Source organism: Arcicella sp. GW821-FHT09D11, from assembly GCF_059416265.1.
Genome location: NZ_JBWKOV010000001.1, coordinates 1 through 115,343 on the forward strand (window position 1 = coordinate 1; position 115,343 = coordinate 115,343).

A 115,343-nucleotide genomic window follows, 5' to 3' on the forward strand; every position below is an offset into this window, starting at 1 on the left:
CCTAAATCTCGTCGTAACTATCTTCCTAATTACTCCCCTATCTCAACCCGTTGGCGTCGTTTGGGAGTGCAAAGATGCAAGCTTTTTTTTTAATAACAATACCTAAATCAAAACTTTTTTCAATCTTTTTACAAAATAATCCGCAACTGTACTGTTTTTCAGCAACTTAAAAGATGAAAAAATTTCAAAAAAAATTAAAGAATTTATTCACCCAATACTTTACCCTCCAGAAATCAACAATCACATTACAAAAAAATAGCCCTGAAATTATCTTTCAGGGCTGAGATACTATGTATTTCGGCAGGTTTAAGCCACTGTTATCAAGTGATTTTTCTTTCCTTTGCCTACTAATAGGTACTTTCCATTCAGTAATTCAAAATTGGCTGAGTGGTTTGGATCCGCGATTCTAGTTTTATTAATGCTTAATGCATTTCCTTGTATCGCTCTTCTGGCTTCGCCTTTTGAAGGATAAATTTCAGCATTGGTTACGACTGATACTAAATCGGTCACTGTAGCACTGCCTTCAAAGTCAGTTGTACTAATCGTTGTTTGTGGCACGCCATCAAACACGGCTAATATATCAGCATCGCTCATTCCTTGAAGTACTTCTAGCGTACCTTTTCCAAAAAGGATTTCTGAGGCTTTCACAGCAATATCATAATCTTTTTCAGAGTGTACTCTAGTTGTTACATCTTTCGCTAATGCTTTTTGCATAATACGAAGGTGTGGAGCTTCCGCATGGTCGGTCTCTAGCTTTTCTATTTCCTCTTTGCTAAGTAAAGTAAATACTCTTAACAAACGGCTACAATCGGCATCTGTGGCATTCAACCAAAACTGGTAGAATTGGTATGGTGTTGTCATGGTTCTATCTAACCAAACATTGCCTGATTCAGACTTACCAAATTTTGTTCCATCTGCTTTAGTAACTAGTGGAGTAGTGAGGGCATAAGCTTTGTGCTCAATTTCATCGGCACCCCCTTCTTTACGTCTGATTATTTCTGTACCTGTGGTAATGTTCCCCCATTGGTCAGAGCCTCCCATTTGTAAACGAACGTTTTTATTTTTGTATAACCAGTAAAAATCGTAGCCCTGTAATAATTGATAAGAAAATTCGGTAAATGAAATCCCTGTTTCAAGGCGTTTCTTTACTGAGTCTTTAGACATCATGTAATTTACCGAAAGGTATTTCCCTGCTTCACGAAGGAATCCTAGAAAACTAAAATCTTTAAACCAATCGTAGTTATTAACAAGTTCTGCCGAATTTTCACCACAATCAAAATCTAAGAATTTAGATAATTGTGCACGGATACCTTCTTGGTTAAATCGTAGGGTTTCTTCAGAAAGGAACGATCTTTCTGATGCTTTAAAAGAAGGGTCACCAATCATACCTGTCGCTCCTCCTACTAAGGCATAAGGTTTATGTCCACACAATTGAAAATGTTTTAACAACATAATCGTTGCTAAATTACCGATATGTAATGATGATGCTGTAGGGTCAAAGCCGATATAAGCGGCTGTCATTTCTTTTTGAAGTTGCTCTTCTGTTCCAGGCATTGCATCCTGAAGCATTCCACGCCAACGAAGTTCCTCTATAAAATTGGTTTTCATTTCTTGATTAATAAGTAGTCTCTCTAAAATTTTACACAAAGTTAGAGATTGTATATTGATATTTCACTTGTCAGGCTGGGATTCCTGCAATGTGGAGAAAGTTATAGTAAGATTCTTATCGATAAAGGAAGTTTAATTGTTTAACGTATTTTCTTAACAAACGCCATTGCGAACTGCCCATGCTACCAATCCTGCCACGTTTTTTGTACCAGTCTTTTCCATTATTCTATTTCTATGCCCTTCTACCGTTCTAGCACTCAAACACAGCATATCCGCAATATTCTGGGTGGTCGTACCTTGACAAATGTGTTCTAGCACTTCTAGTTCTCGCTCTGAAATACCTGCTTGTAAACTTAGCGGAGTTGGATTTTTTTTCTCAGGCTTATTGATGAGCCTATTATGCATTACTTTAACCAGAAAAGGTCCATAATAGTAGTCTTCGTTAAAAACAGTATAAATGGCATTTTCTACTTCGTCAGGATGAGCATCCTTTAGTAAATAACCGTTGGCACCGATAGACATCATGTGTGAAACAAATTTATCTTCGTCGTGCATTGAAATCACGATTATTTTCACTTTAGGAAACTGTGTTTTTATCCTTTCAGTGGCTCTGATGCCATCTAATACAGGCATATTCAAATCCATTAAAACGACATTCGGAAGTGCTTGGGGAATATTATCAATTAACTCTTGTCCGTTTGATGCTTCAAGTACTACTTCAAAATCATCATTGTGGCTTAATAAAGACACTATACCACGACGAAAAAGAGCATGATCGTCGGTGACGGCAATTCTAATTTTAGTTGTATTACTCATTAATGGTTAGATTTACATAGAAAATTAATGCTTAGAAATCGCCATTAAACTTTTATCGCTCGCTATTTAAAGAGGTACATTGATGATAAAAGTAGAGCCTCGGCCAATTTCTACATCAAATTTAATACGTCCTTTGATAAGACTCATACGACTTTCAATATTTTTTATTCCAATGCCCCTGCTAGGCTGATTAATAGCGACTAAATCAAAACCTTTTCCGTCATCACTGACTTGCAAAATCAGGACGTTTTTACCTTCTTTCAAAGAAATTTTGATTTCTTTAGCCTCCGCGTGTTTGATGGCATTGTTCACTAATTCTTGGGTAGAGCGGTATAAGGATAACTCTATTTTAGGGTCATATCTTTTGTTGAGATTATCATGACAGAAGTGAATAGGCAAGTTGGTATGGAGAGTCATTTTTTGTGAGAAGTCTTTCAATGCCTCAATCAACCCGAATTCATCTAGGGTACTTGGCATTAAATCTTTAGAGATTCTTCTTACATTAAAAAGGGCTTCGTTGAGTAGCTCTTCGGTTCTGCCCAAAAGTACCTTTCGTTTAGATTCATTATCAGCAAACTTATTCATCTGCGAAAGGCTCATTCTAGTAGCAGAAAGTATCGCCCCAATTTCATCATGAAGGTCTCCTCCGATTTGACGACGGACTACTTCCTGTGAAACCACACTGGCTTCAAGCATGGCTTGATGAAGGGCTTCTTCGTGGGCTGCTCGTTGTATACGTTGGCGACGGTAATAGAGTATAACAAAAAATATAATTGCCGAAACGGGCAAAAGCATGGCTATTGTACCAAGTATAACGATTTTAACCTCACTCATTCAATTATGCGTATTTATAAGCTACCGTATTTTTGTTTAATGAGGCGTTCATGTAACACATACACTAAAACAGTAATAGAAGTAGCAAATGTAAGCATAATCGTCGTTCCTATTTCGATAATGGCTTTAATTGTAGAGGGGTCTTGCTGAAACATAAACCTATTCCTAAAAGGATTCTAAAGATGAAAAGTAAAACATAATATATATTCCAGAGGTGGTAGTAAAACTTTGGTTCTTTTTGAAAAATAATCACGTCACTATAAAGAAATACAAAGAGTGTGCCTGAAAAATAGAACAAACAGCCCACACTTATCCAAAACATGGGTATTACTGTTAACCTCTTTACCTCTAATTTTTGAAGAAGTTGATAAAAATAGATAAATACCCAAATGATAATAAGTAAACAAGCGATGGTGCTGAGGGTACTATTAAATGTTTGAAAGCCTTCTGACACCGTAAATGTATAAATACAGACTAGTATATAAATACTTGTTGCAATTAAGACGATTCTTTTTAGATTTTTTCCTATAAAAACTTGATGGAATATCAAGCTGAATAAAACAAATTCAATGATTACAAAAGCATTGATGATAAAATGATTCGACCTATTTAAAATAAACCAAATATTAGCTAATACTTCTATGATAAATGTTATTACTAGATACCCAAAAAGTATCTTTAATTCTTTACTAAGATATTTTCTCTGTTTTATAGCTATTATCAAAGGAATAACTATCGTAGTTGAAGCAATATATGATAGTGTACTGATAGCCACTCGTTACTTGATTAAGGCTTTAATGCTAATTTAAATTTGAGGGTGAATTACTTAACTGAAAAGCTGTTTTACTAAACCATAAGCCTATTGCTAAAAGGACTCTAAAAACAAAAAGCAATACATAGTATATATTCCAGAGTTGAAAATATAATACTGGCTCTTTTTGAAAAAGAATAGTTTCACCATAAAGAAAAATAAAGAGTGTTCCAGAGAAATACAATAAACAACCTACACTTATCCAAAATAAAGGCAATGTGTATAGTTTAATTACTTGAAGAGTTTGAAGTAATTGGTAAAAATACATAAAAACCCATACAATTATTAAAAAACACGATATTGTATTGACAATACTGTTAAAATTGAAAAAACCCTTTGGCATTAGGAAAAGATAAATACTAACTAATGCATAAATGCTTGTCAAAACTAATGCTATCCTTTTCACATTTTCACTTATAAAAACTTCTCGAAAAGTAAAACTCAATAAAATCCCTTCTGCTAAGGCAAAAGTATTTAATATAAAATGATTGGGACGATGCAGTATTCTCCCCCATAGAATGCAGAAAACTTCAAAAATAATTGAAGCTATTAAGTACAAAAAAAGTATTTTTAATTCTTTCGTGAGGTATTTCTTCCTAAGAAGGATAATTATCAAAGGAAGAAATACAACCGAAGAAGATATATATACAAGTGTTAAATGTATCTTCATTTGTAAATTGTTATTCAAAAATAGCCTTACATAGTGGCGGACAAGGAGGTCCATCTGTAACACATGAGCTAGATACTATCTCACTATCCTTGTTTACTCCACTAATAATTAGGCTATGAACATTGTTTTCATCATAGGCATGTTCAATCTTTAGCCCTACAATGTCTGGGTTTTCTGCAATTAACTTTTGTAAAACGGACACACTTACATGGTGTGCATGAACATCGTTTTTCTCTTGATAATTGGCAATTTGTTGTTTAATGTTTTCAGATTCTGGGTTGGTTAGTTTTCCCGCCATTTTTATAAATTATTTAAATTGTTAATCGTGGTGTAGCATAAGCTTCAAATGTACAAACTTACTCCTTCCACTACTATAAATATACGAAAAATGGGGTAAAAATACAAGTAAATAGGGTAAAAATACGCTATGTTTCTTCAAATATTTATCATCTTTTTGATGTATTTTCCAACGATGTCAAACTCTAAATTTACCACATTCCCGACCTCTAATGTATGGAAAATAGTATGCTCGTAAGTGTAAGGAATAATGGCTACTCTGAAGGTATTTATGCTTGAATTAAACACCGTTAGGCTAGTACCATTGATACAAATAGAGCCTTTTTCTACGGTTACATTTTGACCGTCGTTACTATATTCAAAATCGTATAACCAAGAACCATTTTGTTCGATGATGTTAGTAACTATTCCTGTCTGGTCTACGTGTCCTTGAACAATATGACCATCAAAACGACCGTTCGCTGGCATGCATCTTTCAAGGTTTACTTTAGAGCCTACCTGTAAAGCTCCCAAATTGGTTTTTTTCAAAGTTTCGTCGATAGCTGTGACGGAATATTGCTCTCCTTCAATAGCTATTACTGTTAAGCATACGCCATTGTGTGAAAGACTTTGATCTATTTTTAGTTCGTTTGTAAACGGACAAGTAAGGGTAAAAGTAATGTTTGTTCCTTCGCTACTAAGCTTTTTTACTTCGCCAATGGCTTCGATAATTCCTGTGAACATTTTTGTATTGATAAATTGTGGAAAAGTTTATTTTGGCTTTCGGATGTCGGCTTTCGGATGTCAGATTTTTATCTTCGAATATTCTTCGACTGTACTCGACTATTGGTTGCTAGTTTTTGTTTTCAATATTCAAGCAATGGGTACTATCTAAGTGTGATAGCTGACGACCGAAAGCTGAAAGCTCTTTTAAAAAGAAATACCATTTCGCAAGTTAATTTACTAAATTTGCTTCTCTATCAAGAACAGGTATGTTCCTATTAAAATTCCTCAGAAAATGTTCAAAAATAAATTTTTCCTTGTTTTTACCAGTGTAATTCTAGTGGCTATCATTATTTATTCGTTTGTTGATTCACAAGAAAAACCTGCCGAGCTTGTGAAAGGAGACGATAATTATGCTAAAACTATCCAACAGCTAAGACTTGAAAAAGACCAAGCTTTTAGAGAGGAAAAAGATTCGCCTATTGAAAATAAGGCTGCATTTAAGGGATTACATTATTTTGAGGTTAATCCCGCTTATAAAGTAGTGGCTACTGTGGATATGCTAACGAGCGGACAAAGTATAAAAATTGCTATGACTGGCGGTGAAACAGAAGAATATGAAGCCTTTGCCAATGTTAAATTTGAGATAGATGGGAAGAAATGTGCCTTGAAACTTTTTAAAACGCCAGAGGGAAACTTGTTTTTACCTTTTCGTGATTTGACTACCAATAAAGAGACTTATGGGGCTGGCAGATACATTGATTTGAAGATGGAAAATATTAAGGATAAAACAATTGAAATTGATTTCAACCTTTGTTATCAGCCTTATTGTGCCTATAATCCTACTTATACATGCCCTGTGCCACCAGCAGAGAATTTTTTAAATGTGGCATTGAAGGCTGGGGAGAGGATGTAAATTCATATTAGTCGGTGAGTTAAGTCCTAATGATTACCCACATCTTTTAAAAAGTTGAAATGGAAATGTTATTAGCTTATATATACATAAATAGTCTTTAAAACCAAGCGTTGAATCTATTATCTCTAGCGAGGGACTCAAGTCCCTCGCTAGAGATAATAGATTGATTATTAGTTACTTATATACTTTTTGGCAATCAGTAGGACTTAAGTCACCGACTAATAAGAAGAAGGTTTTCACACAGTTAATTACCTACCTAAATTTATATCACCCTAAAACTTACCATTTCCATTCTTCCAATTTTCTTTGGTTGGAATAGCTTCGATAGTGTCCCAGTGTTCAGCAATTTTACCATTTTCTACCCTGAACAAATCATAGAATGAACTGTGTACTCCTGCCATTTGTCCCTCGCTTACTACTAATACAAAATTCCCTTCACCTAATACTTTATGTATTTTATCATATTTAAAGCCTATTTTATTTTCTGCAAAATATTTTAGTGCTTGTTGTAGTCCTTCTAGCTTATCACCAATATGTGGATTGTGCTGTACATAAGCTGTAGGGTGAATATAATTTGGGATAATAGACACATCGCCATGTACCAAGAAATCATTTACAAACTTAGTAACCAATGCTTTGTTCTCAGCAGTTTTATTAATATCCTTGATAGCCGTTGCTCCATCAATCATGGTATGACCATTCGCAGTTTTTGTAACCGTTTCCTGCAAGTTATCCCAGTGTTCAACAATTTTCCCGTCTTCAAATCTGAAAATATCAAAACCTATTTTTGGTCCAAAGAAATTATATCCTGTATGTGCAAATACAAAATCTCCATCCTGAAAAACTCTTACGGTATTTACTTTTGCCGAGTTTTTAGGCAATGCCGAAAGTAATGCACCAAAACCTGCTAGTCCGTCAGCAACACCGAGGTTATGCTGAATGTATTTGTTAGGATTGATGTATCCAACTGGTTCAGTAGCACCTGTTTCAATGGCTTTAAGTAATGCTACTACTTTCTTTTTGTTGTCTGGAGTTTCCATCTTTTTGTCGTTATCTGTGTTAAAAACTAAGTTGTTGGTTGTGGTAAAAGCAGATAAGCCTAATCCTAGTATTACTGCTGTACTTAATATCGTTTTTTTCATTTTTGCTTAATGTTTAATTACGATACAAAGTTGCAGTAATCAGGACAAACAGGAAAGGTAGGAATGTTCCTTTGAATGATACTTTTAGTCCAGATTGATTTTCTCTCTGAATTCAACAGGTGTTGAAGAAGTATGCTTTTTGAAGTACTTGATAAAGTTGGTGGGTTCTTCAAAACCTAAATCAAAGCCGATTTCTTTGACATTTTGGCTAGTATGTGCTAAAAGGCGCTTTGCTTCTAGCATGACTCTATTATCAATGAGTTCCTTTGGGGTCTTGGCTAACACCTTGGTAGTTGCTTGATTCAAACGTTTTTCAGTGATAGAAATCTGCCTAGCATAATAGCTTACTTGCTTTTGCTTGCGATAATGTTCTTCTAAATAGTCTTTAAAAAGCATTACATATTCTAGATCTGCTCCTTTTTTAATTTCAACAAAATTTTGCTTACGTCTTGCTCGTTCGCCTAGCAAAAGGAAGTTATGGAGTAAGTTTTGTAGAACACTCGCCTGATAATCATCTTTGTTATTTTGCAACTCCTCCGCCATTAAACCCAACAAATCTGCAAAAGGTTTTGCTTGGTCTGACACAAGAACTTGTGATACCACAAACAAATCGTTGAACAAAATACTGTTTTTTAGAAACTTAATATCGGCATCTGTTTTACAGAAAAAACTATCAGTAAACAGAATAGCTTTTGCTTCAAATGGAGTTTTATTATCAAATCGTTGAACAGTATCTTTATTCAGAAAAAGTAAGGTGTTAGGCTCTATTTTTACAGGTTTGAAATCGACAATATGAGTGGGACTACCTTGCTGAAACCAAATAATATTATAAAAGCCTATTCTATGCGTAGTCGTGAGAGTTTCAGGGAATTCCTTACAGAGTTCGGCTATATCTACAATTTCAAACTCTTGTGGAAGACCGTATTTAAAGCTATATTTTTTGATTTCTGGAGTCATTATTGACTGTTTGATGATTTGAAAGCAAAGCTACAGTTTTTCAATTATGTAGTTTTCAGAAAATTATTAGTCAAGCCAGTCGAACAGATATTTTTCGTCAAATTCAACTTCAAATTTCTTCAAAAAATTATAATACTCTTCTCTAAATGTTTGTTTTTTATGGTGTGCTTCGTGATTGAGAATGTAATCATAAACCGCAGAAATGTGTGAATGAGAATATGTAAATGCACCATATCCTTCTTGCCATGAGAATTTCCCCCTGACTAATCTGCGTTCATTAATATAGTTTGATGAGTTGTTTTTTATATCACGAACCAAGTCGGAAATTGCCATTGAAGGTTTCAAACCAATAAAAATATGTATATGATCAGGCATACCATTGATAATGATTGGTTTCTGATTTTTGCCTTTGATGATTCCAGCAATGTATTTATACAAATCATTTTTCCAAGTTTTATCAATCAAATTCTCTCTACCTTTTACAGCAAAAACAATCTGAATATACATTTGTGAGAACGTTCCAGCCATATTTTGATTTAGGTTTGAATCATATTTTATTAGATTGAATTTAATAATCTTTTGAATAGCAATATGAAATATATTTGAAAAATTTCAGTGCCAGAATCCCGAAGGGATGACAGGATTATATAAAAAATTAAAAAAAGAAATACAACCCCAAAGGGGTGTTAGGATTATAGAAAAAATTAAAAAATGTCAACATACAAACCCGGAAGGGGTGACAGGATTCGCACCGACCCATTTATGTCACCCCTTCGGGGTTTAATAATTTTGTTTATAATTTTTTCTATAATCCTGTCATCCCTTCGGGATTAATACATTAAATCATTTCGTTTTATATCTCAAAACCTATTATTATCTCATACATCCTCATAAAAAAATCCCCACTTAAAAAGCAGGGATGTGAGTTTGTTTTGATGTATGTGTAATTTGATATTATTGAAAAACTTGTTGCTTCTCTGAATTGACAGTCAATAAAGTTGGATCGGTCAATCGAGTAGCTAAAGCCAACGTTTTTATTAGTTCATAATGATAGAAGAATTTCATCGTATGAATTTTAGATTCATAAAATGCCAATTCGCTTCCTTCCTGATTGTGGGTAATTAATGCTTTTTTAGCTACAATACCTTGTTTTAGCCATACCCATGCCACACTAACGATGCCAAAAAACTCCATGTAAAGGTTCGCATCAGCCAAGAATATTTCGTTATCACCTTTGGCAGCAGTGCTTAATAGATACATCGTCACTTTTTGTAGGCGACCTAACTCTTTTTCTAGCTTTTCGGCGTAAGGTTTTAAGTCATCATAAGTACTTGCTTCTTCAATGGTTTTTGTAATTGCATTAAAGAGCAATTGTGGTGCTTTACCATTGTTTAGTGTGATGCCTCTGCCTAAAAGGTTGAGGGAATGAATCCCTGTAGTTCCTTCATAAATAGACATAATCCTGACATCACGCGCCATTTGTTCTAAAGGGAAATCTTCGGTATAACCGTAGCCTCCAAATACTTGTAAACCTTCATTTACTGCTTTGATGCCCATTTCGGCTGGATAGGTTTTAGCTACCGTCGTCATCAAATCAAGCATTAATTGATAAGGCTTGGCCTCTTCCGAGGCTTTGCCCAAGGCATGAATCATATCTTGCCAATGATAACATTCTAATAAGAGTCCCAAAGAGCCTTCAACAACGGCTTTTTGAAACAATAGCATACGTTTTACGTCTGGATGGTTAATGATGTGCGTCTGTTCTTCTTCTAAATTTTTATTATTCAATTTTCGTCCTTGCGGGCGTTCTTTGGCATATTCCAATGAGGCATAATAAGCAGCAGAAGCGATATAAGTTCCACCCATGCCTACACCTAAACGGGCTTCGTTCATCAACTGAAACATATAGTTCAGTCCTTTGTTAGCATCCCCTACTAAATATCCGATGGTATTGTCTTTATCACCAAAGGTTAAATGCATAGCAGGCGTAGCTTTTTGTCCCATTTTATGATAGATTCCTGTAGAAATCACATCGTTATCTACCGTAAAACTACCGTTTTCCTCTCTAAACTTTGGCACTACAAATAATGAAATACCTTTTGTACCAAGGGGTGCTCCTTCTATTCGAGCAAGTACAAGGTGAATAATGTTATCGGCAATATCATGGTCGCCAGCTGAGATAAATACTTTCTGTCCCTTGATTTTAAAAGTACCATCGCTTTGTGGTTTGGCAGTTGTAATCACATCTGATAGTGAACTACCAGCCTGAGGTTCTGTCAAGCACATAGAGCCTGTCCATTCCCCAGTAATCATTCTTGATGCAAACTTTTCTTTTAACTCAGCCGAACCAAAAGTAAAAATCAAATTAGCCGAACCTGCTGTTAGTCCCGTAAACATGACAAACGCATTGTTGGCGGCGCCCCGAATCATTTCTGTAGCGGCTTCTACCATGGTAGGCAATTGTTGTCCGCCATTTTCATAAGAGAAAGTCGCTCCTATCATGCCAGCATCCCCCATCGCTTTTATATAGTCTTTTACAGCAGGATGTACTTTTACTTGGCCGTTTACTAATTGAGGCTGATTTCTATCGGCAGCACTGAAGGCATTTCGCAGGATTTTCTCAGCAATTTCTTCAGAAGTATCCAAAACCATATCGAACATATCGGGGGTATAGTCTTGAAAGAAAGGATATTTGGTAAGTTCTGCGATTTGCAGTACTTCTTTTAACATAAAATCAAGGTTCCGACGTGAATATTGCTGAGTCATGGCTAAGGGTTTGGCTTGTTATTATGCTTGCATACAATAAAATGTAAAAATAATAACATTAAAATTATTATGCAAGCATACTGTTTTAATTTAAGACATAAAAAAAGTTGCCTGTTTTACGAGGCAACTCTAAAAAGTTAAACGGATTTATCGGTTTTAATGTCTTATAACTGAGTAATTATTAATGATTGTCAGGTTTGTTTGCAGTTAATAATATATCCTAAATATAAAGGTTTTTATTTTGCTAGCCAAAAGAAAATCAATCCTTTAACAATGATAACCCATCTTTAGGAATATTATTCAATTTAAGGCTAATACTCTTCTTCTGTATACTTCTAAACTAGTAATATTACCCCTTAGTGTATAAATAAGCCCACCAAATCAAAAAGAACTGTAAGGGAAGACGAAGCCAAAGGAGCCATTCGGCGATTTTTGTAAATTTACCAGAGGTAAGCATATACACATTGGCAGGAAAAATAGCGATTAATAACAATATAATGCCCCAAGCCGCCCAAGGACGAGTAACAGGAGAAAGCAAGCCTAACCCCAACACAATTTCGGCAATGCCACTTAGCATCACCATCAATCCATGTGCAGGGATGTATGGTGGCATTATGGCTAAATACATTTTGGGTTTGATAAAATGATTGATGCCTGCAAGGGTATAAAGGACGGACATCAGGTAAAGGCCTATTTGCTGTATCATCTGGTTTTTGTTTTAGAAGCTGTTTAAACTTTCTGTTTCTGAGGTAAAAGTATTGTATTTTTGAATTGATTTTTTCAAAATTTGCGAAGCATAGCATCGCTACGTTGAGTAAATTTTGGAACAAGCTATTCTAAAAGACTTAGTTTAACCCGAAAGGGAAAGCTTAAACAGTTTCATTGTAATAATACTGATTATTCCGACAAGGTTTGTGATATCTTAGAAACAATATTTTCAAACAAGATGTTATTTCGGGATAGTATGGTAATTTTGTAAAATTATTAAGATAGAATCAATCCGACGGACAAGGCTGTCCGCATAGCAACATAATGAGCGTAGTTCCTTACAAAGAGCAAAGTGCAAGCAAAAAAGAGCAGGTAGCTCAGATGTTTGATAATGTTTCACCCAAATATGATTTCTTAAATCATTTGTTGAGCGGTGGTATTGATATTTTATGGCGTAAAAAAGCTGTCAAATTATTGAAAAAAGCAGCCCCAAAAACTATTTTGGATATTGCCACAGGGACAGGCGATTTTGCCATTGAGGCATTGGCATTAAAACCTGAGAAAATTGTGGGTGTAGATATTTCAGAAGGAATGCTCAATGTAGGGCGTGAAAAAATCAAGAAACTTGGTGTCGATAATATCATCGAATTACAAAAAGGCGATTCTGAAAGATTAAACTTTGAGGACAATACTTTTGATGCCGTTATCGTTAGTTTTGGTGTGCGTAATTTCGAGAATCTTGAAAAAGGTCTTACAGATATGTGTCGTGTTATGAAAAAAGATGGCACTTGTATCGTTCTTGAATTTTCGAAGCCGTCTGCTTTTCCATTTAAACAGCTATATAATTTTTACTTTAAATATATCTTGCCCGTAGTTGGTAAAATCATTTCAAAAGATACCTCTGCTTATACATATCTGCATGATTCAGTACAAGCATTTCCAGATGGAAACGATTTTATCCAAGTATTCCAACGTGCAGGTTTTAACAGAACCCAATGCTTACCACTCACTTTCGGAATAAGTACTATTTATATCGGCAGAAAGTAATACTTTTTGTAGTAATTGCCTGTGTAGCTATGTTGAGCACTATCAACCAAGCACAGGCGCAACGTTATGACTACAAGCGAGTTTACGATGAATTTTACGATGATAAAGCCGTACACTTTGGCTTTTTATTTGGTTTTGGCTCATCCCGATTCAATATATCCCATAGTGCAAATTTTAAGGCACCTGGTGATACTGCTGTAACGATTGTTTCGCCTGGCAACTTTTCTTTTCAAGTGGGCGGATTAGTGAACCTTAAATTAAATGACCGATTTGATTTAAAATCGGGTATTAATATTGCCTTATATGGTCGTCAGTTGAATTATCGTTTTACCAATTCTCCTGATTTTCCACCAGAATTACGCGAATCTACTTGGCTTGAAATACCGATTTTATTGAAATATAAATCGATGCGGAGGGGCAACTCTAGGATGTATGTAGATGCTGGTGTAAAAATTGGTATGGAAACCAACGTCAGGAAAAACGCTAACTCAACGAGAAAATTGGATACTAGAACAGCTGACCTTTCGCTAGAATATGGTATCGGCTTCGAGCAGTTTTTTAAGTACTTTAAATTTACGCCTGAACTCAGGTTCTCGCATGGTTTAACCAATCTGTTTATTCCACCAAGTGTGAATAACTATGCAAGAGACATCCAAGGATTGAATGCTCATAGTGTTACTTTGTATTTGATGTTTGAGTAATGTTTAGTGGTTTAAGTTGTGAGTTAGTGAATTGAGAGTTATTTTTCAAGAAAATTGATAAAATAGAAGCCTCTAAAATTGTTGTCAGCAATAATTTTAGAGGCTTCTATTATTTATCACTCTTTGGATGAGCATTCACAACTCACTCATTCACAATTAAAATCTAAGCGCCATCATTCTCTCATTATTCCTTGCCACTAAAAACACCTTTTCTTTACCTACCTTAATACTCCTGATACGCTTTACTTGTCCTTTTATTTGGATGCCGTTCAGTTGTTCAGCTTCAAACTTACAGTTGCCTTTATTAATCAAAACTGTTCCATAATCGGCATCACATCTCCCCATCTGGATATTACAATCATAGAAATTCCCAAGCATCAATACATCTGGCAATTTGTCGCCATTGGCATCAATAATTTGTGCTGCATAAAAAGGGGCATACTGTGCTTTGGGAGGAAGCGACTGTAAACTAAAATTTCCTTTGCCATCATTTACTAAAATGGCATTATCAAAATAATTGGCTTCAAAAACGTTAGCCGAAGCTAGTTCACTTTGTCCTACAATATCTGCAATGCTGGCTTTGGCAAAATCTTTGGCTAAAAGGAATTTCTTTTTGGTAAACGGAAATTGCTTCTGTGTTTCGGCTTTGTTGGCAAACATCACTTCTGTCCCTCCGAGGTAATAACTCAATACTTGGTCGGTCGTCCCATTTTTATCAAAATCACTCACATACATTCTTATAGGCTCATTAACACTTGCCTTTAATCGACTGTTACGTCCGAGATTGCCTGCCAGAATATCCAAATCTCCATCATTATCAAAATCAAAAGGCATCACAAAATTCCACCAACCTTTTTCGGTAGTTAGCATTTTTTTGACAAATTTTCCTTGTTGGTTTTCCATCTCACAGATTCCATCCCATTCCAAGGCTAATAATAAATCTGGGTCACCATCCTTGTCTAAATCCTGTACTATAGCATTTTTCACCAAGCCTATGGTCTTCAATTCTTTCGCATATTTGTCGGTTACATCTGTAAATTTTCCTGTGCCATCGTTTTGCAAAAGATACGAATCAGGAATTTTCCCATACGAAAACGGCACTGACCTAGCCCCTATAAACAAATCTATTTTACCATCTTTGTTAAAATCAAGCGGAGTAACTACGGAAGCCGATAAGGCAATATCTTTATTAAAAGCATCTTCTTTTACCGATAAATTGCCTTTGCCATCATTCAGATAGATTCTAGGAAACAAGAAATTGGATTTACCATAAAACTCATTTCCACCTTCGGCCACTACCAAGTCTGGGTGAGTATCGTTGTTTACATCTGTCCAAATAGCATCTACTTCTTCATAAACACTATCCTTTTGGAAGGCTGGCTGAATACTTTCTCTGAATTTCCCATTAGTATTTTGTAAGAATAAATGAGGGAATGAATTTCTAGCAGAACCTATAAATATATCCTCTAAACCATCATGATTAATATCTGCTACGGCTAAAGCAGGGCCTTCTGCCGACATTTTATGTGGAATCAGGGCTTCACGCTCAAATTCATTAAATTCATTTTCCTGATGTTTTACATCCAAATTTAGGTCATGTGCTATATCGGCAAATGTGGAGGTTTGAGATGATTTACGCTTAAAATGTTCGTAATCAAATAGTGGCAGATTTTTCCGATAAGTAATCGTTAAAGAATCCTTTTCTGAATTAAGGTTAATTTTCTGATAAGTTCTATCTGGCCAAATCAGATACGTAGAATCTATATCAGCTTTGTTTCCTAACCCGATATTTAGCGGAATTTCCATGCTTGCTTGGAAGGCCCTAACAGGAAATTTCTCGTAAGCTATCGTCTCTCCTCCTTTTTTGAAAACTAATATTTTTGCTCCAATAGCATTCAGATTTTTCTCTGACCCTTTTAGGTACACTCGCACATGAGCATTGTTTGGAGCATATTCGTTAGCTTTGTTTTCGTAGATAAAAGCCTTCTGATTGATATTATTGGTGACAATATCCAAGTCGCCATCATTATCTAAATCTGCATATAGCGCTCCATTTGAATACGAGTTTTGATTATTGCCAATCATGGCTTCGGCATCACGATATTCTAAGGATTTATTATTGATAAAAAACTTGTTCGGAATTTTGATTTCGGGTAATTTATCAGTCAACAAAATATCGTTTTCATCCAATGTTTTTGATTCCATTTTTCGTTGAATTTCTTCATTCGAAATAAAGTTGATGTAATCAATATCATTCATGCGCTTAGGAATCCCATTGGAAACGAATAAATCTTTTTGCCCATCATTATCAAAATCGACAAACAAAGGCGACCAAGACCAATCCGTAGCATAGACTCCTGAAAATAATCCTATTTCTGAGAATGTACCATTGCCATTATTTAACTGCAAATTGTTTTTAGAAAACTGATAGTTATAGCCATAACTCAGTTTATAACGAAAGGTATTATAAGAATCTTCTCCCTCCGACCGCTTCAAAATCTCACGGTCGTAAGGAAGCATATCTAACGAAATAATATCCGAATAATGGTCATTGTTAATATCAGCAAGGTCGACACCCATCGAAAACTGACTGGTATGCATCATTGAGCTTTCGATACTTTCCAGAAAAGTGCCATTCTTTTGATTAATATACAGATAATCATTTTCATGAAAATCGTTGCCGACATACATGTCAGGATATCCATCAAAATTGACATCTCCTAATCCTATGCCCAACCCATAGCCTAAGGCGTCTCTTTTTACACCAACTTTTTCGGCTACCTCTACAAATTTACCATTATCATTTCTAAAAAACTTGTCACCTGCTAAAGGGTGAAAAGTACCTTGAAAAGCACTTCTAGCACCAAAAGTGCCATTTTGATGGACAGAATGATTGAGCTGGAACATATCTAAGTCACCGTCCAAATCATAATCAAAAAAGGCTGCTTGCGTGCCAAAACCTACTAAATCTAAGCCATATTCTTTAGCTTTTTCTTCATAAACTGGAATACCCTCTTTGCTAATTTCTTTGCAAACAAAAAGCAAATTATGTCCTTGTAAGCTTTCAAAACCTCCTACCTGACTCACGTAAATATCCAATTTACCATCTTGGTTAATGTCTACTACCGACACCCCATTCGACCATCCTTTATCTCCTTTGAAATTTGCTTTTTCGGTAATGTCCTCAAACTTCATCCCTCCACGATTCAAGTAGATTTTATTGTCTTTTAAGTTGGCTGTGAAGCATAAATCTATTAATCCATCATTATTAAAGTCTCCTGCCCCAACACCTCCGCCATTATAGAAATACATATAGGTAAATATGTTGAGGTCTTTAGTAGGTGTAAGGTCATTTGAAAAATCTATTCCTGTTTTTTCAGTTTCTAATAATTCAAAAGCATAAGGCTCTTTTTTGGTACATGAGAGGGTAGTTAGGAGGAGGAAGAGTGCGATTAACCTTACCTGTAATGCTGATGCTAAAAATGAAATGATATTTTTATAAAATAGCTCTTTAAATAATATAATTTTCCTAATTGTTATCACTAGCGAGGGACTTAAGTCCCTCGCTAGTGATAAGGGTTTGAACTTAACATCTCCCTTCTTTGAAGAAGAGTGACTGTGGATAAGATTATTTATTACCATCGATAGTAATGAACAAAAATATATTTGTTTATTATTACGTTTTATCATCATTTTAGGATTTAGAATAGGGTAGCGAATTACTTAAATTTAAAAATCTTTGGTACATCATTATTCAACAAAGTCAAGATATTTACCTTCCCTTGAATCTTGATGGAACTGATTTGTTTTACTTCTCCATTCATCACGAAACCGCTTTGTTGGTTTGTCAATGCCTTGAATTGTCCCCTTCCTTTGTTCAGTAATACATTTCCTCTGCTAGCGTCAATCATGCCCAATTGTGGGATAAATCCTGTATAATTACCCCCTAAAATAATATCTTTTAAGCCATCCTGATTGATATCATAATACATTATCGCATTCACACACGACGTTTGAACTACTTCTGGCAATTCAACCAACGTAAACTGTCCCTTCCCATTATTAATGGCCACTGCTGATTTACAATACTTCACTGTTTTAACCAAGGCATTCTCTAAAACCTCACTTGGGAATAAATCTGTAATCGTTTTTTTGGCATATTCTGAGTGTCTGAGAATCTGTTTTTTCAAGGCTGGGAATTGCTCTGCCATTTCTCTTTTTAGAAACACGGGCTTATCTTTTCCTTCAATGGTTTTCGTCATGATTTTATCAATAGTACCATTGTTATCAAAATCTTTTACCCAAATTTTCAGCGGAGCATCTTGCGAAGCTTTTAGGGTGAAATTCTCGCCCATATTCCCCAATATCAAATCATTATCACCATCATTATCAATATCTATCACTTTTAAGGCTCCCCAGAAACCTGTATATTCTTCTAGTCCTGTTACTAACTTTTCCAGTTTTTTGCCTTTCAAGGTAAAAATTAGTGGAGACATCCAATCTCCTACTACGATTAATTCTTTCTTTTTATCTCCATTGACATCTTCCCAATAAGCATCCCGAATCATTCCTAATTCCGTCAATTCAGGATTAACTGTCTGGGCAATATCTTTAAACTCTCCTTTTCCATTATTTTCATAGAAGAAACTCGGAGGGTTTTTACCATATTCCATTGGATAGCTTCTGCTTCCTACAAACAAATCTAAGTCGCCATCGCCATCAAAATCATAAGGGGCAATCACAGCAGTGTTAGTAGTATTTTGAGGAATCGCTCTGGAATTGAAAGTAAAATTCCCTTTACCATCGTTTATATAGAGTTTGTCAATCAATTCTCTTTCACCAAAGTGTACTTCGTTTCCTCCGCTTCCTACATATAAATCCAAATCGCCGTCCTTATCAGCATCAAAGAACAATACGGCTGTTTCTTCAAAATAGGCAAAATCGTTAAACACTTTTTGAGGAGATTTCTTGAAACCAGCAGATGTTTGAAGATATAACTGACCTGCTTGGTCTTTAGCTCCACAGATATATACATCTTCTAAACCATCGCCATTTACGTCGCCAATGGCTGCTTTTGGACCTTCTTTAGATAATAAGGCAGGTAAGTTTTTTTCTTGGTAAAAATCTACGTATTCATCTTCCTGATGTTTATCAAAGCTTGAATTGACCGCCTCAAAATATCCCGCAGGAGTAACCGCTTTAGCTTTCGTTTTTTCAAGTTTAGCATCTTTGATAGAACAGGTAAGCAGTTGATCAACCTTTGGGTTTTTCACAGTACTTACTCGTAAATCTGGCCAAGTGATTTTGATAGAATCTATTTTAGTAATGTTCCCCAACCCAAAGGTTAAGTTATACTCTGTACTTGATTGAAACCCTCTTGAAGGAATCACTGAGCGAGTTTGCACCATCCCTTTGGTATATACATCTGCTTTAGTACCTATCGCAAAAGTATTTTTCCCTTCTCCTTTAAAATTAAGTTTTAGGTAATGGCTCTTTTCAACTTTTTTATCAGCATTATTTCTATAGACAAAACAAGGCATATTTACATTGTTCACTACTAAATCTAAGTCACCATCATTATCTAAATCTGCATAGGTAGCACCATTTGAAAATGACGGTTCAGCCAGGCCAAACTCTTCGCCTTTTTCTTCAAACTTCAAGGTTTTGGTATTATGAAAGAAATTATTGGGAATAGGAACCGAAGGCATTTTTTCAATAATGGTATTAATATTTTTCTTTACGCCACTGGCTTCCATCCCTTGAATCAATTCGTTGGCAAAGAAATCGATAAAATCTTGGTCTATTACATCATTATAAATTCCATTGCACACATAAATATCATTGTAACCATCATTGTCAGCATCAAACATCAAAGCACCCCAACTCCAATCGCTCCCTGCGACGCCTGCATAATTAGCAATTTCGCTAAAAGTACCGTCTTGATTATTCAGTTGAAGACTATTTTGCTGAAACTGATTATAGAATCCTCTATCTTTTTTCAGTTTAAATACATAATGATTATCAAAAGAAGAAGTCGTTTTCAAACGGTATTCTTCTCTTGGAAGCATATCTGTAGTAACTATTTCAGAAAAACCATCATTGTTTACATCAGCCATATCTGCACCCATTGATGCCAAGCTAATATGTTTCATCCGTTGCTCGATTTCTTCTTTAAAAGTACCGTCATGCTGATTAATATAAAGGTAGTCTTTCTCATAAAAATCATTCGACACATAAATATCTGGGTAATTATCATTGTTGGCATCACCAATGGTTACTCCCAGACCAAAACCAATTAAACTACTATAAATGCCTGCATCTTTTGAAACATCATGAAAATGCCCGTCATCATTCCGCATTAACTTGTCTCCTCCGCCCTTTAAGAAATCTTTTACAGGCCAATCTTCCGCACGCATATCACGGTTGTTGGCATAATTGAGCGTATTTACAGGAATAAAACTATTGTTGAGTATATAACAATCAAGGTCGCCGTCCATATCATAATCAAAAAAGGCCGCATGGGTAGTGTATCCGCCTTCGTCTAAGCCATATTTAGCTGCCGATTCTGTAAAGGTTAGGTTACCATTATTAATAAAAAGTGCATTTTTTTGCTGTTTTACAAACTTTTTCACTCCAGCATTACATACATAAATATCTAGCAGACCATCATGGTTAACATCTACCATTACTACACCCGTATTCCATTTGTCGGCTTCTTCAATTCCTGCTTTGGCAGAAATATCTTCAAATTTTAACCCTCCCTTGTTCAGGTATAATTTATTACTTCCCATGTTCGAAGTAAAAAATACATCTTGCAGTCCATCATTATTGATGTCGCCCACAGCTACCCCTCCACCGTTATAAAAATTTCGGTAATTGAAAATGTTGAATTCTTCGGTATTTTCAATCTTGTTATTAAAGCCAATTCCTGTGTCTTTCTCATCCATCAGCTCGAACAAAGTATTTTTGTCTTTGCTCGAACAAGCAAGGCATAGGTATAAAAAAGTTATAAAAAATAATCTTTGAAAAATGCTCATTGATAATAATGTTTTTGAATATGTTAGATGGTTAAACGTCAAACTTATTTGAATATACTGATTGCACAGCCTCCGCCTTTGGCTAAATTAATACTTAATATGGTATTATTATCTACCATCACTTTTTCGATGATATAAGCCTCTGGATTAGTGTTCCAGTCGGCATTGGGTGCGTCACGATAAATAATGGCTTGATACGTTGTTCCTTTGTCAAGGAAGTTAAAGTTAATGGTTGCTTTATGGGTATTTTCATCACTCACTGCGCCTACAAACCAGTTATTTTTTCCTTTTTGTTTACGGGCAATCGTGATATAATCTCCTGGCTCTGCTTCCAGCATTTTAGTATCGTCCCAATCCACAGGTACATCTTTAATAAATTGTAGTAAATCTGGATGGGCATTAAGATTCTCAGGTAAATCGCCTACCATTTGCAAAGGACTATACATGGTTACATACAAGGCCAATTGTTTGGCGATAGTAGTTCTTACCCTAGTTTTACGTTCGGGTACAAACTGATTCAAGTGCATTCTAAAAAACCCTGGTGTATAATCCATCGGCCCGCCCATGAGTCTAGTAAATGGTAAAATGGTTTCATGCTCGGGGACTAATCCCAAAGTTGGGGCATTGTTAAATTCATTTCCACGGGCGGCTTCATTGGCTAACCAGTTCGGGTATGTTCTATGTAACCCTGTCGGACGAACAGACTCGTGTGCCTCTAACATGATTTTATAATCTATCGCTTTGTCAGCCACTCTGTTATAATGATTCACCATCCACTGACTGTCATGGTGTTCACCTCTCGGAATAATTTTACCTACATAGCCTGTTTTTACGGTATTGATGCCCTTTTCGTTCATCAACTGAAAAGCCTTATCAATTCTACGTTCATAGTTGGTCGCCGAACCCGAAGTCTCGTGGTGCATAATCAATTTTACGCCTTTTTGCTTGGCATAGGCTAGCAATTCGTCTAGGTTATAGTCAGCATAAGGCGTTACAAAATCAAACACTTCTTCTTTCCAATTACCAAACCAGTCTTCCCAACCCTCGTTCCAGCCCTCTACCAAAACACCGTCAAAACCATTTTCAGAAGCAAAATCAATATATTTCTTCACATTAGCTGTATTAGCACCATGTTTTCCACTGGCTTTTTCCCAAGTAGCTTTCCCCACATGCATTTCCCACCACATCCCAATAAATTTCTGTGGTTTTATCCAAGACGTATTTTCTATTTTAGAAGGCTCGTTCAGATTCAAAATTGTTTTGGATGCCAGAATATCAGTAGCTTTATCGCTAATAATAATAGTTCGCCAAGGAGTTTTTGCAGGCGTTTGCAGATATGCTTTATTGCCTACCGCATCTGGAGTAAGGTGTGTAACGAGTTTAAAATTCTTTCTATCAGCCAATAAGTGCATTACTGGATAATTCACCAAAGCGGCCTCGTGAATGTTTACATAAATCCCTTCTGGCGTTTTCATCATCAAAGGCGTTTGCATAGCATTATCCGCTATTAATGACTGTAGAGCTATATCTTTTTCTTTATATGCTGCCGCTAGTGCATGTATATCACTGAATTTTGTGGTATTGTACAAGTACTCGTTAGTATCATAATCTCCCGGAATCCAGAAGGTTTTGTTGTTTCCTACTAAGTTAAACTGCGTCAATTCTTCGTCAACCACGAAGTGTTTAAAGTTAGCTTGCTCAGGAAACTCATAGCGAAATCCTAAGCCATCATTAAATAATCTGAACACAATTTTCAAGAGCACATTACCTGCATTGATGGCTTTCAGATTTAGTTTTACTTCTTTATAATGATTGGTAATGGTTTTGACTTCCCCCCAAACGGGTGTCCATGTATCATAATGGGTGGAGGTATCAACAGAAACTATGTTGAAATGATTAAGTAATAAAGCGGGCTTATTTAGTTTAAATCCTAGCGAAGAGGGCTTTATCACAACAGCATTCTTAAGGCGAATATCATACGTAATTTCTCCTTTTTGTTGAAGAGAAACATGTAGCCTAAGGCGACCATCAGGCGAATTTAATTCAATTACTTTTTGTGCTATGCCTACAAAAGAAATGCAAAGCACCATCAGAAATGTGCCTAAATACTTCATTGATTATAATTTTATTATTGATAAAAATGGTTAATCTTCTTGCTTTAAGCTATGAGCTATGAGCTATGAGCTATGAGCATTTTACTTTTTGTTTTTTTTCAGTCTTACTGCTATCTCATTGCTCATAGCTCACTGCTGACAGCTTAATGCTTAAAAACTCTCAACTTATCGTTGTTTACGCCAACAAACAGAAATTTATCTACAGCTTTGGTTTCTCTAACATCGCCACGTAAGTACAAACCTGATTTTGTAACGGCTAGATTTGTAAAGTTAAAATTACCTTTGTTCAACAAAACTACGCCATAATTGGCATCTACCTTACCAATTCTCAATCTAAATTTACTGTTGTTTCCTGCCAATAATAAATCTTTCTTTCCGTCATGGTCAATATCTTCTATCGAAATAGCGTATACAGGGGCGTACTGTGCTTGAAGGGGTAATTCATGAGCGACAAATACACCTTTATTGTTTTCAAGGACGATGGTTTTTAAATTAACGATTTCCTTCTTGTTGGCTTTTGATAATTGATTCGCATCAAAGAAATCCTCCATTTTAGCTTCCGAGAAAACCTGATAATTAGGGAACTTCTTCTTCAAGGCTGGAATCTGCTCTGCCATTTCATCTCTTGAACAGGCTGGATACGGTTGCCCTTGAATATAATAATTTAAGAAGAAATCCATCGTTCCATTCTGGTCAAAATCATCATATATTAAAAAGGCTGGTTCCGCTTGTGATGCCCTTATTTGGGTGTTTGTTCCAAGATTTCCCAACACCAAATCTTCATCACCATCATTGTCTAAATCTGCCTTTTCAATCCTGTAATTCCAACCCGATGGTACACCTAGGCTTTTCTGGGTAAAACGAAAGTTCTTGTTATTCTTTAATAATACTGGCGACATCCACTCTCCTACTACAATAATTTCGTCAAAACCATCTTTGTCGGTATCTATGATAGTAGCGTCTGTCACCAACCCTAATACGCCTAAAGACACTTTGGTAAAATGTGACTTTCCATCATTTTTCAATAAGAAACTTTCTTCTTCTATTGGAAATCTATTAGGCTTGATATGTCCCCCCACAAATAAATCGATGTCGCCATCTTTATCAAAATCGGCGGCTTTTACACATGAACTATTGGCTTGGTCTTCAAAAGAGATACTCTTCTGAAAATTACCTTTTCCATCATTTAACCACAATTCGTCGTTTTGTTCTTCGTACTGAGCATTACTATAATTGCCATTAGTAATGTACAAATCTGGAAATTTATCTCCGTTAAAATCTGCGATTACAGCATCTTGATTAAACTTAGGGGCAAGATTTGGCAATTCTTTTTTAGTAAAACTGCCATTAGTATTTTGTAAGAAAAATGCTCCAGCTTGTAGTTTTGTTCCACAGATAAATATATCCTTTTTGCCATCTGCATTCACATCTCCTACTGCCATTCTTGGCCCAGTGTATGAATAATGAGTAGGCAACATTACCTGTCTATCAAAATTATTAATCGGATTTATCGCTGGAAAAAATACTGGCGATTCAGTTGCAGTGAATAGAACATCTTCTGTTTTTGATACTGGTTTAGATGCTGTTACAGCATTTTTCTCCTCTACTACCAACGTTTGATTTACTACAGGATTTGTAATTTTCTGCGATTTACCATTACTCCAAACAATGATTACTTCTAAAGGCTTTGTTGTTTCGGGTATGCCAAAAAGCAAATCCGTTATCGCACTAGACTGAAAACCATGTGTCGCCGTAACTTCTTGAATTTGTACATTTTCACTTGAACGGATGCTTACTTTAGCCCCAATGCCAAAAGGGTTTAACACATTCCCTTTTAGGTGAATTTTCAGAAATTTAGCATTAGTATTTTCTTCAATTCTTCTGTTGTTGTAGATATGGGCAGTTTCATTCAGATTATTGGTGATGATTTCTAAATCACCATCGTTATCTAAATCTGCATAAATTGCTCCACTTGCTACTGTGGGCGTATCAAAGCCCCAGTTTTTTTGCTCATTAGAAAAAGTCAGGTCATGGTTATTTCTAAAAATATAGTTCTTCGTTTGGCTCGTGGGCATTTGTTGTAAATGCTCTAGCATAGGCTTTTTAATCCCATTTTCCTCTTGCTCGCTAAAGTATTTAATAAAATCAGCATTGGTATAGTCTTTCCCGAGACCATTGCTCACGAAAATATCTTTGTAGCCATCTAAATCAAAATCTGCTAAAAGCGTTCCCCAACTCCAATCTGTATTCGATATGCCTGATAATTGTCCAATTTCAGCGAATGCCCCATTTCCCAAATTCATTTGCAACATATTGCGCATATTCTCATGCCAAAAGCCATTTCGCAACTGTGCATCGTAGGTATTCCAACTATCCGACCATAATAATAACTTTTGGCGGGCATTGTCTTCTGGCAACATATCCAGTGTAAAAATATCTGGCAATTCATCATTGTTTACATCGGCAATATCAACCCCCATCGCGGAATAGGCAGTATGCTCAATTCTATCACGCAATTCATCTTTGAATGTTCCATCTTTTTGATTAATGTATAGGTAATCATCTTCTACATAATCGTTGGTAACGTAAATATCTGGATAACCGTCTTGATTCACATCCGCCACAGAAACGCCTAAGCCAAATCCTAAAGGATTTCCTTTAATGCGTGTTTCAGCAGAAACATCTGTAAAATGTGGCGCTTCACCTAGTCTAGTATCATTTCTGAATAGTTTATCTCCTGCATTTTCATCTCGTGCATTACGCATTACAGCGGCCTCCTTGCGTTGATAACCTCCTAAATTATGATTGATAAGGAAGCAATCTAAATCACCATCCAAATCATAATCCAAAAAAGTAGCCTGTGTAGAATAGCCAGAATCGGCTAATCCATATTCCTCTGCTTTTTCCGTGAAAGTAAGGTTATGATTATTAATAAACAGTTGGTTTTTGCGTAAGTTAGCCTCTCTGAGTCCAGAGTAACACACATAAATATCTAACCAACCGTCGGCATTAATATCAACAATACTCACTCCTGTTTTCCATCCTCCCTTTCTTCCCGTTACGCCCGCTTTGGTCGTAATGTCTTCAAAATTTAGTTTATTCTCTTTAGTAGTGTTTAGGTATAATTTGTTCTCAACCTGATTGCCCGTAAAATACAAATCCGTTAATCCATCATTATTAAAATCTCCAGCAGCTACACCACCACCATTATAAAAATATTCGTAATTCAAGATATTTTCCTTTTCAGACTCTTGAACATTGTTAGCGAATTGTATTCCAATTTCTTCAGCATTTACTTGTTCAAAAAGTGTCTTATCTTGTTTACAGGCATCCAAAAACAATAGGAATAGACCTCCTATGATTATATATATAATGTCTTTTTTGCTCATCCAAAGGGTAAAATTTTATATATCAATACTGTTTTTTTTACAAATCTAATGGCTAATGACTCAAAGCTTATAGCTATTAAATGTTATTCTTTAAAAGCCTCTGGCTCAGTCTTGGTTCTGTATTTTCCTTCTACACAATAAGCCTTAGGGCCACTGATAGCTCCTGGTGGAGGAGGCAATACTCTTCCTTGATAAACAACCAATACAGGTGAGTAATTTAAAGTGCCTATTTGTCTATCCACATAAATAATCTTTTCCTGTGAACCAAACACCTGAAAAGCACCAAGGATTTTCTCGTTAGGGTCGCTCAAAGAAACCATATTCGGACTAAATTGTGTTTCGGCGGGTAAGTCAAAAAGCGTTCCCGAACCTTGGGTAACATCTTTGATACTCCTAAAATACCGAAACATCTTTTCAGAAATGGCTCGTTGTTCTACTTTCAAATAATAGATACTTTTATTGTTATAAGGCACACGCGCAATCGGATAATTGGTTACCTGTTGTCCATTCATCAATTTATCCGACAATATATTGTACGTTTCATTGAACGAAATATCAAAACAGGTTTCATTACAACCATAATTTATCAATTCTGGAAAAGTTTGCCCTTGTGGAAAATTCTGTTCTATACTACATTTCTTTAGAGAATAGTCGTAACCACGTTCGCAACTGGCACAAAAGACGGTACGTTCGTAATGTGTCCATTTCCATTGATAATAATTATCAGCTTCGGGCGAATCCTTGAAATCAAGCGTTACATCAAAGCCTACACTGCGGGCATCCGTTAAGGGATAATTATCTTTTACGCTAAATTGATACTTAACAGTATCAATAGCTGGAGCAGCTTTTAATATTTCAGGACTAGATTCATACTTTTTTCCATTGGACAAATTAATGTGCAAGGTATAAGCATTGCCCACAATACCATGATAAGTAGCGGACGTGATATAAATACCATTATCCGTTTCACTCAGATTTTCTCGTCCTCCTTTATCGTCTGTAATGAATACTTGTGCACTTTTTACGGGCACATTATCCACATTAATCGTAATACTGGGCGACGAAAAAGAAAGTACTACTTTATGTGGTCCTTTTTGATTTGACAGCGTAGCTTCTACCGTCAAAAAAGCGGCACTATCTATCTGTTCAAAGTCTCGTATTTCAGTAATACAAGACCAAAAACTCACTGAAAATAGTAAAAAATATATGATAAAACGCTTCATAACCACCATTTAAATTTGAAATTATAAGCTATAAGAAACCAAATGACTTGTAAAAACACGAACAATTGGCACCCTATTACAAAGAGACATATTGTCTTTTTTTCAACCTGCTACTGACTAAAAACCCATTGCTTAAAGCTAATAGCTTAGAATATCTTTAATTGCTATTTGCTCAAAGCTGATAACTCAAAGCTCACCGCTCATAGCTCATAGCTCAAACCTACTCTTTAAAACCTTCAGGTTCTGTCTTGGTTCTGTATTTACTTTCTGTACAATAGGCTTTCGGGCTACTGCCCCCTGGTGGTATTGGTAACTCTCGTCCTCGATAAACAACCCGTACAGGCGAATAATCTGTTCTTTGTCTGTTAACATAGATAATCTTTTCTTGTGAACCAAACACCTGAAAAGCACCAATAATTTTCTCGTTAGGGTCGCTTAAGGAAACCATATTCGGACTAAATTGTGTTTCGGCTGGCACGTCAAAAAGCGTTCCTGAACCTTGGGTAACATCTTTAATACTTCTAAAATACCGAAACATCTTTTCAGAAATAGCTCGTTGTTCTATTTTCAAATAATAGATACTCATACTACTATATGGCACACGCATAATAGGGTAATTCACTACTTGCTGACCATTCATTAGTTTATCCGATAATATATTATAGGTTTCGTTGAACGAAATATCAAAACAAGGTTCTAAACAGCCATAATTTACCAATTCTGGAGAAGTCTGTCCGTATGGATAATTCGGTTCTATGCTACATTTCTTTAGTGAATAGTCGTAGCCACGTTCACAACTAGCACAAAAGACGGTACGTTCATAATGTGTCCATTTCCATTGATAATAATCAGCTGTTTCGGGTGAATCTTTGAAATCGAGCGTTACATCAAACCCTACACTTCTTGCATCCGTTAATGGGTAATTATTATTTATGCTAAATTGAGTTTTAATGGTATCAATAACTGGAGCAGCTTTTAATATTTCAGGGCTTGATTCATACTTTTTCCCATTAGGTAAATCAATATGCAAAGTATAAGCATTGCCCACAATACCATGATAAGTAGCAGAGGTCACATAAATGCCTTTATCCATTTCCGTGAGGTTTTCTCTTCCTCCTTTATTGTCTGTAATAAATACTTGTGCATTTTTTACGGGTACATTTTCTACATTAATCGTAATACTGGGCGACGAAAAAGAAAGTATTACTTTATGTGGTCCTTTTTGGTTAGACATCGTAGCTTCTACTGACAAAAAAGCGGTACTATCTATTTGTTCAAAGTCTCGGACTTCGGTAATACAAGACCATAAGCCCACTGAGAACAGTAAAAAATATAGTATAAGGCGCTTTACAACTTTCATTTAAATTTGAAATTATAAGCTAATGAAACCAAAGGACTCGCAAAAACACTTAGCTGATATACCTTTGTTCCGTCTTTACCGTTGGTGAAAAATACGGAATAAGGGTTCGAGCGTCCATAAATATTATATACTGTAAAAATCCAACTTCCCTCCCACCTTTTCTCTTTCATACTTGGGTTGGTAATCGTCCAAGAAAAATCTAGGCGATGATAATCAGGAATTCTATCATTATTTCTACTCAAATATAAAGGCAATTGTTGACCGTCGAGCGTATAAGTACCCGCGGGCGACGAAAATGGGCGACCAGTGTTATAGGCAAAAATAAACGAGAAACTATTGTGTTTATCAGGCGTGGCATTGAACACTATATTAACAGTATGAGGTTTATCATAATTGGCAGGATACCAATTTCCTCCATTAATTCGCTGTTCTGGATATTGCCCAGTAGTTTGTATAAACGACCTTGCATAAGTATAACTAAACCAACCTGTTACCTCTCCCTTCTTTTTAGTAATCATCAATTCCGCACCATACGAACGTCCTTTCCCTTTCAGTAGCTGTGTTTCCAAGGTTTGGTTCAACTGCAAATTCGCACCCGACACATAATCTACTACATTGTTAATGTTACGGAAATAAGTTTCTAAAGATGCTTCCCAAACATTATCATTCCATGTTTTGAAGTATCCTATAGAAGCAAAATCGCTTGTTTGTGGTAATACATTTTCGTCAGAAATTTTCCACCGAGAAGTGGGTAAAGGAGTGGTATTGTTAGAAATTAAATGTAAAAACTGTTGCATTCTGTTATACCCAAGCTTAAGGCTAGTCGTAGGGTTAAACACATACAGCATCGTTAATCTTGGTTCAAAGCCTCCGTAGCTTTTGGCAACACCATTTTTTAGTTCTGTCGAAATCAGCGAGACGGTAGATTTTGGTTCACCTTCCAGATACTTCCTTACTTCAATAGGCCCTAGATTCAAAAATTGGGTATAACGCAAGCCATACTGAATGGTTAGTTTATCATTCAATTTGTATTCATCATCGGCATAAACAGCCAATTCTAATGCTTGTTCTTTTTCTAATTCAACTTTTGAAATTTTCGATACAATGTCTCTATTCAAACTTCCCGGACTTAAATCATATCTAACAGCACTAAAGCCAAAATTAGCTTTGTGTTTTTCAGTAAAGGCATAATCAAGATTGGCTTTGAAGTTTTGGTACTGGATACTATTCTTTAAATCTATTCGGTTAACTGAATCGGGTGACTCTGTAGTTGTTTTATATTTACTAAAAGCCGCTATCAGTTCAAAACTCGCTTTCGCACTAATGTAGTGGTTCCACTTCAAAGATGCATTTTGATGCCCATATCTGAATTCAGATTCTTTGGCGATTACGTTTTCTAAGCTAAATAATGAATCTACCCGATAATAATCATGACTTAGGTAAGTCATCAACGAGATGGTATTGTTTTTATTAGGTTTATAAAATACCTTGGTAGCTATGTCATAAAAATTGGCTCTGGTATTTTTGATGTTATCAGGGGCAAAGGCTTTGAACCAAAAATCATTATAAGATACCCGACCTACTGCTAAAATAGATAGTTTGTTTTTTACGATGGGAATATCCAACAATAACCTATTAGAGATTGGTCCTATTCCGCCTTCAATTTTAAATTTATCCAAACTTGGGTCAATCATTTTAATATCCAAAACTGATGCTGTTCTGCCCCCAAAACGGGCAGGCACTCCGCCTTTGTATAGTTCTAATTCACGAATACCATCTGAAGCAAAAATAGAAAACAATCCAAAAAGATGCGTTGGGTTGAAAATGGGTGTATCATCAATGAAAATCAAGTTTTGGTCAACAGCTCCACCACGCACGTTCAATCCATTGGCTCCTTCCCCTACCGACGATACCCCTGGCAAGGTTTGAAGGCTACGCAGAATATCTACTTCGCCCATCATAGCAGGAATTTTCTTGATACCTTTCATGCTGAGTAAAGAAACCCCCAACGAAGGCGTAAGAATGTTCTTTCGGGTAGCAATACTAGATACGATAACTTCTTCTAATTGCTTAGTAACATCCTGAAGCTGTATATCAACTACTGTATTTTTAGTGAGCTTAACATATAACCTAAAAGGTTTATAGCCCAGATATGATACTTTCAATACATATTCGTCTTCAGGAATACGAAGAAAATAATTACCTAGAGAATCGGTTAAAATGCCTGATTTCTTAAAATCTATCGAAATGATAGCACCTACCAAAGGCTTACCTGTTAGTGCATCTGTTACATTTCCTTTCAATGAATATGCTTTTCTTTGTTGTGCTAGTAGCGTACTTGAGAAAAGTATAAATATCAACAAAACAATAAACTTATTAGGCTTTGTTAAAATCATGTCTAAAACAATATTTAATATGCTTGACGATGAAAAATTATAATCATTTTAGTATTTACTGTAGAATGCTTTTTTCTCATCAATCTCTAAGAAATCGATTTTAGGTTTTTTACAAACTACCAACCCTTGCACATCATAAGTTGGGTTATCAGCATCAATTTTAGGATACTTCTTTGCTTTACCCTCAATTTTTATCACTATTCTTTCTTTTGTCAGTACTTTGAAAGTAATGGTTCCTTCTGACATCAAATAGCCCTCCCCAAGTTTATTTGCTTTATCCTTTATTCTACCAAACATTACGTTGGAGTAGCTACTGGCTAATTTTATAGGTATTTTAATGGGTCTACCTTTATACCAGTCTATCCCACTAAAATGTATCATCGTATTTCCTTCAAATTGATCAAAGAAATTGATTGTAAAAGAACGTTCAACAATTTCTAAATGTCCTGTAAAAACACTTTCCGCATGATAGAAATCTGCACCATTTAATTTAAAAATGAACTTAGATTGATTATTCTTTAATGATTGATAAATTTCTTCTTCTCTTTTATCAGAAGAACAAGCCGTTAAAAAAAAGCAAGTAACGAATACTATAAATACTTTAGATAATAAATAACCACGTTTAATCATTCTATTTTTTAAAATTTATTGACAGATGAGATTAATAAAAAAATGCTCGTATGTACGAGCATTTTTTTATTGCATTAATATTCAAATCTTCTAGTAACCAAAGTTTTGCTTCAAGTTCGGGTTGATTTCCAATTCTCTTTGAGGAATAGGGAATACAACACGATAGTCAGGTGAAGTAGCTGCACGGTTATCAACTGGTGCTAAGAATTTACCAAAACGAATTTGGTCATTTCTTCTCCAACCTTCCCAGTACATTTCACGTCCACGTTCTGCTAATAAAGATGCTTCTGTTAAAGTAGCTAATGGATCAACGCCACGAGTAGTTCTCAAGCTATTAACAATTGTTAAAGCTCCTGAAGTATTTCCACCTCTAAACAAAGCTTCTGCTTTCATCAATAAAACGTCAGCATAACGGAAGAATACGTAGTCATTACCTGGAGAATCGATATCACTAATATCTGGAATATATTTAATTACACGGATACCTTCTCTTTCGTTAGCACTCTTAATATCAATGGCTGCTGTGAAAATCAAAGGCTTACCTTCTCTATCTAATAATGCTACACCATTCAAGCCATATTGTTGACCAATCAAGAAACCCGCACGAACACCGCCTTTATCAGTTAAGCCTGGAATAGCTGCACCTACACGGCTATCTTTTTGGTCAAAACTGTTATAAAAATCAGCTAAAGTAGTAAAACCATTCCATCCACTAGGAATTGTACTATAGTGTGATGTCATGTAATATCGGTTTCTTACAGATGAGTTATTTGTAAGACTGGCTCCTTTTTCGTTGGCAATTACAAAAATCAATTCTTTTGATTTTGTAGTGTTATCCCAGTGGAAGTTATCAAAATAATTAGCAGCTAAAGAATATTTACCTGAATTGATGATAACATCTGCACTAGCTACTACAGCGTCCATATCAGCTTTAGCAAAAGTAAACGGACCTGCTGGCTTAGTTGGGTCTTGTCCAAATACGCCATTGTTCAAATACAATTTTGCTAAAAGGAAAGAAGCGGCTTCTTTAGTAGCAGTACCTGCATTAGTAGCAGTTGCGCTTGGTAAGTCACCCATGATTGATTGAATCTCTGTAATTATTTGAGCTGTAGCATCTTTACGGCTTAATCCTTTTGGTAAATCACCTGGTTTTGCTAAGTCTCTGAAAGCAACCTGACCAAATAAATCTACTGTATAAAACATGTAAAATGCACGCAAAAATTTAGCTTCAGCTACTTGAGCTTTCGTTGCTTTAGCATTACCAATAACTTCATTTGCTAAGGCATGACCTCTGTTCAAGTTGTTCCAAGCGTTCAATACGTCATCACTTTGGTTAGTCCAAGTATGCGTATGAAGGTTTCTCCATCTACCATTATCATCCCAGTCAGCACCTCTTGTTGGGCCTTGCATCTCATCAGTTGGATGCTCTGTTAATGCATAGATAGCAGCTTGGTCAGTAAAAGTACCTAAACTATTATAAGCAGCTTTTAATGTCAAATCTGGTTGGACAGATGAAGCATCAGACACACGGTCAAGAACCACGTCATCTAAATTACTACATCCCATAGTTCCGCCCATTAATGCAATGACTAATGAAGGGATTAATATTTTTCTTATATTTTTCATTTTTATATTTCAGATTTTTTCAACTAAGTACTATTCAAACTATTTTGTTATGAATTGGCACTAAAATATTCCTAAAAATTAGCACTAAGACCAATAGTAAATGTTCTTGCTTTTGGATATGAAATATAATCAATACCTAAAGATGGAACTGCGTTAGTACCTGAACCTCTTGAAGCTGCTGGGTTAGTAATTTCAGGATCTAAACCTGTATAGCTAGATATTAACAATAAGTTCTGTCCTGTTAATGAAATATTAAGCGATTTAGCAAAGCTATTAGCTGGCAATTTAACATTATAACCTAATGACAAGTTAGATACACGAATAAAGTCAGATTTTTCTAAATAGAACGTAGAAGGAACTGGTGCATCACCATAAGCCTGACCCGTAGTGCTTGAAACAGTTTGATAAGTAACGTTATTACCTTGTTTCAACGAAGCTCTGTTCAATACAGCGTTGGCAGTGTTGTTGTAAATGTAACCACCTGACTGACCGTTGATGAATAAACTTGCGTTCCAAGCTCCAAAAGTAAAGTTGTTAGTTAAACCCCAAGTCATTGAAGGGAATGGACTTCCTCTGTATGATTTCTCTGCTGATAAAAGAGTATTTCCATTAGCATCATATCCTTTGAATTCACTCAAGAAAAATCCATATAATGGATAACCTTGTGTAATTGGTTGAATATAAGCTCCTGAAAGACCTTGTCCATACAAGTTACCTGTTTGGATAGTTGCTACATCTAATCTTGCTACGTTGTTTTTCAAGAAAGTACTGTTAACCATTACTTCCCAATCTAATTTCTTACCTGATAAGACTTGATAGTTCAAGCTAAATTCAACCCCTGTGTTTCTGATATCGGCAGGGATATTGCTCCATCTTGTTGTGGCTACGTCTGGCTGAGGTGCTGCAAAAGGGAACAACAAGTTGTTTGTACTTTTATTGAAATAATCAACTGTACCTGATAATTTACCTTTTAATAATGCGAAGTCAAGACCTACACCATAAGCAGTAGTAGTTTCCCATTTGATATCTGGGTTCGGAACGTTTTCTTTCGCTAAACCTCCTGAACCTGAGTTTGGTGCATAGGTAGCCAATGAAGTATTGGTAGGGAATTCCTGATTACCAGTAATACCATAACCAGTTCTTAATTTCAAATCAGAGAATATTTCTTTTGGAACGAACGATTCGTTAGATAAACGCCATGCAGCCCCAAAAGATGGGAAATAACCATATTTGTTATTGATACCAAATTTAGAAGAACCATCCACACGAAGCGTAGCAGTCAATAAATATTTGTCGTTGTATGAATAATTCGCACGACCGAAATAAGACTGTAAATCACTTTGTCCTTTACCAGAACCACCAGAGAACGCTTTGTTAGTACCACTATTATCAACAAAGTTGATATTGTTTGTTAAATCAAAACCTTGTGGTGCTACAAAATAAAGTGCTTGAACATAATTGCTTTGGTTTTCGAATTTCTGATATGAGAAACCAGCAATCGCATCGATTTTTGATTTACCTACTACTGTTTTGTAATTCAAAGTATGTTCGATAGTAGTAGTAGTGATATAACGGTTGGCAATTCTAGCATAACCTTGGTTACCAGCAATACTGTTTGCAAAACCAATAGCACCTGGCTGAACAGCTGTTCTACTTACAGCATCTGAATTATCTAAACCAAAGTTAGCTTTGTAAGATAAATCTTTAGTAATATTCCATAATGCACTGAAGTTCATCAATGTTCTTCCTGTATTAGCACCAATGCTGATTTGATTCAACAAAGCAACTGGGTTACGGAAAGCAGGCGTACCATTTGTAAAGAAAGAACCGTCAGTATTATAAATAGGATATGTAGGGTTCGTTTGAATTGATCTACTGATTACGTTTCCTTCAAAACCGATGTCCCCACCAATCGCAGCACTTTTGTCTTTGATTCTCGTAGTAGTCATGGCTACTGCTAAAACTACTTTGTTATCAAACAATTTGTGCGTAGCATTGATACGAGCCGTAAGCTTGTTCATTGCTGTTCCTTTCACTGTACCTTGTTGGTCGTTATAACCTAAAGAGAAGAAATAGTTAGTATTATCATTTCCGCCACCGTAACTCAAGTTATAGTTTTGAGTGATTGCTGTGCGATATACTTCTTTCTGCCAGTCTGTAGTAGCACCACCATTAATCAATTTACTAGAAACATCTAAGCCAGCAGCTGTAGCATTTTTCAAGAAATCAGTTGGTGACATTACGTCATAGTTCTTGTAATTATTTGAAATCGAAGTATTTGCCGAGAAGTTCAAATTACTTTGTCCTGATTTTCCTTTTTTAGTTGTAATCAATACAACACCGTTTGCACCTCTAGAACCATAAATAGCTGCCGCAGAAGCATCTTTCAATACTGAGATATTTTCAATATCGTTAGGGTTGATAAAGTTCAATGGGTTTTTAGCGGCTGCATTACCGAAACCAGCACTACCGTCAGCACCATCTGTTGTACTTGAGCCATCCAAAGGAATACCATCAACAACATATAATGGACCATTACCAGAACGAATTGAAGTGGTACCACGAATACGGATATTAATACCAGTACCTGGCTCGCCACTGTTTGGTGTCATTTGAACACCCGCCGCACGACCTTGTAATAATTGTTCTGGAGAAGCGATAACACCTTTGTTAAAATCTTTAGAAGTTAAAGCTACAACACCACCTGTTGCATCCTTTTTAGTAGTTGTACCATAACCTACTACCACTACTTCGTCTAAAGCTTTAGTTTCAGAAATTAATTGCACATTCACTTCCGTTTGGCTTCCTACTGCAACTTCTTGCTTTGCGAAACCTACAAAAGTAAATACCAATGTTGCATTACTAGGCACAGAAATCTTATAAGCTCCGTTAACATCTGTTTGAGTACCTCTATTTGTACCTTTTACTGCAACTGATACACCTGGCAATCCTGAACCGTCTCCTGATTCTGTTACTTTACCAGTTATAGTTCTATCTTGAGCATTTACGCCCATAGATACAAACATAGCAACAGCCATCATAACTACTTTAACTAGCGAGTTTGATGCTGCACCTTGTCGCACAGAGCGACAGAACCATCTGTAAAAATGATTATTCATAAGGTTTTGTTAAGATTTGAAAATGGTTAATGAAATCAAGAGTAATTTCACAAGATTTTTAATGAGAAAGAAAGGAAAACTACCGCGTATTAAGTTTCAAAGAGAATGGATGCGAAGCATGAAACTTTGGTATTTTCACAATAAAAAATGTAAAATTGCTCTAATAAATCACTGCAAAGTAGAGGAAAAAGTTTCTATAATTCAATTTTTTTAGGAAAAAATTTAATTCTTTGTTTTTTAATTTTTACAATAAAATTGTACTTATACTTATTTTAAAAACTTAAGCAATAGCATCGTCCCTAGCAAAACTGTTCAAATAAAGTGCTTAAAGGCTCTTTTGTTAAAAAATGTTAAATTTTCAATTGACATTCTATTAATGTATTTTTGTACTTTTTCAATACAAATATCTTAATAAAATATTTTTCTAAGTTTCAAATTGATTTTATTGGTAAATTTGAAGTCTGAAAAGAGAACTTAGAAAAACTATATTATTCTTTGTAAAATCCAAAAATGACCAATCCAAACATTCTTACTCAACTTGCCAGTCAATTAGAAGGTGAACTCTATTTCGATACCGTCATGCGTACCCTCTACGCAACTGATGCTTCGGCCTATAGAGAAATGCCTCAAGCTGTGGCACTTCCGAAAACGATTGAAGATATTAGAAAATTAATAAATTTCGCTCGTGACAATAAGACCTCCATTATTCCACGAACAGCTGGTACTTCGTTGGCGGGCCAAGTGGTTGGAAACGGCATCGTTGTGGACGTCTCTAAGAATTTCACTAAGATACTGGAAGTCAACAAGGATGAACATTGGGTAAGAGTACAACCAGGGGTAGTACGCGACGTACTGAATATAGAACTTAAAAAACATGGTCTGTTTTTTGGACCAGAAACATCTACAGCCAACCGTGCCATGATTGGCGGGATGGTGGGTAATAACTCTTGTGGTTCAAACTCGGTAGTGTATGGTTCTACCCGCGAGCATTTGATGGAAGTAAAAGCTATTTTAGCGGATGGAACTGATGTGATTTTCAAAAGTGATAGCTTAAACGAGTTTAACGCACTTGTTGAGTCGGCACGAAGTAAAAATGGGTCGGCTACTTTGTTGGACAAAATTTATTTGAAAACCAATCAGGTGCTTTCAGATGAAAAAAATCAGGCGGAAATCAAGAATGAATTTCCGAAACCAACCATTGAAAGAAGAAATACAGGCTATGCCTTAGATATGTTATTGAATTGCGAGCCTTATACTGAAGGAGGCAAACCTTTCAATTTCTGTGAATTGATTGCTGGGTCAGAGGGTACACTTTGCTTTTTGACAGAAATTAAATTGCATGTAAATGATTTACCTCCTAAAGAAATAGGCTTGGTTTGCGTGCATTTTAATAATGTGGAGGAGTCATTAAGGGCTAATTTGATTGCCTTAAAATACAAACCTTCGGCTTCGGAATTGATTGACCACTATATTTTGGAATGTACCAAAGCAAGTGTAGAACACAGTCAAAACCGTTTCTTTGTATTAGGCGACCCAGGAGCTTTATTGGTAGTAGAATTGCGTTCTGATAATAAAGAGGAGATTGAGATACAAGCTAAAGCCATGGAAGCTGAAATGCGTGCGGCTGGTTTGGGTTATCATTTCCCTGTGATATATGGTGAAGACACCAAAAAGGTTTGGAATCTTAGAAAAGCAGGATTAGGCTTATTGTCTAACCTTCCAGGTGATGAAAAAGCCGTCGCTGTCATTGAAGATACGGCGGTTGATGTAAACGATTTACCAGATTTTATCCGTGAATTTAATGAGATTCTAACTGCTAATGATATGTATTCTGTACATTATGCACATGCAGGTTCTGGCGAAATTCACTTACGTCCGATTATCAATTTAAAGACCATTGAAGGAAATAAGCAATTTCGTTTGATTGCCGAGCAGATTGCGACATTGGTAAAAAAATACAAAGGTTCGCTTTCGGGTGAACATGGCGACGGGCGTTTGCGTGGAGAGTTCATCAAACAAATGGTGGGTGACCATAACTATGAATTGATGAAGGAAGTAAAGCGTACTTGGGATCCATACAATGTGTTTAATCCTAACAAGATTGTGGATACGCCTCCAATGGATACGTTTTTACGCTATACTCCGGGACAAGAAACGCCAGCATTTAAAACGACTTTTCGCTTTCAAGACCAAAATATTTTACAGCATGCCGAACAGTGTAATGGTTCGGGTGATTGTAGAAAAACGCCTGCTTCGGGCGGAACGATGTGTCCGTCTTATATGGCAACTCGTAACGAAAAAGAAACGACACGTGCTAGAGCCAACATTCTTCGTGAATTTTTAACGCATTCGGATAAAGCCAATCGTTTCAATCACGAAGAAATTAAGGAAGTATTTGATTTATGCTTGGCTTGTAAAGGTTGTAAAGGCGAATGTCCATCCAATGTGGATGTAGCGAAATTGAAAATGGAATTTTTGCACCAATATTATAAAGAAAATGGTGTACCTATTCGTAGTCGCTTGGTAGCAAATTTTTCTTCCCTTTCAAAGGTAGCGTCTTATGTGCCGTGGGCTTATAACTTTATTTTTGATACGCCTGCTCTTCGTAAAATTGCGAACACTGTAGTAGGTTTTCACCCTGACAGAACAATGCCTTTGTTGGCAAATACTACTTTGAAGAAATGGGCTGGTAAAAATCTCAATTCTACAATGTCTCAAACAATCACTCCCCTTGCTGAAGGAGTGAAGTCAAAGCAAGTATTCTTATTTATTGATGAGTTTACTAACTATAACGATGTTGAAATTGGTATTACCGCCGTTAAGTTGTTGAATCGTTTGGGTTATGAGGTAATTATTCCTAATCATGCAGAATCTGGCCGTCCGCAGTTATCAAAAGGTTTGTTAGATGATGCTAAGAAATTGGCGAATAAAAATGTTAACCTTTTAAAAGACGTTATTACGGCTGAAACACCACTGATAGGCATTGAGCCTTCGGCAATTCTTACTTTCCGTGATGAATATCCTGATTTGGTAAATGATGATTTAGTGGATGCGTCTAAAGCTTTAGCTAAAAATGTTTTTATGATTGAAGAGTTTTTAGCCAAAGAAATCGATGCTAAACGTATTTCTAAAAAGGTATTTACTACGGAGAAACGTTTGATTAAACTTCATGGTCACTGTCAGCAAAAAGCATTGTCTAGTTTAGTGCCAGCGAAGAAAACCCTTTCGTTACCTGAAAACTATGAAGTACAGATTATTCCTTCGGGATGTTGTGGTATGGCGGGTTCTTTTGGTTATGAAAAAGAACATTTTGAATTATCGAACCAAGTAGGTGAATTGGTACTTTTTCCAACGATTCGTCAGCAAGGTGAAGATGTAATTATAGCCGCTTCTGGTACAAGTTGCCGTCACCAAATTCATGATGGTACTGGCAGAACGGCGAAACATGCTGTCGAGATTTTGTTTGAGGCTTTGGTGTAGATATTATTCTTTTATCAACCAAAATCAATTATTTATAATATGTAGCGGTAGCCCTTGTGGTTACCGTTTGCATTTTAAAAGGTTTTCTATTTCCTTAACAAAGCAATAATATATCAGTACAGTTTAATCCTTTTCCCTCCTCTATCTTTGTGGTAAAATCAACCTACTTTTGAAGAAAACGGTTATAAGTAATCTAACGTTGTTTTCAGATTGCCAACATCCGAATTCTGATAGCCAATAACAAAATCAACACATGGAATCAAGAAGAGAGTTTATCAAAAAAGCGTCAGTATTAGCTAGTGGGGCAAGTTTTCTAGGAATGTTGCCCGCTTCTATTCAAAAAGCAATGGCCATTAATCCTGCCGAAGGAAGTACTTTCTGGGATGCTGAACATGTCGTGATTTTGATGCAAGAAAACCGTTCGTTCGACCATTGTTTTGGTACTTTACAAGGAGTGCGTGGTTTTAATGACCCCCGTGCGATTACCCTGCCTAGTAAAAATAAAGTGTGGTTACAACAAAACGAAAAAGGTGAAACCTTTGCTCCTTTCCGCTTAAACCTGAGAGATTCTAATGCCACTTGGATGAGTTCATTGCCACACTCTTGGGAGAACCAAGTGGATGCGCTGAACGGTGGTAAAAATGACAAATGGCTTCATGTAAAACAGTCTGGACATAAAGAATATAAAGATTTACCCCTGACATTGGGTTATTATAATCGTGAGGATATTCCTTTTTATTATGCTTTGGCAGATGCTTTTACGGTATGTGATCAAAATTTTTGCTCTTCATTAACAGGCACTACACCCAATCGTTTATACTTATGGACGGGCACGATTCGTGAGCAACAAGATTTTTCTTCAAAAGCCAATGTTAAAAATGAAGACCTTGATTATGGTAAATGGGCAAAATGGAAAACGTTTCCTGAACGCTTAGAAGAAAATGGCATCTCGTGGAAAATTTATCAAAATGAAATTAGTCTGCCTACGGGTTTAGAAGGGGAAGGCGATGCTTGGTTAGCTAATTTTACAGATAACCCTATTGAATGGTTTGAGCAATATCAAGTGAAATTTTCACCTGAATATTATCGCTATATTCAGGAAGTAGTAAAGTTTTTACCAAAAGAAATTGAAAAACTGACTAGCGAAATACCAACACTTCCTGCTGGAAGCGATGCCCTAAAAAAAGCTGAAAGGGCTTTGGCACAGAAGAAAATGTATTTAAAAATTGCTCAGGAAGATATTGTTAATTATACACCAGAGAATTTTGCAAAGCTTTCTACTTTCCAGAAAAACATTCACCAGAAAGCATTTACCAACAATCGAAACGACCCACATTTTCACGAGCTTACGTCATTAGAATATACTGACAATGGCACAGCCCGAAAACTAGAAGTTCCTAAAGGTGATGTCTTACATCAGTTCCGACAAGATGTAACTAAGAACCAATTACCCGCTGTTACTTGGCTAGTTGCTCCTGAAAACTTCTCTGACCACCCTGGTGCTCCGTGGTATGGTGCGTGGTATTTATCAGAAGTGATGGATATTCTTACGCAAAATCCTGAGGTTTGGAAGAAAACTATTTTCATTTTATGCTATGATGAAAACGATGGTTATTTCGACCATATTCCTCCTTTCCTTCCACCGCATCATAAAATAGCTAATACTGGTAAAGTATCTTCGGGCATTGATGTGTCGGTAGAACAAGTGAATATTAATGATGAGAAAAAGCGAGGTTATAAAAACCCAGAAACCGAAACCCGTGATGGTGCTATCGGTTTAGGTTTTAGAGTCCCTTTAGTAATTGCTTCGCCTTGGAGCAGAGGAGGCAATGTATGTTCTGAGATATTCGACCATACTTCTATCCTACAGTTTTTAGAGAAATTTCTGAGTAAAAAAACGAAGAAAAATATCAAAGAAGAAAACATTTCGGAATGGAGAAGGACCATCTGTGGAGATTTAACCTCGGTGTTTAAACCTTACAATGGAGAGAAAATAGCGCTCCCTACTTTTGTTGAAAAAGAGCCATTTATTCAAAGCGTACATAAAGCTAAATTTAAAAATGTACCGTCTAATTTCAAGGCTTTATCGGCTACAGAAATCAGCGAAGCTAATACAAAAGGCACTGCATCTGACCTGATGCCTAAACAAGAAAAAGGTATTCGTAAAGCTTGTGCTTTGCCTTATGAATTATATGTAGAAGGTAGTTTGAGTGCTGATAAAAAATCTTTTGATATTACTTTTTCGGCTGATAATAAAGTATTTGGCACAAAATCAGCGGGTGCTGCCTTTATAGTTTATGCTCGTCAATCGTTAGCCCAAAAAGATGAATTACATACACGCAACTACGCTGTAAAGGCTGGAGATATATTAAAGGATAGTTGGCAATTAAGTGATTTTGGTGATAATCAATATCATATAGAGGTGTATGGCCCAAATGGTTTCTTTAGATGTTTTAAAGGAAATGCGACAAGTTCTAAGGGTGAAACGACACTAACGTATCAAGGCACTAAACCAAGTTTAACAGGAAATGCTGTCTTGATGCTAAAAAATAATGACTCACAAACGCTTCGTTTTGTCATTGAGGATATGAGCTATAAGACAGGCAAAAAAGTAGTAGAAGTAGCCAAAGGCAAAACGGTGTCTGTTACTTTAGATTTAGCAAAAAGTCATGCGTGGTATGACGTTTCAGTAAAAATTGAAGGAAACCCAACCTTTGAGCAACGTTATGCAGGACACATTGAAACTGGGAAAGAAAGCTATACTGACCCAGCTATGGGGCAAATGATATAAGTACATTTTAACTTTCTAAAGATTTTTCTACAGATTAGACAACTTTTGAAAAGTTGTCTAATCTAAAACCCCTTCACAAGCTACCCCCCATTAACATTATAAAAAATCAAACTTAATGCTACAAAAACCATTACACAGCTTAATTTTAGAGAAAATTTGCTCAACCTACTCAGCATGAAAATCATAAAACTCTTAAAAATTAGCTCGCTGGTTTATTTATTGATTCCTACTTACCTTTTTTTACTGACATGGGTAAAGCTTGAAATTGGTATCTCTGCTTGCTTGATAATTAGTGTTTTTGCTTTTCAGTATCTTAAAAATCTTCAATCTAATGATTTTCGTACGCTGAAAAATCCACTCTCTTGGCTTACGGTTTTTGTAGCTTTTATCCTTGCTTTACTTGTTAATTTATTGGTGGGTATCGGTGAATTCAGAGAGCAATCGATTGATTTCATGGCAAATAACCTAAAATACCGTGACCTTGTCCAAAATCAATGGCCTTTGTATTATCCAACATTTAAGGTTTATATGTGCTATTATTTAGGCTATTATTTACCTACAGCAGGCTTGGGAAAACTCGTTGGGTTAGAATATTGTCGGTATATTTCTTTGATTTGGAGTACCACTGGCACTTTCTTGGTATTTGTGTGGGTTAGCACTTTTCTAGATAAATACAGGATTATGGCTATTGCTGTAATCGTCTTGTTTTCAAATGCTTGGCTATGTTATAAAGTCATTTATTGGCTAGATTTTCAGACTTATATCTATCCTCCCTATCATGTAAAACTCCATGCTTTCTGGCTAATGCGTCCATCTTTTTGGGATGGATTTTCTTTAGCCCCACAACATATTTTACCTGCTTGCTTGGGTGCGTGTTTTATGTTAGAAGCCAACCTTGTAAAGAAAGTAAATTTAGATGAAATCTTATTGATGTTATTAGCCACCATGTATTGGAGTCCGCTAGCAAGCATTGGTATTTTCCCTTTTGTATTGTATTATTATTTAAGTAATTGGTCGATATTCTTTCAATGGAAAAGTATATTACTAAAGATAATGATAGTAATAGCTTTTAGCCCACTAATGATCTACTTTCTAAGTACACAAGGTGTAAATCATGGCAATACCTTATTTATGTGGCAAGCGGGGATTAATCAATGGTATTGGTGTTATCTCTTTTACATCGTTTTCAATTTCTTGACGTGGTATTTTTTCCTAAGACAATTCGAGCATCCTTTCAAAAAGATGGTAGAGGTTTCATTGTTGTTTCTCATCATTATTCCCTTGTATCAAATCGGTATTGCTAACGATTTAAACATTAGGGCTTCTATTCCTGCTATGCTCATTCTTACGGTAGCTATTGCTTATGTCTTTGTGCATCACCGTAGTCGTAAAACATTTTATTGGTTGGGCATTGCATTCTTTTTGATTAATACCTTGCCTACTTTACATCAAGTTTACAAAAGTATGTTGCCTTCAAAACCACAGACTACCATCGTAAAAGCGGACTATCGACAATTACATAATATGTTATCTTTTCAACAGGTAATGTACGGCGATAGCACGGCTGTGTTGGAATACTCTTTGAAGAATGGTTCTTTTTTTGAGAAGTGTTTGTTGAAGAAGTAGGGGTATTTTAAATATATTTCCCTTAAAATTCTCAAAATTCATTTTCTATTAGCTGGTGACTTAAGTCACCAGCTAATAGAAAATGAATTTTGAGAATATAACATAAGTCCTTCTCCATCAGAAATATCATTGTTAATTTAATTTCAAGCAACCATAATATTTTCCTAAAAAACAAAAAACTCCCGCTCAAGTGAACGAGAGTTTTAGAAACCTAACCACTAAATATTTAAAATTTTACTGAGCATTTAAAATACTGTAATCATCTTTTGAGCGATTTCTTTTTGCACAAGATGACAGTTTATGCTACTTTTCTGTTGTCTTTATTAACGTTACTAGTCCTATTTCTCTTTGACTTTCCTTTTCGGTATCATACATTAGAAAAACTGTCTGATAGTTTTTTGTTTGTACCGAAACCTGAAAGCGTTTATTCATATCATCACTTATTCATTAGTACGATAAAAAATATCTTTAGGTGACAAGGTTAGTCCATTATTTTTCATCTACTTTATTGAATTTATCAAAAACGTGCGGACTAGTAATTGAATTATCTAAAACAGTGGGCGGATTTGTGTAAAGAAACGATATTTAGGAATTTAAAGAAGTGGCATATTTTACTAGCATCTGTGGCAAAGGTAGAAACAGGGTATAAAAACAAAAAAATAAAGGAGTCCAAACTTATAAATCTGCACTTATTTATTGAGCGATTGAGTGAATTGTGAGTTATTGGGGTGGGAATAAATCAAATAAAACTAGTAGATAATAATCAAAAACATTACCTACTAAAAATCACTAATCCATAATTATAATAACTCACTAATTCACAATTAATAACTCACTCATTCACTAACTCACAACTCACTCAATCACTCAATTACACCATTCTTTCTTTACGGTATTCTGCTGGGGTTTGGCTTGCGTATTTTTTAAAGACTGCATAAAAAGATGATTTTGAATTGAAACCACATTCATACCCTATGCCTTCCAAAGTAAGGTGCATATATTCAGATGCTATCAATTTCTTTTTGGCTTCTTCTACCCGATAAGTATTCACAAAATCGAAGAAGTTTTTTTGGAAGTGCTGATTCAAGATTTTAGATAATTGATAGCTAGGAATCCCTAAATCGTCTGAGAGTATCTTTATAGTAAGTTCAGCATTCAGGTAAGGTTTATTAACTTCCATAAACTGGAGCAAAGTATTGATAAAACTATCGTCCAGCGTTGGCATGGCTACAACGACTTTTGTTTCATCCAATTTTGGAATTCCCTTTTGATGTATTTCTTCTGAAAAGGTTTCTAATGTAGTAAACAGCTCTGGATGAGCATAAGCTTTCCAAGCAACGAAGCTTAAAATTGGTAATTGCATCAGTGGCACATAAGGGAAAAACTTGATACTTATCAAGCCATATCCCAAGGGCAATACGAAGTGGAAAATCATCAAAAAAAGTAAAATATTAAATAGCCAAACCAGTCTTAGTTTTTCGATATTCGAAAAATAAGTAGTTAATGCTAAGCGATATTTTAACAATGCAACCAAAGAAGCTACCAAATAGGAGACATTTGAAAGATATAGTAGTAAATGGTAAGGTCTGTTGACGGGGTGTTTATCAAGCTTGATGAGTGTTACATACTGATGAATTTCGTTAGTAGGAATAAAGAATAGTTTACCATAAAAGAAAACGGTAGCGACAATGGCAGGCACAAAATGTAGATAAGTAATGCCCTGATATTTTATCGTTTTGCCTGTATAAGTCTTTACAAAAAAGTATAATAATACCCCCCAAAGAAACCGAAACCCTGCGCTAAAATGAATAAAGTAAGGAATATGATTAATAATATCAGATAGTCGGAAAGCAAAAAAATGCAGATTGCTTATAGCTTGAAGTAGAAAAAGTAAGCCCAAATAAAGATTACTTTCCGCATTGTTATGCCGGTTTTTCAGAAAGAAAATAGCCAAGCCAAGCAAAAATAAAACACTCCCAAAGCCAATCCAATTAAAAAGCATTTTGTTCAATTGATTTTAAAACTCAGTATTTCAATAAAGTCCAAAATCAAATTTACACAAATTTTGTGTTTTATGATGTATTGATAGGGAAAGCTCAATAAGCCCCACGCAATCTGTCTGCCAGTTCGTTAGGCAAAGGACTTTGTATAAGTGCCTCCGCGGCTTTTTCTACATCATATTTTACACGCTTAAAAACAACTTCAATCTCTGATGAATTGGGATGGATTGTTAATAGTACATAACACCCCCTAATATCTCCGTCTTTGGGTTTGCCTAAGGAACCGATGTTGATGATATGTTTTTTCTTACCATCTCGCTCTATTACCTGATGATACGGTTTATGCGAATGTCCAAAACATAAAATATCGGCCTTGGCTTCTACCATGATGGCGTCTACATCATCTTCATCCATATCTGGCAAGATATACTCCGTAATACTTCTCGGACTAGCATGTACCATCAACATTTGTTTCTCTGTGCCTTGAATAAAGAACGATAGTCGGATATGGTGTGGTAATGACAATAGATATTCACGATGCTGTTTTTCTATGATATCATAGGCATACTTGCTAGCCGTTATTTCACTTTCAGATTCAAAAGGTAGCGTAACTTTAATATCATGATTACCCGCTAGCGTAGCAATTCTTCTTGATTTAATGGCTTCAATTACTTCATTTGGCCAAATATGGTATCCCACCAAATCGCCCAAGCAATAAATGGCATCAGGTTTTTGCTCTTCTAGGTCTACAAAAAAAGCATCTAAGGCAAGGATATTGGCATGTATATCACTGAATAAGGCAATTTTCATACATTTATGATTGTAGTTGAGCTTCCGTTGAATAATATTTTTTCCTAAACCAAAAGGCTAAATTTACCAAGGCAATCAGTGCGGGAACTTCAACCAAAGGACCTATTACTCCCGTAAATGCCTCACCACTATTAATTCCAAAAATACCAATGGCTACGGCAATAGCCAATTCAAAATTATTACCTGTAGCTGTAAAAGCGATAGAGGTACTTTTGGAATAATCTGCCCCAAATGTTTTACCCACAAAAAAGCTTAGGATAAACATAATGACAAAGTAAATCACTAAAGGAATGGCTATTAACACAACATCAAAAGGGATTTTCACGATTAATTCTCCTTTTAAGCTAAACATTATTACTATCGTAAAAAGTAAGGCTATCAAGGTAATGGGTGAAATAAAAGGTACATACTTTGTTTGAAACCATTCTTCTCCTTTGATTTTTATCAACATATATCTACTAATAAAGCCTGTCGCAAAGGGAATCCCCAAATAAATAGCTACGCTTTCGGCAATTTGCCCAATGGTAATATTTACTTCAAGTCCAGTTAAACCAAAATATGGGGGCAGAATAGTAATAAACACATACGCATACACACTATATAAAAGTACTTGGAAAATACTATTGAGGGCTATTAGACCTGCGGCATATTCTCGGTTTCCTTCCGCTAATTCGTTCCAGACTACTACCATGGCTATGCATCGAGCCAATCCTATCAAGATTAAGCCAACCATGTATGCTGGATGTTCTCTCAGAAAAGTAATGGCTAATAAAAACATCAAGATTGGACCAACAAGCCAATTTAATATCAAAGAAGCTGTTAGCACTTTGGTGTTTTTGAAGACTTCGCCCATGTTTTCGTATTTTACTTTGGCCAAAGGTGGGTACATCATCAGTATCAAACCAATTGCCAAGGGAATATTAGTAGTGCCATGCGAGAAGGAGTTAATAAAAATAGCGCTTGATGGGAAAAAATAGCCCAAGCCTACGCCTATCCCCATTGCTAAGAATATCCAAAGGGTGAGATAACTATCTAAAAAGCTCAATTTTTTACGTTCAGCTACGGGAGCACAATGATTAGCAGACATATTTATTGAATATTTGAAAAGACAAAAAGAGTTTCTTGGGCAATCTGACGCGACCGTTCTTCATATTTAGCCTCTTGAAGTGGAGTATTATCAAAAGCCTTGGGATCATCATAGGTAGTACCTATTCGCAGTTCTACGCCTGGAATAAAAGGACAGTTTTCTTCTGCATCCGAGCAAGTCATGATGGCAGCAAAATGTTCTTGTGGATTTACGACATCATTATATACTTTTGAAAAACAAGTAGTGCTTTCGTTTTCACTAAACCACACGGTATAAACAGGATTATTAGTACTGTCACCACTTTCAATTAAAAAGCCTGTTCTTTTCAATGCATTAATCGCATTGATATTAAAAGCTGTGGCTTCTGTGCCACCAGAATAGGTTTTTACATTTTGCACACCATAATAAGATGCCGAAACGGCTGCCCAAATTTGCCCGAAATGACTTCTTCTCGAGTTGTGCGTACATACATAAACCAATTGGATAGGCTGGTTAGCATCTTTCTTAGCTTGAATGTATTTACTAATTTTTAGCAACAAAGTTTGTCTTTGGTCAGGAATAGCATCGAATGAATTAACTAATTCATTGCATAGATTTTTGATTGGAGGATACATTATTTCAATAATTTTAAGCTTTTAACAAAGCACTAAGCTATTAACAGCAAGATTGGGTTTTGGGAGTATAACCATCGAAAAGGGCATTCAAAATATCTTGAAATTTCTTCCATGTGTTCTCGTCGATACAATAACAAATGGCATTCCCTTCAATATCACCTTTAATTAATCCAGCATTCTTTAACTCCTTTAGATGTTGTGATATGGTTGCTTGTGCTAAAGGCAATTCATTTACGATGTCTCCACAAATACATGAATCTACCTTTATTAGATAGTCCAGAATGGCAATCCTTGCAGGATGTGCGATGGCTTTAGCAAGCATTGCTAATTGATTTTGACGTTCGGTGAAGTAGTTAGTTTTGGTTGCTCCCATGTTTTCTCATTCATTTATCGTAATATTACGATAAACATTTCAGAATGACAAATCGTCAATTAGAGAAAAGAGGGAAATAACAATTTAATCATTGATTAATCACTAGCATACGTGAATATTTAACTTATCAAAAGCACCGATGATTATTTATAAGCTATTAATGACAAACCTTTGTAGTTTTCTATTTTTAATGAATATCTTGCACAGCATATAACATAGTTTTTATATTGAGCGTTGAATATTATATAGATTACCATAAAATTCCTTTACAAATGAAAAAACTACTTTTAGCAGCTTGCTTACTCTTTGGGTCAGAAAGTTTGTTTTCACAACAAAAATCAAACTATAGTCAGTACGATTTGTTCAACCCTTTGTTCAATTATACGCTCTCTACTCCCACTAGAAGTGGAACAGGTGCCCCTGGTACTACTTACTGGCAAAACTCAGCTGATTATAAAATCAATATAGCATTAGACGACGAAAAAAATATAGTTGAAGGCGATGTAGAGATTACCTACAAAAATGCTTCGCCTGATAAATTGAATTTCTTGTGGTTACAATTAGACCAAAACCAATTCAACACCAAATCACGTGGAGGACTTACTACGTCTATCAATGGTGGGCGTTTTGGTAACACAAGTTTTGAAGGAGGCTATCAAATAAAATCGGTAAGCATCGATGGCAAACCTGCTGACTTTTTAGTAAATGATACCCGTATGCAAATCAAATTGGCATCGCCACTGGTTGAACGCAATGGGATTACTAAAATCAAAATTTCTTATTCTTTCCCTATCCCAAAATATGGCTCAGACCGTATGGGAACGCAAGAAGTAAAAAACGGAACTATTTACGAGATGGCTCAGTGGTATCCTAGGATGTCTGTTTATGATGATATTGAGGGTTGGAACGTATTGCCATACTTAGGGGCTGGCGAGTTCTATTTGGAATATGGCAATTTTGAATATGCTGTAACAGTACCAGCATCACACATTGTAGTAGGCTCTGGCGAGTTGACTAATCCAAATGATTGTTGGACTGCTGACCAAATCAAGCGTTTTGCAGAAGCATCTAATAGTGATAAAACTGTAACAATTTTGGGCAAAGATGAAGTAGGAACAAGCACATCTCGCCCCAAAAAAGAAGGGAAAATCACATGGAAATTCCGTTGTACGAATGCGCGTGACGTAGCCTTTGCTAGTTCAAAATCATTTATTATTGATGCTGCCAAAATCAATTTACCAAGTGGTAAAAAATCATTAGCGATGTCAGCTTATCCAGTTGAATCAGCAGGCGATAAAGCATGGGCACGCTCTACCGAATATGTAAAAGGTTGTATTGAATATTATTCAAAATGGTTGTATGAATATTCTTATCCAGTAGCAACCAATGTAGCAGGTTCTATTAGTGGTATGGAATATCCGGGTATCGTATTCTGCGGAATGCGTGACCAAACCGAAAGTCTTTGGGGTGTAACAGACCACGAATTTGGACATAACTGGTTCCCAATGATTGTAGGCACGAACGAACGTAAGTTTGCTTGGATGGACGAAGGTTTCAATACTTTTATCAATTTTTATTCGACTGATAATTTTAATAACGGAGAATACAAAGGCAATAAAATAGATATGCACCAGATGTCGAAACAGCTTTTCAGAGAAACTGCCGAGCCTATCATGAATATCCCTGATGTTATCCAACCAAATAGCTTAGGCTATGAAGCTTATTATAAGCCCGCTATTGGCTTGAAGCTGTTGCGTGAGCAAATACTTGGACAAGAACGTTTTGATTATGCTTTCCGTGAGTACATTAAACGTTGGGCATTTAAGCATCCAACTCCTTACGATTTCTTTAAGACGATTGAAGATGCCGCTGGCGAAGATTTATCTTGGTTCTGGAAAGGTTGGTTTTATGAAACTTGGAAACTAGACCAGTCTGTAAAAGATGTACAGTATATAGAACAAGACCCCAAAAATGGTGCAATTATCGTGATTGAAAACTTAGAGAAATTAGCCATGCCTGCCGTTGTAGAAATGGAAATGGTAGGCGGAACTAAGGAAAGAGTTACATTACCTGTAGAAATTTGGCAAAGAGGCGGTACTTGGACTTTTAAAACAATGACCAACTTACCCCTAAAATCGGTAACAATAGACCCAGACCACGCTTTCCCAGATTTCAATTCAAAAAATAATACTTGGAAGCCTTTAAATTATAAGGCTCCTAAGCCGAATTAAGGATTTATGAAAAAGGGTTAGCCAATGGTTGACCCTTTTTGATACATTTTAGTGAATTTATATTGACGAAAAAGCAATGTGCAAAAATTGCACATTGCTTTTTCTGATATTAATTTAATAGCCCAAAACAAACCCTTACTTTATATGCAAAACACAGATTGGCTAGCAATGGCTAAAAGAATTCAGGCAATTGCTCAGGCTGGATTATTTTATACAGAAAGTGCTTACGATAAAGACCGTTACCAAGAATTATCTGACCTCAGTGTACAAATTTTAGAAAAATTAACTGACGAACCTATCGAAAAATTTGGGGCTTTGTTCACTAATGAACGAGACGGTTACCAAACACCTAAAGTTGATGTACGAGCAGTAGTCTTTAATGAAAAGGATGAAATTTTGATGGTAAAAGAAAGAGTAGATGACCGTTGGGCATTGCCAGGGGGCTGGGCGGATGTTGGCTATACTCCTTCGGAAGTGGCAGTAAAAGAAGTACAAGAGGAAACAGGATTGGATGTAAAAGCAGTACGTCTATTAGCTGTAATGGATAAGAAAAACCATCCACATCCACAGGAAGCTTGGTATGTGTATAAACTATTTATTCTTTGCAAAAAAATAGGTGGTGAGATTTTAGTAAATACTGTAGAGACTTCAGATATTCAATATTTCGGTATTGGAAACCTCCCTCTCCTTTCAGAGCCTAGAAATGTTCTTTCCCAAATTGAAATGATGTTTGAATACAAAGATAATCCTGAAAAAGAGGTGTATCTTGATTAGCTATCAGCCGTGAGCTATGAGCTATCAGCTTTGAGTTTTTATATTATTATTAATGATATATTAATTAAAAAGCTCAAAGCTGATAGCTCACGGCTCATATCTAAAGAAAGCCTTTTCAATACTTCAATACAATCGTCGTATCGTTCTTAAAATATCTTTTTACAGTTACATCAAAACTTCCTGCTTTTTTAATTAAGGTATTTTTCGGCATCATCAAATCCCCTAATCCAGCCTTCTCGTCTCCTAAATCTACTGTTTGTACTTCTCCTTTGGCATCAATTATTTGAAACATATAGTGAATCTCATTATCTGGAGGAATAATATTGACCCATTTTTTGGCAACTTTTCCATCCCAAGCCATCTCTTTTATATCAGAAACACCTTGATATACTCTGTGTGTATCGTTTTTCCCTCTGAAGTATTCTATCGCATAAATAACGATTACCACACCCACAATCAAAGGGGTTAATTTACTCGACAAAAAACTCGGGGCTTTGGCAGAAGAATTATTTGCTCCGCCAAGCATATTGCCAATTAAAGGCATTTTTAGTTTTGGGCGAGGTGGACGACGACGTGGCGATGCTTGTTCCATTATTTGCTGTTGTTTAATATCAAAGGTTAAATATAGATAATATATTTCTAAAACTATATTTTTAGTTCACTATTTTAAATGATTAAAAATATTAAATAAATAAAGTTCCTTTTAGCATATTGAATTACCGCTAAACATAGTTTTTGTAAAACGCTGATTATAAAGGCATTATTTTTGAGGGATATATTTTTAAGATTTTATAAAGTACCAATCTGCAATATTATTATACAGAAATTGTTTTTAAAAGCGTTGAATGAACTAAATTTGTAAGTATTCTATTTTTAGTTTGTAATACAAATGATTGAGAAAATTAATTCAATCATTACTTCTAAATGATTAAAACCCAATACAATGATAAATTCAATCACAAAAGCAGTAACAAAACTGTTTGGCACAAAATCAGAAAGAGACATCAAGGAATTGATGCCTTACGTGATTAAAACCAATGCAGAATTTGCTACTCTTCGCAATCTTTCAGACGAACAGCTCCGTCAACAAACCGCTGACCTAAAGGCTATTATACAGAAAAACCTTGCAAAAATTGATGCCGAAATTTCTGATCTAAAATTAGAAGTAGAAGCTAACCAAGAGATGTCTGTTGATGCTAAAGAAACAATTTTCAATCAAATTGATAAATTACAGCTTGATCGTGATAAACAACTAGAAGTAGTATTACTCGAAATTCTTCCGAAGGCTTTTGCCGTAGTGAAGGAAACCGCTCGAAGGTTTACCGAGAACAAGAAACTGGAAGTAACCGCTACGATTCACGATAAATTTATTGCTGCTAAAAAGAAAAACGTTGAGATTGTTGGTGAAACAGCCATCTGGCATAACAAATGGCTTGCGGCTGGTAATGAAATCGAGTGGAATATGATTCACTACGATGTTCAACTAATTGGTGGTGTGGTACTTCATCAAGGTAAAATTGCCGAAATGGCAACGGGTGAAGGTAAAACATTAGTTTCTACTTTACCTTGTTATCTAAATGCTTTGGCTGGGCAGGGTGTACACTTAGTAACTGTAAACGATTACTTAGCTAAACGTGACTCTGAGTGGAATGCTCCTTTATTTGAATTCCACGGTTTAAAAGTTGATTGTATTGACAAACACGACCCTAATACGGAAGAACGTCGTCAGGCCTATTTGGCAGATATTACTTACGGAACTAACAACGAATTTGGGTTTGATTATCTACGTGACAATATGTCACGTACTCCAGAAGAGCAAGTACAACGCAAGCACCATTTTGCCATGGTCGATGAGGTCGATTCAGTTTTAATTGATGATGCCCGTACTCCTTTGATTATCAGTGGACCAATGGCCCGTGGTGACGAGCAAGAATTTGATGCTTTCAATCCTTTGGTGGCTCGTATGGTTGAGCAACAAAAGAAATTGGTACAAGATTTCTTGGTAGAAGCGAAAAAATTGATTGCTGCTGGTAATAAAAAAGAAGGTGGCTTGGCTTTATTCCGTGCTTTCAGAGGTTTACCAAAGTCTCGTCCAGTGATTAAGTACTTGTCTGAAACAGGTATTAAGCAGATTTTACAAGAAACAGAGAACATCTATTTGGCTGAAAATCAGAAATTGATGCCAGAAGCAGATGCTCCGTTGATGTTTACGATTGAGGAAAAAAACAACCAAGTAGAGATGACCGAAAAAGGTCTGAACTTCATGACTCGCATGGTTGAAAATCCTGATTTCTTCGTTATTCCTGACTTATCAGTTGATTTGAATCAAATTGAGCAAGCGTTAGGCATTACAGAACAAGAACGTTTGATTAAGAAAGAAGCTTTAATCCGTGATTATTCTGCTAAAACTCAACGTATTCATACTGTTAGCCAATTGTTGAAAGCCTTTACTTTATTTGAAAAAGACGTAGAATATGTATTAGACGAAGGGAAAGTAAAGATTGTAGATGAGTCTACTGGTCGTATTATGGAGGGGCGTCGTTATTCAGACGGTTTGCACCAAGCCATTGAAGCCAAAGAAGGTGTAAACATCGAAGATGCTACCCAAACTTATGCTACGATTACTTTACAGAACTTCTTTAGAATGTACCACAAACTTTGTGGTATGACAGGTACTGCCGAAACTGAAGCAGGTGAATTCTGGACGATTTATAAATTAGACGTTGTAACGATTCCGACAAACCGCAAGATTTCTCGTTTCGATCACGAAGATAAAGTTTACAAAACTGTTCGTGAAAAATACAATGCCGTTGCAGACGAAATTCAAGAATTAGTAAATGCTGGTCGCCCAGTATTGGTGGGTACAACATCTGTTGATAACTCTGAATTATTAAGCCGTATGCTTACAATTCGTAAAATTCAACACAATGTATTGAATGCCAAACAGCACGCTCGCGAAGCAGACATCGTTGCAGAAGCTGGTCAGGCGAGTAAAGTAACTATTGCTACTAACATGGCGGGTCGTGGTACGGATATTAAGCTATCACCAGAGGCTCGTGCTGCAGGAGGTTTGGCCATTGTAGGTACTGAAAGACATGAGTCACGAAGAGTTGACAGACAGTTGAGAGGTCGTGCTGGTCGTCAAGGTGACGTAGGTTCTTCTCAGTTCTTCCTTTCATTAGAAGATGACTTGATGCGTAAGTTCGGTTCAGACCGTATCGCAAAAGTGATGGACAGAATGGGTATGGAAGAAGGCGAGGTAATTCAGCACTCGATGATTACTTCTTCCGTAGAGAGAGCTCAGAAAAAAGTAGAAGAAAACAACTTTGGTATTCGTAAGCGTCTATTAGAATATGATGACGTAATGAACTACCAACGTAATGCGATTTATAAGCGTCGTCAAAATGCTCTTTTCGGAGAACGTTTGGCGTTGGATATTGCCAATAATACGTATGATGTATGTTCTGAAATCATCCAAAATAATATTAGTTATGATGAATTAGAATTACGTTGTATTGAAATTTTAGGTATTGAACCTCCGTTTACCCGTGAGGAAATCGGCAGATTGAATACACAACAACGTACTACACGTTTGTACGATGCGGCTGAAAAACAGTATCATATTAAAAACAAAGGTCTGGCTGAAAAAGTAGTTGCTTTTGCTAATGAAGCCATCACGCATGGTTATGCTGGGATGCAAGTCCCTTTGATGAGTGGCACGATGATGTCGCAATTGTTTGCTGATGCCCAAGAAACCCTTGACACTAATGGGCGTAAATTGATTCAAGAAATGGAAAAATCAATCGCTTTAAGTTTGATTGACCAAGAATGGAAAGAACATTTACGTGATATGGACGATTTGAAACAATCGGTTCAAAACGCAAGCTACGAGCAGAAAGACCCATTGTTAGTCTACAAATTTGAAGCGGTTAAGTTGTTTGAACGTTTCTTAAGCAGAATCAATTTGGATACAGTAAGTTTCTTGATGAAAGCAGATATGCCAGAAGTTCAAGAAGCTGAACCAGCGGCACAACAACGTCGTCAGGCACCACAGCCAAAACTACAAGTACAAAAAGATGAAGCGATTTCTTCTTTATTGGGAGGTTTAGCAGGTGGTAGAGGCGACGAAAACGATTATCATGACCCAAGTGCTCAGGTAGTTGAAAAAGTTGCTCCACGTCAGGCAGTAAAAATTGCTGACCGTAATCAAAGAGTAACGGTTCAATATCGTGATGGTTCAATCAAAGAAAACATCAAATACAAAACAGTAGAACAAGATGTAGAAAAAGGCATTGCAGTAGTAATTGCGTAATGCTATTTTGATAAAATTTGTTGCAAATGCCTCAATCGAAAGATTGGGGCATTTTTTGTAACGCAGTCGCTCGGTTTCACCGAGTGACACCTATTCGCATAAGCCCTCTGGGCGAACTGTGAGTTTTTTTTATTCATTTTTGGGAAAACCCATTCTATATCATAATCCAATATCAAAAATTTAAAATACATAACGTAGCTAAAATTTTAACGCTATTCTCAAAAGTACTTTTGTAATTGTTCAGGAATTTAGGTAGTTTGCTTATGATTGATAACATAAAACTAGCCTTATCACCCCAACAATGTTACTCACAGATATCGCTCAATATCGCCTATCGAAACACCAACTTGTTGGGACAGATTTTACATCGCCCAAAGATATATTGGCTTATTTTGGCGCAATGCAAGCACAAGATTATGCAATGGCAAAATGGGCTATTGGGTTAAGATTAGGAATTAATGAAGAAGCCATCGAACAGGCTATCAATAATGCCGAAATCATCCGTACGCATATTTTACGCCCTACTTGGCACTTTGTCTCTGCCGAAGATATTCGCTGGATGTTGATGCTTACAGCTCCGCAGATAAAGCAGAAAAATGCAGTGATGTCTAAAAAATTTGAGTTAGACAGCAATATCCTAAATCATTGCAAAGCGATTATCGAGAAGATTTTAAGAGATAATCAGCACCTGACTCGTGATCAAATAATGCTCGAACTCAATAGTCATGGTATTCAAACGGATGATATTCGTTCGGCATTAATCATGATAGATGCTGAACAAGACGGTATCGTTTGCAATGGAATTATGCAGGTCAAACAGTTTACCTATGCTTTACTTGATGAAAGAGTTCCTCCTACAAAAATGCTTAGTAAAGAAGAAGCTCTGGCAACATTAGCAAAAAAGTATTTCCAAAGTCATGGACCAGCTACCTTACAAGATTTCATTTGGTGGTCGGGATTAACTGCGGGTAATGCTAAAATGGCTTTAGAACTCATTAAACCAACACTTCATTATTTCGCGATTGAACATCAAACTTATTGGTTTACTGAACTGACTAATTATAAAAATCAGTCAACTCCATGTATTCATTTTTTACCTGCTTTTGATGAGTTTTTAATCAGTTATAAAGATAGATCGGCGTCGCTTATTCCTTCATTGAACAAAGATATTATTACAGCTAATGGCATTTTCAATCCTTCCATATTGGTCAATGGGAATGTAATAGGTTCATGGAAACGTAGCTTTAAAAAAGATACAGTTCATATAGCAATGAACTTTCTTAATTCAACGATAGAGGCACAAGAAATATTGAAAGCAATAGAAAAATACGGAAATTTTGTAGGTAGGAAAGTAAATCTTAAAGCATAAAATATGATTCCAAGAATAGAGACCTTATTAGAAAAGAAATTAGTTGGAAAAGGCATCCAAATGTCTTTTGCTGATAATAAAACAAGGATATTATGGCAAAGTTTTATGCCAAGAAGAAAGGAAATACCCAATACTTTAAGTAATGATTTATATTGTTTGCAAGTCTATACGTCATCTCATGATTTTATCAATTTCAATCCAACGGCAATTTTTGAAAAATGGGCAGCGATGGAGGTAAGTGATTTTGATAACATCCCAGAAGGCATGGAAGCCTTTACGCTGAAAGGTGGATTGTACGCTGTATTTATCCACAAAGGAGCTGCTGCAACTGGTCCACAAACTTTTCAATACATTTTCGGGACTTGGTTGCCAAATTCTGAATATGATTTAGACGACAGGGTTCATTTTGAAATATTGGGTGATAAATATATCAACGACGACCCTAATTCTGAGGAGGAGATTTGGATACCTGTTAAACAGAAATCATATAATTTTGATACTAATTCACTGATTTCCTTATATTTGAAGCAAGATTAGACAACTTTTAAAAGTTGTCTAATCTAAATCCTAAACCTTATACAAACTTTGAACCCATGAAAAATACATTCGCCTTCATTATCACCATTTTTATATTTATTGCTTGTAAACCCAAAACAGAAGTCAATACTAACGAAACATTTGTAAAACAATATTTCGAGTATTTCAACAAACATGAATGGCAAAAGATGGCAGATATGTATACTGAAACTGCCGACTTCAAAGACCCTTCCTTGGGTCAAGGTATTGTTAAACAAACAAGAGCACAAACCTTCAAAAAATACAGCGAGCTGAATCAACTATTTCCTGATTTAAAGGATTCTATCACTAGCATTTATCCTTCAGGTGATACCTACATTGTAGTAGAATTTATCTCTACTGGCACTGCTCCTGATAAATCTGTTTTTAAATTACCTATCTGTACAATTTTCACCATTGAAAATGGACTGATTACTAAAGACTTTACCTATTACGATAATTTTGAATAGCAGATAAAAACTACTTTTTTTATCAAAACGGAAATATAATACCTACTTATCCATATTTTTCTATAAAATAAGCTTTAAACTGACCTGTTTTGCCTGCTTTTAGGCTTTATAGCCCTTGTTATCCTTAGTGAATTTAGCCAACTTGTAAGCACATCCAATCTAATACTCTCTTATAACTATGGCTAAGTTTTCTCTTATCTTACTTATTAGCTTTTGTGCGGCTTTATGGAATAACTTGATGGCTCAATCAAAAATCGATAGCCTTCTTCCTACACGGGGTTTTTGCATTACTGCTCCCAAAGCACAAAAAATTGACGATTTCGTTAAGTTTATCCAAGAAGAACTTGCTCCTCGACAAGTAAATACGTTGATTCTACGGGTTGACTATAATTATCAATTTGAAAGTCACCCCGAACTCAGAGACCCTGAGGCTCTTTCTAAAAAAGATGTTAAAAAATTGGTAAAGGTTTGCCAGAAAAACAATATCCGCATTATCCCACAAATCAATTTATTGGGGCATCAGTCTTGGGCAAGCACCACTACTAATTTACTAAAGGTATATCCAGAATTTGATGAAACGCCTGCTGTAAAAATGCCAGAAAAATACGTTTGGCCTAATCCAGACGGATTGTATTGTAAAAGCTATTGTCCTCTACATCCAGGAGTACATAAAGTAGTTTTTGAGCTTGTGGATGAAATCTGCGAGGCATTTGAAAGCGAGGCGTTTCATGCAGGAATGGACGAAGTATTTTATATTGGCGATGATAAATGTCCAAGATGTTCGGGAAGAGATAAGGCGGAGTTGTTTGCAGGAGAAGTAAATGAAATCAGAAATCATTTGGCATTAAAAAATAGAAAACTTTGGATTTGGGGTGACCGTCTAATTGACGGCAAAACAACGGGCATTGGTATGTGGGAAGCTAGTTTTAACAACACTCACCGAGCTATTGACCTGATTGCGAAAGACGTTACCATCTGTGATTGGCACTATGAACGTCCTGACCAAACGGCTGTTTATTTTGCGATGAAAGGGCTAAACGTAATCACTTGCCCGTGGAGAATGCCCAAATTTGCAGTAACCCAAACACAGGATATGGTCAAATTTAGACAGTCGGCCACCTCAACGATGAAACCGCATTTTCAAGGAATGATGCAAACGGTTTGGTCTAGTGCTGAAGGTTTTTTAGATGAATTTTATGGAAGAAATTCCAATAAAGTAGCGGAAGAAAACACTTCTGCTAATTGTTTTAGAGCAATGTTTTCAGAGATAAATCGCCTTGAGAAATAATAGCTAACTTATAAACTGATGGAAACCAAACGTATTTTTTCAATCGATATATTCAGGGCATTAACAATGCTGTTAATGATTTTTGTAAATGACCTCTGGACATTGAAAGATATACCTCTTTGGTTAGAACACACCGAAGCCGAGCAAGATGGTATGGGACTGGCTGATACTGTCTTCCCATGTTTCTTATTTATCCTTGGCATGGCTATTCCCTTTGCCATTAAAAATCGTATTGCCAAAGGCGACACTCCTCTACAGCTAACCAAACATATCATTACGCGTTCGATAGCTTTACTAATCATGGGCGTGTTTACGGTAAACGTACCAGAAATCAATGAAAGAGCTACGGGAATGAGTAGTGAAGTATTCCAGATATTAATGGTGTTAGGCTTCTTTTTAATTTGGAATGTATATCCAAAATCAGATGCTACTAAAAGCAAAATATTTGTGGGACTACAGGCTTTAGGAGTAATCCTATTATTAATATTAGCGTATATTTTTAAAGCGGGACCTGACAATAATATAATAGGTATGACGCCCCAGTGGTGGGGAATTTTAGGTCTTATTGGCTGGACTTATCTTACAGCAGCCCTTATTTACTTATTTACCTATCAAAAAACATATCTACTCGTTTTTTTCACTGTGCTTTTCAATCTTTTTGCCATTGCTGGTCATGCAGGATTGTTACAGAAAATTTGGAGTACAGGTCCTTCTGATTGGATTTTGGCGAATGGTGCTTTCTTTGCTTTTGCCTTCGAAGGTATCATGGCTAGTGTGTTGTTAGAACAATATGCTAGTTCTGAAAATCGTCAAAAACTGGTAAGGGTTTATGTGATAATCGGTATCGTATTATTAATACTGGGCTTTATACTAAGACAGTATTTTATTATTTCAAAAATTCTAGCAACGCCTACTTGGGTTTTCCTTTGCTGTGGTATTTCCTTTATTTTCTATGCTTTAATTTATTACGTCGTTGACATCAAAGCAAAAGCTCATTGGTTTAAAAGTATCAAAACTGCGGGTACTAGCACGCTGACTTGCTATTTGATTCCTTATTTATATTATAGCATCGCTAATTTATCAGGTATTGCCTTACCTGCTTTTCTCACTACGGGTATAGTAGGCTTAGTAAAATCATTGATTTACTCGTTTATCATTATTGGTATTGCTACTTTACTGGGTAGAATAAATGTTAAGTTAAAAATTTGAGGTTTGTGGCTCGACTTGGAAAGTCGAGCCACTTATCCTTTCAATTTATCTTTAATCAAGTCTAAGTTATCTTCATACGATGCCCCAATCGGTATTTCTATTCCTTGGATAAAAACTGCTTGGCGGGCTATTTTTTCTACTTTATTATACGCAATAATGTAGGAACGATGGATACGGACAAATAGCTTTTCGGGTAATACTTGTAAAATATCAGACATGGTTTGACGACTGAGCAATTTGCCATTTTTCAACATAAAGGTGAGGTAATTTCCTTCGGCTTCGATGTATAGTATATCATCAAAGAACACTTTTTCTTCTTCATAGCCCGTCTTGATAAAAATAAAATCTCGCTCCTCTCCTTCTTTCAATTGTTTGATCGATAGTGCCTTGTTGCAGGCTTTCATAAAACGAGCCAGTGAAAAAGGCTTCAAAAGATAGTCGAGGGCATCTAGCTCAAAACCTTGAACAGCATATTCAGAATAGGCTGTGGTAAATATCACCATCGGTACTTTCTGCAAACAGTGGACAAACTCTATCCCCGATATGTCTGGCATTTTGATGTCTAAAAAAATAAGGTCTATTTTATTGTTTTGTAGATATGGAATCGCTTCGAAGGCATCCGTAAAAGTTGCCTTCAAATCCAGAAAGGGAATTTTGGAGGCATGAATTTCTATTACTTCTAATGCTTTTGGTTCGTCGTCGATAGCAATGGCTGTCATTTCTTTTTGAGTGATTGGTTTGTTTAAGTGATTAGTGAGTGGTTTCTTAAGTGATTGGTAAATAGTGATTAGAAAATTATTTATACGTGATTTCTTTGTTGAAGTGTAATAAATATAGTGTAAAATTAAGACATTAGCTGTTTGCTTTAAAGTAAACACACATCTAATCACCAATCACTATTTACTAATCTCTAAAAAACCAATCCCTCAAAAAATAACAAACGTTAATGCCACAAAATAATCCTGTTCCGATTGTTGAATATCCAAGCTATATCGTTGGGGGTAAATCAACTCTAGTCGTTTTTTTACATTTTCTAGCCCAATCCCAGACGAGTGTTTTTCTGTGTCGTTTTCTTGTTTAGGATGTAAGGAATTATGTACTTTAAAATAAAGTTTATTGGCATCAAAAGTAAGCGTAATATATATCCAAGAGGGTTTTCTGAAACTAATACCGTGTTTAAACGCATTTTCTACAAACGGATTCAACAACATCGGTGCTATGTAAATTTCATGATTGAGTGGCTGAATATTTACCCGAATTTCTATCTCGTGAGATTCATCCAAACGCATTCGCTGAATATCGATAAAATTCTCTAAATACTCAATCTCTTTACTTACTGGAATACGGTCTTGGTGGTTTTCGTGCAACATAAACCGCATCATATCGCCTAGTTTCTGAATACCAGTAGAGGTTTTATCTGCATTTTCTTTCAATGCAACAGCGTATAAGGTATTTAGAGCGTTAAACAAAAAGTGTGGATTTATTTGTGTCCGCAAAGTATCCAGTTCAGCAGATTTCTTAAATACTTGTGTTTGTAATTGTTTCTTTTCTTCAAAGAATATCCAACGAATAATGGCTGAGATTCCTCCGAATACATTGGGCAAAATAACCGTTCCTGCAAAATATCCTCTATTGCCCATTCTATACCAAAGTAAATATAGGATGATAACCGACAGGAAATAGGAAAAAATCAATAGCGTAGGTACTATCAGGTTTTCTCGTTTACTATAATTGAGCTTTACAAAATAAGGAATTATCTTTTTATAACAGAAATAATGGATTCCAACCGTTAAGAGAATTTGAGTAACCCCAGTGACAAGCCCCGTACTGCCTACAATTAGGTTCGCTACTTTTCCAAAAAGGGCAAAAAAGGTAATAGCAAATACACTTATCCCCAGAATAACATTACTTAGTATCTGATGCTTAGGTGCTTGTTTGGTTTCATACAATTCGGCAGTATAATAATATAACTGGGCAACAACTTCGTAAAAACCGATGATAATCATTACCCCAAAAGCGTCTGTCAGCACATGTAATTTTCGGTAAAGAGAAAACACTTTAAAACCAATAGCATTCCCGTAATCATCATACCGAAACCGCCAAAAAAGTTTAAACTCTTTGAATACATAACAACTAGCTACTACCAAAGCCATTGATAAAAGTAATAGGATAATTGTGGAGGCATCAATATGCTTCTTTTTGATTTCAGGGAAAACAATAAAATGAAAAATACCCCATGCTATAGTAAAAAGTAGTGCGGCAACTACTGTTGGAAATATATTATTGACATATTGATTATAGTCAGAAAGGTCTGCCCAAATAATACGGTTACTTATAGGAATATGTTGCAGGTATTCTATATCAGAATCAAAATCAGAAGCAATCCCAAAGAGCCTTCTGAGGATGTAAAGGGTAATGGCTAAAAGAATAAAAAACAATTCGTAAGGTCTGAGTCTCTCGTGTGCATTCATGTCGTTTTTTTTCTTCAAAACTAGTATGCTAGCCTTTTGCGTATTTTAAAATGTTTTAAACACATGGATATTTGGGGTGAAATGTAAGATGTTATCATTTTTAGAGGGTAAAGTCAGTATTATTTTATCAAAGTGTCCTGTTTTTTCCCAAAAGAATAATAGAAAAGGACAGAAAAATAAAAAAAAATCATTTTTTATTAAATAATTTGGTATTGGAAAAATACAACGATTACCGTTATCACCACTCTACCTTATAGATTTTAAAATAGCCATTTGTCCATTAAAATTGGCAATTTATGGGTAGATAAACCCCTATTTTAAGTATATATATCATTAGCATTTTTTTTTATCTCCGCGTAGTGGATGTTGATTTTCAGCATATTTACACTAATTGACTATACTATGCTATATATTCACTTGTCTGTTAAAAAGTATGGTATAACACTTTATTTCAGCTTTTTACGAATCATCACTCATTAGCCTCATGAGCTAAATACTCTTGTTAATCTTTCATTTTTTTTTATCAACAAAGTAGCAAGACTATACAGCGTATACTTAATTATTCTTTTATTTTTTTAAAATATACTCTCCTCTTGTTGACCTCCTCAAAAAAATAATTAAAAAAAAATTACAATTCAATGAGTATCAATAATTGCACTATTCCGACATTTAACAGTACTTACAGGATGGTACATGATGGTCAGGGAAAGCTTAATAGGTTATTTTACAATAAATAATTCATAAAATACAAAAATGGTTTTTATGAATTAGGTCAAATCAGTCTTTAATAGGCTAGAAAAAACAAACAATTTCAAGATTATTAAACCATAAATCAAACTTTTTTATCCCTAAAAGCTAGTCTAAAAGGGTTTTCCCAAGTCCAAAGTATCATTAAATCACTATATAACACAAACTATTTTATATGAGCAAAACAGTACTTCTTCATAAATTACTTGAAATGTGTTAAGGAGACACATACTCAAACAAAGCCACATTTCATTACCACAATAATTGCTACTATTATATAAGATAACACTCTAAAAAGGGTTTCATCCAATTTTATTTTAAGAATCAATGAAGGTCAAAAATCTTCGTGTGAAACCTGTTTGTTTAAAAATTAGCAAAATCAAAAAATTCAAATCACAATCCTATAATATACATAAACCATAAAGAATGATGTATCAATACTCTTTTCGTTATTTTTTTGTCATGCTTGGCATCGTGTTCACTTTGCTTAGTAGCTGTACTAAAGAAGAGCTGGATATATACAAACGTCCAGAAACATTAGAGCCACCCATTTATCAAACACTCCAAAACAAAGGCAATTTCACCACATTGCTAGGAGTCATTGATAAAAGTGGCTATCAACGTACCCTTAGTAGTGCTGGCTATTGGACATTTTTTGCGCCCAATGATGAAGCCTTCAAAGCTTATTTTGCTACAACAGGCCTTACATTGGCTAGCTTAGATTCTATCAAATCTCGCGAACTTATACAAAACGTTTTAGTTTTTAATGCTTTTGATAAATCTCGTCTGGCCGACTATCAGTCACCTCTAGGCTGGCAAGAATCAAGAGCTTTCAGAAGAAAAACGGCCTTTTATACAGGTTTCTATGATGAAACTACTTTTGAAGGTACTAAACTAAAAGCTGTTTCATTAAACCGCCCTTATAATAACTATATCGTAGGTGATAATAACAACAAGCATATTTCATATTTCATCGACGAATATTTCACAGCCATAGGATTGAGCGCTGCTGACTACAATTACTTCTATCCAACTTCAGCCTATACGGGCTTCAATGTAATGGAAGCGAAGGTAGTGAATGCAGATATTTTTGCTGAAAATGGTATGATTCACGAAATCGATCATGTATTAACACCACAGCCTTCTATCGATGAGTTTCTACGTACTAAGCCTCAATACAGTGTTTTCAGAAACCTGATTGAGAAATACGCTGCAACGTATGCCTTGAATGACCCAATGACTACTAAGTATGCTAACCTAACTGGAAAAGGCGACAAAGTGTATGTCAAAACATTCAACAAACAAGCTAGTAGTGCTAAGTATTTGACTTTCGCTCCTAACTGCGAGAACTTTTTGAAGAATGCAGATAATGATTCTCAGTTAGATATGTGGACGGCCTTTATTCCTACCAATGATGTCCTGACACAGTATATCAATACTGTATTATTAGAAAACTATACTTCGTTGGATGCTATGCCTCCGGGAATTATCATCGACCTTATCAATGCGCATTTGTTCCCGACGACAGTTTGGCCAACGAAATTCAGAAACAGCTTTAATGCTTTGGGCGAAGAAGCTCGTTTTGATGCAGCTAGCAACGTTGTTGAGAAAAAAGTATTGAGTAATGCTTTGTTGTATGGTACTAACAAAGTTCAAGAATCTAACCTTTTCTCGTCGGTTTATTCAAAGGCGTATCTAGACCCTAAATACAGCATCATGACAAGAGTATTGGATATGGACTGGAAAAATACCATCCTTAACCCAAGAGTAAATTATACCTTGTTTATGATTAGCGATGAAGCCTTCAAAGCGGCTGGCTATGATTATGACCCTTCAAAGTTTGTATCAAACGTGGCGAATAGCGAATGGGGATATACCGCACCGGGTACTACTACGCGTACATCTGGTACTTCCATCTTAGCAAACCTTCAAAGAATTGTGGCTACTAGTGTTGTTTACACTCCACAAAATCAATTGAATGATTTATCTGGAAAAGGCGTAATTGATGCAATCAATGGTGAATACATCAAATACGAAAACAACAAAGTAACGTCTACAGGTATTAAAACGGCTCCGTTAAGCATTGTAAAATCTAAAACGGCTTCAAACGGTAAGGTTTATTATACTTCTGGTTTATTGAATTTTGCACCAGCTAATACCATCATTGCTGACCCTATCGGTAAAGACCTTTCTGTATTGGGTGCTACTTCAGATTTACCTTATTATAATTTCTACCAATACCTTAAAAACTCAACGATTTTCACGGCTGCTACATTTGCCATTGCCAATGTAAACGAAGGTAGTTTTTATACATTCTTTGTACCTGACAATGCGGCGATTCAAGCGGCAGTAAACGCTGGTGTTTTACCAGGAACGGGTACGGGAGCTGTAAAAACGCCAGATTTCAACCCTGCTAGTTTGCTTGATAAAAAGAAGGTAGAAGACTTTATCAGTTATCATATCCTAAACAAAAAATCAATTGCACCAGACGGTAAAGAATCGGGAGCGATGGAAACCTTGCTTAAAGATGCTGTAGGCGATCCTGTAAAAGTCACTGTACTCAATAGCGTAGGGGCGATGCAATTGGCAGATGCTACTTCAAAGAAATCTAATGTTCGAGTTGACAAAAGTAACAACCTTTCTAACAGAGCGATGATTCATTTGATTGATGGTTATTTAAAGGCCAACTAGACCCCAAGGGTAAACAACTAGTGGATTTATAGGTCATACAACTCGTTTAAAAAAACTTGCAAATAAGCCAATGAAAATTTTTACCAAATTACTAATAATAACAGGTGTATTGCTATTATGCCAACATTTGTCGATAGCACAAACACCCAATTTACATACTGTTAGAGGTAAGATTATTGACCTCAAAGATAGCTCTGCTGTGATAGGTGCTACAGTAGCTGAGCTTGACCGCGACAACCGTATCATCAAAGGGGTAAGCTCGGATGTGGAAGGTAACTTCGTTATCAGGGTTTCTAATGCCAATAACAGACTCTCGATTTCGAGTATCGGGTACAAAACTCAAAAGATTGATATCAAAGGACGTACTTCGATAAAAATCTGGTTTGAGGCAACTACTTCAGACCTTGACGAAGTAGTAGTTTCAGCTCGTCCGACTGATAATGGTTTGATGTCGGTTTCTGAAAGAAATACGACCATTGCCGTTGCGAAAATTGATGCAAAGGCTGTGGAAGATATGCAGGGAACATCTATTGACCAAATGTTACAAGGTCGTTTATCAGGGGTAGATATTACGGCTGCTTCGGGTGACCCGGGTACAGGTATGCAAATCAGAATCAGGGGTACATCATCAATCAACTCATCTGTTGACCCTATGATTGTAGTAGATGGTATGCCTTATGAAACATCTATTCCGTCTGACTTTAACTTTGGTAGTGCCGATGAAATGGGTTATGCTTCTTTATTGAACTTAGCGCCGTCGGATATTAAAAATATTGCTGTGTTAAAAGATGCTGCTGCTACTGCTATGTGGGGTTCAAGAGCGGCTAATGGTGTAGTTGTAATCAATACTAAAAGAGGTACAGTAGGTACGCCTAAGGTTACTTATACGTTTAAAGGTTCGGTTTCTAAACAACCAAATGCTATTCCAATGCTTTCGGGTGACCAATACTCTATGTTGATTCCTGAAGCTGTCATGAACAGAAACGGTGTGCCATTGAATACACAAACAGTAAAAGAATTCCAGTATGACCCAAATGACCCTTATTGGTACAACAACTATGGACAAAACATTAACTGGGTAGATGCTATTACACAAATTGGTTATTCACAAGATCACAATGTTTCTATTACGGGTGGTGGTGAAAAAGCTAAATACTATGCTTCTACTGGCTATTTTACTCAAAAAGGAACAACAATTGGTACTGGCCTAGACCGTTTGAATACACGTATTAACCTTGACTATAACGTATCAAACAATATTCGTTTCAAAACCGACTTATCGTTTACACACTCGTCAAATGCAAGAAACTATGTTTCAGCATTAACAAGTAATAAAGATTTAATTCGTTCGGTAGCATATAGCAAGATGCCTAACATGAGTATTTTTGAATACAATGACTTAGGAACATTAACAGGTAATTACTTTTCGCCATTAACAAACATTCAGGGTGCTTTCCCGGGTACTTATAACCCTGTTGCAATGGTTGAGTCTGCGAAAAACAATATCATTTCAGAAAGAATTATTCCTCACTTTCAAGTACAATACGATTTAGTACCTGAAAGATGGATAGCTACTTTTGATATTCAGTTTGACATCAATAATAATAAAACAAACTCTTTCTTACCACAAGTTGCTACAGGACAAACATTCACTAGCCCTGCGGTAAACGTTGCTACAGATGGTGATGCTGATGGTTTTGCGGTAACAACAAAAACAAGTTTGATTTACACACCAAAATTGAAAAACACCAAACATGACTTCACAAGTTTGTGGGCATTGAATACATCTGATGTAAAATCTGTTTGGCAAGAAGCTTATGTTACCAACACGGCATCATCTGATTTAACAGATGTTACTAACCCCGCTCGTTTAACTACTTCAAAATTATCATCAGGTGTTTCACAGACTCGTAACATTGGTTTGTTATGGAACATTCACTATGGCTTTTTAGACCGTTATATCTTCGATGTTGGTCTTCGTGGTGATGGTAACTCTCGTTTTGGTCCAGACTATCGTTATGGTTTATTCCCTTCTATTTCAACAAAATGGATTATTTCGGATGAACCTTTCATGAAAAGATTCGATAACTTAATTGAGCACTTAGGCTTAAGAATGAGTTACGGACAAAGTGGTAATGCTCCACGCAAAGACTATTTGTTCTATGGTAAATACAATACTTTAGGATGGTCTTACCTTGGTTCTGCTGGTGTTGTACCACAAACGATGCAGTTGAACAACCTCCGTTGGGAGCGTATCATTGGTAGAAACATTGGTATCAACTTAATTACTCGTAACAGAAAATTAACGATTGATGCTGAATTCTACAAAAACAGTACTAAAGATTTATTCTTTGAAGACCTACAGATTCCAGCATTTACAGGTTTCAACACTGTTCAAATGAACGTGGGTACGATGGAAAACTCAGGTTGGGAATTCAGCTTAAACTTGAATGCTTATAAGACTAAATCATGGTTGGTAGATTTCAACATGAACATTGCTCATAACGTCAACGTAATCCGCGAAATCTCAGATTTATATCCTCGTCAAGGTGGTATTTCAACATTGAATGGTGCTTACATGACTTATATGCAAGTAAACAATCCGTTTGGTTCATTCTATGGCTACCGTTATTTAGGAGTTTATAAAGACAAAGCAGCTACAGTAGCTAGAGGTAAAAGTGGCGAGCCAATCATTACACCAGATGCTCAGTCGGTTTATATGCGTTTCAATTACCCACAAACTGACTACGTGTTCCAACCGGGTGATGCGATGTACGAAGATGTTAACAAAGATGGAAATATCAACTACATGGACTTAGTGTATTTAGGAAACAGTAACCCAGCTTTCACAGGTGGATTCGGAGCAAGTGTTACTTATAAATCTTTCAAATTGACTACCTTCTTCAACTTCCGTAACGATTACGACGTAGTAAATGCTACACGTATGAACACAACCAATATGTATGGTTTTGGAAATCAAAGTACTGAGGTATTGGCTCGTTGGAGAAAAGAAGGCGATGAAACAATGGTGCCACGTGCCTTATATAACACAGGTTATAACTGGTTAGGGTCTAACAGATATGTGGAAGATGCTTCATTCGTACGTTTCAGAACAGCTACAGTAAGCTATACATTCAAGAAAGAGCTTTTGAAAACCTTGAATATTACAGCATTGAGAGCCTATGCAACGGTAGAAAACTTAATGACTTGGACAAACTATAGCGGGCAAGATCCAGAAGTACAGATGCGTGGTAGTGACCCATTCAGAGTAGCGACAGACAACTCGATGACACCAGCACCTAAAACGGTGACCTTTGGTATAGCGGCTACTTTCTAAGCCAACCAAGCATAATCAATACAGATACAACAATTATAGATAAAAATACAATGTTGAAAAAAATATTTTATAACCTGATTTGTGTAAGCTCATTACTGATTGCTAGTTCTTGCGACAGTTGGTTAGCACTGAGCCCACAAGACGGAATCGTGCAGAGCCGATTCTGGCAAAATAAAGAACAAGTGGAGTCTGCAGTAGGTGGTATTTATGCTTCTTTGATAGATGGTTTGCCTGAAAAAATGTTTATTCTGGGCGAAATCAGATCAGACATGGTTACTAGTTCATTCAGAATTACCAGTGCTGAATTAGACATCATGAGTAGTAACATTCTACCAACGAATTACTTAACAGACTGGAGAGATTTCTATCGTATTATCAATTACAGTAATACTGTAGTAGAGTTTGCTCCAACTGTATTAGACAAAGATAAGACTTATACAGAAACAGCTTTAAAAGGGCACGTTGCTGAAGCAAAAGCCATGAGAGCATGGATGTATTTCTATTTAGTAAGATTATACGGAGATGTGCCATTGAAACTGTCGGCAACTAGTAGTGATGATGAGATTGTTCCTTTAGCAAAATCAGGTAAAGATATTATTCTTGCACAGATTGTAAAGGATTTAGAAGAAGCAGAGAAGGATATTCCAAGTACTTATGGCAACAAAGAAAAAGACCATAGTAGAATAACAAAACACATGGTAAACACCCTACAGGCTGATGTGTATTTGTGGATGGAAAAACCAACTGAAGCGTTGGCTGCTACCAATAAAGTAATTGCAAGTGCTAAATTCGGTTTAGTTTCAAGCCCTGAAAGAAGTATATCTTGGTTCAATACCATCAAAGCGGGAAATTCAAACGAAGGTATTTTCGAGTTGGCTCATGGTAGTGATTATGTAATCAGATTTGTAGCGACTACTTATCCTTTCTATGCCATTTTTGGTTCAGGTGCTTCTAGTACTTATAGAAGATACCAATCTACCACTTATGTAACTGAAACACTTTTCACGGAAGACATCATAGACCCTACTAATTATGACACACGTGCTGATGATGCTTCTTTAAGTACAGCTACGGGGGTAATTAGAAAATACGACCGTCTGACAGGTGATACTCCTTTTAACTTTATCGTGTATCGTTATGCAGATGTACTCTTGATGAAAGCTGAAGCTTTAGCCTTGCTTAATAGAGGAACAGAAGCGTTAGCCATTGTTAAGCAAATTCGTCAAAGAGCTTGGGCAATTCCACAAACTGAAAAGTCGCCAGAGCCTACCAATATTGATGGTGTAGGGGGTGTGCTGGAATATATCTTGGATGAACGTGCCAGAGAATTTGCCTTTGAAGGAAAACGTTGGTTTGATGTACTTAGACATGCCAAAAGAAGTAATTATAAGCGTCTTGACTTATTGATTGATTTAACAGCCAGAAGTGTTCCGAGCGAGAGACAACAATCTGCGATTGCTAAAATCAAGGACCCTAATAGTCACTATTTGCCGATTTATCTATATGAACTTCAAACAAATACACTTTTGGTTCAGAATCCATTTTATAAATAACCAGCAAAGGTTATAACAAGATTTTTCAAGATGATTTTGGAGACATTAAAAAAATAAGAAAATGAAAAAGTTAATACAATCGCTCACATTACCATTGCTTAGCCTATTAATAGGGCTAGGTATTATGAGCTGTACGGACGTAAAAATTGTTGAAAGCACCACAGGTGATGCCAACTTATATAGTTACCTCCTGAAATACCCTGAAAAGTATTCAGATTTTGCCAAAGTTATTGACAAGTCTGGCTATAGTGGTTTCTTGGATGCTTACGGAGCTTATACGATGTTTGCTCCTACTAACACTGCCGTGAAAGCTTATTTAACTCAAATTGGCAAAACGACAGACCAACTTACTAAAGAGGAGGCTCAAGGTATCGTGAAAATTCACGTAATCAGAGATACCCTTACTACCAATTCTTTCAAAGATGGTAAATTACCTTTAGTAACGATGTATGGACAATACTTGCTATCAGGAGTAACTAATGGCACAGAGGGTTCAAGCTATACATTAAACCGCCAAGCGAATATCACTGAGTCGAACATCAAAACTGGTAACGGAATGTTGCATATTTTGGATGCAGTATTGAAACCTGCTACTAAAACAATTGCACAATTTGTAGGTGATAATCCAGACTATTCAATCTTTACACAGGCATTGAAAGAAACTGGCTATTATGATTCGCTAAATGTTATTAACGAGAATATCGACAAACGCTTTATGACTTTGGTAGCGGAGTCGAACACCGTATTAGCAAAGGGTGGTTTTACAGATTATGCGAAGCTGAAAGCGAGATATTCGAAGACGGGTAATCCAAAACTTAAAACAGACAGCCTTAATATTTATGTGGCATACCATATCCTAGATGGTGCTAAATATTTGGGGGATATTATTACAGCGACTTCACACATCACAAAGGTATCTACAGAACCTACAGTAGTTAGTTCTAAATTAGAGGGACAAACTGTATTATTGAACGACGATATTTTTAACGGAGTAAGAGAAGTAGGTGTTGAATTATCACGTACACTAAGCGACAACACTGCCACTAATGGTGTAGTACACAGCAGTTTAGGAGACTACAATGTGAAATTACGTTTACCTATCAGAATTGACTGGGACGTTTGCGATTTTCCTGAAATCAAAAAGCTTTCAACATATTATGGTAAAAGAACTTATGCTTTCCCAGTGGGTACTGTATTGAAAGACATCACTTGGGCAAATGCCAGCTTCCCTCCTACTTATGTATATGCGGGTTCTGAAAATGCAGCCAAAAGAGATTACCTACAAGTACCAATGGGTGTACCTAGTAGAAACTTATGGCTTGATATGAAAACGCCAATTATTCCAAAGGGTAAGTATAAAGTATGGATGTGCTACAGACGTCAACGTACATCAAACAGCTTTACAATTACTTGTACAGGGGCTATTGATGGCGAAACGCTTACGCGTCCTTTCTTATTTATCGATCAAGTTCCTTCATTATCTGCTGGAGAATTAGAATCATTAGGTTGGAAAATTTTTATGTCGCCAGGAACAGACATCAATGCGGCAGCACGTTTGCTTGGAACGATTGATATTAAAACGACAGATAGACATACTTTCCGTTTGCAGGCTATCAATGGTACGCACTCGCCAAACAACATCGATATGATTCAGTTCATTCCAATCAACCAGAATCAAATTAGTCCTCGCCATTTACCAGACGGTACTTTAATCAATGAGTAACCGCTTGTATTCCGATGATAGAAACTGGTCAATAAAGAGACTTATATTATAAATATTAAAAGCATTCAAATGAAAATAAGATACTTATACTTTTTACTAATTGCCTTTTGGGGAACAATCCTACTATCGTGTAAGACTTGGGATGACCGCTTAGTATCTGCAAATGATGATTTAGGAAAAACCTTATTTGCTGAAATTAGTGCACAAACTAACTTGAGTAAGTTTAAAGAACTTTTAGAGAAATCGGGGTATAGCAAAGTACTTTCTTCTTCTAAAAACTATACAGTGTGGGCTCCTACCAACGATGCCTTAGCTAGCTTGAGTACTACCATCATCAACGACTCGGTAGCGTTAAAGGCCTTTGTAGGTAATCACATTGCTTTACAGAGTCATATTATGCCTACCACTACCTCCACCGAAACGGTTGGTTTGGTCAATGGTAAATATGTTACTTTCGGGAAGGATGTTTTTGCTACAGCAGCCATTACATCTTCTAACAAGTATGTAGGCAATGGTATATTACATGTTATTGGTTCGGCGGTTTCTGTATTACCTTCTTTATGGGAATATGTCAATAGTACCAAAGCTACTTTTTCTCAAAATGCAGCCATTATCAACCTTACTTCACAGGTATTTAATGCTAGTAAAGCTACGATTGATAGTATTAGCGCAACTACTGGTTTGCCAGTATATCGACCAGGAACAGGTTACGAAACAGTAAACTCTTTCACAAAAGGCGTATATGATTTGAATGATGAGTCGAAAAAATACACCTATTTCCTTTTGGCAAATGATGTATTCAGTCAGGAAGTGACAAAAATTTCTCCTTATTTCAAAACTAGCACAACGGATAGTACTTACCGCAAAGCTGCTTATGAAACCATTAAGGATTTGGCTATTGAAGGAGAATATTCAATCAATCAACTTCCAGCTACGTTAAAATCAAAATTTGATGTAAATCTTACGATTGATAAGTCGGCTATCGTGCAAACGATTAAAGTAAGTAACGGAACGGTATATGTATTGAATAAAATTAGCGTAGCTGTCAACGAGAAGTTTAAGCCAATCATTGTTGAAGGTGAAAATTATGCTAGCAGAATGCCAACAGCATCAAACCTTGCCTCTACTGTAATTGCGACACGTACTTTATTAAATCCATTGACTAATACAACTTCGAAATCAGTTTTTGTGGTTGGGCATGGTAATGCAGGTTTCTGGCTTCGTTATAACTTACCTGAAACACCATCTATTAAATACAGAGTGTACTGGGTAGCGATAAACGATTTGTATGCTTCAAACACAGCAACGGGCGAAACAGCTACTTTTGCGATTAACCAAAAGTTAGCGATGGGCTCGTTGAGTTCAGCAACCTTTGCTTATCCAGCAGCGGCACTGCCAGTGAAGAATTATACAGAACAATTACTCGGTGAGTACACAGTAAGTTCTTATGGTACACTAAGCCTATATTTAGTAGCCAACGGAACCAATGCCATGTCTCTGGATTACATTAAGCTTGTACCAGTTCTTTAGTTTGCTACATAATATTTTGCCAAAAAACGAACGATGATTCTAATGAAGTATTTCATAAAAAATATACAAACATTCCCCAAAACGACTGTCGCTTTAGCATCTTTTTGTGGATTAGTACTGTGCGGCTCGGCTGTACAGGCTCAGGAAACCAAAATTCAGGAAGTAGTTAAAATTCATCCAAAATATAATACCGAAATTTCGGGGGTTATTATCAGTGCATCAACAGGCAAACCTGTGACTGGTGCAAGGGTGTATTATAAAAGCATGACTTCGTCTATTACTGCTGAAGATGGTACATTTAAATTAAGTATTCCTAATCCAATGGTTTCAATTTCTGTTGAATGCCCAGGGTATGAGAGTACTGAGATTGCTGTAGCAAAACGCAGTAAAATCAACATTGTTATTCAAGACCAAACTGGCCTTGAAAAATCATATGTTTTGCCAACAGGAATTTCAATAGGAAAGCGTGTAGTAGGTGCTACAAGTTCATTGCCTGTGCCTGATGCTTGGTCAAAAATTACCGATTCTCCAGATAGCTATTTACAAGGTAGAGTAGCAGGTTTAAACAACACACGCTATTCGGGTACTGCTAACAGCGGAACATTTACTACTTTGCGTGGTTTAAATTCATTGCAAGGTACCAATCGCCCGCTTTATGTAGTTGATAATATCATTTATGATGCTGGCGTATATGGAAGCTCGCTGAATAGTAATTATTTCGATAATCCATTAGGATACATTGATGTAAGAGATATCAGTAACATTACGGTGTTAAAAGATGCCTCCGCAGCAGCATTGTATGGAACGAAGGCGGCGAATGGCGTAATTTTAATTACTACATCAAGAGCGAAAGAATTAGGAACAAAAATTGACTTTGCGATGTATGGCGGGGTAAACATGGCTCCTAAAGATTTGCCTGTTATGAATGTTAATAGCTATAGAAGTTATTTATCAGATATTTTATCTTCGTCAGGCTATTCAAATTCACAGATTGAAAGTTTGCCTTATATGAATGATAACAAGGCTACCAACCCTGACTATTATACTTATCATAACGAAACAGATTGGCAAAAGAAAGTATATGCTAGCAAGCCATTAACCAACATGTATTTGCGTGTAACTGGTGGTGACAACATTGCAAAATATGCTCTTTCAATCAATTATTTGAGCAATAAAAATGGTGTGGTTGGTTCTACGTTAGAAAAATACAGCACACGTTTTAATGCAGACATGAACCTTAGCCGTAAGCTTACTGCTGCTGCCAATTTGAGTTTCTCTTATAACGAAGCCGAAACAAAAGATTTTGGTTTTGCTTCTAAGACCAACCCAATCTATTTATCATTGGTAAAAGCACCATTCTTAACAGATTATAGTGTTTCAAATACGGGTATATTCTCGCCATTTTATGCAGACGAAGATATTTTCTCAGTAGGTAACCCTGCGGTGGCTGCTACAAGTACGATTGGTGGTAACAAAGCATATCGTTTCTTTGGTGTACTTGATTTCCAATTTGCTTTTTCGAGTGCATTAAAAATCGGAACTAACATTGCTGTTACGTTTGATAAAATCAAAGAAAACCGCTTTATACCAAACTATGGTTTAGTAAGCGATACCCTTAAAAACGTATTGGCTCTTAACCAGTTGAGCTCACAAACGAAGCGTTTGTTCAATGTTTCAAACGAAACGTATTTAGCGTTTAACAAGACTTTTAAAAACGTTCATGATTTATCAGGACGCTTAGGAGTACGTTTTATTAATTCAAGAATAGAACAAGACAAAATCTTCGGGTATAACTCAGCTACTGACCAATTAATCAGTGTGGGTAATGGTTCTGTTATTTATAATGATATTCAAGGAGGCATTGGTACATACAACTGGATGAACACTTATTTGAACTTGAATTATGTTTATTCAGACAAATACTTCTTATCATTCAACGTAGCCATGGATGCGTCGTCTCGCTTTGGTAAAAGTGTATCAACCAGCGATGCTATCAGAATTGGCAACACACCATTTGCATTGATGCCTTCGGTTTCTGCGGCTTGGTTGCTTTCGTCTGAACAATTCTTAGCAGATGGTCCTTTCGATTTATTAAAACTTCGTGTATCTACTGGTCGTGTTGGCAATGATGATATCGGTAACTATGCTTCTAAGCAATATTATGTGGGACAAAACTTATTGGGTCTTCAAGGTATTGTACGTGGAAACATTGCTAATCCGAACTTGAAATGGGAAAGCGTTTCAAAATTCAATGCTGGGTTAGATATGAATATTCTTCATGAGCGTGTGAGTTTAAGTGTTGATGTATTTAACAATAAAACAACTGATATGATTGTGGCTGAAAAATTGCCAACAGTAACGGGATTAAGCTATGTAATGACAAACGGTGGAGCGATGAGTACTACAGGAGCAGAAGCTAGTTTGAACATTAAATTATTGAACAAATCAGACTTGAAATGGGATTTTGGTGTTACTATCGCTACATCAAAAACAAAGTTAGATAAGCTTCCGAACGGTAATGCAGACATCATTTCTAACTACGGACAGGCTTCATTCTTGAGCAGAGTAGGTGAAAGTCCAAATGCATTCTATGGTAATGTTTCAAGAGGTGTATATGCTACGGATGCGGCGGCAGCAGCAGACGGTTATATGTCGAGACTGGCAGATGGTTCTTTAAGAGCTTTCAAAGGTGGTGATATAAGATTTGAAGATGTAAATGGCGATAAAATAATCGATGACCAAGACAAAAAGATTATCGGTGACCCAAATCCTGATTTTTATGGTGGTATCAACAACCGTATAATCTATAAAAACTGGACGTTAGATGCCCTTTGTAGCTTTGTATCTGGTAACGAAGTATATAACTATACACGCAGAGTGTTAGAGTCTGGTAATGGTTATTTAAACCAATCGCAAGCAATGGTAACTCGTTGGAGAGGAGAAGGACAAATAACAGATATTCCAAGAGCTACGTATGGTGACCCTGTTCAAAACTCACGTTTCTCGAACAGATGGATTGAAGATGGTTCATATTTTAGATTAAAATCAATTTCAGTTTCTTATAATTTCTCTGTCAACAAAAGTCTTTTGAAGTATTTAACAGTGTATGCTTCGGCAAACAATGTATTAACACTGACAAAATACCTTGGGTATGACCCAGAATTTAGTGCAACAAATGCAGTAGTAGGACAAGGCGTTGATAATGCATTAGAGCCTATCCAAAAATCATTTCACTTAGGCGTTAAAATAGGTTTATAAGATTAAGCTTAACAAGAACCCTCAGTAAACTGAAATTATTAATCGTTAAAATTATCGAAATAAGATGAAATCAATTTTTAGAAAAATAATCATCAATCTAGGTGTACTTTCTTGTGTGTGGATTGGTACTTCCTCGTGTTCAAAGGTATTTGACCTTGATCCTGAAGAAGCCCTAACTACCCAGCAAATGTATCGTGACATCTATGATGCAGATGCTGCCATTATTGGCTTATATGGTAAGTTTTCGAAGCTTGCTAAACAATATGTAGTATTAAACGAACTTCGTGCTGACTTGCTCGATGTTACTGAAAACGCTGATTTATCACTCCGTGAAATCAACAATCACAGTGTTTCTGCTAATAATGCTTATGCTGACCCTCGTCCTTATTATGAGGTGATTCTTAACTGTAACGACATCTTGAAGAATTTCAAGATTATGGTAGAGTCTAACAAAATAAAAAGAACCGAATACAATCAACGTTATGCCGATGTAATAGCCCTGAGAAGTTGGCTTTATTTACAATTGGCAATCCATTTCAATAATGTACCCTACATTACTGAAACGATAGAACAAGTGTCAGACGTTTCGGCGATTGCTAGTAAGCCTTCTATTCCATTAAAAGAAATGGTAAAACAGCTTATTACGGCCATGGAAACGATTCCAAGTGTGTATCTTGACCCTTATACGTTAGATAACACTTTTGTGTCAAACAACGTAGATGGCTACTCTCCTACTACTTTCTTTATTGAAAAACACGTGTTATTAGGTGATTTGTACTTATGGGATAACCAATTTAACAAGGCTGCTACGATGTATAAATATATCATGACGACATCTGACCGTCTTGGTTATGAAGCAACAGACATCAATACTTGGTATCACTTATACAAAATTACACGTGGACAAATATCAAGTGGTATGGGACCAGTAGCGGTAAGTTATGATAGTAATATCAACGACGAAAGTAGATTATTGGATAACAATAGTACTGGCTGGCGTTCACTTTTCGCACGTGACCGTTCGAATACTAACTACAATGGTACTTCTAATACATCATCTATCTCGCGTGACCCTGAATGGTTGTGGTTGTTACCATTTGATAATAAGTTTTTACCTCAAAACCCATTCATTGATCTTTTCTCGAATGTAGGTGGTAGCTATTTATTACAGCCTTCGCAACAAGCACAGGATATGTGGAATTCGCAAACACAAACGAACAATTTCTCATTTGATGCTCGTGGAAGAATGTCGTATAAAATGGTCAATGGTAGACCTGTTGTGTACAAGTATTTGTATAACTATCTTAATCCAAACTTAACGGGTTCGGTACTTACTTTAGTAGGTAAAAGTTTACAAGAAAAGAATGGTCGTTGGTTCTTGAACAGAGCAGCTAACGTACACTTAAAATTTGCTGAAGCAGCCAATCGTGAAGGTCGTAGAAAATTAGCTTTTGCTTTAATGAACAGTGGAGTAGCCGCTACTTATAATGGTACATCTACTGATAAAACCAACTTGATGAATACTTTTGATGTTCCTCCTTATGACTTTGATGCAAGAAACGGTGATGCCCCAGTTCGTTATCGTTCATCATGGCACTTGGCTACGGGAATCAGAGGTAGAGCGATGTTGAAAGACGTAGCAGTAGTTGGTGATAGTACATTATCTATTGAAAATTCTATCTTGGATGAAGGAGCTTTAGAGCTTGCTTTTGAAGGCCACCGTTGGAGCGACCTTTTAAGAGTAGCACTTCGTAGAGATAACCCTGCATTCTTGGCGGATAAAATCTATGATAAATTAAGAAAAGCTAACAACCCTAATGCAGCAGCGATAAGAAGTAAATTGATGAATAAAGACAATTGGTTTTTGCCTTTTAAGATTCAATAGATATATTGAGTCAGAGATTGGTCAACTTTTTAAAAGTTGACCAATCTGATATTGATGAATCTAATAAAATCCATCCGTTCTAGTAGAGCGGATGGATTTTTATTTATTAGTCTTTCCTGACCGCAGTCCCATATCTCTTATATAAAACCAGCGATATGATAGCGGTAACAATAATCAATATCAATAAAGCCATTACTATTTTAACATCCTTGAATATTGAGGTGAGTGTGCTGAATAATAATGATTCAATAAAGAAAATAACCCCTGTGTATATCCACCATGCATTATAAGTAGGTAGGTTTTCGACTTCAATATTTACGGTAAAGTTATCTGAGAAGAAAAGCGTTTTCCATTTAGGGAAATCCCAAAGTAATAATCCGATTGAGGCTATCAATAATAGGAACGTGATATAGACTGTTCCTGCAAAATTCATTGAAAAGGTTATCAGAAAGATATTGGTAATGATACCCAAGAAAATAAGGTTTCCGATGGTAGCAAACCGTTGTGTCATTAATAATAATGCAGCAAGTATTTGTGTAAAACCTAAGAATTGCCAGTAGATACCTGTTTGGTACATGGCTTCAAAGAAGAATCCGATTGGATTAGAAATTGGGATAGTTGTAAAACGGTTTCCCATTAATTTGGTAAGACCAGAGGGGACAAAAGCAAATCCAATGAGATACCTCATCCAAATCACAAAAAATGAAAGGTACTCGTTACGTCGTACACTAAGGTAAAGGTTGTATAGTATATTCACAAAGTTGTGGGAATGGTTTAGTTGAAGATATTCAAATATAGTAAATTATATAGGTTTGTCAACTTTTTGAATAGCTTTGACAACTTTTAAAAGTTGTCAAAGCTGTAATTCCTCACTGCATATTCCAATACGCTACACTCCAAATTAATGTGCTTCTAACCAATTCAAGCCAACGCCCATACCTGTTTCCATTTTTACAGGGAAAGGAAGCGCATTTACCATTAATTCATTTACTTTTTCTTTCATCAATTCCAATTCTGATTTATGTACATCGAATACTAATTCATCATGCACTGTCAGAATCATACGTGATTGTAATTTTTCTTCTTTGATAAAGTTATTTACTTTAATCATCGCCAACTTAATCATGTCAGCAGCCGACCCTTGAATCGGTGCGTTTACGGCATTACGTTCAGCAAAACCACGCTCTACCATATTGTTTGAATTGATGTCACGGAGATAACGTCTTCTTCCCAAAATGGTTTCTACATACCCTTTATCACGCGCATTGATTACAGCAGTATCCATGTATCGTTTAATAGCTGGGAACTCTCGCCAATAACTATCAATAATTTCTTTGGCTTCGGTTCTGGAAATAGCAATTTGCTGTGCCAAACCAAAAGCCGAAACGCCGTATATAATACCAAAGTTTACGGTTTTGGCTTTTCTACGCATATCAGAGGTTACTTCGTCTAAACTTACATTGAATACCTTGGCTGCCGTAGTTGCATGAATATCTCGCCCTTGGTTAAAAGCTTCAATCATCGACTCGTCATTGGCAACAGCAGCCATAATACGTAATTCTATCTGCGAATAATCGGCTGAAAGAATTAAAAAATCATCATTTTTAGGAATAAATGCCTTCCTAATTTCACGACCTCGCGGTGTACGAATAGGAATATTTTGCAAATTAGGATTGGTACTTGACAAACGACCAGTAGCCGTAACAGCCTGATTGAACGAAGTATGAATACGCCCAGTTCGTGGAGAAATCATCAATGGCAGGGCATCTACATAAGTAGATTTAAGTTTTTGTAATTCTCTAAAATCCAGAATCTTACGAGCAATCTCGTGTTCAGATTCTAGTTTAGACAATACCTCCTCACCAGTCATATATTGCCCAGTCTTTGTCTTTTTTGCTTTAGGGTCAAGTTTTAATTTATCGAATAAAATCTCTCCTAATTGTTTTGGCGAGCCAATATTAAATTCTTGTCCCGCTAATTCAAACACTTTGGTTTGTACTTCCAGCATATCTTTCTCCAAAGTCTTTGACATCACTTTCAAGAAATCTATGTCCAGCTTAACGCCCTCCATTTCAATGTCACAAAGCACTTGGGTCAGAGGCATTTCTACTTCTTCCAATAGCTTTACTGCACTCGGATTTTGGGCTAGAATAGGATGCAATTTCCCTTTTAACTGTAAAGTAATATCAGCATCTTCGGCAGCGTATTCTTTGATTTTCTCAAACTCTACCTCACGCATATTGCCTTGTTTAGCACCTTTTTTACCAATCAACTCCTCAATTGAGACAGGGGTATACTGCAAGAAGTCCTCCGCCAAAATATCCATCCCATGGCGTTTTTCAGGCTCGATGATGTAATGGGCCAACATCGTATCATACGTTTTACCTTTTATCTCCACACCATATTGCGAAAGCACCATTAAATCATATTTGATATTTTGGGCAATTTTTTCAATTTTCTCATTGGTAAAAATGGGCTTAAATTCATCTACGATGGCTTGCGCCTCTTCTCTGTTTGCAGGGGTAGGTACATAATATGCTTCGCCAGTTCTGTAGGCAAACGACATTCCTACTAATTCTGCTTCTACTGCATCTACACTAGTAGTCTCGGTATCGAAACAAATTTCATCTTGCAAACTCAAAAAATGAATTAATGACTGGCGTAGTTCTGGTGTATCAATCAAATGATATTGATGTACCGTTGTATTAATTGTTGCTTTTTGATGGGATGTATTATCATCACCTTCGGTCATATCAAAAAGCTCTAATTTCTTTTCTTCCACAATACTTCCGAACAAATCAAATTGTCCAGTCGCTGTTTTTGATTTACCCGAAGCAATAGCTTTTTTCGGTTCCGTATTAACAGAAACTTGCTCAGTATTTTCTTCTCCTAATAATCTTCTGCGTAATGTTCTAAATTCTAGTTCATCTAAAAGCGGAGAAAGTAATTCTTTATTTACGTCACAAACTTTTAAATCTTCTTCATCAAAAATTACAGGTACTTCACAGTGGATAGTCGCTAATTCTTTCGATAATAATCCTTGAACTGCAAAATTTCTAACGTTTTCCTGCTGTTTTCCTTTCAGTTTATCTACGTTTTCGATAAGGTTTTCCAAAGTACCATACTCTTGAATGAGTTTCTGAGCAGTCTTCTCTCCGATTCCTGGAATCCCAGGAATATTATCGGATGCATCGCCCATCAAGCCCAAGGTATCAATCACTTGCGAAACATTCAGAATACCCCAACGGTCTAGAATCTCTTTTACACCCAGTACCTCCGCTGGTTTGCCCATAAAGGCAGGCTTATACATAAAAATACGTTCTTCAACGAGCTGACCGTAATCTTTATCGGGCGTCATCATGTAAATTTCCATATCTTCATGTTCGCGAGCAGCCCTTTTGGCAATCGTTCCGATAATATCATCGGCTTCGTAACCCTCCATGATTAACATAGGGATATTCATGGCTGCACAAAGACGTTTGATATAAGGGATGGCAATGGTAATATCTTCGGGTTGAGCCTGACGCTGAGCCTTGTAAGCTTCAAACTGAACGTGTCTGAAAGTGGGAGCAGCCGTATCAAAAGCCACACCAAGGTGCGTAGGTTTTTCCTTCGTGAGTACTTCCAACAAAGTATTAGTAAACCCAAACACCGCACTGGTATTCAGTCCTTTAGAAGTAATACGAGGAGTTTTCTGGAAAGCAAAGTGCGCACGATAAATCAAGGCCATTGCGTCGAGAAGAAATAGTTTTTTCATCTGATTGTAACGAAGAGTATATGTCTTGAAAGACAAGATTTCCTCAAAAATACCAAAATCTATTGGTTCTGTTTCACGAAGATTGAAAAGATGGTTAATATTGTGTAAATAAATGAAAAGAAGATGTTACGAAAAGTAAGAATACAGAACTTCAAGAGCCTTAAAGATGTGACGCTCGAACTCCAAAAAGTTAATCTCCTGATTGGTCCAAACAATTCGGGGAAGAGTAATTTTTTGAAAGGGTTGGAGTTTTTTACAAAAGAAGATAAAAGTATATATGACAGTACTTTACTTTTTAAGAGGAATTTGGAAAATATTTTAAGCATTTCTTTCTACATAGAAAATTATAACAAAAAAAGCTTAATAAAACTTGAAGGTACAAGTGATAAATTTGGTTTATTCGTATCAGAAGAAATTAATATAAATCTTTCTAACAAAAATTTAGAAGATACAATAGTTCTTGTTAAAAATGGGCATGATTCAATATCTTCTTATGTTGAGGAATCCAACATTTATAAACCAGACCCAAATACGTTTACAAAACTTGCGGATTTAAACTCGGCGGATAAATTATTACCTAACTGCTCAAACTTAGTTCCTTTCTTATTTAATTTAGGTCAGAATCATAAAAAGTTATTCAAAACCCTTGAGGATAATTTAGCCAAATGTATAGAGGATTTAGTTTCAATTGGTACACCAGCAGAAGGAAATAAATTAAGATTAAAGCTTTTTGATAAAGAGGATAATGATTACTGGGCAGACGAAGTTTCAGAAGGGGTTTTATACTTTCTCGCTCTTCTCTGTATTATTCATCAACCAAATCCACCCAAATTATTATTATTAGAAGAACCAGAAAAAGGTATTCATCCACGAAGAATTCATGAAATCATGAAATTTATTTTTCAATTAGTGGAAGATAAAGATATTCAGGTTATTATGACAAGTCATAACGAACATATTTTGGAAGAATTTAGCACAATGCCAGAATCAGTTTTTATTTTTGATAAAGATGAAGAAGGAGCAACTTTTGTTAAAAATCTTCAAAAAGACATTATTGAACCTAATATTGTTAAAGCAAAAGAATTTGGTATTGAACCAATTAACTATACTGATAATATTGGCGAAAATTGGTTTATGGGTCTAATGGGAGGTGTACCAGCATGAAAGAAAAATTAATCTACACCTTACTTGGCGAAGGATACGCTGAGTATGCATTTTTAGAAACCTATTTGAAAAGAGTTTTTGAAATAGAAAAACCTAATATTCAATTGGTTTCAAGCAGACAGATGAAACCGAGTGGAGGCAAATCAAGTTCATCAGTCATTCTATCGAAAATTAAAGACCATTATATTACATCTTTTATCAACAAAAATGATGTAAACCTTTTTATTGCTGGAATTGATTTAGATGAATCAGATTTTGAAGATGATATGCCTAAATATTATGGAAGAATCGAAGAAATGAAAAGTAAGTTAGGAAAGCTTTACAGTAAGTTTGAAGATAAAACTATTTTATTTGTCCCAATCCAAGCCATAGATTACTGGATTTTATACCAAAAATATCATCTAAATAAAACTTCGTCAAAAGTGTCAAGTAATTATTGGGAGTCAAAAAATAAAGATGCTGTAAAGAGAGAATTGTATAATAAATCCAATCCTGATTCCAACAAAATCGAAACAGTAGTTAAGACGATTACAGAAAAAGCAGACTTTGACGAACTAGCAAAACAATCAAAAAGCTTCAAGCTTTTCCACAACCAAGTAAAATCATTTATTGAAACACTCTAAATAAAACAACGGCTGTCCCCCTCCCAGAAACAGCCGTTATTTTTCTTTACCTCCTTTCAATACTCATCTTTCAACATCTTTACAAAATCATCTTCATAGGCTTTTAGTGCTTTTAATAATGCTTGTAATTCGTTGTATTCCGACGAGCCTTTTTTGGCATTGTAAAGTTTGTCTGCTCGTTCCGAGGCCTTTTCGTATTCAGCTTCGTTTTTAATCTTAATCATTTGATTTATCGGTAATTGTTAGTGTGTTTTTTCTTCCCAAATTTCACACAAATTTACAATAGTTTCCGTAGCTTTTTCCATATCTTGTACAGAAACCCACTCATGTTTTCCATGAAAAGCATGCTCGCCTGCAAAAATATTCGGACATGGCAATCCCATAAATGAAAGCCTTGACCCGTCCGTACCTCCTCTGATACTCATTTGTTTAGCTTCAATGCCACTTCTTTGAATAGCTTCTAAAGCATAGGTTGTTACTTGTGGTGTTTTGTCCAATACTTCCTTCATATTGCGGTATTGTTCAAATACTTCAAAGATAGCTTTTGAATGTGGATAATTCGCCAATACTGCTTCCATAATTTCTTGAAGTTTAGCTTCATGGGCATGTAATTTTTCTTCAGAAAAATCGCGGATAATAAACTCTATTGTGGCTGTTTCTACCATGCCCGAAATACCAACAGGGTGGATAAAGCCTTCCATACCTTCTGTTGTCTCTGGCGAAAGACTATCTTTTGGAAGATTAGCCACAATATCTGCTGCAATTTTTAAAGCACTTTCCATTCTGCCTTTGGCAAAACCAGGGTGTTGACTTACACCTTGAATCGTGATTTTCACACCATCAGCAGAAAAGGTTTCATCTTCTAATGAACCTAAAGTTTCGCCATCTATCGTATAGCCAAAGTCTGCTCCTAATTTCTGTAAATCTACTGCTGCTGTTCCTCTACCGATTTCTTCGTCGGGTGTAAACAAAATCTTGATAGTACCATGTGCTATAGCAGGATTATTGACTAAGTGATAAGCAGCATCCATTATTTCAGCTACACCAGCTTTGTTGTCTGCCCCTAATAAAGTAGTTCCACTAGCCGTTATGATATCGTTGCCATATTGATGTGCCAAGTCTGGATGTTCGGTCAATTTGAGGACTTGCGAATTATCATCTGGTAAGACAATATCTTGCCCTTGATAATTATAATGAATAATTGGCTTTACGCCAGCACCCGAACAGTCGGGAGAGGTATCTACGTGCGAACAAAAGCAAATGACAGGAACATTTTTGGCTGAATTACTAGGAATAGTAGCATAAACATAGCCAAATTCGTCTAAATGGGCATCTTTCACGCCCATTTCAATCAATTCCTGAACTAAAACTTTACTTAAATCCTTTTGTTTAAAGGTAGAAGGTTGAGATGAAGAATTGGGGTCAGACTGCGTATCAATTTGTACGTATCTCAAAAATCTTTCTGTCGATGTATTTTTATAATTAGTTAGCATTTAGCGTGTTTTAAATTGTCTGTTTAATTATTAAGGTATTTTATTTACAAAGGTAACAAAGGTTTAAATTTTCGTGATTAACTTGCGACGAGATTATTACAGAATATAAGGTTCTTATTGAAAAATAGAATTTTTTCAACAACTATCTAAATTTTGCAAAGAAAAACCCACTTATCCATTAGAAAGAGGATTTTTCATTTAATTTCGTATCAACAAAATAAAAACATATTTTTTCAAGATAAAGCCCAATAAATTATAGGTTATGTCAGAATTTGCAGAACTCTCGTTAGGTGACAAAAAGTATCAATTTCCTGTAATAACAGGAAGTGAAGATGAAAAAGCAATTGATATTGCCAAACTCCGTGATGAAACAGGTCATATCACCATTGATTCTGGTTATAAAAACACTGGAGCAACAAAAAGTGCTATTACGTTTTTGGACGGTGAACTAGGGATTCTTCGTTATAGAGGTTATTCTATCGAAGAATTAGCAGAAAAAGCTACTTTCTTGGAAGTTGCTTATTTGTTAATCTACGGTGAACTACCCACTACAGAGCAATATGCCGCCTTCGAAAACGAAATCAAAATGCACACCATCGTTAACGAGGATATGCGTAAAATTTTTGAAGGTTTCCCTGTAAATGCACACCCAATGGGCGTACTTTCTGCAATGGTTTGTGCAATGTCTGCTTTCTACACAGGCGACAAAGCGGGGGCTGATGAATTAAACATTATTCGTTTAATGGCTAAAATGCCTTCAATGGCTACTTGGTCTTACAAAAAGTCTCAAGGTCACCCAGTAAATTATCCTAACAACTCTTTGGATTATTGTTCAAATTTCTTGAACATGATGTTTGCTTTACCAGTTGCTCCTTACCAAGTTAATCCTGTGGTTGCGTCAGCTCTAAATAAATTATTGATTCTTCATGCTGACCACGAACAAAACTGTTCAACTTCTACAGTTCGTTTAGTAGGTTCTTCTCATGCTAGTTTATATGCTTCAATTTCGGCAGGTATCAATGCACTTTCTGGACCACTACACGGTGGTGCTAACCAAGAAGTAATTGAAATGCTTGAAGCTATCAAAGCAGATGGTGGTGATACTTCTAAGTACATTGCGATGGCGAAAGATAAAAATTCTGGTTTCCGTTTAATGGGCTTTGGTCACCGTGTTTATAAAAACTTTGACCCTCGTGCTAGAATCATCAAAAAAGCAGCAGACGATGTGTTAGCAGCTTTAGGTATCAATGATCCAGTATTGAAAATTGCTTCAGAATTAGAAGCAGCAGCTTTGAGCGACGAATACTTCGTAGCACGTAAGTTATATCCAAACGTAGATTTTTACTCAGGTATCATTTACCGTGCTTTAGGTATCCCAACTGATATGTTTACAGTAATGTTTGCAATTGGTCGTCTTCCGGGTTGGATTGCTCAATGGAAAGAAATGAAAGCTAACAAAGAGCCTATCGGTCGCCCACGCCAAGTATATGTAGGTGCTACTGAACGTGCTTATGTTAATCTTGCTGAGAGAAAATAGTTTTTCTTGATAGATATAATGAAAGAGGTGTTTTGCGATAAGTGAGACACCTTTTTTGATTTTATTGACTTTGAAAAAATTAACTGGTCTTAGGTTTTCCTAAGACCTCAAATTAAAAGAGCGTCTCGCTCAAAAGAAACACTATTCATGGCATGACTTTGCCTGTTTTATCATACTTACCAATTACTTGCAAGTCATGCCATGAGTAACAAGTATTATATTTTGTGTGCTACAGACTATCGTTTATGAATTTCCTAAAATTCAAAGAACATCTCACCTAAAAACATTCCTAGCTAATTCTTAGAACGAGCAAATGCTCTATGTGGTTTTAGGTATTAGGAAATCCTAAGACCAGTACTTGAACCAATGAGGGAATACAGCCTTTTTTTATTAGATTTGTTAAAATCTAAAATCCTTCATCAATCATGAAAAAAACGCTACTATTTTTAGTTTTACTATTATCTCACCTATCCTTTGCACAGAGAGGTAAGGAGAAAATTTTGGTTACCGATATGACCAAAATCAAACAAGCTGGCAATGTATCTATCTCGCCCGATGGCAAAAGAGCTATTTATGTATTAAGAACCAACGAAGGTAGCGAAACCGACAAATTAGACTTTGATTATCGCTCGCACTTATGGCTTACTGACTTCCAAACCGTTAAACAGTTAACTCGCGGTACTGAAAGTGTTGATGGTGCTACATGGTCGGCAGATAGCAAACAGATTACTTTTGCTAGGAACGTAAAAGGGAAATCGCAAATATTTATTATGCCCTTAGACGGCGGAGAGGCATATCAATTAACAGACTTTAAATACGGCGCTAACAATCCCCAATGGTCGCCAGACGGCTCTAAGATTCTCTTTTCAATAAGCGTTACTTTCTCTGATATTCTGAAAGATTCCTTATTGAATCCTAGCAAAAAACTTCCTTCATGGTCGATTGAAAAAGCCGGTTTTAAAAACAACGATTTCTTGAAAGGTGATAAAAAGATTAAAGCTAATCCAAATGGAAGCATCGAAGAAATCAGAGCTTATCTTGAAAAAGATGTGGAAGATAAAAAAGCGAAAGTTATTAACCGTCTGAATTTTCAAGGAGAATCTACTACTGAACCTGAAATTCGTTTTAGCTTATTGTTTGTGATTGATGCGAAAGAAGGAGCAAAACCAGTGCAGATTACAAAAGGCTTCTGGTCGTATAGTGGTGGAACGTGGTCGGCTGATAGTAAGAAAGTATATGCTTCGAGCGGTAGAGATAGTTTGCAACACCCCGACCGTGAGCTTAATTCAGCTATTGTGTTACTAACCGCTGATGGTTCGGATTCAAAACAACTTATTGCTGAAAAAGGTATTTCGTATAGTGGTGCTACGCCATCACCCGATGGAAAATTGTTGATTGCTACGATGTCGAAAACAGATTGGTTAGGATTCAATCAAATTATTTTAGCCAATGCTGACGGTACGAATAAAACCAATGTAGTATTTGATAGGGCTGCCAATAATTTTGAATGGACAGACGACAGTAAGTATGTTTATTTTACGGCAAGCTCAAACGGGGGTACTCCTATCTATCGATTAGATGTTCAAAGCAAGAAAATAGAACGACTAAGCGATTTTGATTCGGGCATTAGCGGTTTTGACATCTCAAAAGAACGTATCGTTTTTGCAAAAACAGAAGTAAAAAATCCTTCTGAATTATATACTGCTGATGTATTGATGAAAAACGCCATCAAATTAAGTGCGCATAATGATGAATGGCTACAAAATAAAGCCTTGAGTTTCCCTGAGAAAAGGGTTTACAAAAACTCTAAGGGACAGTCGGTAGAATACTGGATTATGAAGCCTAGTAACTATGAAGCTGGTAAAAAATATCCTTTATTGTTAAACATGCATGGTGGACCAACGGCGATGTGGGGACCAGGCGAAGGCTCGATGTGGCATGAATTTCAATATTTCTGTGCACAAGGCTATGGACTTGTTTATGCTAATCCAAGAGGTTCTGGGGGATACGGGAAAGATTTCCAGTTTTCAAATTATCAAGATTGGGGTAAAGGGCCTACGGAAGATGTATTAGCTGCTGCAAGCGATGCTGCTAAAGAAAGTTGGGCGGATACTTCTAAACAGGTAATCACAGGAGGTTCGTATGCTGGTTATTTAACAGCATGGATTATTTCGCACGACCACCGTTTTAAAGCTGCCTTTGCACAAAGAGGGGTTTATGAACTATCTACCTTTATGGGTGAAGGTAACGCGTGGCGACTAACGCCTAATTATTTCGGGGGTTATCCTTGGGAAGAAAATATCAAACCTATCTTAGCACGGGAATCTCCTTATACGTATGTCGATAAAATCAAAACGCCGTTTTTAATCAAGCATGGTGAAAATGATTTAAGAACTGGCGTCATACAATCTGAAATGATGTATAAATCATTAAAGATTATGGGTAAAGAAGTAGAATATGTACGAATGCCAGGAGGTACACACGAGCTTTCGAGGTCGGGGAATGTTCGTCAGAAAATTGATAGAATGCTTAGAATTTATGAATTCTTTGAAAGATATATCGGGACAAAGTAAGCAAATGAGTATTTTTTACTATAGAAATGGGGAAAATCATGTTGATTTTCCCCATTTCTTTTTTGCCCATCTATTCCTTAATAGACGTATAGATATGCAATCGTGTAAAAAATGCCACACATTAAAGGAATTACCAAGATGGAATAGGTTTTTTCTATATCTCTACATCAAACAGAAGAATAATATTTCTATCTCTTCATTAAAATTATTAAAATATGAAAAAGCTATTTTTAACATTCGCCATCCTTGCTACGGCTTTAGTTGCTACAACTCAGAAAGCTGCTGCACAATTCTCATTAGGTATTCATGGTTCATATTTCGCTCCAGATGCTAAAGATGCTAAGGGTCTTTATGGTGGTGGTTTACAAGCAAAAGTATTTGTAACTGAACAATTTGCGGTGGGTGTGGGTGTAAAATCTATCCAAGAAGAATTCAAAGGCACTGGCTACGAGTTCACAAATACCATTATTCCTGTTACAGGGATGCTTGAATACTATTTAACAACAGGTGTTGTTCGTCCATATATTGGTGCAGAAGCAGGTGTTTTTACTTCAAAAGTAAAAGGAAATGTATTAGGTGTAAGTTCTGAGAGTAGTTCTTCAAAATTCGGAGCCGCTCCAAAATTTGGTATCGCTATTCCAATCGGTAATCTAGGTATTTTTGCTGAAGGTACTTACAACTTTATCTTCGATAACAAAAACGGAAATGATAATGGCTCACCTACAAATGCAGACTTTAGTACTTCTTCTAAATTCTTCATGGTAAATGCAGGTTTGACTTTCGGATTCGGAGGAAAATAATTCAAATGATTAGTTTTAATCATAAAAAAATGCTTCGCCGAACAGCGAAGCATTTTTTTTATTCTTTTACTGGTAAACTCATCGGTCTGGTAGCGGTTGAATCCAACCTAAACCTTCCTTCTGAATCTCTGACAACCATCATATACATTGGTTTTCTGCTTAATAACACATCAACCATTGATATTTGTTGAGTACTGTCTATACCCATTGGTATTTCATCTTCCTCTTCATTCAAACTCACAACACCATCACCAAAAGAGAGTACTTTAATCTTAACTGAGGCTGTTCCTATGCCTATTAACCCTAAATCTTTAGCCGCAGCATAAGAAACATCCAAAACTCTTCCTCTACTATGTGGCCCTCTGTCGTTTACTTTCACTACCGTCACCAAACCATTTGAAGGATTGGTTACTTCTAATAAAGTACCAAATGGAAGGTATTTGTGTGCAGCTGTTCTGCGAGTGGCTTTGTAGCGTTGACCGCTTGAAGTTTTTCGCCCTTCGAACTTACTAGCATAATACGAAATCTTTCCATGTAAAGTCTTCTTAGGTTTGGAAGGAGTTGATAAACTAGTAATTGTGGCTGTAAAAAGCAGGAAAACTGTTTTTAAAATCATAATAACATATTTAGAAACCTACCGCAAAAGCCTAGCGATGTAGTACAATTGATATTGAAAAAGATTATATCAAATCGTTTTACAATAAGGGTTTCGTGAAACAATCATTTAATATTCAGATACGCTACCGTTAACTTAAACCTTAAAAAATTGCAAAAAAAATTCACCAAATACTATTTCTTTAAATACCATTTGTTAAATCAAGGGTGCAATTTACACTTTTTTATCCAAAATTCGGATGTATAGACCATGACAATCCTTAACAAGTATCAAGGCTAAATGTATAAAATCAGGTTAATATCTTAATTTCTCAACTATTTTCACTGTACCCCTTACTCCTATTCCACTTGTAAATTAGCTGATTATCAACACTTTTCAAATTTTCAAGCAATAATTCTCTTAAACTGTCCACCTATAGCCTATCTTTTATGAAGTTTTCTTATTAAATTTTCAATATTTTGCTAGTTTAACAAACATTAACAAAGAATCACCAAGGTATATTTATTAAAAAAGAGGTTTCGCTATCAACGAAACCTCCTCAAAATTTCTCTTCATCTATTCGTTACTACAAAGCTCCTGCTTTTATTTCTTCTACTACTGCTGGGTCTAACAAAGTAGAAGTATCCCCCAAATTATTGGTTTCTCCTTCGGCTACTTTTCTTAGAATCCTTCTCATGATTTTTCCAGAGCGTGTTTTTGGCAAACCACTTACAAATTGTATTTTATCTGGCTTGGCGATAGGCCCAATTACACGAGTTACAGTCGCCAAAATATCTCTACGCGTTAAGTCTGAATCATCCCCTTGAACTTTTTCGCAAATGACATACGCGTAAATACCTTGTCCTTTAATATCGTGTGGATACCCTACTACCGCAGACTCAACCACTCCCAAGTGCATATTAATCGCATTTTCTACCTCTGCCGTACCAATTCTATGTCCCGATACATTGATTACATCATCCACACGTCCCGTAATTCTGTAATATCCATCTTCATCACGCATACAGCCATCGCCTGTAAAATAAAGATTTTTATAGGTAGAAAAATACGTTTGGATACAACGCTCATGGTCGCCATAGGTAGTACGAATAATCCCTGGCCATGGGAACTTGATACATAAATTACCCGAAACGCCATTGCCTGTTATCTCCTCTCCTTTTTCATCCACCAAAATTGGTTGCACCCCTGGCAAAGGCAACGTAGCATAAGCTGGCTTTGTTTTGGTAACGCCCGCAATCGGTGAAATCAAAATACCGCCTGTTTCGGTTTGCCACCAAGTATCTACAATCGGACATTTGCCTTTACCGATATTTTCGTTGTACCAATTCCAAGCTTCTTCGTTGATTGGCTCTCCTACTGAACCTAATACTTTTAACGAACTTAAATCTTTTCCGTTGACATAGTCTAACCCAAAGCCCATCAATGAACGAATGGCTGTTGGTGCTGTATATAAAATATCAACTTTGTGCTTATCAATTACATCCCAAAAACGACCCGCATCTGGGTAAGTTGGTACGCCTTCAAACATTAAAGAGGTTGCCCCGTGGCACAATGGACCATAAACGATGTATGAGTGACCAGTAATCCAACCAATATCTGCCGTACAAAAATGAACCTGACCTTGCTGATATTGAAAAACATTGGCAAACGTATAGGTAGCATATACCATATAGCCTCCACAAGTATGTACTACGCCTTTAGGCTTGCCTGTTGAACCAGAGGTATAAAGGATAAATAACATATCCTCTGCATCCATTTCTTCTGCTGGACAATCAGACGATACCGTTTTTACTTCATTTTCCCACCAAACGTCACGTCCTTTCAACATTGAAACTGGTGTGCGTGTACGGGTAGAAACAATTACTTTTTGAACGGATGGACATTGAATTAAGGCATCATCTACGGTAGATTTCAGGCCTATTTCTTTATTTCCTCTGAACGAACCGTCGGAAGTAATGACAATATTACATTGTGCATCGTTGATACGGTCGGCGATTGATTGTGCTGAAAAACCTCCGAAAACGACTGAGTGGATTGCTCCGATTCTCGCACAAGCTAATACTGCAATAGCCAATTCTGGAATCATTGGCATGTATATACAAATTCTATCTCCTTTTTTAGCACCGTGCTTCTTCAACACGTTGGCAAACTGACAAACTCTTTGATGAAGCATTTTGTAAGTAAGCGTCACGGATTCCTCATTAGGGTCGTTAGATTCCCAGATGATAGCCGCTTGGTCTCCACGGGTTGCCAAATGACGATCAAGCGCATTCTCAGTAATATTCATTTTACCGCCAGCAAACCATTTTGTAGTGGCTGTTGTAAAATCCCATTCCAATGTTTTTTTCCAAGGTTTACGCCATTGAAAATTTTGAGCGATTTCTGCCCAAAAACCTTCAGGGTCTGTTACTGACTGATTATATGCTGATTCGTAATCTTCAAAAGAGCTAATTTGTAAATTCATCATTAATTTGGATATATAAATTGTATGATATTGACTCGCTTCAGAATTTAATATTTTCTACCGTAAAAGTACAAGACATTTTTTTTATTCAAATACACTTTTCTAGGTTTTACGCTAAAATAATATAGCTATTCTTACTAAACAAAGTATAGTTTTTTGATTGATATTTTGAACTTTTACCATAAAAGTATCTTATTTTGCTTAAAAAGCTATCAATGGTGTATCTATAAGGTAAAATACAAAATCTTGCAAGCATCAGTACATTACTCTCTCTTAATTTGAGACAATCCCTAATGCCAAAGTATTGATTTTAGCCACTAATGTTCTTGTTGAAAACGGTTTTGAGACATACAAATCTGCACCAGTCAGGTACCCTTTTTCAATATCTGCTTCTTTGTTTTTGGCACTTAAGAATACAATTTTGATATGCTGAAACCGAATGCTTTCTTTGATAATTCTACATACTTCATACCCATCTACACGGGGCATCATAATATCTAATAGAATAATAGAAGGTACTTCTTTTTCAATAATTTCTAAGGCTTCAGAGCCATCACGTGCAATAAAAACACTGTAGCCTTCTTTCTTCATTAAAAATTCTAAAGACATCAAAATGCTAGGTTCATCATCAACGATTAATACTTTTATTATCTTTTTCATATCTTTATTTCAATAGTATATGTGATTATTATTGATGGGTAAGCTAAACAACCGAAATCATAAAAGTGAATTTCGCACCCTTTCCGACTTCACTTTCTACCCAAATTTCTCCGTTATGTAACTCTACAATCTTTTTAGAAATTGCCAACCCTAAGCCACTCCCGATTGGTTTTTTAATGGTTTGGTCTTCTGCTTGAAAAAACTTATCAAAAATCAACCGTTGAGAATGCTTGTCAATTCCAGCACCATTGTCTTGCACACTGATGTAAATATTGTTGTCAGCGTAATGGGTAGCTAATATAATTTCTCCTTTTTGTGGTTCGCAATATTTAACAGCATTCGATAAAAGATTGACCATTACTTGAATTAGTTTATCTTTATCAGCCTTGAACTTTGGTGCAAAACGGTCAGGAATAAAAACAACCTTTATTTCCTTCTCTTTGGCTTGTTGGTATAGGGCATCGATAGAATCTTTTACAATCTCTTGAATATCAACATCTTCTAAAATCAGCTTTTGCTTACCTGATTCGTATTTTTCTAAATCCAACACTTGATTGATTAGCCTGCTGAGTCTGTCGGATTCCTTTACTACGGTGCTTAAAAAATGTTCCCGTTCCTCCAAGTCCATATCAGGATTATCATAAACAATTTCTGATAATGCCCTGATAGAAGTAAGTGGTGTCCTGATTTCATGGGCAACAGTTGATAAAAAATCGTCTTTGAGTTTATCTGTCTTTTGCAGTATCTCGTTGGCTTCTTTTAGTTCAGTGGTGGCTCTTTCTAACGCGACAGATTTTCTTTTTAGTTCTTTGTTGGCTGATAATAAACTTTGTGATGATTTCAAGATTCTAATTACTTCTTCTGTCGAAATACTTTCTTCTTTTGAAACCGACGAAATCATCATTCTCGCCGAAGCCGTTCCTACAATCCCTGCTAACAGTTTTTCAACATAAGTCACAATTTGTGGGTCAACCTTCGTATTAATCAGCCTAATTTTATGTTTCTGGGCATAGAGATTCAATATTTTCTCTGCTCTTTTTTCCCCCAGAAAATTACTCAATAACGATTGAATGTCTGATAAATGAGCCGTTCCTCGCCAAATCGTTGGGTTTTCTACTTGCTCTGAATATTCAAAAATATCTACAAAAATTACTGCCTGATTATGCTCTATCGAACTAACATGACTATTGATGGAGAAATAAACATAACAGAAAATATTCAATAGTAAGCTCCAGAACAACCCATGTGAAATACTATCCATGCCTTCTAAACCAAACAATGAATATGGTTTCAAGGCCGAAAAGCCCATCAATCCCATTTCGACAATTGATTCTGGCAGAAAACCAGCCCTCACCATCGACGGGACTACTAAGGTATAAAACCAAAAAAATGTGCCTACTAATAACCCTATTAAAGCTCCTTTTTTAGTAGCATTTTTCCAAAAAATTCCGCCTATAATGGCAGGTCCAAATTGTGATACCGCAGCAAAAGACACCATTCCGTTGGAAACCAACGAGTAATGTTCGGCAATGGTTTTGTAATATAGGTAGGCTAACAGTAAAATCAAGATAATTGACGCACGACGGATGTATTTTACTAAAGCACTTAAATTCCCTGCAAACCTGTCTTGCAAAGTTGTTTTCTTGAGTATCACTGGCATGACGATATTGTTGGAAATCATCACGCTCAGGGCGATGGTTTCTACAATAATCATACTAGTGGCTGCCGAAAACCCACCTATGTAGGTAAGGAGGGTAATAAAATCTTGGTTGAATTTCAGCGGAATCGCTAACACGTAGCCATCAGAATTTACTACATGATTGGGAAATAGCAATGCCCCACCCATGGCTATGGGTATCACAAAAATATTGATTAACAATAAATACAAAGGAAAAAGCCAAAGGGCTTTATTGAGGTGTTTTTCATCAACGTTTTCTACGACTGCTACTTGAAACTGGCGTGGTAAAAACATGATGGCCATCATGGATAACAATAAATGCCAAAACCAACCCGAAGTATCCTGTTGGGCATCTATGACAAAAACTTTCTGTAAGGCAGGGACTTTTGATGCTTTTTGAAAAATATCTCCTAAACCATCAAAAATAACATAGCTGACAAAAATTCCTACTATCAAAAAAGCGACTAGCTTAATGATAGACTCTACCGCAATGGCTGTTACCATGCCCTCATGACGTTCCGTAGAGTCGATAGTACGAGTACCAAAGATGATGGTAAAAACGGATAGTACGATAGTAATATAAAAGGCTAAATCATTTGCGAAAAAACCTTGGCTACTGATTTCACCAGAGGCTTCGGCTACAATTAGGAAACTATTTGAAATGGCTTTTAGCTGAATAGCAATGTAGGGCAAAATGCCTAAAATACAGATTATGGTTACGATGACGCCCAAGGTAGCATTTTTGCCATAGCGTGATGAAATGAAATCGGCGATAGAAGTAATCCGCTGAATTTTACAAATCCTGATAATTTTACGAAGGACTATCCACCAAAGGGGCATCATTAAAGATGGTCCGATGAACACCGTTACGAACTCAATGCCATTAGTTACTGCCCTACCTACTGAGCCATAGAATGTCCATGCCGTACAATAAACTGCTAGAGATAAGGCATAAATATAGGGATTGTTGACAATACTTTTGCCTTTAGCAGAACGTTGTTCAGCCCAATAAGCTACTCCGAAAAGGAAAACCAGATAGAGCAGAGAGGTTAATATCAATACTGCACTATTCATCTTTATTAATTTCTTGCTCTTTGTTGCGGACGCTCCAATAAATGATGATGATGAATAATACCCAAATAGAAAAGAAATAGAAGTAAAGTGTAGGGATACCATTAATCTTTGTGTCGTGATTGACAATTGAAAGAATAGGGAAATTAAAGAGAATTGTAAACACAACTCCTAAAACCAAAAGTTTTTGATTCTTTAATTTCTCTTTCATGATAAACGATAAGGTCTTTGACATCAGACCTTAATTTTATCACAATTTAAGGTAAAAATTTAACTCTTCTTAGAAAGAGATAACTATAGTTGGTAAAATATTATACACAATCACTTTAATAGAAATATCTAAACAAAAAAAATATGAATCATTTTGATTTTCAATTAAAATAGAGAGGTTTAATAAGCCTCATAGAGGCGATATATCGGTAGCGGCTAAACAACATTTTTCTCTTAGCCCCATCGGGGCGAAATATTTCGCCCCGATGGGGCTAGGTTGGGATATTGACATGATATTTCTACCGATATTCTGTTCCTAACGGAACTATCAATCATAAAACATGAGTCATCCCGAATTTCAAAATCATAAAAAAGCGGTTGAAAAACTAATTTGGACCGCTTTTTTATGATTGATGAACAACGAATTCCTACTGTTTGAGCGAAGCGAGTTTAGGAATTCTTGATTTTCTTTTGCGGTCCGCCGCGCGGTTACTTTTCTTGTATCAAGACAAGAAAAGTAAGGACAGAACGATAATAAATATCAAACTTCTCAAACTTTTTATTCTAAAGAAAAATTCTTTAAAAACTCTTTCAATTAATTTAATCCTCAGTATCATACTCTCCCGAAAGAGCATACTTCCCAAAAATCAATAATCCTCCAGTAATGATTGGTGTCAGTACAATCATGATGATAATACCAAACACTAAATCTTCCTGATTCCCCGAAGCAAATTTGGGAATGCCCAATTCAAAAATCCCGAAATAGGCAGTAGCCAACCCTAAAAGTATCCAAACGATACCTAATATTTTCTTGATGCTGTTCATCTCTTTTTAATGATAATGTGTTTTAACATAAATGTTTAATAACGCCGAAATCGTTTAGTCTTGAGCGATTAATCTCTGATACTTTTATCCTCCTTGATATACAACAAGCCAATCACAAAACATACGCTTGCTATCAATATTGGATAGTTCAATCCTTCTAAATAAGGCTGTGTATTGATAACAGCCTGCCCAGTTTTTTCAGCTATTTCATTCGTGTCTTTCGCTTTAGTAACCAAATAAGTAGCAATAGCTGGCATTAATCCACCGAATACGCCATTGCCTATGTGATATGGCAGAGACATAGAAGTATAACGAATTTTGACAGGGAACATCTCTACCAAAAAGGCAGCAATGGGTCCATAAGCCATTGTGACAAACACTAATTGAACAAACACTAGCCAAACCAGCGTCCAATGGTCGCTATCGTTGATTTTAACAGTTTTGCTAATTTCAGGTTTAGGCTGTTCAGCTTCAGCTTTTCCAGCGAGTAAAGTCTGTTTTTTTACTTCCTTATAAGTTGTACCATCTGTATAAACCTTGCTGATAGTCGTGGTAACCAACGAATCTGTGCTTGAATTAGCTACTAAAATATGCTTTGTTTCTATTTTTGTTTCAGCACTAATCTCATCTTTATGATTCAAATTAGTGGTCTGGTACATTTTCTCGTAAATAGGTCGATAGGCAAGAATTGCGAATAACATCCCTGCTAACATGATAGGCTTGCGACCCACTTTATCTGACAACCATCCAAAAAATACAAACAGAGGCGTCCCCATCATTAAGGCAATGATTAATAGTGTATTGGCTTGGTCGAAATCTACATTCATGATTTTCAACAAGAATGTTTGTGCATAAAACTGACCTGTGTACCACACTACGCCTTGCCCCATTGTAGCCCCAAACAAGGCTAGCAATACAAATTTGAAGTTTAATTTATTACCGAACGATTCTTTCAGCGGGTTGGTTGATGTTTTTCCTTCCGCCTTAGCTTTAGCAAAAAGGGGTGATTCCGACATATTTTTACGAATCAACACCGATACATAAACCATGATGATAGAAACCATAAAAGGTATACGCCAGCCCCAATCTTCCCATGATTCTTTCGACATCATGTTTTTGGTCAATAATATGACGCCTAATGAAATAAACAAGCCAGCGGTAGCTGTAATCTGAATCCAAGACGTCCAAAATCCACGTTCATTAGCAGGGGAATGTTCGGCTACATACGTGGCTGCTCCGCCATATTCACCGCCCAAGGCTAGGCCTTGTAAAAGTCTAAGCACTAACACAATCAATGGGGCAAAAAAGCCTATCGTTTCATATTTAGGCACTAAGCCGATGGCAAAAGTAGCTCCGCCCATCAACACTAACGTAACCATAAAGGTATATTTACGACCAATTAAATCGCCCAAGCGACCAAAGAATAATGCCCCGAACGGACGAACAACGAAGCCTGCGGCAAAGGTAGCTAACGTAGAAAGGAAGGCTGCTGTAGGATTATCTTTTGGGAAAAACTGGGTTGAAATGATTGTTGCTAAACTGCCAAATATATAAAAATCGTACCATTCAATAAGTGTTCCTACCGACGAAGCGCCAATAATTGCAGCGAGTTGTTTAGTCGAAGTTTTCTTTACTGTGTGTTCTACTGTCATAACGTTAATTAGATAAGGGGTTTTATTTTTAGAGTGAATATTTTATAGTGATTAAAAGCATTAGTGATTTATTTATAAGTTTATTGCTAACAGTTATTTCATATTTTAATAGAAAAATTCAGTGGCTGAAAACAATTAGTACAATACTAATTGTTATCCTATTTCAGCCATATATTTTTTTGTACTTTAACGTGTTTTTATTGAACACGAACCACCAAAGGTCAAAAAAAAAACTATCTCTTCGACAGCATTGGTATAGTAACGCTATTTAAGTATAGTTCAACAAAAAAAGGGCTAGAAAAATATCCTAGCCCTTCTTCAAATATGTCTTTTATTTATTGACGGAGTACCAAAAATTTAATGTTTCAGACGCTCCCATTTTATCAACATAAACTTATCTCCTAATTCAGTGACAATCATCCCAGAATCCCTCAGATTTTCTCTATCCGCATAAAAAGCCGCTAACTCTTTATGATTCATTATCTTATAGGTAGGGTAATAATCAGAGTTTTTAGGTATTTTGATTTGATATTTTTTCACCCAATTCATCACAGATACGTGCGAAACCCCTAGTAGTCTTTCTATTTCACGGTAGCTCACTCCTTCAATATACAATTGTAACGCTTTGATAACATAATAGGCTGAGATTCCCTTTCCTAGCTTTTCTACTGTAAAGTTATAATTACAGTCTTTACATTTAAAACGTTGTTTTTCTTTGATTACGCCACTTTTAGTAACATTTTGGGAGTCGCAGCGGGGACAATTTGGATTTTTCATAGAAATAATACGATATAGTATATTTAGCAAATATATATCAATTAAGCAACAATACAATACTTAGGATAAACTTATTTTTACACGTGAAAATGGTTTTAAAATCATTTTATTTCAAAATTTTATTTTGAAATAATTAAAATATCAGAATTTTATTCGTTTTGTACAACAAACCATATTAACCCTTGTACATTTCAAAGAAATCAATCCATCAATACTTAGGTTCAACTCAATTTTGCGATTGATTCTTTTATTTTTTCTTTGGCTTGTCTTTTTTGCAAAACATACGGAGGTCTCATTCTCTCTGCACAATCTACTGCTCCACATCTTTCGCACGTTTCATTTACTTTTCGATGTTTCAGGGCTGAATCTTGTAAAAATTGAGCCATGCCTTTTAAGGTATCGTCAATGGCAAAACCCAAGGTGACGCTACTATTCATTCTTAAATTTGGAGGCGAAGGCTTTGCCAAACAGATGACTAAATAATGGTTGCCAGTATCCATGTATTCAGAGACCTGTGCCTTGCATAATACCTTTTCTGCATCATAGCCTTCTGCCTTTTGTATTTTCTCTAAATCTTTTAAAATCGTTAATGCCATCCATCTCCTGCAATAATGTTCGGGGAGCGCCGTACCATGCGGGGTATGAAGTTTGGCTAGGTGCATTTCTTTGGTTAAATAGAACAAATCATCATCTATTTGATTATTGAAACGAAGGAAGAAAAGATTATTAATCTTAAAATGGTTCGTCATCAAGTTAGATAACCTGTGCATAAATATCTCGGGCGTTACATTGAACAATCGCATGATGCTCAACAACATATTTTCATCCCATTTTGGCGAAGCGAAAAAATACGTCAACCTATCAATCAGAATATCTTTGTTAATCAAAATCGCTCCTGCGAAATAAGATGCCCTAAAATTATTAAGGACTTCTTCAAAAGAATCTACTTCAATAACCGACGAAACATTAGACCTTTTTTTCAATTGTAAAAACTGATAGCCAATTTCACGCCCATACGTAAAGGTTTTTTGTTCGGTACTTAAATCCTTGTTGATGAGTAGTTTGGAAGTAGCTGGATTGAACACCGACCGAATCGAAATTAATTCAGGATATTGTTCTTTAGAAAACTCTTCGATATGATAGCCATAGAAATTTTGAAGGATATCGGCCAAGAGTTTTTCATTGGGCGAGGTAGTAGCAGATATTTCAAAGAGTTTCCTAAATTGCTGGGCTGACTGTTCTAAATCTTCAAAATAGTTATCATACATTTCTTGATATGACCGCAAGACTGAAAAGTAAAACTGCTCGACACTCATATCATAATTCCGCCCAATTTCTACAATTGTACTAATAAAGGCACTGATTTTGGCAGGAGCTTCCGACATCAACTCAATAAAGTCAGAAGGTTCAACGCCAAAAATCTCTAAGGGCAACTCCGTAAGAATATTAGAGTTCAATAGTTCAGCAATGGGTTCTAATTGCTTACTCAGCTTTAAGGAAACAAGCGAATCATAATCTATTGCTAAGGCTTCAGACAAAGCCATTATTTTTTCAGTTTTAGGATATTTCTTCCCTTTTTCAATTTCATTTAAGTATGAAATCGAAAGTTTAGATTTTTCGGCTACTTCGCTTAACGAGAGTTTTTTATCCAGACGCAACTGTCTGATTTTTAGTCCGAATATTATTTTTACTTTATCGCTGTTCACACTCATTGTTATAAAATTTCCACAAAGCTAATACTATTTGCTGGAACATTATACTGGGAAATAAAAATAGCGAATTTTCGCTTTACTCTTCTGTACTCTCCTTTTTCTAATCAAATCTGTGAATTATTTTTCAAATTAATCTAAAAATTGAACTATTATAATATTATACATGAATTTTAATATAAAAATAAATTTATTTTTATATTAGCGAAATTTCGCTTGTTTTTAATTTTACGCTAATATACTTTTGTAAGGCTTTCGAAGGCTTCAATATTTTCAGTTTCGTTTTGATCAAATTAACAATTACAAACATGAAAAATGATACGCTTACTTCTGACCTTAGCGCTATCGCTAAACAAAAAGTGAACCACCCGACCCTAAGCCTTCATACTGACATTCACCTGAATCTCAGTGTTTCAACTTTGATTGAAGAGGCTTTGAAAAACGGAGAAGGAACGCTTACTGACAAAGGTGCATTTATGTGCGACACTGGTAAGTTTACTGGTCGTTCGCCAAAAGACAAGTTTACGGTCTATGACGACAAGACTGCCGACACAGTAGCTTGGGGTGCAATCAACCAAGCCTTTGACCCTGATAAATTCGAGGCACTTTATCAAAAAATGTTAACATTTGTAACTAATAAAAAGCTGTACGCTCGTTATAGTTATGCTTGTGCTACTCCCGAACATCGCATCAATGTTTTAATTATCAACACGTTGGCTTGGCACAACCTGTTTTGTCATCATTTGTTTCTCAGACCCACTCCAAGTGAAATAGAAACATTTGAGCCAGAATGGACAATCTTGAATGTGCCTGATTTTGAAGCGAATCCAACGATAGATGGTACTCGCCAAAGTAATTTTACCATCATTGATTTTACCCGAAAAATCATCCTGATTGGCGGAACGGCTTATGCTGGGGAAATGAAAAAGGGAATTTTTACGGTACTGAATTTTATTCTTCCTGAGGAGAAAAAGGTGCTTTCAATGCACTGCTCTGCCAATATTGGTGAGGATGGCGACACTGCTTTATTCTTTGGTTTGTCGGGTACAGGAAAAACTACTTTATCTGCCGACCCACACAGAAACCTGATTGGCGACGACGAACATGGTTGGGACGATAAGCAAGTTTTTAATTTTGAAGGTGGTTGTTATGCTAAAGTAATTAACCTGAGCGAAGAGCAAGAACCTGAGATTTTTAGGGCTATTCGTTATGGTACTATTTTAGAAAATACTCGTTTCGTTACAGGTACAAAAACGGTAGATTATAGCAATCAAAGTGTGACAGAAAATACCAGAACGGCGTATCCAATTAATTTTATTCCGAATGTAGCAATGCCTTCAGTAGGCAATGCCCCGAAAAATATTTTCTTTCTTACGGCAGATGCATTTGGAGTGTTACCACCTATTTCTAAATTAAGTACAGAGCAAGCGATGTACTACTTTGTGGCAGGTTATACGTCTAAATTGGCGGGTACGGAAATGGACATTAAAGAACCTCAAGCTACCTTTTCGGCTTGCTTTGGGGCTGCCTTTTTACCGCTCCATCCACTTAAATATGCCCATTTACTGGGAGAGAAAATTAAGGCTGGTAACGTACAAGTTTGGCTCATCAATACTGGCTGGTCGGGTGGTGGTTATGGTGTAGGGTCAAGAATAAAATTGACTTATACTCGTGCGATGATTCATGCAGTATTAAAAGGTGAATTAGCGCATACAAATTTCAATAAACATGATATATTTGGTTTAGAAATGCCTGAAGAATGCCAGAATGTGCCAACAGAGTTGCTTAACCCCAAAAATACATGGGCAGACAAGGATGATTATGACCAAAAAGCTAAAAGTCTAGCGAAGGCTTTTGAGGAAAATTTTTTAGCGATAAGCTTTTGAGCTGTGAGCATTGAGCCGTGAGCAATAAGCTGTCAGCTTTCGGTCGTCGGATTTTTTAGCTGTCAGCCGTGAGCTATGAGCTTTGAGATTTAGCACCAATTTGCATAAAAAATCCCCGTAGCAGTAACCCTTGCGGTTACAGTTGGACGAAACATTCACGTAAGAAACGGTAACCGCAAGGGTTACCGCTACGGGTTTAATAATAAGTTTAAACATCAAATTCAGTATTTGTATATTGAAGACGTGTATAATCTATAATACCAATATTTTGAATCAAAGAAAAGCTGAAATCCGAAGACTGACATCCGAAAGCTGATAGCTCAAAGCTTACAGCTCACGGCTCAAAGCTCATATCTCACAGCTAAAAAAACCCTTTATACTATGACTAATAATCTGACACTAGCTTTACCTGTTGGCACAACGCTTGATAGATTTATTAATCGTCAACAGGAGGCTTTCCCTTATGCAAAAGGCGAGCTTTCACAATTGCTAAGAGACATTGCTCTTGCTTCCAAAATCATTAACCGCGAAATCAATCGAGCAGGCTTGATTGATATTACAGGTGCTTTAGGAAGTTCAAATATTCAAGGGGAAGCGCAACAAAAACTGGATATGATTGCCAATATTCGATTTATTCGGGCATTAGTAAATGGTGGGGAAGTAGTGGGGATTCTTTCTGAGGAAGACGATGAGATTATTCAAACAGGGAATTATAATGCCAAGTATGTAGTGGCGATGGACCCGCTGGATGGTTCGTCTAATATTGATGTAAATGTTTCTATCGGAACCATTTTTTCGATTTACAGACGTGTAAGTGATATTGGCTCTCCTGCCGTTGAAGATGATTTTTTACAAGGCGGACGTAAACAAGTGGCAGCGGGGTATATTCTGTACGGCTCGTCGACCATCATGGTTTATACCACTGGCAAAGGTGTGAATGCCTTTACTTATGAAAATTCATTAGGCGAATATTTTCTGTCGCATGCAGATATAAAAATGCCTGAGGAGGGTAAAATTTATTCTGTCAATGAGGCTTACTTTGAAGAGTTTACCAATCCTGTCAAAGACTTTATTCAAGATATGCGCAAGCATTCGGGTTGCATGGCTCGTTATATTGGTTCTTTAGTTGGCGACTTCCACCGAAATCTATTGAAGGGAGGTATTTATATGTATCCCCCAACCAGAAAAGCAAAAGAGGGTAAACTAAGATTGCTGTATGAATGCTATCCGCTGGCTTTTGTGATTGAACAGGCAGGCGGATTGTCGTCTGATGGTATGCAAAGTATTTTAGATGTCGTTCCAGAAAGCATTCACCAACGGAATACCGTCTATCTGGGTTCTAAAAATCAGTTAACGCAGTTACAGAAGAAACTGGAAAAATATCATACTTTTTTAATGGAACAAATAAAAGCAGGGCTTTAGCATACTTTCCAAAATCAATCTCTATTGATTAGTAACATAAAACAAATAAGGCAGGATAATACTTCCTCAACAAAAAAGATTATTTTGCATTCCGATACAATCTCTGTGCAAAATAATCTTTTTAACATGAAAAATATTTACCATATTATCTTCATCATTGGCTTATACTTCATTAACCATTTTGATATAAAGGCTCAATCTAAAAATGCAGAAATTTGGCTGACAAGTCCTGATAAATCTATCCTTTTCCAGAAACAAGCAAAGACGTTTAACTTTGAAGTTACCAGTAACACTTTGCCAAGTATCATCGTAGATGAAAGTAAAACTTTCCAGAAAATGGATGGTTTTGGGTTTACCCTTACGGGCGGAAGTGCGATGTTGATTAATCAAATGGGGGCTAATGAAAGAAGTGCTTTGTTAAAAGAGCTTTTTGCGACCAATAACAACAATATTGGGGTCAGTTATCTAAGAATTAGCGTGGGTGCTTCCGACTTGGACGACCATGTTTTTTCTTATGATGATTTGCCTAACGGACAAACAGATACTGAACTAGCTAAATTCAACCTCGCTCCCGACCAACAATATCTTATCCCAGTATTAAAACAGATTTTAGCCATTAATCCCGACATTAAAATTCTCGCTTCGCCATGGTCGCCACCGACGTGGATGAAAACCAATGGCAATTCAAAAGGTGGAAGTTTGAAGCCCGAATATTATACTACTTACGCTAAATATTTAGCTAAATATGTGCAAGAAATGAAAAAGGAAGGTATCAGAATAGATGCCATGACTGTTCAGAATGAACCATTACACCCTGGCAATAATCCAAGTCTATTAATGTTACCAGAAGAACAGTCACTGTTTGTAAAAAAACACCTTGGCCCAACTTTCAAAACAGCGAAAATAGATACTAAGATTATTATTTATGACCATAATGCCGACCGTCCAGATTATCCTATCAGTATTTTAGACGACTCGGAAGCTAAAAAATACATTGATGGCTCAGCCTTTCATTTATATGGCGGAAGTATCCACGCTTTGACGGATGTTCACAATGCGCATCCTGATAAAAACCTATATTTTACAGAGCAGTGGATTGGCAGTCCGGGGAATTTCCCAGGGGATTTAGGCTGGCATATCAAGAGCTTGATTATTGGTGGTCCACGAAATTGGTGTAAGACTGTGTTGGAATGGAACTTAGCCGCCGACCCTAAACAAAATCCACATACTGAAGGTGGCTGTACGGAATGTTTAGGAGCCATTACGATTGATAAAAACACGATTACCCGTAACCCTGCTTATTATATTATTGCCCATGCCTCTAAATTTGTCCGACCAAATTCTGTAAGAATAGCCTCTAACACTACGATGACATTGACAAATGTAGCGTTCAAAACGCCAACAGGCAAAAAGGTATTGATTGTACAAAATGAAAGCATTAAGCCTCAGAAATTCAACATTTCCTATCAAGGCAAAAAAGCAGTGCAGACTTTAGAAGCGGGAATGGTAGCTACTTATGTTTGGTAAGTGTCTTTGAGGAGGCTGTCCAAAAGTTTTCACAACCAAATATTATTCTGCGAAAGACCTCATCCCCAACCCCTTCTCCTTCAGAGAAGGGGCTTTTGAGCCCAAAAGTTCCCCTCTCTGAAGGAGAGGGGTTAGGGGTGAGGTTGAAAACCAAAGAATATTTGGCAGTAATTTCCTTTTTAGACAGCCTCCTCAAAGTTTTATTGAAACATCTAAATGTCCGCCTAAACCAAGCTCAACAATTCTTTAAAATTTTTATACCCTTTTTCTAATTTTTCTCGTCGTGCTGAGCCACGTTTGCCCTAATACTTATCCTTAAATTTATCAAGGGTTAAAATATTATTTTCTGTTTTCATATTCTTCTTTTATTACATCAAAAATAACACTTCTAACGATAACACGATTCTTAATCAATTAAAAAAATCCCCACTATCATCCACAAATCCACAAAAGTCATTATTTTTGTTCATACACTTAATACTACACTAAATGAACGAAGCCTTTCTACACTTTCTATGGCAATTTCAATATTTTGACAAATCTTGCCTACAAACTACTGATGATGAAACGATTCAAGTTTTAAGAATTGGACAGCCCAACACCAATGCTGGGGCAGATTTTCAAGATGCCAGACTACTGATTGATGAGGTAGAATGGGCTGGTACGGTTGAAATCCATGTGAAATCTTCTGATTGGAATATCCATGCACATGATTCGGATGTGGCATATCAAAACGTAATTCTTCATGTGGTTTGGCAAGATGATAAACCTATTGTAAGAAGTGACCAAACCAAAATTCCAACCCTGATTCTTTCTGATAAGACGGATTATTCTTTGGCACAGAAATATCAGGCTTTGCTTGAAAGCAAACAGCCTATGGCCTGTTATTCACAATTCCAGAAGGTATCTGGAGTAAAGAAATATGCGATGCTTGACAAGGTATTGATGCAACGACTAGCAAATAAAGCTTTGTTTGTACATCAATATTTATCCGAAAACAACCAAGATTGGGAGGAAACGGCGTATCAAACATTGGCAAAAAACTTTGGTTTTAAACTAAACGCTGAACCCTTTTTTCGCTTAGCAAAAGCTTTACCTTTGAAAGTACTGGGCAAACATCGTGATAACCTTTTTCAGCTTGAAGCATTGCTTTTTGGGGTAGCTGGTTTTCTATCAGCGAATAGTTTGGAGGATGAATATCAAACAAAACTAGCCAAGGAATTTCAATTTCTTTCGGCTAAATACCAACTACAAGATGATATTCTTGGAGCACACGAATGGAAATATTTACGACTAAGACCAGCTAATTTCCCGACAGTCAGGCTAGCACAATTTGCTAAGCTCATTCAAGAAAACATTAATTTGTTTTCGGTAATACTGCACCTCGACAATATCGAAAATGTTTCAAAGACCTTTAAGATAGAACAATCTGCTTATTGGCAAGAACACTATGTCTTTGGGAAGGAAGCAACGGGGAAAGTACCGATTATTGGAGAAACTTCGGTAGAGAATATTGTCATCAATACCGTTGTACCATTGCTAGTGGCTTATAGCAAACAAAAAGATGATGAAAGATACCTCGAAAAGGCTATCCGATTTTTAGAAGAATTGCCTGCTGAGAACAATAAAATCACTAAACATTGGCAAACATTAGATTTGCCAATGAAAACAGCTTTTGATTCCCAAGCGGGTATTGAATGGTTCAATCAGTTTTGTAGTACCAAGAAATGCCTTTCTTGTGAAGTAGGCATTAGCTTGTTACGAGAAAAGCTATAATTTCAACCCAAAAGCTAAATCGCCAGCATCACCTAAGCCCGGAACGATGTAATATTTTTCATTCAGATGGTCATCTATTGTGCCCACAAAAAACTCGGCTTCGGGCATATTTCGTTGTAAGTAAGCTATTCCTTCGGGGGCAGTAATGGCAGCAGCAATAATTACTTTGGCAGGTTTGCCGTAGGCTAAGAGTGCCTCATACGACTTTAACAAAGATTTCCCCGTTGCCAACATCGGGTCTATTAAAATAATGGTTTTGCCCGTCAGGTCTGGACTTGCCAAATAATCCATTTGGATGTCAAATGTTTCATCTGCCCGATGTTTGCCACGATATGCCCCAATAAAAGCATTCTGTGCCTTATCGAATACATTAATAAACCCTTGATGAAAAGGCAAACTAGCCCGTAAAATAGCCACCAAAACAGGTTGTTCACTCAAAAGCTCTGTTTTAGCAATGGCTAATGGACTTTGGATAAAAGCCTTTTCATAACTAAGTGTTTTAGAAATCTCATACGCCAATACCTCTCCTAGTCGCTCCATATTTCTTCTGAAACGCATCGCATCTTGTTGAACGGTTACATCACGCAATTCAGCGATAAAATGATTGGCAATTGTGTTGGTTGAAGTTAAGATAAACATAGAGGAAGATTATTAATAGCACTGTGTTAAAAATACGTTGGGATTAAGTTAGTAATAATGTGGCAAAAAACAATTACAATTGATAAATTACCCCAGAGTTTAGCAGACAACTTAATGAAACAAGGAAATAATATTATTTAATTAAAATATTACCCTTTTATAAAACATCATTCTATTTATAGAACACGTAATTTCAGATCAATTTGTGGTAAATTTACATTTGAATTATTAAAAACACTTATCATCCATAATCAAACCCATAATATGAAATTTTCTCCTACCTTATTCGCTACACTATTCTTTTTACTATTTTTCCATTATTCGAAGGCTCAACAAAACTTTGTAGAAGGTTATGTAGTAACTACTCAGAATGATACCCTTAGAGGTTTTCTTAAAGAAGCTGTTCACACACATTCTGAAGTAATTTTCAAGAGAAACAATGGCGATCAAAACAGCACTATATACAAAGCTGATGAATTAAAAGTAGCCTATTTTAAAACAAGTGATGAATATTATTATAGCAAAACAGTTAACATCAATATTAAACCATTCACTGACGGCAAACTAGACCTAGATGTTACTCCCAAATTTGTTGAAAAAACAGTTTTTTTGGCTTTGCTCACTAAAGGTAAAATGAACCTTTATCGCTTACAAGGCTGGGACGAGAACTATCATTTCTTTATTGAAAGCCCTGAAGAAAAAATCAAAGAATTACTGATTATTAAATATACCATCACCATCGGACAAGAAGGCGGGAAAGTAGCTACTGTCGAGGAGTATAAAAATCAATTAAACCTCATGTTTTATGATTGTCCTACAGTTACTGCTGATAAAACAGAATATTCGCAAGTTGCTCTCAAAAAATTGATTGAACGATATAACAACCGTTGTGGAGGTGCTATCCCCGCAAATTATTCTCAAAAACATGTAGGTTCTAAAATATCCTTCAACTTTTTAGCTGGCGTATCCTTTAAACAAATGGATTATTCAGGGAATGATGCTAATGCTGGATTTTATCAATTTGCAGCCATGTCTTCTTTTTCGGATGCTGTTCATCCAATTTTCGGACTTGGCATTGAGATTAAATCTAAGCGTGTGACAAACCCCATTTCAGCTGGTCTGGATATCTATTTTAGACAAAATAGTCATAATACTTCTTCAGAAATACTAGGAAATAGGGTGGTTGCTTCTATTTCAGACAAAGTGATAGACTTTAATCCTTATTTGAAATATACCTTTATTAATAGTGCCATAAAGCCCTTTATACGAATAGGAGGAAATCTCGGATATTACCTAGACGCTAAAAATTCGTTAAACATTACAAGAATAGATTTTAATACAAACCTTTATGACGGAGTACTCATCACCAGAAATCAAAAGAAAGTAGAACGTGGTTTTTTGGTAGGTACTGGAATTAACGTTAAAAAGGTTAAAGTAGAGCTATTTTATACAAGTGGTAGTAGATTATTTGATAACGAGAGTTCGATAAAACTTAATTCTGTTAGTTTAGCTTTAGGATATATTTTTTAATGATTTTTTGTATTGCCTAGAAGGATGTATTTCTGGGCAATACAAAATAAGATTATATTCTATTTACTCTATCACAATATCATACTGATATAATAATCCTCTCAATCCATCATAAGAAAACCTTGCTTTTTTGATGGTATTCTTTTCAGGATTAATCGCAAAATGTTCTGCACTCCTAAAGTCTGCTTTTGACAAATTGGTCTGTTCAAAAACAGTATTCAACAAGTCGCACTGATTGAAGGAAGCACTCGTCAAATCTGCCTCTGTAAAATTTGCTTCTTGAATTTGGCAATTATCAAATTTCGTTTTCTGAAGTTTCTTTTTGAAAAAATAGGTATAATTTAAAGAACAATTGTTGAAATATACTGCAAACAAAAACTCTTTACTGATGCTAAAATCTACCCCTATTATTTTACAATCAATAAATTTTACGGTTTTTAAACTGGTATTATTGATGTTAGCGCTACTAAGATTACAACTTTCAAAAGTACAATCTATAAAATCGTTATTGGAAAGGTTAGCATTAGAAAAATCACAGTTTTTAAAGGTGCAACTATCGTATTCTTTATGGGTAATTGCTTGTTTTGAAAAATCAATCTTCTCAAAAGTTTGCTCATAGAATTCTTCTTTCATTATTGGGTTAGATAATGTTAAGGGCTATTTGGTATTATTATTTTCCAGTTTTTTACTAATTTCAGTCAATAAAGCAAATTGTTTGGCTTGTGTTTCAAAAAGTGTTTTGATTTGCTCTTCCAACAATAAATCCATCTTTTGCTGTAAACTCCTGATTTGAGTTTCTGCTTTGAGGTTGACCAAATAGTCATTTTCGCTTTGTATCCTGTCTTTTTCTTCTTGTCGGTTTTGGCTCATCATAATGATGGGTGCTTGCAAGGCTGCAATACATGATAACACCAAGTTCATCAAAATAAAAGGATAGGGATCAAATCGGAATTTTGCCACTATCAGTGAATTAAAAATTATCCATACAGTAAGGATACTGATAAACATGATAATAAACTTCCAGCTTCCACCAAATTGAGCTACTTTATCCGAAATAGCTTGTCCTCGTGTAATATTCTCTATCGGTGGATTTAGTTGATCCTCTACGATAAGGCGTTCTGATTTAATCGTATCTTCAACGATTTGGTGAAGTTTTTCAATATGTTGGCTTTCATCAGCTAAAAGCTTGTCTATTTCAGAGTTTTTTTTCATGATTGTAATTGTGAGTTAGTGGGTTGTGAGTTAGTGAGTTTTTAATTAGTGAATTGCGAGTTAGTGTTTTTTTAGTTAAGAGGAATTGTAAATTGTTGGTATTACTTATCAACGTAGAAAAGTTAATTCATTAATTATCAATTAAAAATTCACTAACTGATAATTCACTAACTCACAATTCGCAACCTACTAACTCGCAATTCACTAACTAAAAACTCATAATTGAAATAGTTTCTCCAAATGATGGTATTCAATACCAAAATAAGCTTTGGTTGCTTTTAGTTTTTCTAAAATCTCTGGGTTCTTTTGTTGCACTTTCGGATTCCTGATACCTACTACTAATACATTTTTAGGCGTATGGGCATCCGAAATAAATTGAAATACTTTAGTTTTATAGCCAAAATATTCCAGAATCATCGCCCTGATACCATCCGTAACCATTTCTGCCTGACGTTCCAGAAAGATACCATATTTTGTCAGGAAGTCTAGTTCATTACTGGCTTTATGTTTTTCTATTTCCCTTCTAATCTGTTTATGACAACACGGAGCTACCACAATCAAATCGGCTTCAGCCGTGATTCCTTTATAAATGGCATCGTCAGTCGCAGTATCGCAGGCATGAAGAGCAATTAAAATATTCGTGCCAATGCTATTATAGTCTTCAATGGTGCCTTCCACAAAATTAAGCT

The 115,343-nt window shown here is 36.1% G+C and carries 78 protein-coding genes (1 of these 78 running past the window's edge); 31 read left to right on the forward strand and 47 right to left on the reverse strand.

What is annotated here, in order from left to right:
- Positions 1-306: 306 nt before the first annotated feature.
- From tyrS to AC07N0_RS00030, 6 genes are all read right to left on the reverse strand, one after another.
- The gene (gene tyrS / locus AC07N0_RS00005; RefSeq protein ID WP_494587628.1) at positions 307-1,608 is read right to left on the reverse strand and encodes a tyrosine--tRNA ligase; all 1,302 of its coding nucleotides are present in this window, start codon (positions 1,606-1,608) and stop codon (positions 307-309) included.
- 153 nt (positions 1,609-1,761) lie between these two features.
- Positions 1,762-2,424, reverse strand: coding sequence for a response regulator (locus AC07N0_RS00010; RefSeq protein ID WP_492800174.1), 663 nt, complete (start codon positions 2,422-2,424; stop codon positions 1,762-1,764).
- 66 nt (positions 2,425-2,490) lie between these two features.
- A complete protein-coding gene (locus AC07N0_RS00015; protein WP_494587629.1) occupies positions 2,491-3,258 on the reverse strand; it encodes a sensor histidine kinase in 768 nt (255 codons plus the stop codon).
- Positions 3,259-3,272: 14 nt separating this feature from the next.
- Entirely contained in the window at positions 3,273-3,413 is a 141-nt protein-coding gene (locus AC07N0_RS00020; protein WP_492800176.1) for a hypothetical protein, read from the reverse strand.
- 1,336 nt (positions 3,414-4,749) lie between these two features.
- Positions 4,750-5,037 carry a hypothetical protein gene (locus tag AC07N0_RS00025; protein ID WP_494587630.1) on the reverse strand — a complete coding sequence of 96 codons (288 nt, stop codon included), beginning with the start codon at positions 5,035-5,037 and terminating at the stop codon, positions 4,750-4,752.
- Between the two features lie 137 nt (positions 5,038-5,174).
- Positions 5,175-5,759 carry a riboflavin synthase gene (locus AC07N0_RS00030; protein ID WP_494587631.1) on the reverse strand — a complete coding sequence of 195 codons (585 nt, stop codon included), beginning with the start codon at positions 5,757-5,759 and terminating at the stop codon, positions 5,175-5,177.
- 274 nt (positions 5,760-6,033) lie between these two features.
- On the opposite strand from AC07N0_RS00030, the gene AC07N0_RS00035 reads away from it, so the two are divergent.
- On the forward strand, positions 6,034-6,654 hold the full coding sequence (locus AC07N0_RS00035) for a DUF1684 domain-containing protein (protein ID WP_494587632.1): 621 nt from the start codon (positions 6,034-6,036) through the stop codon (positions 6,652-6,654).
- A 272-nt stretch (positions 6,655-6,926) separates the two neighbouring features.
- On the opposite strand, the gene AC07N0_RS00040 is transcribed toward AC07N0_RS00035, so the two are convergent.
- The 5 genes from AC07N0_RS00040 to AC07N0_RS00060 form a co-directional block, all read right to left on the reverse strand.
- Positions 6,927-7,796, reverse strand: coding sequence for a nuclear transport factor 2 family protein (locus AC07N0_RS00040; protein ID WP_494587633.1), 870 nt, complete (start codon positions 7,794-7,796; stop codon positions 6,927-6,929).
- Between the two features lie 84 nt (positions 7,797-7,880).
- Positions 7,881-8,753 carry a helix-turn-helix domain-containing protein gene (locus tag AC07N0_RS00045; RefSeq protein ID WP_494587634.1) on the reverse strand — a complete coding sequence of 291 codons (873 nt, stop codon included), beginning with the start codon at positions 8,751-8,753 and terminating at the stop codon, positions 7,881-7,883.
- 66 nt (positions 8,754-8,819) lie between these two features.
- Positions 8,820-9,281: an IS200/IS605 family transposase gene (gene tnpA, locus AC07N0_RS00050; protein ID WP_494587635.1), complete on the reverse strand. Its 462-nt coding sequence runs from the start codon at positions 9,279-9,281 to the stop codon at positions 8,820-8,822.
- Positions 9,282-9,707: 426 nt separating this feature from the next.
- Positions 9,708-11,519 (reverse strand): acyl-CoA dehydrogenase, encoded by a 1,812-nt coding sequence (locus AC07N0_RS00055; RefSeq protein ID WP_494587636.1) that lies wholly within the window; start codon positions 11,517-11,519, stop codon positions 9,708-9,710.
- A 349-nt stretch (positions 11,520-11,868) separates the two neighbouring features.
- Positions 11,869-12,225: a DoxX family protein gene (locus tag AC07N0_RS00060; protein WP_494587637.1), complete on the reverse strand. Its 357-nt coding sequence runs from the start codon at positions 12,223-12,225 to the stop codon at positions 11,869-11,871.
- Between the two features lie 326 nt (positions 12,226-12,551).
- Between AC07N0_RS00060 and ubiE the strand changes: the two genes are divergently transcribed.
- Positions 12,552-13,274, forward strand: coding sequence for a bifunctional demethylmenaquinone methyltransferase/2-methoxy-6-polyprenyl-1,4-benzoquinol methylase UbiE (gene ubiE / locus AC07N0_RS00065; RefSeq protein WP_494587638.1), 723 nt, complete (start codon positions 12,552-12,554; stop codon positions 13,272-13,274).
- Positions 13,223-13,975 carry a type IX secretion/gliding motility protein PorT/SprT gene (porT, locus tag AC07N0_RS00070; RefSeq protein WP_494587639.1) on the forward strand — a complete coding sequence of 251 codons (753 nt, stop codon included), beginning with the start codon at positions 13,223-13,225 and terminating at the stop codon, positions 13,973-13,975. The genes ubiE and porT overlap by 52 nt, the downstream gene beginning before the upstream one ends.
- Positions 13,976-14,131: 156 nt before the next feature.
- Here the strand turns inward: porT and AC07N0_RS00075 are convergent, their stop codons facing one another.
- From AC07N0_RS00075 to AC07N0_RS00120, 10 genes are all read right to left on the reverse strand, one after another.
- Positions 14,132-17,518, reverse strand: a complete 3,387-nt coding sequence (locus tag AC07N0_RS00075) for a VCBS repeat-containing protein (RefSeq protein WP_494587640.1) — start codon at positions 17,516-17,518, stop codon at positions 14,132-14,134.
- A 176-nt stretch (positions 17,519-17,694) separates the two neighbouring features.
- The gene (locus tag AC07N0_RS00080; protein ID WP_494587641.1) at positions 17,695-21,012 is read right to left on the reverse strand and encodes an FG-GAP-like repeat-containing protein; all 3,318 of its coding nucleotides are present in this window, start codon (positions 21,010-21,012) and stop codon (positions 17,695-17,697) included.
- Between the two features lie 44 nt (positions 21,013-21,056).
- A complete protein-coding gene (locus AC07N0_RS00085) occupies positions 21,057-23,126 on the reverse strand; it encodes a glycoside hydrolase family 97 protein (protein ID WP_494587642.1) in 2,070 nt (689 codons plus the stop codon).
- A gap of 143 nt (positions 23,127-23,269) precedes the next feature.
- A complete protein-coding gene (locus AC07N0_RS00090) occupies positions 23,270-26,515 on the reverse strand; it encodes a VCBS repeat-containing protein (RefSeq protein WP_494587643.1) in 3,246 nt (1,081 codons plus the stop codon).
- A gap of 83 nt (positions 26,516-26,598) precedes the next feature.
- Positions 26,599-27,738: a DUF4249 domain-containing protein gene (locus AC07N0_RS00095; protein ID WP_494587644.1), complete on the reverse strand. Its 1,140-nt coding sequence runs from the start codon at positions 27,736-27,738 to the stop codon at positions 26,599-26,601.
- A 220-nt stretch (positions 27,739-27,958) separates the two neighbouring features.
- A complete protein-coding gene (locus AC07N0_RS00100) occupies positions 27,959-29,098 on the reverse strand; it encodes a DUF4249 domain-containing protein (RefSeq protein WP_494587645.1) in 1,140 nt (379 codons plus the stop codon).
- A complete protein-coding gene (locus tag AC07N0_RS00105) occupies positions 29,095-31,494 on the reverse strand; it encodes a TonB-dependent receptor (protein ID WP_494587646.1) in 2,400 nt (799 codons plus the stop codon). Before AC07N0_RS00105 ends, AC07N0_RS00100 begins: the two co-directional genes overlap by 4 nt.
- A 48-nt stretch (positions 31,495-31,542) precedes the next feature.
- A complete protein-coding gene (locus AC07N0_RS00110) occupies positions 31,543-32,124 on the reverse strand; it encodes a hypothetical protein (RefSeq protein ID WP_494587647.1) in 582 nt (193 codons plus the stop codon).
- 90 nt (positions 32,125-32,214) lie between these two features.
- Complete coding sequence (locus AC07N0_RS00115) at positions 32,215-33,750, reverse strand: RagB/SusD family nutrient uptake outer membrane protein (RefSeq protein ID WP_494587648.1); 1,536 nt, start codon at positions 33,748-33,750, stop codon at positions 32,215-32,217.
- Between the two features lie 71 nt (positions 33,751-33,821).
- On the reverse strand, positions 33,822-36,869 hold the full coding sequence (locus AC07N0_RS00120) for a SusC/RagA family TonB-linked outer membrane protein (RefSeq protein ID WP_494587649.1): 3,048 nt from the start codon (positions 36,867-36,869) through the stop codon (positions 33,822-33,824).
- A 510-nt stretch (positions 36,870-37,379) separates the two neighbouring features.
- On the opposite strand from AC07N0_RS00120, the gene AC07N0_RS00125 reads away from it, so the two are divergent.
- The 3 genes from AC07N0_RS00125 (at position 37,380) to AC07N0_RS00135 (ending at position 44,766) form a co-directional block, all read left to right on the forward strand.
- Complete coding sequence (locus AC07N0_RS00125) at positions 37,380-40,349, forward strand: FAD-binding and (Fe-S)-binding domain-containing protein (protein ID WP_494587650.1); 2,970 nt, start codon at positions 37,380-37,382, stop codon at positions 40,347-40,349.
- A gap of 253 nt (positions 40,350-40,602) precedes the next feature.
- Entirely contained in the window at positions 40,603-43,140 is a 2,538-nt protein-coding gene (locus AC07N0_RS00130; protein ID WP_494587651.1) for a phosphocholine-specific phospholipase C, read from the forward strand.
- A 174-nt stretch (positions 43,141-43,314) separates the two neighbouring features.
- A complete protein-coding gene (locus tag AC07N0_RS00135) occupies positions 43,315-44,766 on the forward strand; it encodes a hypothetical protein (RefSeq protein ID WP_494587652.1) in 1,452 nt (483 codons plus the stop codon).
- Positions 44,767-45,069: 303 nt separating this feature from the next.
- Here the strand turns inward: AC07N0_RS00135 and AC07N0_RS00140 are convergent, their stop codons facing one another.
- The 6 genes from AC07N0_RS00140 to AC07N0_RS00165 form a co-directional block, all read right to left on the reverse strand.
- Positions 45,070-45,198 (reverse strand): hypothetical protein, encoded by a 129-nt coding sequence (locus tag AC07N0_RS00140; RefSeq protein ID WP_494587653.1) that lies wholly within the window; start codon positions 45,196-45,198, stop codon positions 45,070-45,072.
- Positions 45,199-45,637: 439 nt separating this feature from the next.
- The gene (locus tag AC07N0_RS00145) at positions 45,638-46,768 is read right to left on the reverse strand and encodes a helix-turn-helix domain-containing protein (RefSeq protein WP_494587654.1); all 1,131 of its coding nucleotides are present in this window, start codon (positions 46,766-46,768) and stop codon (positions 45,638-45,640) included.
- A gap of 94 nt (positions 46,769-46,862) precedes the next feature.
- Positions 46,863-47,576 (reverse strand): metallophosphoesterase family protein, encoded by a 714-nt coding sequence (locus tag AC07N0_RS00150; protein ID WP_494587655.1) that lies wholly within the window; start codon positions 47,574-47,576, stop codon positions 46,863-46,865.
- Positions 47,577-47,580: 4 nt separating this feature from the next.
- Positions 47,581-48,663, reverse strand: a complete 1,083-nt coding sequence (arsB, locus tag AC07N0_RS00155; RefSeq protein WP_494587656.1) for an ACR3 family arsenite efflux transporter — start codon at positions 48,661-48,663, stop codon at positions 47,581-47,583.
- Between the two features lie 2 nt (positions 48,664-48,665).
- On the reverse strand, positions 48,666-49,277 hold the full coding sequence (locus AC07N0_RS00160; protein ID WP_494587657.1) for a low molecular weight phosphatase family protein: 612 nt from the start codon (positions 49,275-49,277) through the stop codon (positions 48,666-48,668).
- A gap of 40 nt (positions 49,278-49,317) precedes the next feature.
- Positions 49,318-49,650, reverse strand: a complete 333-nt coding sequence (locus tag AC07N0_RS00165) for an ArsR/SmtB family transcription factor (RefSeq protein ID WP_494587658.1) — start codon at positions 49,648-49,650, stop codon at positions 49,318-49,320.
- 272 nt (positions 49,651-49,922) lie between these two features.
- On the opposite strand from AC07N0_RS00165, the gene AC07N0_RS00170 reads away from it, so the two are divergent.
- Positions 49,923-51,881 (forward strand): M1 family metallopeptidase, encoded by a 1,959-nt coding sequence (locus AC07N0_RS00170; protein WP_494587659.1) that lies wholly within the window; start codon positions 49,923-49,925, stop codon positions 51,879-51,881.
- Positions 51,882-52,025: 144 nt separating this feature from the next.
- On the forward strand, positions 52,026-52,655 hold the full coding sequence (locus AC07N0_RS00175; RefSeq protein WP_494587660.1) for an NUDIX hydrolase: 630 nt from the start codon (positions 52,026-52,028) through the stop codon (positions 52,653-52,655).
- A 115-nt stretch (positions 52,656-52,770) separates the two neighbouring features.
- Here AC07N0_RS00175 and AC07N0_RS00180 read toward each other — a convergent pair whose 3' ends face one another.
- A complete protein-coding gene (locus tag AC07N0_RS00180; protein WP_494587661.1) occupies positions 52,771-53,247 on the reverse strand; it encodes a hypothetical protein in 477 nt (158 codons plus the stop codon).
- A 351-nt stretch (positions 53,248-53,598) separates the two neighbouring features.
- On the opposite strand from AC07N0_RS00180, the gene secA reads away from it, so the two are divergent.
- The 6 genes from secA to AC07N0_RS00210 all read left to right on the forward strand — a co-directional run bounded on the left by secA (position 53,599) and on the right by AC07N0_RS00210 (position 61,858).
- The gene (secA, locus tag AC07N0_RS00185; RefSeq protein WP_494587662.1) at positions 53,599-56,967 is read left to right on the forward strand and encodes a preprotein translocase subunit SecA; all 3,369 of its coding nucleotides are present in this window, start codon (positions 53,599-53,601) and stop codon (positions 56,965-56,967) included.
- Between the two features lie 301 nt (positions 56,968-57,268).
- Positions 57,269-58,336 carry a winged helix DNA-binding domain-containing protein gene (locus AC07N0_RS00190; RefSeq protein ID WP_494587663.1) on the forward strand — a complete coding sequence of 356 codons (1,068 nt, stop codon included), beginning with the start codon at positions 57,269-57,271 and terminating at the stop codon, positions 58,334-58,336.
- 3 nt (positions 58,337-58,339) lie between these two features.
- Entirely contained in the window at positions 58,340-58,873 is a 534-nt protein-coding gene (locus AC07N0_RS00195) for a GyrI-like domain-containing protein (protein ID WP_494587664.1), read from the forward strand.
- A 56-nt stretch (positions 58,874-58,929) separates the two neighbouring features.
- On the forward strand, positions 58,930-59,361 hold the full coding sequence (locus tag AC07N0_RS00200; protein ID WP_494587665.1) for a nuclear transport factor 2 family protein: 432 nt from the start codon (positions 58,930-58,932) through the stop codon (positions 59,359-59,361).
- Between the two features lie 178 nt (positions 59,362-59,539).
- Positions 59,540-60,649, forward strand: a complete 1,110-nt coding sequence (locus tag AC07N0_RS00205) for a family 20 glycosylhydrolase (RefSeq protein WP_494587666.1) — start codon at positions 59,540-59,542, stop codon at positions 60,647-60,649.
- 18 nt (positions 60,650-60,667) lie between these two features.
- The gene (locus tag AC07N0_RS00210; protein ID WP_494587667.1) at positions 60,668-61,858 is read left to right on the forward strand and encodes a DUF5009 domain-containing protein; all 1,191 of its coding nucleotides are present in this window, start codon (positions 60,668-60,670) and stop codon (positions 61,856-61,858) included.
- A 32-nt stretch (positions 61,859-61,890) separates the two neighbouring features.
- Here AC07N0_RS00210 and AC07N0_RS00215 read toward each other — a convergent pair whose 3' ends face one another.
- Both AC07N0_RS00215 and AC07N0_RS00220 read right to left on the reverse strand, forming a co-directional pair.
- Positions 61,891-62,577, reverse strand: a complete 687-nt coding sequence (locus tag AC07N0_RS00215) for a LytR/AlgR family response regulator transcription factor (protein ID WP_494587668.1) — start codon at positions 62,575-62,577, stop codon at positions 61,891-61,893.
- Between the two features lie 207 nt (positions 62,578-62,784).
- Positions 62,785-64,329 (reverse strand): sensor histidine kinase, encoded by a 1,545-nt coding sequence (locus AC07N0_RS00220; protein WP_494587669.1) that lies wholly within the window; start codon positions 64,327-64,329, stop codon positions 62,785-62,787.
- Positions 64,330-65,502: 1,173 nt separating this feature from the next.
- Here AC07N0_RS00220 and AC07N0_RS00225 point away from each other — a divergent pair.
- From AC07N0_RS00225 to AC07N0_RS00255, 7 genes are all read left to right on the forward strand, one after another.
- Complete coding sequence (locus AC07N0_RS00225; protein WP_494587670.1) at positions 65,503-67,767, forward strand: fasciclin domain-containing protein; 2,265 nt, start codon at positions 65,503-65,505, stop codon at positions 67,765-67,767.
- A 70-nt stretch (positions 67,768-67,837) separates the two neighbouring features.
- The gene (locus tag AC07N0_RS00230) at positions 67,838-71,104 is read left to right on the forward strand and encodes a SusC/RagA family TonB-linked outer membrane protein (protein ID WP_494587671.1); all 3,267 of its coding nucleotides are present in this window, start codon (positions 67,838-67,840) and stop codon (positions 71,102-71,104) included.
- 50 nt (positions 71,105-71,154) lie between these two features.
- A complete protein-coding gene (locus AC07N0_RS00235) occupies positions 71,155-72,657 on the forward strand; it encodes a RagB/SusD family nutrient uptake outer membrane protein (RefSeq protein ID WP_494587672.1) in 1,503 nt (500 codons plus the stop codon).
- A gap of 61 nt (positions 72,658-72,718) precedes the next feature.
- Positions 72,719-74,380, forward strand: a complete 1,662-nt coding sequence (locus AC07N0_RS00240; RefSeq protein WP_492800222.1) for a fasciclin domain-containing protein — start codon at positions 72,719-72,721, stop codon at positions 74,378-74,380.
- Positions 74,381-74,449: 69 nt separating this feature from the next.
- Complete coding sequence (locus AC07N0_RS00245) at positions 74,450-75,910, forward strand: fasciclin domain-containing protein (RefSeq protein ID WP_494587673.1); 1,461 nt, start codon at positions 74,450-74,452, stop codon at positions 75,908-75,910.
- A gap of 42 nt (positions 75,911-75,952) precedes the next feature.
- Positions 75,953-79,168, forward strand: coding sequence for a SusC/RagA family TonB-linked outer membrane protein (locus tag AC07N0_RS00250; protein ID WP_492800224.1), 3,216 nt, complete (start codon positions 75,953-75,955; stop codon positions 79,166-79,168).
- A 64-nt stretch (positions 79,169-79,232) separates the two neighbouring features.
- Entirely contained in the window at positions 79,233-81,053 is a 1,821-nt protein-coding gene (locus AC07N0_RS00255; RefSeq protein ID WP_492800225.1) for a RagB/SusD family nutrient uptake outer membrane protein, read from the forward strand.
- A 106-nt stretch (positions 81,054-81,159) separates the two neighbouring features.
- On the opposite strand, the gene AC07N0_RS00260 is transcribed toward AC07N0_RS00255, so the two are convergent.
- On the reverse strand, positions 81,160-81,741 hold the full coding sequence (locus AC07N0_RS00260) for a hypothetical protein (RefSeq protein WP_494587674.1): 582 nt from the start codon (positions 81,739-81,741) through the stop codon (positions 81,160-81,162).
- Between the two features lie 213 nt (positions 81,742-81,954).
- Positions 81,955-84,810, reverse strand: a complete 2,856-nt coding sequence (polA, locus tag AC07N0_RS00265) for a DNA polymerase I (protein WP_494587675.1) — start codon at positions 84,808-84,810, stop codon at positions 81,955-81,957.
- A gap of 123 nt (positions 84,811-84,933) precedes the next feature.
- On the opposite strand from polA, the gene AC07N0_RS00270 reads away from it, so the two are divergent.
- Together AC07N0_RS00270 and AC07N0_RS00275 are read left to right on the forward strand one after the other, a co-directional pair.
- The gene (locus AC07N0_RS00270) at positions 84,934-85,974 is read left to right on the forward strand and encodes an AAA family ATPase (RefSeq protein WP_494587676.1); all 1,041 of its coding nucleotides are present in this window, start codon (positions 84,934-84,936) and stop codon (positions 85,972-85,974) included.
- Positions 85,971-86,597 carry a hypothetical protein gene (locus AC07N0_RS00275; RefSeq protein WP_494587677.1) on the forward strand — a complete coding sequence of 209 codons (627 nt, stop codon included), beginning with the start codon at positions 85,971-85,973 and terminating at the stop codon, positions 86,595-86,597. The genes AC07N0_RS00270 and AC07N0_RS00275 overlap by 4 nt, the downstream gene beginning before the upstream one ends.
- 56 nt (positions 86,598-86,653) lie before the next feature.
- Here AC07N0_RS00275 and AC07N0_RS00280 read toward each other — a convergent pair whose 3' ends face one another.
- Together AC07N0_RS00280 and pepT are read right to left on the reverse strand one after the other, a co-directional pair.
- Positions 86,654-86,821 carry a hypothetical protein gene (locus tag AC07N0_RS00280; RefSeq protein ID WP_309914503.1) on the reverse strand — a complete coding sequence of 56 codons (168 nt, stop codon included), beginning with the start codon at positions 86,819-86,821 and terminating at the stop codon, positions 86,654-86,656.
- Positions 86,822-86,839: 18 nt separating this feature from the next.
- Positions 86,840-88,090, reverse strand: a complete 1,251-nt coding sequence (pepT, locus tag AC07N0_RS00285) for a peptidase T (protein ID WP_494587678.1) — start codon at positions 88,088-88,090, stop codon at positions 86,840-86,842.
- 262 nt (positions 88,091-88,352) lie between these two features.
- Here pepT and AC07N0_RS00290 point away from each other — a divergent pair, with 262 nt between their 5' ends.
- The 3 genes from AC07N0_RS00290 (at position 88,353) to AC07N0_RS00300 (ending at position 93,000) form a co-directional block, all read left to right on the forward strand.
- On the forward strand, positions 88,353-89,627 hold the full coding sequence (locus tag AC07N0_RS00290; protein WP_494587679.1) for a citrate synthase: 1,275 nt from the start codon (positions 88,353-88,355) through the stop codon (positions 89,625-89,627).
- Positions 89,628-90,052: 425 nt separating this feature from the next.
- Positions 90,053-92,200 carry a S9 family peptidase gene (locus tag AC07N0_RS00295; protein WP_494587680.1) on the forward strand — a complete coding sequence of 716 codons (2,148 nt, stop codon included), beginning with the start codon at positions 90,053-90,055 and terminating at the stop codon, positions 92,198-92,200.
- Positions 92,201-92,415: 215 nt separating this feature from the next.
- On the forward strand, positions 92,416-93,000 hold the full coding sequence (locus tag AC07N0_RS00300) for a hypothetical protein (protein WP_494587681.1): 585 nt from the start codon (positions 92,416-92,418) through the stop codon (positions 92,998-93,000).
- 58 nt (positions 93,001-93,058) lie between these two features.
- On the opposite strand, the gene AC07N0_RS00305 is transcribed toward AC07N0_RS00300, so the two are convergent.
- The 9 genes from AC07N0_RS00305 to AC07N0_RS00345 all read right to left on the reverse strand — a co-directional run bounded on the left by AC07N0_RS00305 (position 93,059) and on the right by AC07N0_RS00345 (position 104,665).
- On the reverse strand, positions 93,059-93,616 hold the full coding sequence (locus tag AC07N0_RS00305; protein WP_492800238.1) for a septal ring lytic transglycosylase RlpA family protein: 558 nt from the start codon (positions 93,614-93,616) through the stop codon (positions 93,059-93,061).
- Positions 93,617-94,181: 565 nt separating this feature from the next.
- The gene (acs, locus tag AC07N0_RS00310; RefSeq protein ID WP_492803609.1) at positions 94,182-96,095 is read right to left on the reverse strand and encodes an acetate--CoA ligase; all 1,914 of its coding nucleotides are present in this window, start codon (positions 96,093-96,095) and stop codon (positions 94,182-94,184) included.
- A gap of 258 nt (positions 96,096-96,353) precedes the next feature.
- Positions 96,354-96,740, reverse strand: a complete 387-nt coding sequence (locus AC07N0_RS00315) for a response regulator (protein ID WP_309914481.1) — start codon at positions 96,738-96,740, stop codon at positions 96,354-96,356.
- Between the two features lie 43 nt (positions 96,741-96,783).
- Positions 96,784-99,492, reverse strand: a complete 2,709-nt coding sequence (locus tag AC07N0_RS00320; protein ID WP_494587682.1) for an ATP-binding protein — start codon at positions 99,490-99,492, stop codon at positions 96,784-96,786.
- Positions 99,485-99,724: a hypothetical protein gene (locus AC07N0_RS00325; RefSeq protein WP_494587683.1), complete on the reverse strand. Its 240-nt coding sequence runs from the start codon at positions 99,722-99,724 to the stop codon at positions 99,485-99,487. The genes AC07N0_RS00320 and AC07N0_RS00325 overlap by 8 nt, the downstream gene beginning before the upstream one ends.
- A 575-nt stretch (positions 99,725-100,299) precedes the next feature.
- Positions 100,300-100,524, reverse strand: a complete 225-nt coding sequence (locus tag AC07N0_RS00330) for a DUF6814 family protein (RefSeq protein ID WP_492800240.1) — start codon at positions 100,522-100,524, stop codon at positions 100,300-100,302.
- 68 nt (positions 100,525-100,592) lie between these two features.
- Positions 100,593-102,176: an MFS transporter gene (locus AC07N0_RS00335; protein ID WP_494587684.1), complete on the reverse strand. Its 1,584-nt coding sequence runs from the start codon at positions 102,174-102,176 to the stop codon at positions 100,593-100,595.
- A gap of 357 nt (positions 102,177-102,533) precedes the next feature.
- Positions 102,534-102,953, reverse strand: coding sequence for an IS1/IS1595 family N-terminal zinc-binding domain-containing protein (locus tag AC07N0_RS00340; RefSeq protein WP_309914468.1), 420 nt, complete (start codon positions 102,951-102,953; stop codon positions 102,534-102,536).
- A gap of 221 nt (positions 102,954-103,174) precedes the next feature.
- Complete coding sequence (locus AC07N0_RS00345; protein WP_492800242.1) at positions 103,175-104,665, reverse strand: helix-turn-helix domain-containing protein; 1,491 nt, start codon at positions 104,663-104,665, stop codon at positions 103,175-103,177.
- 305 nt (positions 104,666-104,970) lie between these two features.
- On the opposite strand from AC07N0_RS00345, the gene pckA reads away from it, so the two are divergent.
- From pckA to AC07N0_RS00365, 4 genes are all read left to right on the forward strand, one after another.
- Positions 104,971-106,548: a phosphoenolpyruvate carboxykinase (ATP) gene (gene pckA / locus AC07N0_RS00350; protein WP_494587686.1), complete on the forward strand. Its 1,578-nt coding sequence runs from the start codon at positions 104,971-104,973 to the stop codon at positions 106,546-106,548.
- A gap of 381 nt (positions 106,549-106,929) precedes the next feature.
- Complete coding sequence (gene fbp / locus AC07N0_RS00355; protein WP_492800244.1) at positions 106,930-107,970, forward strand: class 1 fructose-bisphosphatase; 1,041 nt, start codon at positions 106,930-106,932, stop codon at positions 107,968-107,970.
- A gap of 126 nt (positions 107,971-108,096) precedes the next feature.
- Entirely contained in the window at positions 108,097-109,497 is a 1,401-nt protein-coding gene (locus tag AC07N0_RS00360; protein WP_494587687.1) for a glycoside hydrolase family 30 protein, read from the forward strand.
- 489 nt (positions 109,498-109,986) lie between these two features.
- Complete coding sequence (locus tag AC07N0_RS00365) at positions 109,987-111,273, forward strand: DUF2851 family protein (protein ID WP_494587688.1); 1,287 nt, start codon at positions 109,987-109,989, stop codon at positions 111,271-111,273.
- On the opposite strand, the gene upp is transcribed toward AC07N0_RS00365, so the two are convergent.
- Complete coding sequence (gene upp / locus AC07N0_RS00370) at positions 111,268-111,912, reverse strand: uracil phosphoribosyltransferase (protein WP_492800248.1); 645 nt, start codon at positions 111,910-111,912, stop codon at positions 111,268-111,270. The genes AC07N0_RS00365 and upp overlap by 6 nt on opposite strands.
- 264 nt (positions 111,913-112,176) lie before the next feature.
- Between upp and AC07N0_RS00375 the strand changes: the two genes are divergently transcribed.
- The gene (locus tag AC07N0_RS00375) at positions 112,177-113,442 is read left to right on the forward strand and encodes a hypothetical protein (RefSeq protein WP_494587689.1); all 1,266 of its coding nucleotides are present in this window, start codon (positions 112,177-112,179) and stop codon (positions 113,440-113,442) included.
- A 63-nt stretch (positions 113,443-113,505) separates the two neighbouring features.
- Here AC07N0_RS00375 and AC07N0_RS00380 read toward each other — a convergent pair whose 3' ends face one another.
- From AC07N0_RS00380 to AC07N0_RS00390, 3 genes are all read right to left on the reverse strand, one after another.
- A complete protein-coding gene (locus AC07N0_RS00380) occupies positions 113,506-114,075 on the reverse strand; it encodes a pentapeptide repeat-containing protein (protein ID WP_494587690.1) in 570 nt (189 codons plus the stop codon).
- A gap of 24 nt (positions 114,076-114,099) precedes the next feature.
- Positions 114,100-114,654, reverse strand: coding sequence for a DUF1003 domain-containing protein (locus AC07N0_RS00385; RefSeq protein WP_492800250.1), 555 nt, complete (start codon positions 114,652-114,654; stop codon positions 114,100-114,102).
- A 216-nt stretch (positions 114,655-114,870) separates the two neighbouring features.
- Positions 114,871-115,343 carry the 3' end of a class I SAM-dependent methyltransferase gene (locus tag AC07N0_RS00390; RefSeq protein WP_494587691.1) on the reverse strand. Its footprint extends 709 nt past the window's final position, so the window shows 473 of its 1,182 coding nt (coding positions 710-1,182); its start codon lies off the right edge, out of view — the gene reads right to left on this strand; its stop codon occupies positions 114,871-114,873.

Excerpts from the sequence above, each read along its gene's own strand:
- tyrS (WP_494587628.1), bottom strand. The coding sequence starts at position 1,608 with ATGAAAACCAATTTTATAGAGGAACTTCGTTGGCGTGGAATGCTTCAG.
- AC07N0_RS00010 (WP_492800174.1), bottom strand. The coding sequence starts at position 2,424 with ATGAGTAATACAACTAAAATTAGAATTGCCGTCACCGACGATCATGCT.
- AC07N0_RS00015 (WP_494587629.1), bottom strand. The coding sequence starts at position 3,258 with ATGAGTGAGGTTAAAATCGTTATACTTGGTACAATAGCCATGCTTTTG.
- AC07N0_RS00020 (WP_492800176.1), bottom strand. The coding sequence starts at position 3,413 with ATGTTTCAGCAAGACCCCTCTACAATTAAAGCCATTATCGAAATAGGA.
- AC07N0_RS00025 (WP_494587630.1), bottom strand. The coding sequence starts at position 5,037 with ATGGCGGGAAAACTAACCAACCCAGAATCTGAAAACATTAAACAACAA.
- AC07N0_RS00030 (WP_494587631.1), bottom strand. The coding sequence starts at position 5,759 with ATGTTCACAGGAATTATCGAAGCCATTGGCGAAGTAAAAAAGCTTAGT.
- AC07N0_RS00035 (WP_494587632.1), top strand. The coding sequence starts at position 6,034 with ATGTTCAAAAATAAATTTTTCCTTGTTTTTACCAGTGTAATTCTAGTG.
- AC07N0_RS00040 (WP_494587633.1), bottom strand. The coding sequence starts at position 7,796 with ATGAAAAAAACGATATTAAGTACAGCAGTAATACTAGGATTAGGCTTA.
- AC07N0_RS00045 (WP_494587634.1), bottom strand. The coding sequence starts at position 8,753 with ATGACTCCAGAAATCAAAAAATATAGCTTTAAATACGGTCTTCCACAA.
- tnpA (WP_494587635.1), bottom strand. The coding sequence starts at position 9,281 with ATGGCTGGAACGTTCTCACAAATGTATATTCAGATTGTTTTTGCTGTA.
- AC07N0_RS00055 (WP_494587636.1), bottom strand. The coding sequence starts at position 11,519 with ATGACTCAGCAATATTCACGTCGGAACCTTGATTTTATGTTAAAAGAA.
- AC07N0_RS00060 (WP_494587637.1), bottom strand. The coding sequence starts at position 12,225 with ATGATACAGCAAATAGGCCTTTACCTGATGTCCGTCCTTTATACCCTT.
- ubiE (WP_494587638.1), top strand. The coding sequence starts at position 12,552 with ATGAGCGTAGTTCCTTACAAAGAGCAAAGTGCAAGCAAAAAAGAGCAG.
- porT (WP_494587639.1), top strand. The coding sequence starts at position 13,223 with ATGCTTACCACTCACTTTCGGAATAAGTACTATTTATATCGGCAGAAA.
- AC07N0_RS00080 (WP_494587641.1), bottom strand. The coding sequence starts at position 21,012 with ATGAGCATTTTTCAAAGATTATTTTTTATAACTTTTTTATACCTATGC.
- AC07N0_RS00085 (WP_494587642.1), bottom strand. The coding sequence starts at position 23,126 with ATGAAGTATTTAGGCACATTTCTGATGGTGCTTTGCATTTCTTTTGTA.
- AC07N0_RS00090 (WP_494587643.1), bottom strand. The coding sequence starts at position 26,515 with ATGAGCAAAAAAGACATTATATATATAATCATAGGAGGTCTATTCCTA.
- AC07N0_RS00095 (WP_494587644.1), bottom strand. The coding sequence starts at position 27,738 with ATGAAGCGTTTTATCATATATTTTTTACTATTTTCAGTGAGTTTTTGG.
- AC07N0_RS00100 (WP_494587645.1), bottom strand. The coding sequence starts at position 29,098 with ATGAAAGTTGTAAAGCGCCTTATACTATATTTTTTACTGTTCTCAGTG.
- AC07N0_RS00105 (WP_494587646.1), bottom strand. The coding sequence starts at position 31,494 with ATGATTTTAACAAAGCCTAATAAGTTTATTGTTTTGTTGATATTTATA.
- AC07N0_RS00110 (WP_494587647.1), bottom strand. The coding sequence starts at position 32,124 with ATGATTAAACGTGGTTATTTATTATCTAAAGTATTTATAGTATTCGTT.
- AC07N0_RS00115 (WP_494587648.1), bottom strand. The coding sequence starts at position 33,750 with ATGAAAAATATAAGAAAAATATTAATCCCTTCATTAGTCATTGCATTA.
- AC07N0_RS00120 (WP_494587649.1), bottom strand. The coding sequence starts at position 36,869 with ATGAATAATCATTTTTACAGATGGTTCTGTCGCTCTGTGCGACAAGGT.
- AC07N0_RS00125 (WP_494587650.1), top strand. The coding sequence starts at position 37,380 with ATGACCAATCCAAACATTCTTACTCAACTTGCCAGTCAATTAGAAGGT.
- AC07N0_RS00130 (WP_494587651.1), top strand. The coding sequence starts at position 40,603 with ATGGAATCAAGAAGAGAGTTTATCAAAAAAGCGTCAGTATTAGCTAGT.
- AC07N0_RS00135 (WP_494587652.1), top strand. The coding sequence starts at position 43,315 with ATGAAAATCATAAAACTCTTAAAAATTAGCTCGCTGGTTTATTTATTG.
- AC07N0_RS00140 (WP_494587653.1), bottom strand. The coding sequence starts at position 45,198 with ATGAATAAACGCTTTCAGGTTTCGGTACAAACAAAAAACTATCAGACA.
- AC07N0_RS00145 (WP_494587654.1), bottom strand. The coding sequence starts at position 46,768 with ATGCTTTTTAATTGGATTGGCTTTGGGAGTGTTTTATTTTTGCTTGGC.
- AC07N0_RS00150 (WP_494587655.1), bottom strand. The coding sequence starts at position 47,576 with ATGAAAATTGCCTTATTCAGTGATATACATGCCAATATCCTTGCCTTA.
- arsB (WP_494587656.1), bottom strand. The coding sequence starts at position 48,663 with ATGTCTGCTAATCATTGTGCTCCCGTAGCTGAACGTAAAAAATTGAGC.
- AC07N0_RS00160 (WP_494587657.1), bottom strand. The coding sequence starts at position 49,277 with ATGTATCCTCCAATCAAAAATCTATGCAATGAATTAGTTAATTCATTC.
- AC07N0_RS00165 (WP_494587658.1), bottom strand. The coding sequence starts at position 49,650 with ATGGGAGCAACCAAAACTAACTACTTCACCGAACGTCAAAATCAATTA.
- AC07N0_RS00170 (WP_494587659.1), top strand. The coding sequence starts at position 49,923 with ATGAAAAAACTACTTTTAGCAGCTTGCTTACTCTTTGGGTCAGAAAGT.
- AC07N0_RS00175 (WP_494587660.1), top strand. The coding sequence starts at position 52,026 with ATGCAAAACACAGATTGGCTAGCAATGGCTAAAAGAATTCAGGCAATT.
- AC07N0_RS00180 (WP_494587661.1), bottom strand. The coding sequence starts at position 53,247 with ATGGAACAAGCATCGCCACGTCGTCGTCCACCTCGCCCAAAACTAAAA.
- secA (WP_494587662.1), top strand. The coding sequence starts at position 53,599 with ATGATAAATTCAATCACAAAAGCAGTAACAAAACTGTTTGGCACAAAA.
- AC07N0_RS00190 (WP_494587663.1), top strand. The coding sequence starts at position 57,269 with ATGTTACTCACAGATATCGCTCAATATCGCCTATCGAAACACCAACTT.
- AC07N0_RS00195 (WP_494587664.1), top strand. The coding sequence starts at position 58,340 with ATGATTCCAAGAATAGAGACCTTATTAGAAAAGAAATTAGTTGGAAAA.
- AC07N0_RS00200 (WP_494587665.1), top strand. The coding sequence starts at position 58,930 with ATGAAAAATACATTCGCCTTCATTATCACCATTTTTATATTTATTGCT.
- AC07N0_RS00205 (WP_494587666.1), top strand. The coding sequence starts at position 59,540 with ATGGCTAAGTTTTCTCTTATCTTACTTATTAGCTTTTGTGCGGCTTTA.
- AC07N0_RS00210 (WP_494587667.1), top strand. The coding sequence starts at position 60,668 with ATGGAAACCAAACGTATTTTTTCAATCGATATATTCAGGGCATTAACA.
- AC07N0_RS00215 (WP_494587668.1), bottom strand. The coding sequence starts at position 62,577 with ATGACAGCCATTGCTATCGACGACGAACCAAAAGCATTAGAAGTAATA.
- AC07N0_RS00220 (WP_494587669.1), bottom strand. The coding sequence starts at position 64,329 with ATGAATGCACACGAGAGACTCAGACCTTACGAATTGTTTTTTATTCTT.
- AC07N0_RS00225 (WP_494587670.1), top strand. The coding sequence starts at position 65,503 with ATGATGTATCAATACTCTTTTCGTTATTTTTTTGTCATGCTTGGCATC.
- AC07N0_RS00230 (WP_494587671.1), top strand. The coding sequence starts at position 67,838 with ATGAAAATTTTTACCAAATTACTAATAATAACAGGTGTATTGCTATTA.
- AC07N0_RS00235 (WP_494587672.1), top strand. The coding sequence starts at position 71,155 with ATGTTGAAAAAAATATTTTATAACCTGATTTGTGTAAGCTCATTACTG.
- AC07N0_RS00240 (WP_492800222.1), top strand. The coding sequence starts at position 72,719 with ATGAAAAAGTTAATACAATCGCTCACATTACCATTGCTTAGCCTATTA.
- AC07N0_RS00245 (WP_494587673.1), top strand. The coding sequence starts at position 74,450 with ATGAAAATAAGATACTTATACTTTTTACTAATTGCCTTTTGGGGAACA.
- AC07N0_RS00250 (WP_492800224.1), top strand. The coding sequence starts at position 75,953 with ATGAAGTATTTCATAAAAAATATACAAACATTCCCCAAAACGACTGTC.
- AC07N0_RS00255 (WP_492800225.1), top strand. The coding sequence starts at position 79,233 with ATGAAATCAATTTTTAGAAAAATAATCATCAATCTAGGTGTACTTTCT.
- AC07N0_RS00260 (WP_494587674.1), bottom strand. The coding sequence starts at position 81,741 with ATGAGGTATCTCATTGGATTTGCTTTTGTCCCCTCTGGTCTTACCAAA.
- polA (WP_494587675.1), bottom strand. The coding sequence starts at position 84,810 with ATGAAAAAACTATTTCTTCTCGACGCAATGGCCTTGATTTATCGTGCG.
- AC07N0_RS00270 (WP_494587676.1), top strand. The coding sequence starts at position 84,934 with ATGTTACGAAAAGTAAGAATACAGAACTTCAAGAGCCTTAAAGATGTG.
- AC07N0_RS00275 (WP_494587677.1), top strand. The coding sequence starts at position 85,971 with ATGAAAGAAAAATTAATCTACACCTTACTTGGCGAAGGATACGCTGAG.
- AC07N0_RS00280 (WP_309914503.1), bottom strand. The coding sequence starts at position 86,821 with ATGATTAAGATTAAAAACGAAGCTGAATACGAAAAGGCCTCGGAACGA.
- pepT (WP_494587678.1), bottom strand. The coding sequence starts at position 88,090 with ATGCTAACTAATTATAAAAATACATCGACAGAAAGATTTTTGAGATAC.
- AC07N0_RS00290 (WP_494587679.1), top strand. The coding sequence starts at position 88,353 with ATGTCAGAATTTGCAGAACTCTCGTTAGGTGACAAAAAGTATCAATTT.
- AC07N0_RS00295 (WP_494587680.1), top strand. The coding sequence starts at position 90,053 with ATGAAAAAAACGCTACTATTTTTAGTTTTACTATTATCTCACCTATCC.
- AC07N0_RS00300 (WP_494587681.1), top strand. The coding sequence starts at position 92,416 with ATGAAAAAGCTATTTTTAACATTCGCCATCCTTGCTACGGCTTTAGTT.
- AC07N0_RS00305 (WP_492800238.1), bottom strand. The coding sequence starts at position 93,616 with ATGATTTTAAAAACAGTTTTCCTGCTTTTTACAGCCACAATTACTAGT.
- AC07N0_RS00315 (WP_309914481.1), bottom strand. The coding sequence starts at position 96,740 with ATGAAAAAGATAATAAAAGTATTAATCGTTGATGATGAACCTAGCATT.
- AC07N0_RS00320 (WP_494587682.1), bottom strand. The coding sequence starts at position 99,492 with ATGAATAGTGCAGTATTGATATTAACCTCTCTGCTCTATCTGGTTTTC.
- AC07N0_RS00325 (WP_494587683.1), bottom strand. The coding sequence starts at position 99,724 with ATGTCAAAGACCTTATCGTTTATCATGAAAGAGAAATTAAAGAATCAA.
- AC07N0_RS00330 (WP_492800240.1), bottom strand. The coding sequence starts at position 100,524 with ATGAACAGCATCAAGAAAATATTAGGTATCGTTTGGATACTTTTAGGG.
- AC07N0_RS00335 (WP_494587684.1), bottom strand. The coding sequence starts at position 102,176 with ATGACAGTAGAACACACAGTAAAGAAAACTTCGACTAAACAACTCGCT.
- AC07N0_RS00340 (WP_309914468.1), bottom strand. The coding sequence starts at position 102,953 with ATGAAAAATCCAAATTGTCCCCGCTGCGACTCCCAAAATGTTACTAAA.
- AC07N0_RS00345 (WP_492800242.1), bottom strand. The coding sequence starts at position 104,665 with ATGAGTGTGAACAGCGATAAAGTAAAAATAATATTCGGACTAAAAATC.
- pckA (WP_494587686.1), top strand. The coding sequence starts at position 104,971 with ATGAAAAATGATACGCTTACTTCTGACCTTAGCGCTATCGCTAAACAA.
- fbp (WP_492800244.1), top strand. The coding sequence starts at position 106,930 with ATGACTAATAATCTGACACTAGCTTTACCTGTTGGCACAACGCTTGAT.
- AC07N0_RS00360 (WP_494587687.1), top strand. The coding sequence starts at position 108,097 with ATGAAAAATATTTACCATATTATCTTCATCATTGGCTTATACTTCATT.
- AC07N0_RS00365 (WP_494587688.1), top strand. The coding sequence starts at position 109,987 with ATGAACGAAGCCTTTCTACACTTTCTATGGCAATTTCAATATTTTGAC.
- upp (WP_492800248.1), bottom strand. The coding sequence starts at position 111,912 with ATGTTTATCTTAACTTCAACCAACACAATTGCCAATCATTTTATCGCT.
- AC07N0_RS00375 (WP_494587689.1), top strand. The coding sequence starts at position 112,177 with ATGAAATTTTCTCCTACCTTATTCGCTACACTATTCTTTTTACTATTT.
- AC07N0_RS00380 (WP_494587690.1), bottom strand. The coding sequence starts at position 114,075 with ATGAAAGAAGAATTCTATGAGCAAACTTTTGAGAAGATTGATTTTTCA.
- AC07N0_RS00385 (WP_492800250.1), bottom strand. The coding sequence starts at position 114,654 with ATGAAAAAAAACTCTGAAATAGACAAGCTTTTAGCTGATGAAAGCCAA.